A 115343-nucleotide genomic window follows, 5' to 3' on the forward strand; every position below is an offset into this window, starting at 1 on the left:
ACCAAGGCCGCGGCGGCGTCGTACGGGGAGCGGGGCATCCGGGTCAACGCCCTGGCCGTGGGCAGCACGCTCACCGAGATGATGGAGTCGCTGCGCGAGCAGATGCCCGGCGTGGGCCAGGCGTTCTTCGCGCGCGCCGTGCAGAAGCGGTTCGCGGCGCCCGTGGAGGTGGCGCAGGCCGCGCTGTGGCTGTGCAGCGAGGCGTCGTCGTTCGTGACCGGCGCGACCCTCCCGGTCGACGGCGGCACCCTCGCGGTCTGAAACGCCGGACCGGCCACACCGCCCGCGCGCACGCCCCGTACGGGATGCGCACGCATCTCGCACGCATCCCGTACGGGTCCGGTACGGCGACCGCGGCGCGGCCGGCCCGCGGGGGAGCGGCGCTACCCGGCCGCCACCGCCACCCGCTCCCCGGCCGCCACCCCGGCTTCCGCCGCCTGCCCGGTGGTCCACAGCGTGCCCGCCGCCGCCTCGGCGTCCACGGTGCGCAGCAGCCGTTCGTCGATCTCGTCCAGGCCGGCCACCAGGTGGCGCACGCCGGCGCTGCGCATCAGCTCGCCCTGGTGGCTGTGCGCGAAGTCGCTGGGGCGGCCGATGAACGGCGCCCCCAGTGCGCGGGCCGCCTCGGCGACGCGGGCCACGTCGTCGACGAAGAGGACCTGGCCGTGCTCCAGGCCGAAGTGCGCGGTGATCTCGCGCAGCCCGGGGCGCACGTCGTTGGTGCACAGGTAGTGCGGCGGGGTGAACAGGTGGGCCAGGGCGCCGAGGTGCTCGTCGAAGTGCGACTTGGCCAGGCCGCCGTAGCAGACCACCTCCAGCCCCGCGGCGGCGAGCCTGCGCAGCAGCGCCTCGGCGCCGGGGGTGACGTGGACGGGGTGGTCGGCGAGGTAGGCGGCGCGCTCCTCGAAGTAGGCGGCCAGCGCCTCCTCGCCGGTCAGCTCCTGTGGCACCGCCGCCGCCATGGCGAGCCCGGCGTCGCTCTGGCGCTGGGAGAAGACGCTGCGCTCGACGTCGGCGGAGTAGACGCCGCCGCGGCGGGTGACGAAGCGGTGGATCAGCGGGCTGAAGGTGTCGTTGAGCAGGACGCCGTCGATGTTGACGGCGGCCAGTCTCAGCCGGTGCAGGCGGTCGGTCATGGTCGGGTTCCCTCCCCTTCGGCGGGCGCGCCCAGGGACGTCCACAGGGACAGGGCGCGCTCCTCGCTGTTCTCGATCCTGTCCAGGGCCGGGCCGGTGGCGATGCCGGGCAGCAGCAGCCGCCACATGCCGACCGTGCGGCGCGGCAGGTCGGCCCGCCGGGACACGACCTGCGCGTACTCCTGCATGCCCGTGCAGGCGCCGACGACGAACTCGGCGAGCTCCTCGCTGCGCACGTGCTCGCGCAGCTCGCCCTGGGCGCGCGCCACGTCCAGGCAGTCCTGGAAGCTGCGGGCCCAGGCCGTGTACGGCGTGGCGTCCTGCAGGCCGCTGGCGGCCTGTTCGGCGGTCAGGCGCACGCCGGCCCGCAGCAGCGGGTCGGCCTGCAGCGAGTGCGACCAGATGAGGGTGATGTCCACCAGGCGCTGCAGGCCGGTCGTGGGCACGTGCGGCTCGATGGTGCTGCGCTGGGCGTTCATCACCTCCTGCGCGAGGTTCTGCTTGTCCTTGAAGTGGAAGTACAGGGCCCCCGCGGTCACTCCCGCGCGCTGCAGGATCTTGTTGATCCCCGCGCCGGCGTAGCCGAACTCGTCGAAGACCTCCGCGGCAGCCTTCAACAGCTGCTCTCGGGTGTGAATCGCGCGCTCCTGCTTGAGCGCGCGACCCGTGTTCGCTCGTGCCATGGCTGCATCCCGGTCTCGACAAGAAAAAGAACGTCCTCTATGTTACTGGCCGTGGCGCCGCCCCGCCAGGGGTGTGGGGGCGGCGCATGTCGGTGCGGTACTCAACGGCCGCACATAACAGGGGGGTTACACACATGAACACGTCGATGACGAGCGTCGCCTCGAGACCGCTGCGCGTTGAGAAGGGCCTGGTCCACAAGCACGACGCCGGGCAGGTGCTGCTGGCGGGCCTGGAGCGCCTGGGCCAGGACGAGTTCCTGATCGCGGCCGACTGGACCGACACCGCCGGCCTGGGGGACGGCGCCGTCCTGCTCACCGAGACGATCCGGCAGACCTTCCCGCTGCTGTCGCACGCCGGGTACGGCGTCCCCTTCGGCCACCGCCTGGCCTGGAGCGAGTACCGCTACACGCTGAACCTGCCCTCGCTGCGCGAGAACGGCATCGGCGGCCGGCCCGACCTGCACATCCGCTGCTACGACGTGATCCGCCGGCGCGAACGGGTCACCGGCCTGTCCCTGCACGTCACCGTGGTGCGCGACGGCGTGCAACTGGCCACCGCCCACACCCGGTTCACCATCCAGCCGCCCGCCATCTACGACCGGCTGCGCGGCGCCCGCGGCGACGCCCACCGCATGCTGGAGCTGGCCCGCAGCCGCCCGCTGCCGCCGCCGGTCGCGGGCGCCGGGGTCGGCGAGGAGTTCCGCGACGTGGTGCTCTCGCCCACCGACGCGCCCGACCGCTGGCAGCTGCGGGTCGACACCCACCACCCCCTGTACTTCGACCACCCCGGCGACCACGCCCCCGGCATCCTCCTGCTGGAGGCGGCCAAGCAGGCCGTGCGCACCCTGCGCCACCCGCGCGTGGGCGTCGCCGAGGCGATGGAGACGGTCTTCCACCGCTACGTCGAACTCGACTCGCCCTGCTGGGTCGACGCCCAGCTGCTGCCCGACGACCAGCTCGGGCGGGCCCGCTTCCTGGTGACCATGCACCAGGAGGGCCGGCTGTGCTTCACCGCGCTGGTGTCCGTGGCCAACCAGGAGCAGGCGCCGGAGCAGGCGCGGCCGGCGGCCGGCTGAGCGGGGCCGGGCCGACGCCCGGCAGGGTGCCTCCGCCCACCCCGGCGACGTGCGCGCCGAGGACCAGGTCCTCGCCGACCGCGACGGGGTGGCCCACGGACCGCAGCAGGTCCAGGTCGGAGGCGTGATCGGCATACGCGGCGGCGCGCGAGGGATCCACCGCGTGCCGCCGCATCAGCGCGCGCGCCAGCCGGCCCTTCTCGGTGCCGATGACCGGGCGCCGCACCACGCCCGTGCAGTACCCGTCCTCGTACGACGGCTCGCTGCACAGGATGTCGTCCGCGCCGAGGAGTTCGGCCACCGGCTCCAGGCAGGGCCGGAACGAGCCCGACACCAGCACGATCCGCGCGCCGCGCGCCCGGTGGCGGGCCAGCGCGTTGACCACCGGCAGGTGCAGCAGGGTGCCGCAGGCCAGTTCCGCGTCGAACCAGGCCCGCCCGTGCGCGAACAGCTCCTGACGCGGGCGCCCCGCGTACAGCCGGTAGTACTCCCGGTTGGTGACCAGCCGCGATATCCCCGCCGCCGACCTGCGCCGCAGGGTGCCCGCGGCCTGGTCGTAGGCCGACTCGGGCAGCCCGCGCTCGCGGTAGTGGAAGCGCAGGTAGCGGAACATGCTCTTGACGGTGATCAGCGTCTCGTCGACGTCGAAGAACGCGAGGTCCACGGGGGCGGGGTCGCCGTCGGCGGTGTCCCGCGCCCGCTCGTCGTGTGCCCGCGTCTCGTGTGCCCGCTTCTCGTGCGGTGCCGCGGGCGCGGGCTGGGGGAGGGTGGTGCGGGCGTGTGACATGGCGTCGGCCTTCCGGTGGGGTGACAGGGGTGTGGCCGGGCGGCGGCCCCCGGGGGAGGTCGGGGCCGCCGCCCGGCTGTCCGGGGCGGCCGGCCGGCGGGGCCGGCCGCGGTGCGGGCCGCCGCCGCGGCGGGGGATCGGCCCGCGGGTTCAGGCGGCGGCGGCGACCGGGGCGGCCGCGCGGGCGGCGAGGTAGGTGCGGGTGCCCCTGCCGGGGGTCTTGCGGCCCAAGTGGCCGGCCTCGACCAGCTCCCGCAGCAGGGCCGCCGGCCGCGGCGCCCGCAGCCGCGGATCGCCCTGGAGGCGCCGCTGCACCTCCAGCGCCACGTCCGCGCCCACCGTGTCCAGCAGCCGTACCGGCCCCAGGGGCTGGCCGCCGACCGACTTCACGGCCGCGTCCAGGGCGGCGGCCGTCGTCTCGTCCGCGTCCAGCAGCTCCAGCGCCTGGTTGAGGTAGGGGAAGAGCAGCGCGTTGACGATGAACCCGGCCCGGTCCCCGCACGTCACGGTCTGCTTGCCCAGCCGTTCGGCGACCGCGCGGGCCCGGGCCAGGGTGTGCTGGCTGGTGCCCGCGAGGGGGACCAGCTCCACGAGCCGCATCAGCGGGGCGGGGTTGAAGAAGTGCAGGCCCAGCACGTCGGCGGGGCGACCCGCGGGCTCGGTGCACTCGGCCACCGACAGGCTGGAGGTGGAGGTGGCCAGCAGGGCGTGCGGCGGGCACACCGCGCCCAGCTCCGCGAACAGCCGCCGCTTGACGGCGAGGTCCTCCACGACGGCCTCGACGACGATGTCCGCGCCGCCCAGCACCGAGCGGTCGGTGCCCGCGGTGAACGCGGCGTGGCCGCCGGGCTCCTGCTCGGCCGCCGTGGCGGTGCGCCCCAGCGCGAACTGAACGCGCTCGGCGGCGGCCCGGGCGCTGTCCTCGCTGCGGGCCAGCAGCGTGGTGGCGAAACCGCCGCGCACGAAGCACTCGGCGATGCCGGTGGCCATGGTCCCCGAGCCGACGACCACGACGCGGCAGCCGGGCGGGGCGGTCGGCTGCACGGACCGCCGCGCGCCGCTCGCGGGGCCGTGGACGTGGAACCCGCGGCCGCTCTTGCGGCCGAGCGCGCCGGCCGCGATCAACTCGTCGAACACGGGCGCCGGTTCGCCGTGCCCGTCGTCGCGGGCGAGGCGGGAGAGCAGGTCGCGCGCGGTGTCCAGGCCGATCGCGTCCAGCACCGCCAGCGGGCCCTGCTCCCAGCCGCAGCCCAGCCGCAGGGCGGTGTCGACGTCCTCGGCGGTGGCGTACCCGTCGTGGACCATCCACGCGGCCCGGTTCAGCAGGCCGAGCAGCAGGCCGGGGGCGAGCGAGCCGGGCCGGTCCAGGACCCGGTGCGCGGTGATGCCGGCCGCGGTGAGGACCTCCTCCAGCCGCTCGGCGGCGCCCTCCCCGGCGCGCGGGCCGCGGGCGACCTCCACGGCGTCCAGGCCCTCGGCGTGCAGGAAGCGCAGCGCGAACAGGTCTGCTCCGGCGGCCTCCTCCAGCGCGGTCAGCGGCGTGGTGAGCGCGGTGGTCGCGACGGGGGTGCCGGGGGCCAGGTGCGGGCGTATCGCGGCCAGCACGCGGCGTTTGAGCGCGGCCGGCTCCGGCACGGCCTCGACGACGAGGTCGGCGCGCGCGACGTCCTCCAGGGAGCGGGTGAGGCTCACGCGGTGCCAGGGCCGGTCCTGCCGGCGGGCGCGCTCCAGGGCGCCGGGGTCGTCGTCGACGCCCACGACGTGCAGCCCGGCGCCGGCCAGGTGCCGCACCAGCGCCAGCCCGGCACCGCCGAGCCCTACGACGACCACGGTGAACTGCTCGGACATGGTGTGCTCCTGTCGGTGGAAGAAGGGGAAGCGCGGTGGGGCGGGGCAGGGGCGGGGCGGTGTCAGTAGCGGTCCCCGGCGGCCGGCGGTGCCGCGTCCAGGTCGGCCAGGTCCTCACGGGTCAGGCGCAGCCCGGCCGCGGCGAGGTTGTCCGCCAGGTAGCGGGGCTGCTTGGTGCCCGGGATCGGCACGACGTGCTCGCCCTGCGCGAGCGTCCAGGCCACCGCGACCTGCGCCGCCGTCGCCTCGTGCCGCGCGGCGACCTTCTCCACGGTCCGCGTGATCCGCAGGTTCGCCTCGAACACCTCCTGCGCGAAGCGCGGGTTGCCCGCCCGGAAGTCGCCCGCCTCGAAGTCCGCGGGCCCGCTGTAGCGGCCGGTGAGGAACCCGCGCCCCAGCGGGGCGAACGGCACGAACGCCGCCCCGTGCGCGGCGCACCACCCGGAGATCCCGGTGCCGGCGTCCAGCGGTTCGCGTGTCCACAGGGACAGTTCGGACTGCACGGCGGCCACCGGGTGGATCCCGTGGGCGCGGTCGGCCTGCTCGCGGGTGACCTCCGACAGCCCGAGGTGGCGCACCTTGCCCGCCCGCACCAGCTCGGCCAGGGCGCCCCAGGACTCCTCCAGGGGGACGGCCGGGTCGACCCGGTGCAGGTAGTACAGGTCGATGACGTCGACGCCCAGGCGGCGCAGCGAGGCGTCGGCGCAGCGCCGGACGTGCTCGGGCGAGCCGTCGCGGCTCAGCGTGCGGGTGGCGAGGTCGTCCACGACGATCCCGGTCTTCGTGGCGACCACGGCGTCCGCGCGGCGCCCGGCCAGGGCCCGTCCCACGAGCCGCTCATTGTGGCCGGCGCCGTAGGCGTCGGCCGTGTCCAGCAGGACCGGGCCCGCGTCCAGGGCCTGGCGGATCACCGCGACCGACACCTCGTCGTCGCGCCGGGACTCGTCGTAGCCCCAGCTCATGCCCATGCAGCCGAGACCGACGGGGTGGACGGACAGCCCGGTGGGGCCCAGGACGCGCAGTGTCACGGGGAGTTCCTTCCGCAAGCAGAGAAAGAGGAGAGGGAGGTGGAGACACGAGGGAAGTGGTGGGGGGCGGGCCCGGAGGGCCGGGGCGGTGGGGCACCCCGGCACCTCCGCCGGTGCACCGTCAGGCCGCCACCGTGAGGACCAGCGCGGCGTTGTGCCCGCCGAACCCCAGCGACGTGCTCGCCGCGACGCTGATCGGCCGGTGCCGGGCGGAGCCGGTGACCACGTCGATCTCCACGTCGATCGAGGGGTCCAGCGACTGCACGTTGGCGGTGGGGGGTATCGCGCCGTGGTACAGCGACAGCGCCGTGTACGCGGCCTCGACCGCGCCCGCCGCGGCGAGGGTGTGCCCGGTGACGCCCTTGGTGGAGGTGACCGCCGCCCCGGCGCCGAGGACCGAGTGCAGGGCGCGGGCCTCGGTCAGGTCGTTCATCGGGGTGGACGTGCCGTGCGCGTTGACGTGCTCCACCTCGTCGGGCAGCACGCCGGCGTCGTCCAGCGCGGCCCGCAGCGCCCGCGCCAGCCCCTCGCCCCGCGGGTGCGGTGCGGTGGCGTGGTGCGCGTCGGAGGTGGCGCTGAACCCGGCGATGTCGGCGTAGCGCCGCGCCCCGCGGGCGGTGGCGTCCGCGCACCGCTCCAGGACGAGGATCGCCGCGCCCTCACCGGCCACGAAGCCGTCCCGGTCCGCGGCGAACGGCCGCGACGCCGCGCCCGGGTCGTCGGTGCGCCCCGACAGCGCGCCCATCCGGGACAGCCCGTTGAGCGTGCCCGGGCTGATCGCGGACTCGGTCCCGCCGGCCAGCACCACGTCGCACAGGCCGGACAGCAGCCATTCGCGGGCGGTGCCGATCGCGGACGCCCCCGAGGCGCACGCGGTCGCGGTGACCAGGCTGGGGCCGTGGATGCGCAGGTCCATCGCGACGTACCCGGCGACCATGTTGACCATGCTCATGGGGATCATCAGCGCGGACACGTCCTCGGGGGTGCCCGCGCAGTAGGTGCGCAGCTGCTTCTCCAGGGTGCTCGCGCCGCCCAGGGAGTTGCCGATGACGACCCCGACGCGGGTGCAGTCCCACGAGCCGGTGTCCAGGGCGGCGTCGGCGACGGCCTGCCGGGCACCGACCACGGCGAGCTGGGTGAAGCGGTCCAGCTTCCACGCGGTGCGCCGGCCCAGTTCGGCCGTCGGGTCGAAGCCGGGGACGCGGCAGGAGATGTCGACCTTCTCGCCCTTGAGCTCGGGGTCGGTGGCGGCGGCGGAGACCCCGGACAGCACGCGCCGCCAGTTCTCCTCCACCCCGATCCCGGCCGGGGTGACCAGGCCCATGCCGGTGACCGCGACACCGCGGCCCCGGGCCACGCCGCTCACGACCGATCCGCCTTCGCACGGATCACGGCGACGGCCTCGTCCAGGGTGAAGGACGACTTCAGCTCGCCCTCCTCCAGGACGATGCCCAGGTCCTTGCGCAGGATCAGGCTCAGCTCCACCAGGATCAGGGAGTCGATCTCCAGCTCGTCGAAGGTGGCGCCGGACGCCAGTTCCGCCTCGTCGAGGCCGAACTTCTCGCTGATCAGCGCGGAGACGCGGTGCTTGAGGGACTCCTGGGTCGGCATGACGGGAGCGCTCATGATGGTGGTTCCTTCCGGTGAGATGCTCGAATTCCCAGTGAATTCAGAGGTTTTGAAGGGGTTCGTACGGTGGTTCAGCGGTGCGGCCGGCCGGTTTCCAGCTCCGGCCAGACCAGTGCGGCCGATCCCCAGGTGAGCCCGCCGCCGAAGCCGGTGAGCAGGACCCGGTGACCGGGCTGGAGCTCCCCGCCGGCGACGGCGTCGCGCAGGGCGAGGGGGATCGAGGCGGCGACGGTGTTGCCGACCCGGTCGAGGTTGGCGACGATCTGCTTCTCCTCCAGGCCGAGCTGCTCGCCGACCGCGTTGAGGATGCGGATGTTGGCCTGGTGCGCCACGACCTTGTCGACCTCGGCGGTGCTCCAGCCGACCCGCTCCAGCAGGTTCTGCGAGGAGCGGCTCATGTCCAGCACGGCCCGGGTGAAGACGGGCCGGCCGTCCATGGTGAAGAACTCCTCGCCCGCGGCCGCCGGTCCGGGCACCGAGCGCTGGCGGGAGCCGCCGGCGCGCACGGTGATCAGGTCGGTGCCGGAGCCGTCGCTGCCCAGGTCGAACCCGAGCAGGGCGCCCGGCTCGCCGGCCTCGCCGGCCCGCAGCACCACCGCTCCGGCGCCGTCGCCGAAGATGGCCCGGGTGGTGCGGTCGGCGGGGTCGAGGATCGTGGAGAAGGTGTCCGCGCCGATCACCAGGGCCCGCCCGGCGACCCCCGCGGTGATCATGGAGGCGGCGGTGGCCAGGGCGTACACGAAGCCCGTGCACACGGCCGACACGTCGAAGGAGGCGACGCCGCCCAGCCCGAGCCGGTGCGCCACGTCCGGTGCGGTGGCCGGGCAGGGCCGGTCCGGCGTACTGGTGGCGAGCACCACCAGGTCGACGCCGTCGTCCGGCTGTCCGGCCGTGCCGCGCGCCGAGGCCAGTGCCTGCGCGCCGGCCGCCACCGCCAGGTCGGAGGTGGACTGGCCCGGGGCCACGACGTGGCGCTGCCCGATCCCGGTCCGGGTGCGGATCCACCGGTCGGAGGTGTCGAGCTGCGCGGCCAGTTCCTCGTTGGACACGATCCGCTCGGGCAGCGCCCCGCCCAGCCCGCACAGCACCGCCGCGCGGCTCACGACGCCAACTCCCCGGCCACTCCGGCCGCGTCGCCCGCGCCGGCCGGTACGCCGCCCGCGGGCGCCGTGCGCGCGGCGGGGACCGTCAGGGCCCGGACCGTGCCCGCGGCCGCCGCGGGGCGGAAGCTGCTGCCCGCGCGGCGCAGCGCGGTGCGCACCGCCGTCGGCTCCGCCTCCACGATCGCCGCGACGTGCCCGTCGGGACGCACCACCAGGGCCCGGGGCGCGGTGCCGAGCAGCGGGGCGAAGCCCGGCCAGCCGGACACGTCCCGCACGGGCACCCCCTCGGGCACGGCCGCGGTGACCGAGGCGCGGGCGGCCAGCCACGCGGCGTCCTGGCGGGCGCCGGCCCACAGCATCACCGTCAGCCGGGCCGGGTCGATCGCCGGCCAGCGCTCGGCGCCGGGCTGGGGGGCGTCGTGCGCGGCGAACACCGGCAGCCGGTCACCGGTGCGGATGCGGCGGGTCAGTCCCGGCAGGGTGTCGCGCAGGGACTCGGCCGGCCGGTAGCTGACGTCGTGCTGCGCCATCAGCGGGGCGCCGAACCGCTGGAGCACGCCGGTGCGGTGGGCCAGGCGCACCGTCGCGTCGCGCAGGGCGAGTTCGTGGCGCCGCTTGAACAGGCCCCAGCTGGTCTGCTTCGCGGTGGTCAGCACGATGCGCTCGGCGGCCAGGCGCCGGTCGGTGTCGTAGGTGTCGAGGATGCCCGGCTCGAAGGCGCCGCGCACCACGCCGGCCAGCTTCCAGGCGAGGTTGACCGCGTCCTGGATGCCGGTGTTCATGCCCTGCGCGCCGGCCGCGCTGAACACGTGCGCGGCGTCGCCCGCGAGGAAGACCCGCCCGGCCCGCATGGTCTCGGCGACCCGGCGCCGGGCGCGGAAGATCGTGGACCACTCCAGCTCGCCCACGATGCCCGGGCGCGGCGAGCGCTCGTCGACGAACCGCTGGAACAGTTCCGGCGGCGGCCCCTGCTCCCCGCGCCAGTCCGGGACGCTGATGGCCAGGCGGTACGTCCCGCCGCCGAACGGCGCGATGCCCAGGGCGCCGGAGCGCGAGTAGCAGTAGACCAGGGCGTGCTGGTCCAGGTCGCCGGCGACGGGGCCGTCACCGATGGCGAACAGGACGTCGTTGCCGGTGCCGAGGAGCTCGATGCCGGCGAAGCGGCGCACCGCGCTGTGCGCGCCGTCCGCGCCGATGACGTACTCGGCCTCGACGCGGTCGGTGCTGCCGTCGGCGCGCCGCACCTCGGCCACGGGCCGGGAACCTGCGGTGTCGAGCCCGGTGAGGGTGCCGAACTCGATCTCACCGCCGTAGGCGGCGAGGCGGGTGCGGATGACCTCCTCGGTGGTGTCCTGCGGGACGACCACGCCGAACGGGTAGGGGGTGCCGGCGAGCCGGCTCATCTCCACGGCGCCCAGGTGGCGCTTGTCGGAGTAGTACTGCACCGAGTCCAGCCGGTTGCCGCGCTCGATCAGCGGCTCACTGGCGCCGATCCGGCCGAGCAGTTCCAGGCTGCGCGGCCACACCACGCTGGCCCGGGAGTGCTGCTGGGGCTGGGCGGCCGCGTGGTCGACCAGCCGGACCGGCACGCCCTGCGCGAGCAGCTCGGTGGCCAGGACGAGTCCTACGGGGCCCGCGCCCACGACGAGGACGGGACGCCGTTCACCGGGCCCCCCGCGCTGAGGGAACGTCATGACAGTGCCTTTCCAGGAAGGTGGGAGGAGGAAGGTGAAGGGGGAGCGGGGGTGCTCCGGCGGGCCGGGGGCCGCGGGGGTCAGGTGCGGCGCACGACGGCCGCGCTCCAGGTGAACCCGGCGCCCGCGCTCAGCACGGCCGCGCACCCGCCGGGCGGCAGACGGTGCGGGCCGCTGTCGTCGGCCAGCGCCGCCAGGTTGGACAGCAGGTCCCCGGCGCCCAGGTGCCCGGTGCGCTCGCCCAGGTCGGCGACGGGCGCGTCGGTGACCTCGGCGACGGCGGGGCCGTAGACGTCGCGGGCGGTGGCCCGCCCGAGCCGCGGCAGCAGCACGCTGCTCAGCCGCCCCGCGCCGCCCTGGCCGGCCTCGGCCAGGGCGTCGGCGAGGACCGCGGTGGTCTCGTGCCGCAGCCGGCCCAGGAAGGCCTGCCGGCCGCCCTGCGCGGCGAGGAACGCCTTCTTGGTGCGGCGCACGTCCACCGCGGCGCTGCGGGTGTGCGGCGCCGGGTGGAAGGCGTCGGTGTCGCGGTGGGCGCTCTCCAGCTCCGGCGCCGCCCGGGTGACCAGGGCGCACAGGGTGAGCGCGCCGGCCGGGGCCGCCCCGGTGCCGGCGACCGCGGCGGTGGCGCCGTCGCCGTACCAGACGCCGTAGTCGCCGTGCCACCGGTCGAAGCCGGGAGGTGCGAAGCGGTCGGCGGTGGTGATGAGCACCGGCCCGCCGCCGGGCTGCGCGGTGAGCTGGTGCAGCGCGCCGCGCAGGGCCGCCCCCGCGCCGTTGCACATCTGCTGCACGCCGGTGGGGACGGCGTCCAGGGCGCCGGTGCGGGCGGCGACGTAGTGCGCGGGCGACCAGAAGTCGTGGCCCTGGTAGTAGGTCCAGGCGTGCCACAGGGCGCCGATGCCCTCGGCCGGCAGGCCGGCCCGCGCCAGGGCGCGCCGGGCGGCGCGCACCGCCATCTCGGGGGCCGACGGGCCGTCGGAGACGGGCAGTTGCTCATAGCCCATCGCGTCGGCCTCCTCGGCGGTGATCCGCCCGGCGGCCAGCGCGTCGGCCGTCTTCTCGGCCGTCGGCGGCAGCCACTGGGCGGGCACCAGCCACACCGCCGGCCCCGCGGCGCCGTCGGTGCTCACAGGCACTCCTCGCCCTCGAGGAGCGCGGTGCCGGTGGAGGCGGTGGTGGTGTGCATCTGCCCGGAGGCGATGACGTCGCCGTCCTGCTCGAAGTCGATGTGGAAGGTCCGCAGGTCCGGCAGCATCAGGCTGAGGTTGTCCTCGTGCGCGTAGGGCTCGGTCTTGCGGATGTGCACGGTGGTGGGGGAGTCGAGCTCGGCGTAGCGGGTGAAGGAGAACTCGAACCCGGCGACCGTGCTGCGGCTGACCGAGGCGCCCCACAGGTCCGACACCCCGAGCAGGCACAGCTGCCGGGCGGCCTCCATGAGCACCATGCCGGGCACGTGGTCCTGGCCGTGGTCGAACATGCTGCGGTTGTCCAGCGGCACCCGCACCGTCGCGGTGGCGTTGTCGCTGCCCACGGTCGCGTCGGCGAGGACGACGTTGGCCGGGTCGCTGCGGCCCACCAGGTGGGGGGTGACGTAGGAGGTCTGGCGCGGCAGGTCCTTGAACGGCACCAGCGGCCGACCGCGGCCCTGCAGGCGCACCTGGTCGTAGACCTCGGCGGGGATGTAGCCCACGTCCATCCGCACGAAGCCCAGGCAGCGCTGGGCGAGCTTCATGTCGATGCCGAACGACAGCCGGCGCACGTCGCCGGGGGTGCCGCGGCGGTTGCTGGTGCGCACCGAGATCCGCAGCTCACCGGGCCGCTCCTCCTGCGGCAGGGTCAGCAGACCCGGCAGCTCCATCGACCAGTTGCGCAGCAGGAACTTGCTCTGGCGCGAGACACCGGCGTACTCGTGGCCGCCGTAGGTCTCCGCCTGCCGGCAGCACTCCAGCAGCAGCATCGGGTCGGGCGCGTTCAGCCGCGAGCCGTGCTCGGTGTAATAAGCGTGCAGCGGGGGCAGCTGGGCGGCGGCGAGGTACTCCTCGTCACCGGTCTTGCGGGCGTCGGTGAGGAACACCTCCGAGAGCGCCCAGCGGTGCAGCAGGGAACGGTCCACGGTCCGCATGAATTCGAGGTTCGCGGCACCCGGCAGACACGTCTTGCGTTCGGCGGGGTTCATTTCTTCGTCCTCCTGAGGCGGCGCGAGTCTCCCGGGAATCCACGTCGATTCCCTTTTCCCTCGCTCTGTTTCCATTGTCGGGTGGGTCGGCAAAGCGCTCACTAAAAGCGGGCTCAAAGCACCCAGGCGAGCGGGCTGCGCCAGGCGTGCCCGGCCCGGTCCCAGGTGGCCCGCGGCGCGGCACCGGCCGCGTCGCCGTCGGTACCGGCGGCGGCAGCGTCTGCGCGGCCGTGCAGCGCCACCAGGACGGCGACGAGCGCTGCGAGTTCGTCGGCGTCGGGGTTGCCGCGCACCACGCGGAACGCGGCCTCGCGCAGCAGCTCCCGCGGCCCGGCCGCGTCAACGGCCGTCCGTACGGCGCCGGTCGGGGCAGCGGCGGCTGCCGGTCGGGCGCTCACAGCGGGGTGATCCCGTGCTTGCGCTGGGGCAGCGCCCGGTGCTTGGTGCGCAGCATCTCCAGCGCGCGGGCGAGCACGGCGCGGGTCTCACCGGGCTCGATCACGTCGTCGACGAGCCCGCGTTCGGCGGCGTAGTAGGGGTGCATCAGCTCCGAGCGGTACTCCTGGACCATCCGCGCGCGCATCGCGGCGGGGTCGTCGGCCTCGGCGATACGGCGCCGGAAGACGACGTTGGCGGCGCCCTCCGCGCCCATCACCGCCACCTCGTTGGTGGGCCAGGCGAACGACAGGTCCGCGCCCACCGAACGGGAGTCCATGACGATGTAGGCACCGCCGTAGGCCTTGCGCAGGATCAGCTGGATGCGCGGCACGGTGGCGTTGCAGTACGCGTACAGCAGCTTGGCGCCGTGCCGGATGATCCCGTTGTGCTCCTGCTCCACCCCGGGCAGGAACCCCGGCACGTCCAGCAGGGTGACCAGCGGGATGTTGAACGCGTCGCACAGCGACACGAACCGGGCGGCCTTCTCGCTGGCGCGGATGTCCAGGACGCCCGCGCTGACCAGGGGCTGGTTGGCGACCACCCCGACGACGTGCCCGTCGATCCGGGCCAGCGCGCACACCACGTTGGCCGCCCAGGTGGGGTGGGTCTCGAAGAAGTCGCCGTCGTCGACCAGTTCCTCGATGACCTCCCGCACGTCGTAGCCGCGCGCGGGGTCGGCCGGCACCAGGTCGGCCAGGCGGTCGGTGCGCCGCTCGGCCGGGTCCTCCCCGCGCAGCACGGGCGGCGCCTGGCGGTTGTTGGAGGGCAGGTACGACAGCAGGTGGCGCACGTCCTGCAGGCAGCTCACCTCGTCGTCGTAGGCGAACGCGGCCACCCCCGACACCGAGGCGTGCACGTCGGCGCCGCCCAGCTCGTCCATGCTGACCCGCTCACCGGTGACGGCGCGCACCACGTCCGGCCCGGTGATGAACATCTGCGACACGCCCCGCACCATGAAGGTGAAGTCGGTCAGCGCCGGCGAGTAGGCGGCACCGCCCGCGCACGGCCCCAGGATGACGCTGATCTGCGGGATGACGCCGGAGGAACGGGCGTTGCGGCTGAAGATCCCGCCGTACCCCGCCAGCGCCGTCACCCCCTCCTGGATGCGGGCGCCGGCCCCGTCGCACAGGCTCACCAGGGGCGCGCCCGAGGCCTCCGCGAGGTCCATCAGCTTGTGGATCTTCGCGGCGTGCGACTCGCCGAGCGCGCCGCCGAAGATCCTGAAGTCGTGGGCGTAGACGAACACCTGGCGCCCCTCGACGGTGCCCCAGCCGGTGACGACACCGTCGGTGTGCGGCCGCCTGTCCTCCAGCCCGAACCCGGTGGCGCGGTGCCGCCGCAGCGACTCCAGCTCGGTGAACGACCCCTCGTCCAGCAGCAGTTCGACGCGCTCATGGGCGGTGAGCTTGCCGCGTGCGTGCTGCGCCTCGGTGGCGCGCTGCCCGGGCCCGGCGTGCACCTCGGCCCGCAGCCTGCGCAGCTCCTCCACCCGCACGTGCATGGTGTCGGCCCGCAGGGGCTGTGGTGCGGCCCCGGCCGCGTTCTGCGGGGGTTTTTCGACCACGGTGGTCATGCAACGCCTCCCGTCCCGTATGCCGTTTCGTCATTCCGTCGGTGGATCACGACAACGAGAGTCGGCCCTGCGCGGCAATGCCTGACTCAAGCCGGGAAAAAGGCCGCCGGAAATACTTTTGTGCGGTCCTTGAGCGAGCGCGTGGTGAATACCGTTCCGCCCCTTGGCCGCCCCTTGAGGAAAGGCCGCGGAAGATGACCCGGACCACCCCTTGGACCGACGAAGGAAAAACCATGGAGACGCACATCGAGGAACCGGCCGCCCCCCGGATCGCCGTCCTGTTCCCCGGCCAGGGCGTGCAGCGCCCCGGCATGGGCGAACCCTGGCGCGACAGCCCGTCCTGGGCCCTGGTGGAGGAGGTCTCCCGCGCCTCCGGCTTCGACGTGGCCCACCTGCTGCTGGCGGCGGACCAGGAGACGCTCTCGCGCACCGACCACGCCCAGATCTCGGTGTTCACCGCCTCCCTGCTGGCCTGGTCCGAGTTCCGCCGCACCGATCCGGAGGCCGACGTGGTGGCCGTGGCCGGCCACAGTCTGGGCGAGTACGCGGCACTGGTCGCGGCGGGCGTGCTGTCGGTGGCCGACGGCGCCTGGCTGGTGGGCGAGCGCGGCCGCGCCATGGCGGACGCCGCCCGGCTGCGCCCCGGCGCGATGGCCGCGGTGATGGGCGCCGGCCCGGACGCGGTCCAGGCGCTGGTGGCCGCCGCCGGGGGCGACCTGTGGGTGGCCAACCACAACAGCCCCCAGCAGACGGTCATCGCGGGCAGCCGCACCGCCGTCCAGGAGGCCGTGGACCGCGCGGCCGGGGCGGGCCTGCGCTGCACCGTCCTGCCGGTCACCGCGGCCTGCCACACCCCGCTCATGGCCCCGGCCGCCACCCCGCTGCGCCAGGCCCTGGACCTGACGCAGTTCACGCCGGGAACCCTCCCGGTCGTCGCCAACGTCGACGCCACCGTCCACGAGGGCGGCCCGCACTGGCGTGAGCTGTGCACCCGCCAGCTCACCGGCCCGGTCCACTGGACGGCCACCCTGCGCGTCCTGAACGAGACCCTGGCGGCCACGACGTTCCTGGACATCGGCCCCGGCACCACCCTCTCCGCCCTGACCCGCCGCAACCTGCCCGACGCCGAGTCGCTCCGCTTCAGGGCACCGGCCGTCCAGGGCGCCTGACGGCACCCGCACCGCGCCCCCCGCCCGCACCGCGCCCCTCGCCCCCGGCGGCGCCCGCTGCCGCTCTTGGCCCGTTGTGTCCCGGTCGCGAGGGCCGGGAGGACCGCTCCCGCCGCGCCGGTGGCGATATTCACTGTCCGGCCGGCGGAGCACGGTGATAGACACCGGCTGTGGCCACGACACTGGAGTTCTCCGACCTGCGGCGACTGACGGACGAACGGGCGAGTGCCTTTCGCGCCGCGGTCGCCTCCGCGCCCACCCTCGACGCGCAGGTGCCCACCTGCCCCGAGTGGACGCTGTACGACCTGGTGCACCACCTGGGCGGCGGGGACCGCTTCTGGGCCGCCGTCCTCGGCGCGGGCCCCGCCGACGTCCCTCCGGCCAGGGCCATCGCCGAGCGGGCCGCCCTGACCGCGCCCCGCGACCGCGCGGCCCTGCTGGACTGGTCGCAGGAGTCGACGCACCTGCTGCTGAACGCCTTGCGGGAGGCCGGCCCGCAACGCGGGTGCTGGACCTGGTGGGGTGCCTCGCACTCGCCGCAGAACGCCGGCGCCGTCGCCCGGCACCGGCTCCAGGAGACCGCGGTGCACACCTACGACGTCCAGGTCGTCCTGGGCGCCCCGCAGCCGCTGGCCCAGCAGGTCGCACTCGACGGCGTCGACGAGTTCCTGTCCACCTGCTGCGCGACGACGGCCGCCTGGCCGCACGAGCCCACCGCCTTCGACTTCCACGCCAGCGAGGGCCGCTCCTGGCGCCTCACGCTCGACGCGGACGGCGCCCGCCCCACCCGCCTGCCCACCACCGGCGGGGCCCCGGACGGCACCCCCGGCGCCCGCGTCAGCGCCACCGCCGGCGACCTGGTCCTCTACCTCTACGACCGCATCCCCGCCGACGACGTGCACATCGACGGGGACGCCTCCCTGCTCGACCTGCTGCGCGCCTGGGACCCCGAAGAGTAGCGACCTGACGGAACGTCACCTGCTGCGCGGGGCGCGGCCGTTCACCTACCGTGTGCGTGCCGTGCCACCCCGAGCCGAGGAGACAGCCCCGTGCCCGCGTCAGCCTTGCGCCACCCGTCCGAGCGGATGCCCCGAGCCGCCCTGGCGGGCCTGCTCACCGCCGTCACCGCCGTCCTCACCGCGCTGATGCTCGCCCTCACCCAGTCCGCCGCCTACGCCGGCGGCCCCTACCGCTGGGCGCACGACGGCAACGTCGGCCAGCGCCTGACCGTCTGCGCCCAGACACTCGAGGTCCGCAGCTCCTACGGCGGCCCGGCGTTCGCCCGGCTCACCTACGGCCAGACCTTCACCATGCACCAGAACTACGCGGAGTTCGGCAGCGAGTACGTGCGCGGCTTCGCCTGGGGCGACGTCAACGCGGAAGGGTTCGTGCAGAACGGCTGGTTCTGCTGACCGCAGCCCGCACCGTCACCGGGTGACCGCGCCGCCGCCCGCACCACGCTCCCGGCGCGAGACGGCCCGTAGCCGGCCCGCGGGCCGGCTACGGGCCGGTGCCGGCGCGGCCCGCGGACGCAACCCCACACCCACCCCGCCCCCGCACAGGCCCGGCCGCCCTGCGTCCCGGCCGTCCCGTCCGTTGACAGGGCAACACCCCCCTCCCATCATGGGAGCGCTCCCACCGCTCGTCACCGCTCACACGCCCTCGCCGCCGGCCCCTGAGGGGGGACCCCCATGCCCTTACCGCGCAGATCCGGCCGACCCGGCCGCTCCCGCCCCCGCCGCCCCCGTCCGCTCGTGCGCACCGCCGCCGCCCTGGCCGCCGCGCTCGCCCTGCTGTCCCCGCTCGCCGCCGCCGGCGCCGCCTCGGCCGCGGCGGGGGAGGAGCCCGCCGCGGACGTCGAGGTCCAGGTCGATGCGCAGGCCTCGCTGGGCCGGCTCACCGGCACCGCGCGCGGGGTCAACGCCGCCGTCTGGGACTCCCACATGAACGACCCCGAGGTCGCGACCCTGATGAAGCAGGCCGGCGTGGGGGCGATGCGCTACCCGGGCGGCTCGTACGCCGACATCTACCACTGGCAGACGCACACCGCGCCCGGCGGGTACGTCGCGCCCGGCACCGGGTTCGACGCGTTCATGGGCACCGTCCGCGCCACCGGCGCCCAGCCCGTCCTCATCGCCAACTACGGCTCGGGCACGCCCGAGGAGGCGGCCGGCTGGGTCCGCTACGCCAACGTCACCAAGGGCTACGGCGCGAAGTACTGGGAGATCGGCAACGAGATCTACGGCAACGACCACTACGGCAGCGGCTGGGAGCACGACGAGCACGCCGACAAGAGCCCCCAGGAGTACGCCCGCCAGGTCCGCGCCTACGCCGCCGCGATGAAGGCCGTCGACCCGGGCGTGAAGATCGGCGCGGTCCTGACCGCACCGGGCAACTGGCCCGACGGCGTCGTCGGCCCGGGCGATCCGGGCGACTGGAACCACACCGTGCTCTCCCAGGTCACCGACGTCATCGACTTCGTCAGCGTGCACTGGTACGCGGGCGGCTCCGACACCACCGCCGACGCCGCCCTGTCCCGCCTGACCCGGCTGCCCGGCGAACTGCGCGAGGTGCGCCGCCAGCTCGACCGGTACGCGGGCGCCGACTCCCCGCGCATCGGCATCGCCCTGACCGAGGTCAACACCAACACCGGCGGCGCCCTGCTCACCGCGCGCCCCAATGGCCTGTTCGCCGCGGACGCCTTCGCCACGGCACTGGAGAACGGGGTGTTCACCGTCGACTGGTGGAACACCCACAACGGGCCGGGCCGGATCAGCACCGTGGACGGGGAGACCGACTACGGCGACATGGGCATGCTCTCCAGCGGCGCGTGCGGCGACGCGCTCTGCCAGCCGCCCGCGAACACGCCGTTCCACCCGTACGTCGGCATGAAGATGACGAGCGAACTGGGCACCACGGGCGACACCATGGTCGCCGCCGCGTCCTCCGCGCAGGACGTCTCCGCACACGCCGTGCACCGCCGCGACGGGCGCCTGAGCGTCCTGCTCATCAACAAGAACCCGGACGCCGCGCGGACCGTCGACCTCGCCTACACGGGCTTCACCCCCTCCGCCGCCACCCCCGCCGCACGCCGGTACGCCCGCGGCGACAGCGACATCACCGACGTCACCGGCACCGGGGCGACCGCCTCACGGGTCACGGTGCCGGCGTACGGGATGCTCACCGTCACGCTCAGCCCCAAGTCCGGCACGGGACCGGGCGCTTCGGCGGCCGGCACGCCGGGCACGCCGCGGCTGGAGGCGGTCACCGACACCACGGCACGCCTGTCCTGGGCGGGCGCACCCGGGGCGGCCCGCTACCTGGTCCAGGAACGCGACGGCGCGCACACCTGGACGGTCGGCGAGAGCACCGGCACCTCGGTGACGCTGCGCAACCTGCCCGCGGGCAGCACGCACACCGTCGACGTGCTGGCCGCGGACGCCTCGGGCCGGCTCGCCGCGCCCTCCGACCCGCTGACGTTCACCACCGGCACCCCGTCCGACGCCGTCTGCGCGGTGACCTACCACCGCGACACGGGCTGGGGCAACGGGTTCGTGGCCACGGTGAGCGTCCGCAACCTCTCCGCCACCGCGGTCACCGGCTGGACGCTCGACTGGGACTGGCCGGCCGACGGCCAGTCGGTGTCCTCCGGCTGGAACGCCACCTTCACGCAGACCGGCCGGCACGTACGGGTGACCGCCCCCGAGGGCGCGGGAGCGCTGGCCGCGGACGGCGCGTCGACGGCCTCCTTCGGATTCGTCGGCGCCAACGACGGCCCCAACCCCGGCCCCACGGCCCTCCGTCTCAACGGCGCCGTGTGCTCGGGCAGTTGACGGCCCTCCGGTCCGGGGGTACGGCAGTGTGCCTCCGGACCGGGGTCCCCTTGTGTTCAAGTCCCTGCGGGCGCGCCCGCGTCGGCGGCCATCTCGGCTTCATCTCTTGACGGCTTTGGTCCAGACCTTTAGGTTCCAGTGCGCCACAGCTTCACGAGTGCACCCGGCGTTCACCCACGTGAACTCCCGTGTGCTGCCGACCCCCCACCGCTGGCCTTCCCCCGAAGGGCTGTGAACCCCCATGCGCCCCACGCTCCCTCATCCCCCCATGCCCGCACCCGCCCTTGCCCCCGCCCCCGCCCGCAGGGCCGCGCTGCGCGCCGTCCTGGTCACCGCGCTGCTCGCGGGCTCGGCGGGCGCCCTCACCGCGACCCCCGCCACGGCGGCGACCGGCACCGTCACCGGACTGGGCGGCAAGTGTCTCGACGTGGCGGGGGCCAACTCCGCCAACGGCACCGCCGTCCAGCTCTACGACTGCAACGGCACCGCCGCCCAGCAGTGGACCGTCGGCACCGACGGCACCCTCCGCGCCCTCGGCAAGTGCCTCGACGTCACCGGCGGTTCGACCGCCGACGGAGCACGGCTGCAGCTGTGGGACTGCACGGGAGGCGCCAACCAGAAGTGGACCGTCACCGCCGCCCGCGACCTCGTCGGCCGACAGTCCGGCAAGTGCGCCGACGTCACCGGCAACACCGCCGCCAACGGCACCCCCGTCCAGATCTGGAGCTGCACCGGCGCCGCCAACCAGAAGTGGACCGCACCGGCGGCCGGCGACGGCACACCCCCCGCCGCCGCACCGATGGCCGTCGCCCCCTACCTCTACAACGGCTGGGGCAGCCCGCCCAGCCCGGTCACCATCATGAACGCCACCGGCGTCAAGTGGTTCACCCTCGCCTTCGTCCTCAGCAACGGCACCTGCAACCCCCAGTGGGACGGCGCCCGCCCGCTCACCGGCGGCGTCGACCAGCAGACCATCACCACCGTCCGCGCCAACGGCGGCGACGTCATCCCCTCCTTCGGCGGCTACAGCGGCAACAAGCTGGAGAGCTCCTGCACCAGCGCCTCCGCACTCGCCGGCGCCTACCAGAAGGTCATCAACGCCTACGGCCTCAAGGCCATCGACATCGACCTGGAGGCCGACGCCTACGGCAACGCCACCGTCCAGCAGCGCACCGTCGACGCGCTGAAAACCGTCAAGGCCGCCAACCCGGGCCTGAAGGTGTACGTCACCATCGGCACCGACCAGTCCGGGCCCGACACGAGCCTGATCAACCGGGCCGCGAACTCCGGTCTCACCGTGGACAGCTGGACGATCATGCCGTTCGACTTCGGCGGCGCGGGCCAGAACATGGGCACCCTCACCACCCGGGCGGCCGAGGGCCTGAAGAACGCCCTGAAGAACGCCTACGGCTACAGCGACGACCAGGCCTACCGCGGCATGGGCATCTCCTCCATGAACGGCATCACCGACGTCGGCGAGACCGTCACCCCGGCCGACTTCCAGACCATCCTCGGCTACGCCCAGCAGCACCACCTCGCACGCCTGACGTTCTGGTCGGCCAACCGCGACCGGCCCTGCTCCGGTGCCTACCCGAACGACGACACCTGCTCGGGCGTGGCCCAGAGCGCCTGGCAGTTCACCGGCATCCTCGCCAAGTACACCGGCTGACACCCCGGGACCGGGACGAAAGGACCGATCGGCAGATGCACCCCCCGCACCCCGCCCGACCCGCACCCGCCCGCACCGCGTTGCGGATCCTCCTCCTGCTCGCGGCCCTCCTCACGGTCGCCGCACCGCCCGCCGCGCACGCCGCCGGCGCGGCGGCCCCCTTCAAGGTCCTCGGCCTGTACAGCGGCACCTGGGACGCGGCCCACATCGACTTCGAGAAGGAGGCCAACGACTGGCTGCCCCGGCAGGCGGCCGCGAACGGCTTCACCTACACCGCCAGCAACGACTGGAACCTCCTCGCCGACGGCGGCGTCAACGCCTACCAGGTCGTCCTGTTCCTCGACGACCTGCCGCAGAGCGCCGCCCAACGCGCCGGATTCGAGCGGTACATGCGCTCCGGCGGCGCCTGGATGGGCTTCCACGTCTCCGCCTTCACCACGGACGCGGCGAGCTGGCCCTGGTACCACGACCAGTTCCTGGGCAGCGGCACCTTCCGCTCCAACACCTGGGGACCGACGGCCGCGACCCTGAAGGTCGAGGACCGCACCCACCCCTCCACCGTGAACCTGCCCGCCACCTTCACCTCGTCGGTCAGCGAGTGGTACAGCTGGTCCAACGACCTGCGGAACAACCCTGACATCACGGTCCTCGCCTCGGTCGACCCCAGCAGCTTCCCGCTGGGCACCGACCCGGACCAGTCCTGGTACAGCGGCTACTACCCGATCCTGTGGACCAACACGAAGTACCGCATGCTGTACGCGAACTTCGGCCACAACGCGATGAACTACGCCACCAACACCCGCACCTCCTCGACGTTCGCCAGCGCCACCCAGAACCGCTTCCTGCTGGACGGGCTGAAGTGGCTCGGCGGCGCCGGCACCACCACCCCGCCGGACGACACGCTCTCCGAGACGTCCTGGTACACGCTGACGAACGCCGGCAACGGCACCTGCGTCGACGCCCGCGCCGCCGCCACCGCCAACGGCACCGCCGTCCAGCAGTACACCTGCAACGGCACCCAGGCCCAGCAGTTCCGGCTCGCCGCGACCGACAGCGGATACCGGCGCATCGGCGTACGCCCCAGCCCGCAGCAGGTCATCGACGTCACCGACGTCTCCGGCGCCGACGACGCCCCCCTGCAGCTGTGGTCGTACACCGGCGGGCAGAACCAGCAGTGGCTCCCCGTCAAGGAGGCCGCCGGCCGCTACCACTTCACCGCCCGCCACAGCGGCAAGTGCCTGACCGCGGCCGCCACCGCCACCGCCGGCACGCAGCTCACCCAGCGCACCTGCGACGGCTCGGCCGCACAGAGCTTCACCGCGACCGCCGCCTGACCCGCCGCCGGCCCCGCCGCCGGCCCCGCCGCCGGGCGCGGTGGCGGGCAAGCGCCGTCCCGGGGGTAGATGCTTCAGGTGCCAGGTGACCTGCACCGCACGACGGGGCGGGCCCCCTGGCGCTGTCAGTGGCGGCGAGGGGAAGGACCGGTCGGTATGGCACGCACGCGCAGGGAGGCGAGCACCCGGCATCCCCGGCACGAACGCAGGGGCGAGGTACGGCTGCCCGCGGTCGTCGCGACGCTCACCGCGATCGGCCTGTACCTGTTCCTGCCCGAGCAGCTGCTCGTCGCCCCGCGCTACGTGCTGCCCGCCCTGGAGTGCCTGCTGCTCGTCCCGCTCGTCGCCATCAACCCCACGCGGCTGACCCGGCAGACCAGGGCGTTCCGGGTGCTGTCCCTCACCCTGGTGGGCCTCATCGCCGTCAGCAACCTGGTGGCGCTGGTCATCCTGGTCCACGAGCTGGTCTCCGCCGGCGTCAAGGACGGCAAGTCCTTGCTGGTGGCGGCCCTGCAGGTGTGGCTGACCAACGTCATCGTCTTCGGCCTGGCCTACTGGGAGCTGGACCGCGGCGGCCCGGTCAGCCGCACCCAGCTGCCCCGCTCGGCCCTGCCGCTGGCGGACTTCCGCTTCTCCCAGGACGAGAACGACGACGCCATCCAGGAAGTCGCCGACGGCGCCAGCGGCACCTCCGACTGGGTCCCCACCCTCGTGGACTACCTCTACGTCTCCGTCACCAACTCCACCGCGTTCAGCCCGACCGACACGATGCCCCTGTCCAGCCGCGCGAAGCTGCTGATGAGCATCCAGAGCGTCTCGGCCCTGATCACCTCGCTCCTGGTCATCGCCCGCGCGGTGAGCATCCTGCACTGACCGCCCCCCGGCTTCAGGCCGCGCCCTCGCCGTACAGGCGCACGTAGTCCACCGTCATCGTCGCCGGCGAGGGCGTGGAGCGGTCCGGCGGGCCGGGCCAGTCGCCGCCGACGGCGACGTTGAGCAGCAGGTGCAGGTCCTGTTCGAAGACCCAGTCCCCGGGCCGGGGCAGCTTCGACGGGGTCAGCGTGAAGTACGGCTCGCCGTCGACGGACCAGGTGATGCGGTGCGGCTGCTTGTCGACGGCGTAGACGTGGAAGTCCCGCGAGGCGTCACCGGGCAGGGCGGTGGAGCCGCCGATCCCGTGCTCGTTGAAGTAACTCGGCCCGTGCGCGGTTCCGTACACCGTGCGCGGCTCCGCGCCCACCACCTCGCAGATGTCGATCTCCCCCTGCCCGGGCCATTCCACGCCGTTGTCGCCGAGCATCCACAGCGCGGGCAGCAGCCCGGTGCCGGTGGGCAGCTTCGCGCGGATCTCCACCCGCCCGCGGCGCAGCGCCACCTTCCCCTCGGTGGTGAGCCGGGCGGAGGTCCACGGGCACGACTCCTGCGTGTAGCAGGGCAGTCGCGCGCCGGCGGGGGCGCGCCGCGCCGAGACCAGGAGGTGACCGGCGCCGTCGAGGGCGGAGTTGGCCGCATCGTCGGTGTAGTACTGCAGCTCGTCGTTGCCCCACCCCTCGGCCTCCCGGTTGCCGGTCTCGGTGTTCCAGGACGCCGCCGACGGGCGGGTACCGGCCGCCCCCGCGAACTCGGCGCTCCAGAAAGGCCGTTCGGCGGTGGCGCGGGGGGAGGGCGGGTCCGTGGCCGTGCCGCACCCGCCCAGCAGTGCGCCCAGCGCCAGGACGAGCGCCAGGCGGCGGGGTCGGTTCATCGTGCTGCTCCTGCGGGGCGCTCGGGGGGACTCAAGTGTGGCGCACCCGTGCGCGGGCGCGGCCGCCGGGGCGGGGGAGGGGGCCCGTCCCCCGGCAGGCGGACCGATCCGTGACATTCGGGACGGATCCGTAGCAGGCCCGCGCACAACGCACCCGGCCGCCGGCCGGTCGTACAGGGGGCGGGGGCACACGCCCGCGCATCCGCCCGGACCACCGGGCACCACCGATGGGGGAGACCATGAACATCCGCGCCCGAGGCACCCGCACCGCCCTGGCCGCCGCCGCGCTCGCGGCCGTGGCCGGCGTCGCCGCGACCGCCGTCCCGGCCGCCGCGGCCGCCCCGGCGTCCGACACCCCCCGCTTCCTGGAGCCGGCCGAGCTGCCGCCCTCCCCGGCCTCGCCCTGGTCCGCGGGCCCGGTCACCGCCGGGCAGCCCGACCCGCTGCCGATGTGCGTGGGCGAGGCGCTGCCGTCCATCATCTCGCACCGCGCGTACACGACGGACCTCGACACCAACGCCCAGCAGCTCACGGTCGAGGGGCGCAGCGAGCAGTGGTCGAAGGAGTTCGCCGCCCTGCTGCGCAAGGACCTTGCCGGCTGCGCGAAGACCCTGATGCGCCAGGACCCCGGCCTCACGGCGACGCAGAAGTCCTACGGCCACCTCGACGTGGAGGAGGGCGCCGACGTCTACGGCATCCACACCGCCTCCGCCCAGGGCTCCTCCGACATCGCCCTGTTCTCGGTCGGCCGCGACGGCGCCACCGTCACCGTCGTGCGCTGGGCCCGGCTGGGCACCTTCAAGGACGCGCAGGTGGCGGACTTCAAGACCACGACGGTGACGGCGGTGAACAAGCTCTACTGACGCTTCAGGGCGTCCAGGCCTTGAGCATGTCCGTCATGCTGTCCGTCAGGGCGAACTGCAGCAGCGGGCCGTAGGTGACCCGGCCCACGCCCAGGCGGCGGAAGCGCTCGAGGTCGTGCTTGACGGGGTGGGCCGTGGAGTTCACCGGGACGCCCACGGCGCCGGTCACGGCGGTCAGCAGTGCGTCGTCGTCCTGGATGCCCACCGGGTAGACGCTGTCGGCGCCGGCCTGTTCCAGGGCCCGCAGCCGCTCGATCGCCTCGTCGAGGACGGCGGAGGCGTCCTGCGCGTGCAGGAAGAGGTCGGTGCGCCCGTTCACCCAGAGCGGGACGCCGGCGTCGTCGGCCGCCGCGCGCAGGCCGGCGACGAAGGCGGCGTGCTCCTGGGTGCTGCGCACGCGGCCGCCGTCGGAGTGGACGGTGTCCTCGATGTTCAGGCCCGCCCCGCCGGCCTCGACGAGCCCGGCGACGAGGTCGGCGGGCTTCTGCCCGTACCCGGCCTCCAGGTCCACCGACACCGGGACGTCGACCGCCGCGATGATCGGTGCGACGGCGGCGACGACCTCCTCGAAGGTCTGCCCCTCGTGGTCGTCGGCGCCGCGGGAGTCGGCGAGGGGGTGGCTGCCGATGGTCAGCGCGGGGAATCCGGCGGCCACGGCCGTGCGTGCGGACCAGACGTCCCAGACGGTCGGCAGCACGAGCGGCTGGTACTGGGCGTGCAGCTGCTTGAGGCGCTGGGCGCGCTCAACGGTGGTGTGGAGGGTCATGCGATCAACGCTACCCCGCCACCGCCGACCACCGGGCGGACGACGGGCGTTCACGATCCTCGCCCGTCATCCCGGGTGCCGGGCGCGCCGCCGCGAACGCGCTGCCCTGCCGCGCCGTCGTACGCCAGGCCGCGACAGCGCACCACACGGCCCCGTCCGCGCCACGGCGTGTGCCGGATCGCGCGGGGGCGCCCGCGGCGCGCGACGGCACCCGGGGTGCGCACGGGTGCGTCCACCGGCTCCGCGCGCCCCCTGCCCCGGCGCGAACGGCGGGGGCAGGGTGGGCGGTTGCCCGGGGGCAAACCCCTCCGGGCGCGCCGTCTTTCGAAGGGCCGGGTGGGCTGGGTGGTCGCGGTGGACGAAGGACGTGCCGAGGAGCGTGGCAAGGAGCGTGGCGAGGTGCGTTTCGACGGACGCGTGGTCGTGGTGACCGGCGCGGGCAGGGGACTGGGCCGCGCATACGCGCTGCTCCTCGCGGCGCGCGGCGCGCAGGTCGTCGTCAACGACGTGGGGGCCGCGACCGACGGGCACGGCACGTCCCCCGTGCCCGCACAGGCCGTCGCGCAGGAGATCCGCGCGGCCGGCGGGCAGGCCCTGGCGGACGGGCACGACGTGGCCACCGCGGCCGGCGCGCGCGCCCTCACCGCGGCCGCGCTGGAACGGTTCGGACGGCTGGACGCCCTGGTCAACAACGCGGGCATCTCGATCCTGCGCCCGCTGACCGAGCTCACCGACGACGAGTACCGGCGGGTGCTGGACACACACGCGGGCGGGACGTGGCACATGCTGCGGGCCGTGTGGCCGCACATGACCGCCGCCGGGTACGGGCGGATCGTCAACACCTGCTCCGAGGCCCTGTTCGGCGACACCGGGCTCAGCGCGTACGCCGCGGGCAAGGGCGCCGTGCTCGGCCTGACCACCTCCGCGGCGGCCGAGGGCGCCGCCCACGGCATCAAGGTCAACGCGGTCGTGCCCGTCGCCGCGACCCGCATGTCCCTGGAGGCGGTCCGGGACGACGCAGGCACCACCGCGCTGCTCACCGACCTGTTCCCCGCCCGGCACGTCGCCCCGGTGGTGGCCCTGCTGGCCCACGAGGGCGCCCCCTGCACCGGCCACCTCCTGCACGCGGCCGGCCGCCGCACCGCCCGGATCTTCCTGGGCGCCACCGAAGGCGTCGTGTGGACGCACGACCCCACCCCCGAGGCGGTCCGGGACGGCTTCGCGCGGATCGGCGACACCGGGGCGTTCCGCACCCCGGCGAGCCTCAGCGAGTCCATGGGCTCCTCCCTCGCCCGGCTGGGCGCCGGGGCGGCCGGGACCCCCGTCCTCGACCTGACGACGCCGGCCGACCGCGCATGAGGCGCGCCCGCCCGCCCCGCGCCGCCCGCCACGGCCCCGGGAGCCACCCGTGCCCCAGGACATGACCTTCGGCCTGCCCGCCGCGCACATCGGCCCCGGCCTCGACGCCGCCCGCCGGCACCACCTGGACTGGGTGCGCCGCACCGGCCTGGCCGCCGACGACCGGTCCCTGGCCTGGTACGTCTCCTGGGACATGCCGCGCCTGGCCGCGCTCGGCTTCCCGCACGCCCGGGGCCCGGCCCTGGACCTGCTGGCGGACGCGATGGGCTTCTTCTTCGTCTTCGACGACCAGTTCGACGGCCCCCTCGGCCGCGACCCCGCCGCGACCGCCCGCGTCTGCCGGACGCTCATCGACATCGCCCACGGCGCCCCGCCGCCGCCCGGCGCGGACCCCTGCACCGCGGCGTTCGCCGACATCCGGGCCCGCAGCACCGACGGCGCCCACCCGGCCTGGACCGCCCGTACCGCCCACGAATGGGAGTACTACTTCGCCGCGCAGGCCCACGAGGCGCGGGGCCGCCTGCGCGGCACCCCGGCGGACCTCGCCACCTACCTCGAGGTCCGGCGCGGCGTCGCCGCCACCGACCTGCCCCTCTCCCTCGGCGAACGCGCCGCCGGCCTGGCCGTCCCCGCGTCCGCCTTCCACAGCCCCGAACTGCGCCTGATGCGCCGGGCCGCCATCGACGTCACCCTGATGTGCAACGACGTGTACTCCCTGGAGAAGGAGGAGGCCCGCGGCGACATGGACAACCTCGTCCTCGTCCTGGAACGGGCCCGCCACCTCACCCGCGGCCAAGCCCTCACCGCGGCCCGCGGCGAAGTGACCCGGCGCCTGCGCCGCTTCGACCGCCTGGCTGCACAGGTCCCCGCCGTCTGCACCCAACTCGCCCTCACCGAACAGGAACAGGCCGATGTCGCCGCCTACGTCCGCGTCATGACCGCCTGGATGAGCGGCTACCACACCTGGCAGACCGAAACCCACCGCTACCGCGACGCCCCCCGGATCGTGCCCCCTTCGGGCCCGGGCCACCTCGACCAGCTCCTTCCGGCGGCCTGCCGACCGCAGCGGAATGCATTCGACCGGCCGTCGGAATAACCGGCTTCCCCTTCCGCTACTTGGTGCCGAGAGGGCTGCGGCGGGGGCTCCTGCCGGTAACAAGAGCCCCCTTTCCTCCGCCCGTTGGCGCGCTGCCGTGCCCAGGAAGGGGAGAGGGCGGCGTTTTCCGAGGGCGGAGTTCCGCTTGTTCAGCTCACCACCGGGTGGCCCGCCGCGCAAGATCCTCGGCGTTCGGGACGGCTTCGGAACCGTTCGGAACACCGAGTGACCTGGTCAGAGGCATGTGAGCAGGTGCGCGGTGGGGGCTGGGAGAGGGGCGTGCCGCGGCCGGCGGCGGGCCGGACGGTCCGGGCGCCCCGCCTTTCTGGAACTGAATTCTTCCGAAATCGAGCGCTAGTTGTCCGGGCTGATTCCGATTGAGGTGAAGGGTTTTCCCCGGATGCGGCCACGGCAGAGACTGGGCGAAGAGCCGCATCTCAGCCGGTAACTGGATGCGGTGCCGTTTCGGCGTCTCTCGCCGTGCCCAGGGAGGGGAACCACTGTGTCCTCACGCATGAACAGGTCCCAGCGCCACCGGCGGGCGGTGGCCGCGCAGCACGCGCTGTGCGGTGCGCGCCTCACGCCGGCCCACCGGATCACCGTCCTCACCATCGTCCTAGTGGTGGTCGTCGTCCTCGTGCACGCCGGGCAGCCCGTCTGCGACGTCATCGGGCTCGTGACGGCGGCCTCGGCCGCCGCCGCGCAGCTCGGTCCGTGGCTGAGCGGCCGCCGCCCGGCGGCCGGCCTGGCCGGGGGTGCGTGATGAGGCTGCCGCAGGGCCGGCCGGGCGGGGCCGACGAGCCGGACAAGGGGCCCGATCCGCTGCGCGTGCGCGACCAGAAGGAGTTCCGCGACGCGCTGAAGGAGCTGCGCGGGACCAGGAGTTACCAGGCCGTCGCGAGCGCCAGCAGAGGGGGCCTGTCGACCACCACGATCCACAACGTGCTGACGAAGGACGCCCTGCCCTCGAAGGACTTCGTCGCCAAGTACCTGCCCGCCTGCGGGCTGGACGAGGCGGCCCGGGCGCGGTGGCTCACGTGCTGGGACGCGCTGAACAGCCGGCCCGCGCAGCCGACCGGGCCGACCGGGTCCGGCAGACGCTGGGACGCCCTGCTGGGCGGGGGCCGCGGGCGGCTGCGCGCCGGCCTGGCGGTGGGCGCCGTGCTCGCCCTCACCGCGGCCCTGGTGGGCTGGCAGGCGCACGAATCCAGTCAGGACCGCTTCCGCGAGCAGCACTGCAGCACGTCCAGCCCGGACCTGGTGACCGGGCCCGGCGGGGAGTGCACGGGCGTCACCGACGGCCGTGACGGCGCGGCCGTCTTCGGCGACGACCTGAAGCCCGTCATGAAGGCCATCGGCGCGGAGAACAGCACCGTCACCGACGGCGGCGACTACGTCACCTTCGCCTTCCTCACACCGCTGAGCTCCGCGGACGCCAACTCGCTGACGGTGGGCCAGTACGTGGCCGAACTCGAGGGCGCCTACACGGCCGTGGAGGAGGAGAACAAGAAGGACAGCAGGCCCAAGATCCGGCTGCTGGTGGCGTCGATGGGCAGCTCCGAACGGGCCTGGAAGACGGCCGTGGACCAGCTGAAGAGCGTCAAGGACGGCGAGCACCTGGTGGCGGTGGCCGGGCTGGGGCTGAGCCAGCAGGAGACCGTCGACGCCACCCGGGAACTCGCGAAGGCCGACCTGCCCATGATCGGGGACCTGATCACCGCGGACGGCTTCGACGCCACCGGCGCGGTCGACGGCAAGGGCCCGATCAACGGACTGGCCCGGGTCGCCCTGTCCAACACCGACCAGCTCACCGCGATCAGCAAGGAACTCGGCTCCGGCGGGCGCACCGCGGCCCTGGTCAGCACCCAGGTCACCCCCAACGGCACCCGCGACCTGTACACCGAGTCCCTGCGCAAGGGCTTCCGGACCATCGCGGGCCTGAAGAAGCACCTCGACCCCAACTCCGACTTCGCCTTCGACCCGCGCGGCGGACCCGGCGCCATCCTGCCCACCATCAGCCAGAACTTCTGCAACACCGGCAAGACCATCGACACCGTCTACTACGCCGCCCGCGTCAAGTACCTGCCCGGCTTCCTCGACGCCCTCGCCCAGCGCAGCTGCCACGCCCAGCCCATCACCGTCATCACCGGCTCCGACGCGGCCTCCCTCGACCCCACGACGCAAGCCCTGCACACCGCCGACGCGCCCATCACCGTGCTGTACGCCTCCTTCCCCAGCCCCGCCCAGCTCAGCGGCCCCACCAACCTCGACCGCGGCCTGTACACCGCGTTCGTGAAGAACTTCACCGCCCCCCACCACGACCAGCAGTTCCCCGCCCGGCACCTCACCAGCAGCTACTGGGCCATCGTCGCCCACGACGCCGTCCTCACCGCCTCCACCGCCCTGCACAACGCCGCCGCCCACGGCGACGGCCCCACCACCCTGCCCAACCGCTACGCCGTCAGGAACGAGCTGTACGCCCTGCGCAACGACGCCGTCGCCGGGGCGAGCGGTCACTTCGGCATCGGCGCCGACGGCGACCGCACCCGCACCGACACCGTCACCACGGTCCACCGCCTCGGCCGGCCCCTGCCCGGGAGCACCGGCCGCACGGACTGAACCGGCCATCCCCGACCGGGCGGTGGGGCGGACCCGTTGCGGGCCCGCCCCACTGCCCGCGAGCGGCCACGGACAACTCCCGGACGCCATGGGCCGCCCGCCGGGGCGCCGCGAACAGCCCCCGGGACGCCGCGAACAGCCTCGGGGCGCCACGAACAGCCCTCGGGACGCCATGAACAGCCTCGGGGCGCCACTAACAGCCCCCGGGACGCCATGAACAGCCCCCGGGACGCCATGAACAGCCCCTGGGACCCGGCGAACGGCCCTCCGGACGCCCGGACAGCCCCCGGACGTCTTGACAACAGGATTGGTCTGGACCAAGTTGTGTGCGCTGCGCCCCTCCAACTCCCCCGATCCCGGAGGCCCTTGTGGACCGCGCCCGACGTCCCAGATCCGTCCTGGCCGCGCTCACGGCCGCCCTGCTGGCCGTGCCCGCCCTGACCGCGCTCTCCTCGCCCGCCGGCGCGGCCGACGCGGACGTCGCGGTCAACGGCGGCTTCGAGTCCGGCCTGACCGGGTGGACCTGCACGGCCGGCACGACCGTCGACTCACCGGTGCACAGCGGGCGTTCCGCGCTGCAGGCCACCCCGGCCGGCAGCGACAACGCCCAGTGCGCCCAGACGGTGACCGTCCAGCCCGACGCGCAGTACACCCTGTCCGGGTACGTCCGCGGCTCCTACGTCTACCTCGGCGCGAACGGCACCGGCACCACCGACGTCTCCTCCTGGACCCAGTCCGCCCCCGACTGGCAGAAACTGACCACCACCTTCCGCACCGGCCCCGCCACCACCAAGGTCACGATCTACACCCACGGCTGGTACGGCACCGGCGCCTACCAGGCCGACGACATCACCCTCGTCGGCCCCGGCGGCAGCGGTACCGGCCAGCCGCCCGCCGCCCCCACCGGCCTGAAGGCCACCTCCGTCACCTCCTCCTCCGTCGGCCTGTCCTGGTCGGCGGTGACCGGCGCGACGAGCTACGCGCTCTACCGCGACGGGACCCGGGTCCAGAGCGTGACCGGCACCTCGGCGACCGTCTCCGGCCTCGCCGCCTCCACCGCGTACAGCTTCCAGGTGAGCGCGGTCAACGCCGCCGGCGAGTCCGCGAGGTCCGCGGCCGTCACCGCCACCACCAGCGCCGGAACCGGCACCGGCGGCGGGCCGTCCGACCTGCCCGCCCACGCCCTCGTCGGCTACCTGCACGCCAGCTTCGCCAACGGCGCCGGCTACACCCGCCTCGCCGACGTCCCCGACAGCTGGGACGTCATCGACCTGGCCTTCGGCGAGCCCACCTCGGTCACCTCCGGGGACATCCGCTTCAACCGCTGCCCGGTCACCGAATGCCCCGGCGTGGAGAGCGACGCCGACTTCAAGGCCGCGATCAAGGCCAAGCAGGCCGCCGGCAAGAAGGTGCTCATCTCGATCGGCGGCCAGAACGGCCAGGTCCAGCTGACCACCACGGCCGCCCGGGACGCCTTCGTGACGTCCGTGTCGAAGATCATCGACACCTGGGGCCTGGACGGCCTGGACGTCGACTTCGAGGGCCACTCCCTGTCGCTGAACGCCAACGACACCGACTTCAAGAACCCCACCACGCCCGTGGTCGTGAACCTGATCTCGGCCCTGAAGACCCTGAAGGCGAAGTACGGGGCGAAGTTCGTCCTCACGATGGCCCCGGAGACGTTCTTCGTGCAGAACGGCTACCAGTTCTACGGCACCGGCAAGTGGGGCGGCCAGGACCCGCGTTGCGGCGCCTACCTCCCGGTCATCCACGCCCTGCGCGACGACCTGACCCTGCTGCACGTCCAGGACTACAACTCCGGCCCGATCATGGGCCTGGACAACCAGTACCACTCCATGGGCGGCGCCGACTTCCACATCGCCATGACCGACATGCTGCTCACCGGCTTCCCGGTGGCCGGCGACCCGAACAACGTCTTCCCGCCGCTGCGCCCCGACCAGGTCGCGATCGGCATGCCGGCCTCCACGAACGCGGGCAACGGCTACGTCTCGCCGGCCGAGGTCACCAAGACCCTGGACTGCCTGACGAAGAAGACCAGCTGCGGCTCGTACGCCACCCACGGGACCTGGCCGGCGCTGCGGGGCCTGATGACGTGGTCGATCAACTGGGACCGGTTCGCGAACGGGGAGTTCCAGAAGACCTTCGACGGCTACTTCGGCTGACACGAGGCGAGGCACCAGGCGCAAGGCTCGAGGCCTCAGGCACCAGGGCCTGAGACCCCAAGGGCCACAAGGCGGGGCGGGGCGGTGCGGCCGGTTCAGGGCCGTGCCGCTGCCGCCCCGTCGAGGATCTCCCGGGCCGCGGGGAGCGCCTCCTCGCGGTCGGGCCCGATCAGGCCGATGCGGGTGCGGCGGTCCAGCAGGTCGGACTCGTCAAGGGCGCCCTCGTGCCGGACGGCCCACAGGAGTTCGGCGCGGGTGACGGGGTGGCCGGGCAGGACCGGCTCGGCCAGTGCGGGGTCGTGGGCGGCGAGGGCGTGGACCGCGGCGGCCTCGGTGCCGTAGCGGCGCACCAGGCGGCGGGGGGCGGGCAGGGCGCGCAGCCGTCCGGGGGCGGCGGCGCCGGTCAGCGGGAGCCCGGCGGTGGGGGAGGGGGCGGCGTGCAGGCCGCGGGCCGTGACGGCCGCGTCCACGGCGTCCTGGGCCATGCGCCGGTAGGTGGTGAGCTTGCCGCCGACCACGGTGGTGACCCCGTCGGGCGAGGTCAGTACGGCGTGCCGGCGGGAGATGTCGGAGGTGCGGTCGGGGGAGCCGCCGGCGGCGGAGGTGTCGAGCAGCGGGCGCAGGCCGGCGAAGGCGCCGGCCACCTCGTCGCGGCCGACCGGCACGTCCAGGGCCGAGCCCAGCACGTCCAGCAGGAAGCCGATGTCGCTCTCGGGGACCTCGGGCACGTCGGGCACCGCGCCCTCGGCCGGCTCGTCGGTGAGACCGACGTAGACCCGGCCGTCGCCCTGCGGCAGGACCAGCACGAAGCGGTTGGTCTCGCCGGGGACGGGGATGTGCAGGCCGGCCGGCAGGACGCCGAGCTGCTCGGAGCGCAGGACCAGGTGGGTGCCGCGGGAGGGCCGGATGCGGATGCCGTCGGCGAGGGTGTCCGCCCACACGCCGGTGGCGTTGATGACGGCTCGGGCCCTGATCTCGCCCTCCTGGCCGGTGAGTTCGTCGCGGACGCGGGCGCCGGTGCCGCCGACCTGGAGCGCGCGCACCCGGGTCAGCACCCGGGCGCCGTGTGCGGCGGCGGTCCTGGCCAGGGCCGTCACCAGTGCCGCGTCGTCGCTCACCTTGCCGTCCCAGGACAGCAGGGCGCCGCGCAGGCCGCCCGTGCGGACGGCGGGCGCCAGGTGCCGGGCCTCGGCCGCGGACAGCCGGCGCGGTGCGGGCAGCACGCCGCGCGGGGTCCGGGCGGCCAGCCGCAGCACGTCGCCCGCGCGCAGCCCGGCCCAGGCCAGCGAGGCCTGGCCGCGGGAGACCAGCGGGGTCAGCGGCAGCACGAACGGCTGGGCGGCCACCAGGTGGGGAGCGGTCCGGGTCATCAGCACCCCGCGTTCGACCGCGCTCTCGTGGGCCACGTCGAACTGCGCGGAGGCGAGGTAGCGCAGCCCGCCGTGGATGAGCTTGGAGCTCCAGCGGGAGGTGCCGAAGGCCAGGTCGTGGGCGTCCACCGCGACGACGTCCAGGCCGCGGGCCGCCGCGTCCAGCGCGGCGCCGGCCCCGGTGGCGCCGAGCCCGACGACCAGGACGTCCACCGTGCGCCCGTCCGCGGCCTCGGCCAGTTCCCGGCGGCGCCGGTGCGCGCTCAGCGACGAGCCGGGCGCGGCCTCGGGGTGGCTCATGGCGTCAGGGTCCTCTCCAGCAGGGCGCGCAGCTCGCCGAGGAACGCGGCGGAGTCCAGCTCCGCGTCGTCCTCGTCGGTCATGGTGCGCAGGGACAGGGTGAAGGACTGCACGGTCAACAGCACGGTGCGGGCCTGCCGTTCGGCGTGGCCGGGCCGTACCGAGCCGTCCGCGTGGCCCTCGCGCAGCGCCTCGCCGAGCAGGCCGAGCAGCGCCTCCTGGCTCGCGCCGCGCCGGTCCAGGACGTAGGGCAGGAGCAGTTCGGGGTCGACGTCGACGATCTTGCGGAAGAGCGGGTGGGCCCGGAACGCCTCGACCCCGGCGACCAGTCCGTCCACGATCCGGGTGCGCGTGCCGGTGCCGGGCGCGGCGTCCGGCATGGCCGCGGTCGCCACGGCGATCCACTCCCGTGTCATCAGGTCGCCCACCAGGCTCCGCAGGTCCGGCCAGCGCCGGTACAGCGTCATCCGGGAGAGACCGGCGCGGCGGGCCACGTCGGCGAGCGTGGTGCGCCGCACCCCGACGGCCAGCACGCAGTCGCGGACCGCGTCGAGGACGGCGTCGTTGTCCGGTCCGCCGCCCGAACCGTTGTGACGAATAGGCGTCATGTGTCACAGTGTAACGCCCCGGGGGGCGGACGGAAGCGGCACGCCCTCACCGGCAGGCCCGGCCACGCACCCCGCGCACTGGACGTCCGAGCCGACCGACCAGCGACCGACCCGCCGACCAGGGCGCCCCTGCCCACCCGCCGACCCGACCCGTGAGGACGACCGTTCGATGGACATGCTGTGGAACGGCTGGGGCGACCCGGCCAAGGCGGCACCGCTGCCCGAGACGGTGACCGCCCTGCTGCGCGACCTGCTCGGGGTCCAGCCGCGCACCACCCCCGCCCTCCGCCTCGAGGACGTCCGCCCGCCCGCCCCCACCGCGGCCCCCGCCGCCCTGCGCGCCCTCGCCGACGCCGTCGGCGAGGAACACGTGCGCACCGACGCGGCCGGCCGCGTCCGGCACACCCGCGGCAAGTCCACCCCCGACCTGCTGCGCCTGCGCGCCGGCGACGTCACCGACGTGCCCCAGGCGGTCGTCCTGCCCGCCGGCCACGACGAGGTCCTCGCCGTCCTGCGCGCCTGTGCCGCACACGGCCTGGCCGTCGTGCCCTTCGGCGGCGGCACCTCGGTGGTGGGCGGACTCGCCCCGCAACGCAGCGCGTTCATCGCCCTGGACCTGCGCCGGATGAACGCCCTGCTCGACCTCGACCCGCTCTCGCGCACCGCCGTCCTGCAGCCCGGCCTGCGCGCCCCCGACGCCGAAGCCCTGCTCGCCGCCCAGGGCTTCACCCTCGGCCACTTCCCCCAGTCCTTCGAATGGGCCACCATCGGCGGCTTCGCGGCCGCCCGCTCCAGCGGGCAGGCCTCCGCCGGCTACGGCCGTTTCGACGACATGGTCCTCGCCCTGACCCTCGCCACCCCCGAGGGCACCATCGACACCGGCCGCGCCCCGCGCTCCGCCGCCGGCCCCGACCTGCGCCAGCTGGTCCTCGGCTCCGAGGGCGCCTTCGGCGTCATCACCTCCGTCACCGTCCGCATCCGCCCCCTGCCCGAGGTCCGCACCTACGAGGGCTGGCGGTTCGACTCCTTCACCCAGGGCGCCACCGCACTGCGCCGGCTCGCCCAGGACGGGCCCCGCCCCACCGTGCTGCGCCTGTCCGACGAGACCGAGACCCTTGTCGGCCTCGCCCAGCCCGACGCCATCGGCACCGACCCGGCCGGCACCGACCCGGCAAGCGGCGGCGCGGGCTGCCTGGCGATCGCCGGGTACGAGGGGACCGCCGAGGACACCGCCCACCGCCGCGAGCGGGCCGCCACCGTCCTGGCGGACTGCGGCGGCACCCCGGCCGGCACCGCACCGGGCGAACGCTGGGCCCACGGCCGCTACTCCGCGCCCTACCTGCGCGACGCCCTCCTCGACGCCGGCGCCTTCGCCGAGACACTGGAGACCGCGGCCTTCTGGTCCCGCATCCCCGCCCTGTACACCGCCGTGCGCACCGCCCTCACCGACACCCTCACCCAGGCGGGCACCCCGCCCTTGGTCATGTGCCACATCTCCCACGTGTACGAGAACGGCGCCTCCCTGTACTTCACCGTCGTCAGCGCCCAGGGCGAGGACCCGGTGGCCCACTGGACGCCCGCCAAGCACGCCGCCAACGAGGCCGTCCTCGCGGCCGGCGGCACCATTTCCCACCACCACGGCGTCGGCACCGACCACCGCGACTGGTACGTCCGCGAGGCCGGCCCCCTCGGCGTGTCGGCCCTGCGCGCCGTCAAACGCCGCCTGGACCCCGAGTGGCTGCTCAACCCCGGCGTCCTGCTGCCCACCGACTGACCCGCCCGCCCCCTGAACGCCTGCCCCGGAGGCCCCACCGATGCGCCAGTTCACCGCCGTCGTCAACCCCACCGCGGGCGGCTCCACCGGGGCGGCGACCCTGCTGCGGCTGGCCCGGCTGCTGCGCGCGGCCGGCGCCGAACTGGCCACCGAGTACAGCCGCAGCCTCACCCACGCCCAGGACCTCGCCCGCGCGGCCGGCGAACGCGGCCGGACCGTCCTGGCCGTGGGCGGCGACGGCATCGCGGGCGGCATCGGCGGCGCCCTCAGCGGCACCGGAACCGTCCTGGGCCTGGTGCCCGCCGGACGCGGCAACGACTTCGCCCGCGCCCTCGGCCTGCCCGCCGAACCCGAAGCCCTCGCCCGGATCCTGCTGCACGCCGAACCCCGCCCGGTCGACACCCTCGAGGTCGAATCCGCCGTCCACCCCCGCACGGTGGTCCTGGGCAGCGTCTACGCCGGCGTCGACGCCGAGGCCAACCGGCACGCCAACAACGCCCGCCTGCTGCGCGGCGCCGCCTCCTACTACGCGGGCGGCCTGCGCGCCGTCACCACCTGGCGGCCGGCCGACTACCGCGTCACCGTCGACGGCGAGGAACACCTGCACCGCGGCTACACCGTCGTCGCCGCCAACTCCCCCTACTACGGCTCCGGCCGCCTCATCGCACCCGGCGCCCGCGTCGACGACGGCCTGCTCGACGTGGTCCTCATCCGCGAGGCCCCCCGCAGGCTCTTCTTCACCCTCATGAACGAACTGGGCACCGGCGCCCACGTCCACCGCCCCGAGGTCCGCGTCCTGCGCGCCCGCGAACTGCACATCGAGGCCACCCGCCCCGTCCCCTACGGCGCCGACGGCGAGGTGGAGGCCACCCTCCCGGTCACCGTGCGCGTCCGCCCCGGAGACCTGCCGGTGCTGTACTGAGCAGGGCCCACCCAACGGGCGTACGGTGTCCGTACGGTAGAAGTGCGCACCCCTTACGGGCACGGCGTAGGGTGGCGGGCGGGAGGTGTTCCATGTCCGAGCTGTTCGACGCGGTCGACGCACTGGTGGCGTCCCGCGCCCCGCTGCCGCCGGCGGAGGAGCGCAAGCGGCTGCGGGTCGCACACGGCCTGACACTGGACGACGTCGCGGGCGCTCTGAAGGTGCGCCGGGCCACGGTGTCGGCGTGGGAGTCGGTGAAGAAGCCGACCGAGCCGCGCGGTCCCGAGCGTGAGGCGTACGCCCGGCTGCTCAAGCAGCTCGCGCAGCTCTACCCGGCCCCGGCGTCCGCCCCCGTCACCGCGGCCCCCGCCCCCACGCCGGAACAGGCCCCGTCCGCGGGCCCGGCCACCGCAGCCGCCGTCACGCCTGCACCCGAGCACACGCCTGCACCCGAGCACACCCAGCCCCCGGCCCCTGCCGCGGTCACCCCTGCTCCGCCGGCCGCACCCCGCCCGGCGCGCAACGCGTCGGTCCCACCGCGCGCAGCGAAGAAGACGGCCCCGGCCGCAACCCCGGCGAGCCCCGCCGACCCACGGTTCGCGAACGGCCCGCTGGCGGTCGTCGACGTCCAGGACGGGCAGGTGCTGGCGTACTGCACCGACGGCCTGGTCCTGGACGTACCGGCCAAGAGCATCCCGGCCCTGATCGACTGGACCCTGCGCGAGGCGCGGCTCGGGGCTCCGAAGCTCACCGGGCCGGGCAAGGACGCCGACCCGCTGATCGTGCTCACCGAAGCCGCCCTGGAGCGCTACGGCCTGCCCGTCACGCTCACGGACGAGGAGCGGCACGCCGGGCGGATCCCGGAGGGCCACAAGGTCGTCAAGCAGCTCACCCGCGCCCAGTGGAAGCTGACCAAGCGCGGCTTCGGCCCATGGGCGAGGATCTACCGCCCCGCCACCGGTGCGGAGCGGGCCTGCGTGCAGGTGTGCATCCCGTCGTGGAACGCGCTGGACACCCGCCACTGGGGCGACGCCGGCCGGCTCCCGCCGGCCGAACTCGCCCGCGTCCTGGGCGTGTACGCGACCCGGGTGATGACCCCGCGCGGATCGACCGCCGTGACCGGCCTGGAGCTGATGACCGCGCTGCACCCGCCCACCCGCGCCTCCGAACCCGACGCCGCCGGCCGCCGGCACTCCGAGCACAACCCCGGCAGCCTGGGCAAGGACCCGGTGGACTGCGCACCCTGCGAGGCCCCGGACGGACATCCGCTGCTGAAGGACCTGCCGCGCTTCCACGTCCGCGGCCCCGAGGAGAAGCTGCTGGAGGAGGCGTACGACTGGGCCCGGCCGATGACCGACGCCGAGTGCACCCTGCGCCACCTGGTCGGCATCGACGTGAACATGGCCTTCGCCGCCGGAGCCAACGGCCTGGTCGTCGGCCTCGGCGCACCGACCCACGTCAAGAACCCGCAGTTCGACCCCAAGCTGCCCGGCTCATGGCTGGTCGACCTCTCCCACGTCGACCTGTCCCACGTGAAGCTCGGCAAGGACAAGTGGGCGCAGCTGGACGCCGATCTGCTGCCCAGCCCGTTCACCCCGAAGGGCGAACGCCCGACCGGCCCGGCCTGGTACGCGACGCCCACCGTCGCCTACGCAGCCGAACTCGGCTACGAGGTCCACCCGAGCGAGGCCTACGTCCGCCACGACAACGGCCGCTACCTGGACGCCTGGTACCACCGGCTGCGCGACGCCTACCTCGCCACGATGGCCGACCTCGGCGTGCACGCGCACATGGCCCCGGCCGACTTCCTCACCGCGATGGACGGCCACAAGGACCGCGACCCCGGCCTGGCGATCGTCGTCTCCGCGATCAAGGCCACCGTCAAGGGCGGCCTGGGCAAGCTCCGCGAACGCCCCCGGGGCGAGGGCTGGCGCCCCGGCGAGCCGTGGCGCGCCCTGTCCCGGCCGACGTGGCGGCCGGACATCCGCGCGGCCGTCATCTCCCGCACCCGCATCAACCTGCACCGCAAGATCGTCAAGCACGCGGCGTTCACCGGCCAGTACCCCGTCGCCGTCCTGTCCGACTGCGTCGTCTACGCCGCCGACGGCACCAGCCCGCTGGACTTCCTGCCCTACCGGGAAGGCACACCGCTGCCCGGCGGCTTCAAGCTCGGCGTCAACCCGGGCCTGGTCAAACACGAGGGCACCCAGACCGTCCTGTGGGGCGAAGAGGTCCGCGAACGCTTCGACGCCCCGGACCTCAACCTCGCCCGCTACATCAAGGACGGCACCGTCACCGACACCGACAACGGCGAGTAGGAGAAGGCCACCATGAGCCTGATCGGGGACGGCCTGGAAGCCGCCGTGCACAAGGCGTTCACCCGCCCCACGCCCAAGAGCGCGCCCGCGCAGATGCGCTACCTGGTCAAGCAGCTCAAGAGCACCAAGGCGGCCGCCCGGACGCTGCGCATCTCCCAGCGCACCGTCGAACGCTACGTCAAGGACCAGATCAAAAAGCCCCGCCCCGACCTCGCGGCCCGCCTGCAACGCGAGGTGAACAAGCGCTGGCAGCCCCAGATCCGCGCCCGGGCCCGGGCCCGGGCGGCGAGCACGGACGGCATCGTCATCGACACCCGCGCCCGCCTCGGCTACACCGCCCCCGTCGGATCGACCGACCAGGACCGCATCCGCCACCTGACCGTCGCCCTGCCCCCGCACCACGCCGCCCGCCTCTTCGACGCCCAGGAAGCCGGCGCCACCGACCAGCAACTCCAGCAGATCACCGCCGAAGCCCTCAAGGAGGTGTACTTCCAGGACGGCGGCCGCCGCGCCGGCAGCCTGGAAGAGGTCCGCTTCACGGACATCGAGCACCTCGAGTTCGACCTGTAGCTGCCGCGCTTCAGCGCTCAGGGCGACGGTCTGCAGCAGGTGTGCAGGGCATCAGCGCAGACGTCAGGGGTACTCCTCGCCCACCACTGTCCACCCTTGGGGAGAGAGCCATGACACAGACAGCCGGGAACCGGTTCTGCAAGGCGTGCGGCACGCCGGCCGAGGACGGGAAACTGTGCAGCCACTGCGGCGCCGTCCTGGACCTCCCCGACGATGCGGGCCTGGTCGAGGACCAAGGCGCAGCAGTACGCCGCGACTTCGAAGGACGCGCCCAGCAGTAAGGCGTGAGAAGCGACCGGAGAGCCGATCCGATCAACCCCGTTGAAGAGCGTGCGCCGGGGTACACGGGCCGGCATGGCATCCAAGACTGATCGCGTCATGTCCTTGCGGGCCGTGCGGCAGCTGCGCCGGGTCCGCACCTTCTACGCAGGTGGCGTCCTGCTGTGGGCGGTGTTGACCACCTTCACCGCCTGGCAGTCGCCCGGCAGCCGGCAGATGTGGGTGTCCGCCCTCCTCCTGGCGGTCTTCGGCGGCCTGCTGCTCGCAGCCTCCCTGTGGCTGCAGCGCCTCAAGGCCACGGACTCGCGACGTCCCGCGCACCACGCCGCACCACGGAGGGCGGCTGCACCTCGTCACGCGCACGTCTGACCCGCCGTCGGCACGGCAGCGGCGAGAATCTCCGCAGCCGGTGGGACAGTCCCTTTTCGGCCGTCCCCCGGGGGCCGGGAGGCGAGGAGCCGACAAGGGGTACGCGGTAGGTATGAATGGCACACGACGTCGACAGGACGATCAGAGCTCACAGGAAACCCGTGCCCGAGGAACGATGCGGATGTGGCGGTGGGCCAGGTGGGCAGCGCTGGTTCTCGCGGTCAGCTGGGCGGTGAACGGGGTCGTCCATCTCGTCCAGGGCGAGCAGGGCCGGGACCTGTGGTGGCCCCTGGTCAGCGCCGTCATCTGGACAGCGCTGACCGTGTACGGGTTCCGGACCCACCGCCGGATCAGGACCACGACTCTGCCGGGCACCACCGGCCGCTCGCCTGCCTGACCGCTGGCGCAGGCCGGTGCGTCGTTGCTACGAGCGGGCGCGGGCGACGACCCTGGGGATGATGAGGTTGTGGAAGGGCTGGATCACCTTGAAGTACAGGTGCCCGGCCCGCCGGCGGTAGCGGACGACCGTGGTGCACACGCCTTCCAGGCCTGCGGCGCCCTCCCGTACGGCGAAGGAGGTACGGAAGTCCAGGTGCTTGTCGTCGTCGCCGGCGAGCACCTCGTCGTCGGTGACGGTCAGGACCCGGAAGGGGCCCAGCCGTGCTCCGGGTTCGACCCGGATCTCCTCGGGGGCGACGCGCTTTTGGACGTGCAGCCCGAACGGCGACATCAGTTTGTCCCGCACGCTCAGCATGCCGTGCACCCACTCCGGTGTCGCGGCCAGCACCGTCCGGGCGAAGTCCGGGGCACTGGTTCCCGGGGCCAGGTCGACCGCGACCGCGTCGACGTGATCGAAGCCGCCCAAGCTCGCCACCGCCGCGCCCACGACGGGTTCGGCGTTCCTGCGTACGCGTGTTCCTGCCCTGTGCCCCATGGTCCGTCCCCGTCTCCTCGTACGCGCGGTCACGACTCCTGCGTGTGGCAGCGCCGTCATGACCGACCGTATCGCTCGTCCTCGTTCAGTCGTTGATCTCGCAGATGGGGGCGCCCGAGGCGACGGAGGCTCCGGCCTGCGCGCTCAGGCCACCAGACGCCTGCCGCCGACCTCGACGACCACCGTCCCGCGGCCGGGCTCGTCCCCGGTCCCGGCGTCGGCGGGGGCGGCGAACGGCTTGATGTCGTTGACGAACTCGGTCTCGATCCAGCGGGTGTGGACCGTGAACGGGTCCTGCGAGCCGGTGAGTTCGGGGGCGAACGCCGGGTCCTCGACCACCGCGCGGTGGAAGGGGATCGCGGTCGCCATGCCCCCGACGTCGAACTCGGCGAGCGCGCGGGCGGCGCGCTGGAGGGCCTGCTTGCGGGTGGCGCCGGTGACGATCAGCTTGGCGAGCAGGGAGTCCCAGGCCGGGCCGATGACGCTGCCGGACTCGACGCCCGCGTCCAGGCGGACACCGGGGCCGGTCGGCGGCGCGAAAACCGTGACCGTGCCGGGGCGGGCAGGAAGCTGCGGCCCGGGTCCTCGCCGTTGATGCGGAACTCCAGGGAGTGGCCGCGCAGTTCCGGGTCGCCGTGGCCCAGTTCCTCGCCGTCGGCGATGCGGAACATCTCCCGCACCAGGTCGACGCCGGCGACCTCCTCGCTGACCGGGTGCTCGACCTGCAGGCGGGTGCCTGGCCCGCGGCCTCCGGGGAGAGTCGTGCTGCGCCCGACGCAGCGCAGGTGCCCGCAGGCGTCGTACCGGCCCAGCACGGCGTCGTCGGCGGGAAGCACACGGCGCCCGCGCGGGCCGTGGTGACTGCTGGCGGTGTTCACCGCCGGTTCCGGGCTCGCGCAGCGCCGCAGGACCCGCGGCGCTTACCGCTGCTCCAATGGGCTGCGCAACCGCTGGGCAGCCCCCACCTGGTCCGCAACGCGCTGCTCACCGGGCGTACCGACACCGCCCCGAGCACCGCGGCCAGGAATAGTAGGTCTCGGTCCTCCTGCACGCCCTGGCGGCCGGCCTGGCTTCAGCCCGCCCCCGTCACCGCTCGCGCGTCGCACCCGCCGGTGGGTACCCACCAGCCGCGACAGGCGACCAGCCGCGCCCGCCGCTGCTGCCCGTCTTCAACCGGATCGGTCCGCACAACGACACCGCCACCCGGCGGTTGGCCGAGCGGCACTTGAAAGGGAACCCAGTACGTGGGCAGCTGCCGCATGTACGACGGGAGCTGCCCATCGAAGGCACCTGGATGAAGCAGCTTCCGAAGTACGGCCCGGCCGGGGCGGTCTTCTCGTGCTTCGGCCGGCGACAGAGCCAGCCCCTGGGGTTCAAGACGACGCCAGGTGCAACAGGTGGAGCAGCAAGGTCGTCAGGGCATCGGCGGCGCCGGTGATCGCAGCGAGGGCGAACTGCCGGGCCGTGGCGTTCCACGCGCTACGCCCAGGCCGGTGCGTCGCGGTGACGGTCGGGAACGGGCATCCGGACGGCTTCTGGGCCGGCGCTTCCGCGGGTGTCGAGCGAGGCGGCAGGCAGGCGCGGGTCCGTACTCGGGGCGTGAAGACCATGACGTACTACTCCTCATGAGTGGTGAACTCGGCCGTGGTGTACGGCAGATGCCACCGAGGTAAAGGCGTCCGGGGGGTTTACGGCGACGGCGGGTGACCGCACCAGGCCGCCGCTAGCCTGGCGGGGAGGGATGCGACCGGTTTTCCGGGGACTTACGGGACCGGAAGCGAAGCGGGGGCCGGAGGGCGCGGTAGACATGGGGCGTCACATCGAGCGGTTCGTGGGCGAGCTGGTGAAAGCGCGCCGCGCAGCAGGCGAACCCACACTGAAGCGCATGGCGTGTCTGGGGTGCGCGTCCGCGCCACGGGTCGGCATCTCCACCCTCGACGACTGGCTCAACGGCCGCTCGGTGCCCGGGAGGAACAGCGAGTCCTTCCTGCTCCACCTGGTCGGCTACCTCCGCCGGGAGGCCTGTCGTCTTCAAGTCGGCAGCACGCCGAACCCGGCGGTGATCCCTGCAGAACGGGAGCGGTGGCTGCGCCTGGTGCGTGCCGCGCGCAAGGAGCGCAGCGAGGAGTCGCCAGGTGGCCGTCCCCGAAACCGGACGACGGACGCCAGACCGGCCGGACCCGTTACGCTGCCGCCCCCATCACCGGACTTCACCGGACGGACAGCCGAAACCGAAGAACTGCTGCGGTGGTTGAGGCCCGGGGCGGAGACCGACTCCGCCGTCGTCGTGTCCGCGATCGCGGGGATGGGCGGGGCCGGCAAGACGGCACTGGCCCTGCACGCAGCGCACGAGGCGCAGCGGCGTGGATGGTTCCCCGGCGGAGCCGTCTTCGCGGACCTGCGCGGGTACAGCGCCCTTGACCCGGTGCCTGCAGGAGCCGTCGCGGACAGGTTGCTGCGGGCCATGGGCATCCCCGCCCGGCAGCTGCCGGGTACGGAGAGCGGAGCGCTGGATGCCTGGCGGCGTCTGCTGCACGACCTGGCCGGGCAGAACGCATCGCTGCTGGTGGTGCTGGACAACGTCCGCGATCCGGGCCAGGTCGGCGCGCTGCTGCCCCAGCCGCCGCACCGGGCGCTGATCACGTCCCGCCAAGCCCTCGGCTCACTGCCCGTCCACCACGTTGACGTCGCCCCACTGCCGACGGACGAGGCGGTCCTGCTGCTGGACACAGCGCTGCGGGCCGCGAAGACGCAGGACCCGCGATGTTCCGACGACCCGGCCGGCGCAGAGGAACTCGCAGGCCTGTGCGGCGGACTCCCGCTCGCGCTGCGCATCTCGGCCGCACTGCTGCGGACGGATGCGGACCGGCCCTTGAGCGCCCACGTCGAGGAACTGCGCGAGACCCGTGACCGGTTGGACACGCTGTCGCTGGACCAGGAGGACACCGAAGGCCGTCCGCTCGCCGTCAAGGCCAGTCTCGACCTGTCGTACCACCACCTGCCCCCCGCAGCGGCCCGCGCCCTGCGCCTGCTCGCCACCTGCCCGGGTCCCGACATCTCGACGTCCACCGCTGCCGTCCTGCTCGGCCTTCCCCGTCCCCTCGGCCGCCGCCACCTCGCGGTGCTCGCCCGCCACCATCTGATCGTCCGCACCGGCCTGCCGACGGGAAAGGCGCAGGCTCCCCGGCCGATCGAGGATGCCGAGCGCTGGTCCCTGCACGACCTCGTGCGGCTGTACGGCGCCGAGCAGGCCGAACGGCACCGGCCCGGTCCGGGACCGGACGCCGACCTCGCAGGGGACGAGGTGGCAGCGGCCGCACTGCGGCTCGACGACCACTGCACGGCCCTGACCGCGGCGGCGGACGCCCTCCTCGACGGCAGGACCGCTGCGGGCACCGTCCCCGGGCCCTTCGGAGGGGCCGCGCAGGCACTCGCCTGGCTGGACGCCGAACGGGCCAACCTCGTCGCGCTGGTCGGTGCCGCGCGCAGGGCGGACCGTCACCGGCCCGCCCTCACCCTCACGCTCAACCTCCAGCGCTACCTGGAGGATCACTGGCGGGGCGCCGACGCGTATCTCTGCGCGACGCAGGCGGAGGCAGCGGCCCGGCACCTGCCGCCGGCGGACTACGCGACGGCACTTTGTGCCCTCGGGAACGCCTGCCGCCTGACCGGGCGACTGGACGAGGCGGTGGAACGGCTCTCCGAGGCGGCGGAGGTCGCGGCGCAGGCCGAGCGCCCCCGGACAGTCAGTGCGGCACTGCACAACCTCGGCCTCACCTACGCCCTACGGGGCGAACTGCCCGCAGCGGAGGCGGCTCACCGCAGCGACATCGATCTGTCACGGCGCCAGGGTGACCGGCAGGGCGAGGCCATGGCACTCGTCGCCCTCGCGGACGTACTGCACGAGCGCGGCAAGCCCGAGGCCGTGACCACGGCACTGGTCAGGGCCGCGCACCTGTTCCACGACCTGGGGGATGGGTGGGGGAGCGGCATGGTGGCCCTGCGCCACTCACGCACCGCTCTGCGCGACCTGCGCGCACCGGCATGCGCCGCGGCGTGTCTCGGTTGGGCGGTCCGGGAGTTCAGGCACGTCGGCGCGCAGGCCAAAGTGGCCGTGGCGTCCGTCGGACTCGGCGCGGCCTACTGGCAACTGTGCCCTGCCTGCTACGGCGCCAAGGCCATCACATGGACACGGGACGGTGCCGCGCTGGCCGAGACGGGCACCGATGACCGGCTCAAGGCCCAGAGCATGTTCCAACTCGGTTCCCTACTCGCGCAGTCGGGCCACCGCACGGAAGCCCGCCCGCACCTGGAGCGGACCGCGGCCGTCTGCGCCATGGCGGACGGCGACCCGGAACTCGCGCGACTCGCCCGCGCGGCCCACTCCGCCCTGGCGCATCTGGGCAAGCCCAAGAGCCCTCTGCTCTGCACCGAGACGCCTGCACAGGAGACGGACAAGCTGGTCGACCTCGTCGAGGCAATCGCACGCGGCGATGCCCCGGCGACCAGCCTCCTCATCGTCGACCCCGTCTGGCTCGCACTCATCGGCGCGGGCCGCTGATGTGCCAACGCCCGGAGGAGGGTCAGGGGCGGCGGCTGGTCCGGGGTGCCGCTGCTTCGCTGACTGGCTGTTTCCATCCGGGACGTTCGGCGAGAGTCGATCTTGATGGCGTCAGGGTTTCGTCTGCCACCGGTGCAGGGAGGGACGGGAGCTGTGGGTATTCAGGTGAGAACCCGTATTTCGGCGTATGCGATTGCCATGGAAGATGATCGGCTGCTATTGGCCCGTCTGTCGGATGCTTCGCCCGTTTTCACGCCGGGATTGTGGCATTTGCCTGGTGGGGGGATCGATCCGGGTGAGCAGCCTGTTGAGGCGCTGACTCGCGAACTCCTGGAGGAGACGGGCCTTGAGCTGGTCGGGGCTCACCTGCTCGACGCGAGGACCTACTCGGCACAGAGGAACGGCATCAGCTGGAGCCTGACAGCACTGTTCTACGCTGCGTCTCTCAAGGGAGGTGCTCCGACGGTGACTGAAGCCGAGGGGTCCACCGAGGCCGCAGTATGGGTCCCCCTGAGGGACATACGGGACACCGCAGTGCTGTCACCGCCGGCTGCCGACGCCACGCACATGCTGGACCGCTCCAAGGCGATGCTCACAGCCACTCGTTGAGGACTGCGATCAGCGAGGGCGTCGGGGCCGTCGTCGTGGCCGCAGAGGGCGGCGAGGCGCTCGATCGGACCAAGCCGACATGCACCTCGGCTGCCAAGCCGCAAGGCTGAAATAAGGCCACACGGCGAGGGACCAGGGAGCGCCATGCCTCAAGAACAGTGCCAAGCGGCAAAGGCCAAACTCAAGCAGGCAGAGCAGCGAAGAAACCGCCTTCAGAGAGATCTGACGGAAGACGAAACGAAGCTCGCTCACTTGAAGGCGGCATCGCATCCGGACACTGCGGCGATCGAGGCGCAAGAGCGCATGGTCGAAATCGACCGAAGAGTCCTGGGCGCGGCCGAAGTGGAAGTCACAGGCTTCGAAGAGCTGGTGCACGCCCTCTGTGATGACCTGCCGTAGTCACGCCCTACATCAGTAGTCCGATTGACCCAGCGGCGCGGTGAGCTCTCCCGCCCTGGGCAACGTCCGCAGGGCGGACAACTGCACCACAGGACGGCCTCCCCGGGGCGGCGGTTCACGGGGTGTTCTTCGTGAACAGGGACCGTTCGAGCGCGGAGCGGACGGAACCGGAGGCGCTGCCGTCGGCCGGGGTGAGAGCGAGTGCGGCCGTCATCAGCAGCAGGATGCGCACGCCCGCGCCGGTGGCCCGGTCCACCCCGGGCAGCAGCGGGACGGCCAGGGCGAATGCCGCCAGGACGAGACTGGAGGCGGTGCGGCGCAGCAGCCGGGCGGTCCGGGACGTCGGCGGTTCGCCGGCGCTGTGCCGCATCAGTGCCTCGGCGTCGCCGGCCACGAGGGCGAGGACCCCCGCGTGCTGCGAGGCGGTGACGGCGTCGTACTCCCCGGCGGTGCGCACCTGGATGAGGGCACGGTCGTGGCGGCGGACGAGTTCGGCCAGTGCGGTGTGCAAGCGCCGCGCCCGGTGTCGTGCCGCCAGCTCGGTGACGGAGGTCCTGCGGCGCACCGCCGTAATGTCGCCGGCGGCCGCGGTGGCGACGGCGAGCCGGGTCCTGACGGTCCGCGGATCCCACCACCGGGCCCGCCCCCGGGAGCACGCCGACGTGGCCGCCATGAGCTCGACCAGCACGGCATCGAGCGGGTGTGCCCGGCCGACCCGCCGCAGCCTGCGGTGCAGCAGCCGCTCCACCCCGCCGACCCACCGCGCCGCTTGCAACCCCAGGGTCGCTCCGAACAGTCCGGCCGCCGCAGTGATCATCTGCTGGCCGGTCGGCGCCGCCAGCGCGGTGACGAGGGTCAGCCAGGACGCCGCGGCCGCGACGACGGCCGTGACGCACAGCGTGGCCGGCACGAACCAGTACGCGATCTGCGGCTGGGTCAGGCGCCGCAACGCACCCCGCGTTCCCAGACGGCGGAAGACGGCGACGACCTGGCGCACGTCGTCGCGGACGACGAAGAGGCTGCCGAGGCAGACGGCCGCCCACGTCGCCGCGGGGAAGAGCCACCAGGGCGCACCACCGGGCGTGCCGGTGTGCGCCGCGAACAGTGCGGCCACCGCACCGCCGGTCGCGGCGACCCCGGCCATCCCCAGCGCGGTGGCGGCGGTGGCGACGTAGTTGGCCACGAACTGCACGGCGACCGGGCAGCGGTCGCGCATCCACGCGTACAGCACGGCCATCCGCACCCGTTGCCGCTCCGCATCGTCGGCATCGGGGAACGCCTCGGCGTACCTGCGGATCTGAAGCGCGCCGTGCCGCACCCACATCGCCTCGCGGTGGCGCAGTTCGTCGTCGCTCATCACCCGCATGCGGCTGAACCTGCCCAAGGCGACCAGAGAGCACGCCCGTTGATCACGCGGGAGCCGTCACCGCTCTGGTGGCCGGCGACCTGGGCGAGCGCCGCCCCGCCGCGTGGGCCAGCTCTGAGCGGCGGCGACGTGGAGGGTGCGCGGAGTCGCGGCGAGGGAAGTGCCGATGTCTGGTCCTTCTGGACGTGGCTATTGCCGCAGCCGATGCTGACCGTGGCCGTGGCCGTGGACGGCCCGGCCTTGCCCGCCGGCTGGGCGGCTGAGCAAGTCCTGCACCGGCGGCGCCCGGGCCTGACGCAACCACAAGGTGCGCACCGTAGGCCGGCCGGGCGCAGCCAAGGTCTGGTGACAAGGCCCAGAGGCGGGCCGGGCAGGACCGGTGGCTGCGCGCCCGCCGGATCTCCGGGCGGTCAGGCCGTCATGCTAACTAGCATTGACGCATGACCAGTCGACGTCAGCTGATACCCCTGCACCTGCTGTTAGCGTCCACGCTCTCCCTGGCGGCCTGCAGCTCGACGCCCTCCAAGGCCACGGCAGCGGCGCGGGAGTCTGCCAAGTCCGCCTGCGCCTCCCTGCAGCAGCTGACCGACCAACTCGCCCGCCCCCGGCCGTCCAGCCTGACCGACCCCTACTACCAGACCGCCGAGCAGTACCTGAACACGGCGACCAACCGCGCCGCCGACGCGGCTCAACAGGACCAGGGCTACCAGGAGTTCGCCGACACCCTGCACCGGGCGGCCCAGACCTGGCAGGTCACCTTCACGCTGGACAAGGCCGAGCCGCTGATCCAGCAGGCGCGGAAAGAGAAGTGCTGACGCTCGCGGCGTGAACCTGGTCGGGCGCACATCTTCCGGGTGTGCCGGTTCGTCCTGACTGACCTGCAGGTACGCCTTCCAGCCCTTCAGCAACCATGCCGTGATCCGTCTTCGCTGAAGTGAACAGCTGTTCGTTCAACCCCGGCCCCGCGTCGCGTAGCTGCTGGACGACGATCCCGCCCCCACCGGCACGCTCGGCGCGCACCGCACACCCGCCCGGGCCGCACTGATGCAGGGCCGCGCGGAGCGGGTGGCCGACCAGCCGCGCCGAGGAAAGGTCCTGCCTGCGTTCACCTCCCTGTGCCGGTGCGGCGGACACGGGCGGACGGTTCGGGCCCCGGATCGAGGGGTTGCTGCTCGTGGGGAGGCCGCCGCATGGCTGGTCGGCGCCGACCACGGGTCAGATCAGACGCGTGCAGACCGAGCGGGTGCAGGACTCCCTCGCCACGATGTTGCCGTTCTCGTCCATCATCTCGATGACGACCCGCTGGACCCCGCCAGGGAGGGGGATCGAGAACGGCTCGTTGAGGACCTGGTCCGGGCCGCCGGCGTATGCCCAGGCGCTGCAATAGCCCTGATCCTTCGCGCTGCCGTTGTAGGCGTCGGCGCAGATCGCGCGCCGGCCGCTGGCCGCGTGCACGACGCCGCTGAGGGACGCCGTGTAGCCGCCCGTGAAGTGGATAGAGCCCGACGTCTGGCTGTTGCCGTACGTCATGGCGAAGGGCCTGTCCACGTCGCCGGTGGCCGCCTGCGCCGGTGCCACGGCGAAACCGAGCGCCGCGGCAGCCGCGACAGTGGTCGTCAGAAGAGCCTTGCGCATGTGCGGCACCTTCTTCGTCGGACGACATCCGGTGGACGAGCGCGAGCGACCGACATCACCGTGCCTCCCGGCGACCGCGGGCAAGGACGCCACACCGGCCGCCGAGCGGCGGGCAGGGGCCCGACCACCGCGCCGCCGGGCCGTGTCCGGGGTGTCGCGACCCCGGACCGCGCGCTGCGCACGCGCGTCCTGCCCTTACCCACGCCTGGCCGGTCTGCGCGAGCAGGTCCAGGATGGGCACGGCCACGAGCCGCCCGACTACGCCGAAGCCCCGGCCCCTGCACCGGGGGCGAACCCGCTCCCCTGCTCGGCGAACACCTTGATCGCGGCGCCCAGGAAATCCACCATCCCGGGGTGGTAGGAATTGTGGAACGCCCTCATGGCCTCGTCCTCGGCGTAGAAGAGCGACATGCCGACGTAGGCCTGCCTGGAGGGGGTGTAGAACCGGCAGGCGATGTCGAAGTGTCTGCGGACGAGCTCCTGGACCTGCTGATCCCCGGGCAGGGAGCCGTTGTCCAGGTAAGCCGTGATCTCCCGGTACAGGACGTCCCAGTCCTGGTGGACCCGCTCCCTGTCCACATGTTCCCAGTTGTTGGTCGTGGCAAGGCTCTTCGCCTGCTCCTCGGCCAACGACCGGCGACACTCGTCCTCGTAATCGTTCCCCACGGCACCGGTTCCCCTCGTCTCGTCACCTCTCCGGTGGATCCCCGAGAGGCCGCCGACATGTCGACGTCGACCGGCCGTCGATGATCAACTGCTGGTCCGGGGACGAACGCTGACACACGGCCACCGGGTCGGCAAACCATTTCTTGGACCCTCCGGCGCTCCTTCTGGTCAGCCGGCGGCGGACGGCGCGGCTCGAACGGCGAGCCGTCGCAGCGGGGCGTCCAGCCGGCTCCGGTGGGTGCCGCGGGCGCGTCGGAGCAGACCTTCGACGTCGATGGACGACGGTCGGCGGGCGAATGCCCGTGTCGGCCGGTCGGTGGAGAACGTGACCGGTCCTGAGCGTGCGTACCCCGGTATCGTCCGCGCGTCCCATGTACGGTCAAGCCACCCGCCGATCCTCGCCGTCCCCCCGGCAGGCACGAGCTGCGTGCCACCGGCTCGGGGTTGGCTTTTCTCGATGTCGCCGTCGGAACAGGAGCACGTCCATGCGTCTGTACGCCCAAAGCCCAGCGCGTCGGGGTCGTCAGCTGATCGCGGATCTGATCGCTCTGCTCCTGATCGCGAGCACGGTGAAGTTCGCCCTGGTCGTCCGTGACGCGATCCTGACGCTGGCCGAGCCCGGGCGGAAGGCCGAGAGCGCGGGCGACACTCTTGCCTCCAGTCTCGACGATGCGGGCAACGCGGCCTCGAAGGTCCCGTTCGTCGGTGACTCGTTGAAGAAGCCACTCAAGTCCGCGGCCGAGGCCGGCACGAGTCTCTCCGACGCCGGACAGTCGTTGCAGGACACCGTGGGCCATGTCGCCACCCTCACGACGATCGCCCTGATCGTCCTCCCGACCGCCGTGATCCTGGTGTTGTGGCTCGTTCCACGACTGCGCTGGATCCGGCGGAGCGCCACCACTCGTCGCCTCTTCGACGCCCCCGGTGGCGCCGACCTCCTTGCGCTGCGTGCGCTCACCGGACCGCAGCGGCCGCTGGTCGCGCTCGCCACGCCGCCGGGCGGCCTGGCCGACGCCTGGCGTCGCGGGGACCCTGACGTCATCGCCGACCTGTCGACGCTGACGCTGCGACGCGCGGGTCTTCGACCCTGACCCGGGGCGCCGAGCAAACGGCGGACCCGGTCGCACCAGTGCACCCGGCCCCTGGAACATCATCCAGGACGCCGCCGGGACTCAGCCAGCGTCACCGGCCAGAACGTCTTCTGGGCCGCCCGGCGGCCGGTGGCCGACGTGGTTCCGGGCGCCGGGCGGGCGTGGCGGGCGGTCTCAGCGGATCCGGTCGTAGACCAGGGCTGTCTCGCCCAGTTCGCCGACCTCGTGGTGGGTCAGCTTCCAGCGGGAGTCGGGCAGGCCGTCCTCGAAGAGGCGCTGTCCGCCCCCGAGGATCTCGGGGATGACGATCAGGTACAGCCGGTCCAGCAAATCCGCCGACAGCAGGGCCTTGATGACGCTGGCGCTGCTGTTGACGAGGATGTCCCCCTCGCCGGTGCTCCTGAGGTCGGCGATGACGTCCGCGGCGGGGGCGTCGACCAGCCGGGTGCGTTCCCACGGGGCCTCGGTCAGGGTCCTCGAGAAGACCACCTTTTCCGTGTGGACGAGCCACTTGGCGTAGCCGCGGTCACGAGGGTCGGCCTCCTCGCTGTCCGCGACGGACGGCCAGAAGCCCAGGAACCCGTCGGCGTTGACCCGGCCGAGCACGGCCGTCGTCGCGTTCTCCCAGATGCGGGTGAGCTGGTCCCGCGCCACCTCGGTGGTCGCGTACGGCACGAACGCGCCGAAGTCGGCCGCTCCGCCGGGGCCGTTGTAGCGCCCGTCGAGGCTGAGGACCAGGTTCGCGGTCACCGTGCGGGCGGCGCGGGCGGTGGTGCCGGTCATGGCGTGCTCCTTCTGCTGGTGCTGTCGATGTCCCGGGGGCCGGCGGCAAGGGCCGCCACAAGCTTGTCCAGGCCCTGGCCGAAACCGATCTCGATGCGACGAAGTCCGCGGAGCCGACGGTGCTGTCGGTGAGCTGCCAGCGGACGTCGAGGTCCGTGCCGGTGCCGGTAGGCGTCAGGGCGAAGTCGACGTGAGCGGTGAAGGCGTGGCTCCCGTCCGGGAGCACCGGAGAGATCCGGTAGGTGAGGCGCTCGCCGGGACGCGCGTCCTCCACGACCCCCTCGGCGCGTCCGGCAGCCGGACCGGAGCCGTCGGTGTCCTCGGCGTCGCGGTACTCCTGGACGATCCGCCCGCCCGGCCGCGCCTCGAAAACCAGGTGGTGCATGCGCAGATCGTCGGGCGTCCACCACTGGGCGAGCAGAGCCGGCTTCGTCAGATGGCGCCAGACCAGCCCGGCGGGCGCCGCCAGCGAGCGGTGGAACCCGAACGAGCGGCCGTCGGCCCAGCCGGCCTCCCGTGCGGCGAGCCGTTCCACGTGCAGGCTGCGCCCGTAGCGGTCGTACGTCGTGCCCGGACCGCCGGACCGGTCCGCGTCACCGGCGAGCCGCAGGAGCGCGGCGGCCAGGTCCCGCAAGGGGGCTGCCTCCAGCGCGTACACACGGCGCTGTCCGCTGCGCTGGGAGGTGACGACTCCGGCCCGCTCGAGGGTCTGGAGGTGCTTGGTGGTCTGCGGCTGGCGCGCCCCGGCAAGCTCGGCGAGGACCCCGACCGGGCGGGGCCGCTCGGCCAGCAGGGTGACCAGCCGCAGGCGGGCCGGGTCGGCCAGTGCGGCAGAGGAGTGCGTCCATAGTCCAAGTACTTCCCCACCACGAATATTCGTGTCAACGAATGTCTCGAAGCGCCATCAAACCGACCCTGGTGGTTGCCCCAGGTCACACCCGTCGGCGCGGCCTCCCGGTGCGCCTCTCCTCACCGTACGGAGAGCGCCATGTGAGCGTACGGATCGCGTACACACCCCGCCCCCTGCCGGAGCCTAAGTCCATCGCATGCCGATGGCGGAGAGCAGCTCCATCCGCTCCTGTGTCAGCGTCACTGCCCGGCTGCGCTGGTTGCTGACCCAGGCCCCGAGCCGGAGCTCCTGCTCCTCCTGGTCCCCGCCGCTGCCGCCAACGATCCGCTCGACCCACTTCCTCGGAACCCGAAGGTGTCCTTCGCGCTCGTAGAACTGCCGGGCGGCCTGGTAGTGCATGGCCCATTTGTCGGCCTGGCTGCGGCGTGGCCGGGGTTTTTCGTGCTCGCTAGCGGGCTCTATCCCGAGGACCTGTTCGCATAGCCATTGCTGCACGGTGGTGAGCTGGTCCCAGCCGAGTCGCTGCGCCCGTACCCATCGTCCGAGGTCCTCGCCCTGGCGTACAACGGTGCCGGGACCCATCGGCAGTTCGCCGCCGTCCTCGAGGTGAAGCCGTACGAGGTGAAAGCAGCGCTGCCACATCACCGGCCAGCTCGGGCACCAGCCCGGATCGACGTCATCCAGTTGCTCGCGCCGCTCGTCCGACAGGGCACCGGCTGACGACTCTTCGGCACGGCGCTGCTCGTTCACGGCTGCTCGCCGGGCGGCTGCCCGCGCGTTCTTCAAAAAGGTGCCCACCGGGTAGCCCTGGTAGGTGGCGTTCACCGGGGCCATAAGGTGACCCGCCTCGGTTGCCCACCCGCGCGCCGCCGCGAGGCCTTCTTCCCAGGCGACGTCGTAGTGCGACCAGATCATGCCGAGTTTCTCGAGCTGTGCGATGCGGTCGGTGTCCATGTCGCCGCGGGCGTAGAACCGCCGGTTGTCGGCGATCCACTGCCCGAGAGGGAATCCGGCGAGCGTGGCCGGCCACGGCTCGCCTCCCGCCGCCTGGTCGTCGACTGCGGGCACCCGGAACGTGAACGGCACCTTCAGGTTGCCGTGCTCGCGGGCATAGATGGCCGCGGCTTCCACGCCGCGCCGCCAGTGCTCGTGCTCCGGGTTGAGAACCCGCAAGGCGATGAACGCCGCAAGAGCGGCCGGGTCGCGTGGCGTGGAGAATTTCAGCAGTTCTCGGGCGGGCACTGACAGGCCACGGTCGCTTCGGTCGCTCTCCACTTCCTCACCCGGGATCTCTTGGCTGCCGCTGAGGCTCTGCACGCCCCGTACGCTGCTCCGGGCCTGCTGTTCGGCGAGCTGCTCGACCACCCGGGCATCGTGCGCCCTGAGCGCCTCCAGCAGCTTCGCGAGTCCGCCGTACGCCCGCGAGGTGAGCATGCTGTCCGCCGTCTCCCCGGGCCCGAGCAGGACCGGCACGACCAAGCTGGCCACCTTCCCTTCGCCACGCTGCATCCGCAGAGCCCGGCCGACGGCTTGGACGAGCTCGGGCATGGAGCCGCGGACATCGGCGAAGTAGACGGAGTCGCAGTTCTTGGTGTCGATTATCTAGAGGCGAGGAGATCGTGAGTGACGTTTGTTCTGGATGCTGGGAAGCATGCCTGACAGGGGCAGCGGGCAGGGAGCTCCCATCGCCTGACCGGTTTGAGGGTTACGACTCGAGAGGCGAATCAGGTGTCTGTTGTCCGTGGTCGCGGGTACAGCTTGACTGTGTCCGGGGGGAATAGCTCGAGGCCGGTGACGTTGCTTGCGTAGCTGATGGAGATCTGGAGTCTCTTGATCCGGCTCAAGGGGGCGATGTCGATGGTGCCGGACTGCGCTGCTCGGCAGTTGATGAAGAAGCGTTCGAGGTTGGGGAAGAGGTCCGGCACCAAATCTAGTTGTGGGTCGGACTCCGGAAGAAGCCGGAGGTAGGTAACGCTAAGCATGGGAACGGCGCGATTAAGGTCGTACTCCGATATGCATAGTTCTTCTAGATGGGTGAGTGTCGCCATTTCTTGCCACTCTCCGTTGTCAGGGGCAGTGTTGATCACCAGGTCTTGCAGTTGCTGCCACCTGGAGATGCCGGCCAGACGTGTGCCGATCCAACCACCCAGGTGCAGCGAGGTGAGGCTCTCCGGTACTGGCAGACCCACCAGGCTCTCCCAGGGTAGGCGGGTGTAGAGAGAAAGATCGGTAAGGCCGGGCAGAGAATTCAGTGCATTGAAGGAAAAGTCGGCCGGCAAGTGCATAAGGCTCAAGTCTGACAGTGGGAGCCCTGCAAGGTCTTCAATGTGTGTGAGCTCGGTGCAGTCTGAGAGAGCAAGTTCTGTCAAAGCGGAGAGTTTTCGGATGAATTTTAATCCTGTGAGCCGTTGGCCCTCGTAGATCCGCAGTGCGCGGGTGTGCTCGGCTGAGAGGTGTTCGATTATTTCGTCCGCCGTGAAGGCTTCCCGAAAGGTGATGCTGGTGATGGGTTTCAGGATTCGAAGTGCTTTGCGTTGATCGTGAGTGTGTACCGTCAGAGTGAGACGGTTCCGGTCAGGGAAGGGGAGCAGGATGTCGCGGGCGTATTCGTCAGCGTTGAAGTGCTCCCAGCCGTCGACTAGGTCGTAGGGGGCTGAGTCGGGAGGCAGGGACTGGACGAAGCGGTGGAGGAAGGCGTATGCATGGTCGCCGCCGATGGCAGCCGCAGTCTTGACGACGGGGCCTACTTCGTCGGCTTTCAGGCCTTCCGGCCCCGGTAGCAGGTCCAGGATGCCTGGCCCGAGCGAGGCAAGTTCCTCCGCCTCCTCACGGGAGCGGGGAGGCATCAGGACACGCGCACGTTGTTCGACCAGTCTGCGGGCGTCGGGTTCGATTTCGGTGGCGTACTGCAGGCTGGCGGCCGCCAGGAGGTGGAGTCTGCCTCTGTGTTCGCCCTCCGCATCACCGCGTTCGACGAGGCGGCGGAGTAGATCAGCGCTTTCGGCTGGGCGGGCGTGGGCGACGGCCATGCGTACGACGTCTTCCCACTGGTCGTCGTGTGCGTTGTTGACCAGCAGGGGGAAGTCGTGGGCTTCGATGGCGGCTTTGGCACCGAGGTAGTCCTGGAAAGTGCGGTGGACGAAGTCGATGGTGGCTGCGGTGGGCTGGCGCAGGAGCCCGCTGCGGCCGACCAGGTGCGTCAGGACCTGGTCGGCAGTGCCCTGCTCGGCTACGGCCTGCATGGCCGGCAGCGCGTCGCCGACCAGGGCCATCGCGGTGGCCCGTTCCATCTCTGTCTGGCGGTTGCGGATCAGCCAGTAGGCCAGACGCTGCAGTAGCTGGACGCTCTGGTGTTCGGTGAGCTGAATGCCTTCAGGGACGCCGATGCTGCGCTCCAGATCACGGCGTACGAGCAGCATCGACAGCGCTGCCTCGTACAACTCCATGCGGCTGTGAGGCAGATGGCCGCGGCGGTCCCGGTGCAGCGCGCAAATGAGCGCACACATCAGGGGGGTGCTGGACAACTGCGCCAGGTCACGCTGAGCACGCACTGTCACCTGGAGCGCTGCTTCGAGATCATGCAGTTGTGAGCGTTCGGCGTCGGTTGCCGCGTTGTGTCGCGCTGCGGTGTGCCACCGGTGAACGAAAACTCCAATGTCGGCGGCACTCATGGGCCGTACTGACAGTTCGGTGAAGCGCGATGAAGTCAGCCAGCCTTCCGGTACGGCGGACGGACGCGTGGTGACCACGAAGCGTGCGTCCCTGTAGGCGGCCAAGAGCCGCTCGAGCCAGTCCCGCGTGGGACCCCGATGCTCTTGAGGTACCTCGTCGATGCCGTCTACCAGGACGAGTGCCTCGCCTCTGGCGAGTACGTCATCGGCCCAGCCCTCAGGCTGCGAGGCGGCCAGGGGAGCGCCGACCGCAGACAGGAAATCACGTGGCTCTGGAAGGGGCCCACGCCTCACCAGCGTCCGCAGCGGCAGGATGAACGGAACCCGCCCCCGCAAGTCCGCCAGTGTCTCCGGCAGCTCATTGCGCGCCGTGGCGACAGCCAGCCACTGCAGCAGCGTTGTCTTTCCGCTGCCAGCGAGCCCTCGCAGAAGTACCCGTCGGCAGTCCGCCAACGCGTTCTCCGCACGCTTCACCACGACGGATGGCCGATCCGATTCCTCGCTGCCCGCAGGCCAGCCTTCCGGCCGCTCCGCCAGCTCCAAGCTCAAGTACGCCGCGTCCAGCGGCCAGCGCGCACGTTCCGGCCGGCTCAGGTCCAGCCCTACGACGGTCAGCTGGGAATGCCGTTCCGTCACGTAGCTGATGTACCGCTCCTCGAACGAAGGCTGCACCCTCGGCCGCACCGGCCTGCGGGTGACTCTCCTCGGAGAACCCTGGCGGGGTACGCGGGCAGTGGCTTCGCGAAGGGCCAGCAGCGGGCCCACATCCGTGCCCAGCGCCTTCGCCAGGGCCACCAATGTGGTCTCGGAGGGCACCACTTGGCCGTTCAGCGCCTGGCTGATCGTTGTCCGCCCCAGCCCGGTCCGCTGCCGCAGCCCACCCATCTGCAGGCCCCGCTGCGCCCTGAGGGTACGCAGCCGTAGCGCGAGTTCCGCCAGCGGATCCTCGTACACGTCCCCCATGTCCTGCTTCTCCGTCTCCCAGACGACCGTCTTCGTTCATCTTTGTTCGCCCTGAACCCCGGTGAACACCGAAACCGCGAAATTTCCCGGAGTCACCGACGTCGAACGTTCTGGGGAGAAGGCATGAACACCTCATCCATCCACCTGATGCTCCTGGTCCTGCTCCTGGCGGTCGTCGCGCTCTTCTGCGCGCTCGTAGGAGCTGCGGCCGGTCTGCTCGCTCGTATCGACGGAGCCACCTATGCCACCGCTCTGCTGGGCGGTGCCGTGGCCTTCGCGGGCAGCGTCACCCTGTCCCTGGCGCTGCTGACCTTCGTCCTCGCGGCGCTGTAAACCGAAGATGACTTTGTCCCACTCCTGCAGGCGAGACCATGGCGCCCCCCCCGAGGCCGGGCGCTGTACTCCTCGGCGCCGGGGCCCGGCCAGCGTTAGGGCGTCGACTACAGGACAGGGATTATCTACAGGTGGTGCAGATGTAGGGAGTGTTTGTTGGCCTTCTGACCTGCTGATATCTCGGTGTCCGAGTGCTGTGTGCGGCTCCGTCGCATGTGCCTTGATCCTTGTACGAGACGGGCCGGCCGGAGAGGTGCGCGCGGAACTCTTGATCCACTTGCCAGAAGCAAGGTTTCTGAGTAGGTTGCTCGAGATTATCTATTGACACGCGCAAGGTTTGGGGGTGGTATCGACATGGCAAATCGGATGGAAGTGCTCCTCGCGGCGCTGGACCGTCAGGGATTCGAGAGCCGACAGAGCCTGCAGGGATCTTGGTTCTTCTCCCGGAACGGGACCATGATCACGATCGGTCACGAGCCGGACGGCACGGGTGAGTGGATCGATCTGATCTCGGCGCTGCGAGGCGCAGGCTTGGTCTTCCCGGACGAGGGCTAGCCAGGTGTAGAAGGGGGCCAGAAGGCCTGGCCCCCTGTACCTGTCCATCCGCGCACACCGCAGAACGAAACAGATGGAAGGAAAGGAGAGAAGCATGGAACAGGAATGGCGGGCATCTGTAACCGTGGGTGCTGTCCGCGCCCTCCGAGATGAGCAATACGAAGAGTTGCATCGGCACTTTGCTGGCGTCATCAGGCACGAGTCTGCCGGGCAGCGTCTTCACCTTCTGTGGCGCCTGGACGCGCCCAGCTTGGTAGAGGCTGCGCACAAGGCTCTTAATACGGCGGTTGAGGGGCTGGGGGCTGCGATGAATCATGAGCCTCAGCTGATCGACCTGCGTGTGGTTACGGCTGAGCAGGCGAACGCGGAGCGGGACTACCCCAGGGAGCAGGAGCTCATGGGGTACAGGGAAGCGGCTGAGGAACTGGGTGTCTCTCGTCAACGGGTGGCTCAGTTGGATGGCAACCATCCTGACTTCCCGCGGCCGATTGGCCGCACTGCTGCTGGACCGGTCTTCACTGCTGAGTCCATCCGGTCCTTTGCCACCAGGTGGGATCGGAGTCCAGGGCGGAGGAAGACCGCCTAGGCAACTGCGTTTGAGCGAGTGGGCCCCACTGGCTGCTGGCCTTCACCAGCCAGCGGGGCCGGCTTGCGGCAGTGTCTACCTTTGCTCATCAGTCGTGGAGCTGACCCTGGTCACCATCTGGCCCGGACTGTTGCCACGGCTAGGTCAGACGTGTGGGCGGTATGCACGGCCTCCAGCCAGTAGCGCTCTGGTGGGCGAGTTACGGGATGGTGATCTGCTAGGGCGCACACCAGGAATCCGCTGTCCTGAAGTTCTAGCGGCCAGCCTTCGAGCACGGCGTGCTTGCCGTTCGCGGAGTAGTGATCGTGCACGACGAGGCCGACGACGAAGTCCTGGCCTGTGACTGAGTCGTGTTCCACGATGGTGGCTAGCGGGTCTACTGGTTGTTGATCAAGCCAGCTGATCTTGATTGCCGTGATGTCCAAGTGGCGGAAGTAGACGTTGTGCGTCGCTCCGAATCGGTCGTGGAGGTGACGCAGGGCTGTGGCATCCAGCGGAGTGCCGGGGAGTTGGAAGGATAGTTGGCATTGCGAGACCAGCAGGGGAGCAGGCGTTCTGTTGCGTTGGCTGCTCGAGGGGGCGCACTCGTCCGCTTGTTGCCTGGCGGGTGACGGCTCTGCCGCAGCGATGATTGCCGTCAGTGTGTAGAGGCCGCCCAGGGCGGTGTCGCAGTAGACGAGTTGCTCGCTGTGGTGTGGGGCGGCCGACTCCGCCATACGCTGCTGGGCGTCGTCCAAAGCCTGTATGAGTTCGCCGGCACCGATTCCAAACCATGAGATGTCGTTCTGCTGGAGAGCCCAGGTGGGACGTGCGCTGGCCAGTCCGAGTTCATCAAGGCCGTGGATCAGACGTAGCAAGTCGTCTGCAGTATGGGCTTGGATGGGGATGTCCATGCATACGCCGCGGCCGCGACCGAAGGACCAGTCTACGTTTGTGACGGCGGTAGCGAACACTGCAGGGGCGAAGCCGCCCGGAACAGTTAGGTAAGGGTGTTGCTCCCCGTCGGCGTCGCGGAGATGCAGGTCTCTGGCTGGCAGTGCGCGGTCTGGCCTACGGGTTGTGGCGTGTGCCCGTGCAGACTCGCCGAGATGCACCTGGCCATGAGTGATCAGTGCCTCTTGCTTGGCTCTAAGCAGGCCGGGCAGTGTTGTCGGCTCCCGAAGAGCGCTCAGCAGATCCTCTTGGTCGATCAGAAGGATCGGTGTCTGACGCTCTCGGCTGACTTCCTCTACGAGGGTTCGGGTGAAGCCCGAGATGCTGACGAGCACACCTACTACGGTGGCACTGGTCCGGCGCAAGCGGTCGCGTAGGCCGCCGAGTACGTCCATGTCCGCCTTCGCGGCTTGCCACTTGGCTTCCAGGAGGTACCGATGGTCTCCGTAGCGGGCGGACAAGTCCGTCTGGCGTGGGTGTGCGATCCGCGGGTTGAGCTCTACCTCGAAGTGAGCGAGCTGGAAGGCTCGCTGCAGTAGGTGCTCGAAGTCCTTCCCTCGGCGTTGTGGATCGCCTGCGGCGCTGAGTCGCGTGTACGCGTCAGCTAGGTCGCTGACGCCTGTGAGGAGTGGGGCGTCGTTGTTCAGCCTGGGTTCAAAGTTCTCGGCCACGTCGGTGATTCTGCTTCGACTTCCGACGAGGACTGAGTCAGTTGCGCGAATCGGGTATCAGGAGCGGCATCCGCCCTGGCTGCCCCCAATTGAAGAGCAGACGCGTCGATGCCCTGCAAGGCCCCAGCTGAGCAGTGGGCCCTCGAAGAGACCACGGCTGTGGCTTCCGTGTCTGCGGTCCGAGGACAGCAGAGAGGTGGATATCTTGTCAGGAATATCCTGAATGTCTGATTGTCGGTGGGTGGAGGTAGGGTCGCGGGACGCGGGTTCCTAAAAGAAAGGAGCCTTTGCGGCTTTCGAGAGGTGAGGCTGGGTGGGGCTGGCGGGCGGGGCTGCGGACAAGGCGGGTAACCGGTACGAGGACTGGTGGACCGCATTGAGGGTGGCGGAGCTGCTGAGGGGGCGGGCATCGCGGATTCGCCTGGAGCCCCCGGGGCCGGCGGGTGCCGGGATCGAGTTCGAGCTTGAGGCGGACGACGGCACGTGGTGCGAGCAGGTGAAGGACGTTCCCTCGAAGGGGCCGTGGACTCTGGACGCTGCGGGGAAGATCCTCAAGGCGGTTACGGGGCATCTTGTGGAGGGCAAGAAGGTGCGCCTTGTGCTGTCCACAGGGGCCCCTGAACTGCACGATCTTGCCCAGCGTGCCAGGGCCGCCGATACACTCGCCGAGTTCGAGGGCATCATTACCAAGGCTCAGGCTCCCCAGTTCGTACAGGTGCTCGAGAACTGGTCTGTGAACGATGTGCCGGTCAACCGGGAGGTTGGCTGGCGGTATCTGCAGGCGGTACACGTGGAGCACTACTCACCGGAGGCACTGCGCCGCCTGGTGGTCTCCGAGTATGAGCTGCTGTTCGTCGGCGATCCGGAAGTGATCGTCAGGCAGCTGAGCGGCTATCTCGACGAGCACCTGCATCAGCGCCTCACCGGCTCCCAGATCCGGAGCCACCTTTTGACCGTGCCGGGAGTACGCCCACGTCTGTTGGCCGGTGACACCGGAACGCTCACAATGCTGGCCGGTACCGTCGAGCGCTTTGTGCGGCGTGTGCGGCGGGACAGGCCTGTGTTCGGGATGGCCGCCCGTCCGCACGTGGAGCAGTTGTACGAACGCCTGGTGGCTGAGGGCGGTCCGCAGGTTATGGTCTGCGAGGGCGGGGCGGGCCTGGGTAAGTCGGCGGTTGTCACCGATGTCCTGGTCCGGCTGAGCGAGCAGGGATGGCCGGCGGCCGCGGTCCGGATGGACGGTGCCGACGCGGGCGTGCAGACAGCCAAGGAGCTGGGAACGAAGATGACCCTGCCGGACTCACCGGCGGTGCTGCTGGCCGGGGTCGCGGACGGAGACCCGGCGCTGTTGGTGATTGACCAACTGGATGCGGTCAGTACCTACAACGGCAGGATGTCGGATGCTTACGAGGCCGTCGAGGACGTACTCGCGCAGCTGGTCGTTGCCCCGAACGTCAAGGTGCTCCTGGTAGCCCGCACCGTCGATATCGACAACGACCGGAGGCTGTCCCGTCTGGTCGCCGACTCCGCCCGGACAGCTCGATTTCCCCTCAGCGTTCTGGATCTGGAACAGGTGCGGGCTGTTCTGTCCGCCAGCGGGACGAATCCCGAAGGCCTGGGACCGGTGACACTGGAGCTGTTGCGGACTCCGTTGCATCTGTCGGTCTTCAGCCGCCTCTCGACCTCCGCACGTACCGCTTCGTACCGGACGTTGCAGGAGCTGTACGCGCGCTACACCGATGAACTACGCGAAGAGATCGAGCGCCAGGTCGGCGCTCTGGACTGGTCGGGCATCACTGGCACGCTGTGCGCCTCTATGAGTGAACGCGAGACGCTCCAGGCGCCCTTGGCTCTCCTCGATGGGTTTGCCCGCCAGCACATCAGGGTGCTCGAGTCGCATGGTGTGCTGGTGCGTGACGTGGAACAGATTGGGTTCTTCCACGAGACGTACTTCGACTTCCTTTTCGCCCGGTCTTTCATCTCTACGGAAGCGGATATCCACGACTTTCTTGCTGGGTCTGGCCAGCATCTGTTCCGTCGGGCGCAGACGCGGCAGATTCTCGAGCACCTCGCTGGCACGAATCGAGATCGTTTCCGCGCCACGGTGGCCCAGCTTCTGAGCTCTGACCGGATCCGTTCGCACCTGCACGACGTGATCATCGCGGTCCTCGGGCAACTCGATGCCGCCTTGCCGGAATGGCAGGCCATCGAACCGGTCGCCTGGGGCCGTGCTCCTGTGGCGGGCAAAGTCCGCGGCCTGCTCGCCCAACCCCAGTGGTTCGACGCCGCCGACCACGATCAGAGGTGGGAACGCTGGCTGAACACGCCGCAGACCACCGATGCGGCGTTCCGCGAACTGCTGGCCGTAGCGCGGCGCCGGCCCCGACGTGTCGTGGAGTTGGTGCGACCGTACGTGGACACCACGCCACAGTGGGGGCAGCGCCTCCTGTCGCTGATCGAGTGGGCACTCACACCCGACCTCGTCGACCTTGCCGTCGACCTGATTGAGAACGGCCATGCCGATGAGGCCCGTGGGCCGATCGCGGTCAACAGTGACTTCTGGTCGCTCCTCTACGGCCTCGCCGAAACCGCCCCCGCTCCCGCCGCCCGTCTCGTCGGCGCCTACCTGCGCCGTCACCTTGCCCGAGCGCGCGCCGACGGTTCCGGCGATCCCTTCGCGTCCAAGCACCTGTCCACGCACTCGCAGGTTGCCGGCACGGTCCTCTCCCGCATCGCGAAGGCCGAGCCAGAGGCCTACGTGGAGCAGGTATTGCCCTTTGTCATCGACGTGGCCACCGCTGGCAGCACGGACCGCACCGATGCCTATGCCCCCGCCGGCCGTTGGGGCTACCGCCATGTAAGCGGCCACAGCGTGGACACCGCGCTGCTGGCCGCCCTGGACACGGCGCTGCGCTCCCTGGCGGCCAGCTACCCGGCTGCCGCTGCCGGCGCCCTACAGCACCTAGCAGCGTCACCAGTCCAGGAACTGCGTTTCCTTGCCTGCCGCGCGTACACCGTCATAGGCCAGGCAGATGAGGCTATCTCCTGGCTCCTGACCGATGAGCGTAACCTGCGCCTGGGATGGCTGGACAGCCCGCGCTGGGCCTCACGTGGACTCATTGAAACAGCTACACCCCACTGCAGTGACGAGACGCTGGAGCGTCTGACCGTGGTACTGCTTGGCCACTACACGGCATGGGAGCGCCGACGCCAGAAGGGACAGCGCAGCGCGTGGGGCTGGGCCCAGTACGAACTGCTGTCGGCAATCAGCCCCGATCGCCGTAGCGACGTGGTAAGCCGTCGGCTCGCTGAGTGGGAACGCAAATTCTTTGGCCAGCTCCCTTCGCCACCGACAGCCATCCAGGCCGAATTTGTGGGTTCGCCGATTAGCGACCACGCGGCCCAGCGTATGACTGACGTCCAGTGGCACCGAGCCCTGGACAAGTACGCCAAACCCCGGCCCGAGCGCTTCTGGCCGCCTCAGGGGGGCGTTTACGAACTCGCCCAGACCCTGCGCAGTCGCGCGGAGCAGGAACCTGACCGCTTCACCGAATTCGCCTTCTCCCTTGGCTCCGGCTCACCGGCCGCCTACCTGTGCGCGATCGTGGAGGCGGTCACGCCTCACTTGGACGCCGACCGTTGGGAGCAGTTGGCTCTCCACGCTCATCGGACACTCGGCCCCGCCGCCGCGCCCACGATTTGCCGTGCCCTGCAGTCGGCTCCGCAGAACTTCACTGCTGCTTCGCTGTCAGCCCTCGACAGCTACACCACAGATCCCCACCCCGAGCAGGACATCCGCGACGCCGATGCCGAGGGAACCCGAACGGATTTGCTGACCGCCGGTATGAACGCCACCCGCGGCCAGGCAGCGCTCACCGTTGCCACCCTGCTCTCCCACGGCAGTGAGCACCTGCACGCCTTGACGCCCCTAGTCACCCGCCTCGCCAACGACCCCGTGCTCGCTGTCCGAGTCTGTGCCGCCCAGGCCGTGCTGGCCCTGATGAAGCATGACCCTCAGATTGCGCTGGACACCGCTGAACAACTCCTGAACCACCAGGACGCCAACGTCTACAACGCCTCCACCACCCAACGGCTGCTCATCAACACACTGGTCCGTGAACCCTCACGCTTCGCTGCCCACCTCGCCCGGGCCCTCCTGGAGCCGGGTGACGCGGCCGAACTCGCTGGCCAGTCCTGGGCTGTTGCCACCATCCAGGGATGTCTTACCCCGGAGCTCCCGAACAGCACGCACGAACTCAACACCTTCGCACGTCGTGGGGCGGCAGCAGTCTTCGCCAACAACATCGACCACTACCCACACCTTGTCCCGCTGTTCACCGACGACGACACCGACGTGCGAAAGAACGCCTCCCAGGGCATGCGGCAGGCATTCAACCTGCTTCCTGCGCAAGCCGACGAACTCGTCAGCGCTTTCCTCGACAGTGACGCGTTCCCCGACCACCTCGAACATCTGGCCTTCGCTCTCTACGACCACACCGGCCCCCTTCCGGCCGTGGCTATAAATGCCTGCGAGCGCATCGTCCAGCACGCGGGCAGGGATCTCGGCGACCTGAGAACCCACCGAGCAGCGGACGGCCACCATCTGGTCTCGGCGGTCCTCCGCCTCTATCGCCAAAGCCCGCAACCCCAACGCATCCGTTGTCTGGACATCATCGACAGGCTCTCGCAAGTAGGTGCCTACGGGTTGCACGCAGCTTTGGAAAACGAGCGCTGAGTCGTACGAACCACCTGTCCCCTGCCTGCCGCGGATTATCCATAGGTGCACGGGTTTGTGTGGTGTGTTCGGTGTGGTTCCCACCTGGTCGTGCGGCAGCTGTCTGGAATGGCCACCGACCCTCGGCGGGGTTTGGTCTGTTTGGCGGATGGATCAGGCCTATGTAGCTGAGCGTTCGGTCTCTCCGTCGTCTGGTGTGGTGCGGTGGGTGGTGGCCGACGCGCGCACCTTCGCCCTGCATGCCGAGGCGTGTGCGTTTTTGGCGGGGTTGCGTAGCAAGGGCCGCTCGCCGAACACGGAACGGGTCTACGCAGGCCGTCTCGCCCTCTATCTGAACTACTGCGCAGGGCACCGTCTCGAGTGGTCGTGTCCGAGTTTCATGGCGCTGTCCGGGCTGCAGCAGTGGCTGGTCACCACGCCGCTGCCGGCCCGCAGCCGCCGCTGTCCGACCACGGCTGCGCCCCGCTACCGTTCGCAGGGCACGGCGAACGCGGTGATGACGGCGGTCACGGACTTCCTGCGCTTCGGCGCGCTCCACGGCTGGGTCCCCGCGCAGACGGCCGGCTTGCTGTCGGAGCCGAAGTTCCTGCGGTTCTTGCCAGCCGGTTACGACGCCGGCGAGCGTGGCCAGTGGCGTCAGCTCCAGGCGTCGGCCTTTCGTTTCCAGGTCAGCGAGCCCGGCTACGAGGACCTCTCCCCGCAGCAGATCCGCCGCATGATCGCGGATACGCCCCGGGCGCGGGACCGTTTCCTCATCGCGCTGCTCGCCGCGACCGGCCTGCGGATCGGGGAGGCCCTGGGCCTGCACCAGGAGGATCTGCATTTCCTGGCCTCGTCACGCTCGCTGGGCTGCCCCGTACAGGGCCCGCACCTTCACGTGCGGCGCCGCACCGACAACCCGAACCGGGCCCTGGCCAAGTCCAGACACTCCCGCTGCCTCCCGGTCACCCCCGACATCGTCGCCTTCTACACCGACTACCAGCACGAACGGAACCAGGTGGCCCAGGCGGCCGAAACGGGCATGGTGTTCGTGAACCTCTTCCGCCCGCCGCTGGGCCGGGCCATGACCTACCCAAACGCCAAGAACGTCTTCGACCGTCTGGCCCGCCGCGCCGGGCATCCGGCTCGCCCGCACATGCTGCGCCACTCCGCGGCCACCCACTGGCTGCGTGAGGGAGTGGACCGGGACGTGGTGCAAAAGCTGCTGGGTCACGCTTCGCCGCTGTCCATGGACCGCTACCGCCACGTCGATGAGTCCGAGACCCGGGCGGCTGTCGACCGGGCCCAGGCATGGCGGGAGGATCAGTAGTGAGTACCGCTACCGCGCCCGTGACTGCACTGGGGGCGCCGACGAGGGCCACGAAGAAGTCGTGGGAGACGTGGCTGCGTGCCCACATTGATCCCGCGTGGCGGCCGGGGGAGTGGGACAGCGCCAGATGGCTGTTCACCGGAGACCTCGACAACCCGCGCACCTCGTCCTCCCGGTGCCGCACCCGCCGCTGCGACATGATCGTGCGTGCTCAGGAGACGTTCTGTACCTACTGCTCGGACCAGCGCAGGAAGAGCGGCCTGCCGCGGGAAGAGTTCGCCGCCACTTTCACCCCCGCCCGTTCCAGATCCCTGCCGTTGACGGTCGCCGGGCCGTGCACGCTCACCCGGGACGGCGTGCGGTGCGTACGCCCTCAGGTGTCGGGAGGCCTGTGCGCCGCCCACCACAACTCCCGTAAGTACCACGAGGCAAGGGGTACGTTCGAACGCTGGCTCCGTGAGCGTGCTACTCCCTACACAGACGTGCCCGTCTGCATGGTCACCGACTGTGCCGGCGCGTCCATGAACTCCCGGGGGCTGTGCAACTACCACTGGCGTGCCTGGAGAGCGGAATGCCGCTCCAGCACCGATCCCGTGCCTGCCGTCCCGTGGGCAGCGCACCAGCCGCTGTACCTGCTGGCGCACCAGTTCCATCTCGCTCCCTTACCCGAGTTGCTGCGCTGGGAAGTGCTGTACGCCGTGCAGCAGATGGACCAGTGGGTACGTGCCCTGGAACCTCACTGGATCCGCGGCGTGATCAGCCACCTCACCACGGCCGACACGCTTCTGGACGCCACCAACACGGCCCGGCTCACCAAGCCGCATCAGTCTGCCGTCCGCACATTGGAGAACCTGCAGTCCGCCGCCCGCGCCGGATACAGCGAGTTCTCCGGGATCACCCTCATCGACCAGGACGTCATCGATCTGCGCGTCCTCGGGCTGCGCCACAGCGCCTCCGGCAAGCGCCGGCATCTGCCCGGCCGCGTCGATCTCCGCACCGTCCGCCAGCCCTGGCTGCGCCAGGCGCTGCGTCATTGGGTCACCACCGCCCGACCCACCACGGAAGACTTCAAGCGCACTTTCCACGCGACGACCATCGCCTCCACGGCTCTCGCCCAGCGCGCCGACGCCGGCGAGGATCCCGTCGCCCTGAGCTTCGCCGATGCCACCTTGGCTGTCGACGCTTTCCGTGCCGCACGCAAACGAGACGGCACCCCCTACTCGTCCTCCTTCCGGCGCAGCCTGCTGGGGATGTTCTTCCAGCTCATCGCCTACGGTCGCCGCTGCGGCACCCTCGACGACCTGCCCGGCACCTTTACCCGCGTGCCCGTCGAGCACGTCATCTCCGTGGAAGAACCCAACGAGGACTTCATCGGCAAAGCCATCCCCGAATCCGTCATCCGGCAACTGGACACCCACCTCGACACCCTGGGCACCGGAAACACCTACGGCTGCCGCGACATCGATCCAGACGCCCGGCACCTGCTGTACCGCACGATGTACATCGTCCTGCGCGACACCGGGCGCCGCCCGTTGGAGATCGTCTCCCTGGCCCGGGACTGCCTGGAAAACCACAACGGCCAGCCCACCCTGATCTGGGACAACCACAAAAGGAAACGTCACCGCAGACGCCTGCCGATCACCACTTCCACCGCCGACGCCATCCGAACCTGGCAATCCTGCCGCGACCAACTGCATCTCCCCGCTAAGGGAGACCGCTACCTCTTCCCCTCCCTCACCCCCCTGAGCGACGCCCCCCACATCTCCAGCACCTACCTCAGCGACGCCCTCAGGCTCTGGGTAGACGCCCTGCCCCCGCTCCACGCCGAAGGTACCGACTCCCAAGGACAACGCCTGCTCTTCGACCCGTCCCTGATCTACCCCTACGCCTTCCGCCATTCCTACGCCCAGCGCCACGCAGACGCCGGCACACCCGTCGACGTGCTGCGCGAGCTGATGGACCACAAATCCATCGCCATGACCCAGCGCTACTACACCGTCTCCCTCAAACGGAAAAGCGAAGCCGTGGCTAAACTCAGCGCACACGTCCTCGACCAGCACGGCCACCCCAGCTCCAGCTCAAGCACGGCCTACGAGATGCGCTCCATCGCCGTTCCCTACGGCGGCTGCACCGAGCCTTCAAACGTCAAAGCCGGCGGCCAGGCCTGCCCCATCCGCTTCCAATGCGCCGGCTGCGGCTTCTACCGCCCCGACCCCTCCTACCTACCCGCCATCGAGCACCACATCAACGAACTACGAGCAGACCGCGAAACCGCACGCGCCATGGGCGCAGCCGAGTTCGTCACCACCGCCCTCACCGCACAAATCACCGCCTACCAGCGCGTCATCGACCGCATGAACACCCACCTGGCATCCCTCCCCGCCTCCGAACGCGCCCAGATCGAAGAGGCCAGCACCGTGCTGCGCAAAGCACGAGCAGGCAACAACCACACCCTCCTGCCCCTCACCACTGCCCGCCCGAAAGACGTGCGATGAATCCCCGCGGCAACCCCGCCCCCCTCGCCGAAGCCAGACGCCGCCACAGCCTCGACAAACGCGCCCGTGTCCTGACCGTCCTGGCCACACTCGAGAAACAGGGAAAGCCGCTCACCTTTGCCGCAGTCGCCCGTGCGGCTCGAGTCTCCACCTGGCTCACCTATGCTCCCGGCGTACGCGAGCACATCGAGGCAGCCCAACTACGCCAAGCCCACAGCGCCCCACCATCCGCCCTGGCAAGCCCACCCTCCGCCCTCAGCCTGCGCACGGAACTCGAAACAGCCCGGCAAGAAATCAAAGAACTCCGCGACGAGCGCGACCGGCTCCAGGCAGCCCTGCGCCACCAACTCGGCCACCAGCTCGATGCCCTCCACGCCCCTGACGCAGCGGCCAGAGCAGACGAACTGGCCACCCAGAACCAGGACCTCACCCGCCAGCTACAAGAGACCTCCTCTGAGAACGCCGCGTTCCGCGCCCGCATCACTGCCCTTGAGGAAGATCTGACCGCCACCCGTACCAGCCTCCGAAGAATGATCCGTGACGAAAATCTTCGGTGAGCGAGCACCTGCGATCCGCCAGCCCGTCGACGCACGCCGCAGCCGGCCCGATGAGGTAACGCCCCGGCCGGAACGTTCCAGCCGGGACTTACCGACCCGCGGCTGCGCCGGCGGTGCCCTCTCCCAGGCTGCCCTTCCCCACTCTGCATCGCATCCCGTACGCGATATGTACGCTCCATGGTGGGCTAGGCGGGTGCAGCCGATACGCCTGGGCGGTCTGTTCTGGCGGCGATCAGATCCAGCGCATGCCGATGGCGGACAGTTGCTCCACGCGGTCGGGGGAGAGGGACGCGGCTCTGGAGCGTTGGTTGCTGACCCAGCCCCCTAGCCGCAGGTGGCGCTCCTCCGCCCCTTCACTGCCACGGCCGTCGCCGTCGTCGACGAGGATCCGTTCGATGTGCTTCCTCGGCACCCGTAGGTGCCCTTCGCGCTCGTAGAACTGTCGGGCGGCCACGTAGTGCATGGCCCATTTGTCGGCTTGGCTGCGTCGCGGTGCCGGTTTCTCGTCCTCGCTGGCGGGCCGGATGCCGAGGATGTGCTCGCACAGCCATTGCTGGGCGCTGGTGAGCTTTTCGAAGCCGAGCCGCTGCGCACGTGTCCACCGTCCGAGGTCTTCGCCCTGCTGCACGACGGTGGCCAGCGTCGTGGGCAGCGTCCCGCCGGCCTCGAGGTGCTGCCGTACCAAGTGGAAGTTACGCTGCCAGGCGACTGACCAGGTGGGGCACCAGGCGGGGTCGATGTCCTCCAGCTGCTCGCGCCGTTCATCGGACAGCGTGCCGGCCGTCGAGGCCGCTGGCAGCCCTTCGGCGCGCCGCTGCTCGTTCGCTGCTGCTCGCCGGGCGGCGGCGCGCTGGTTCTTCAGCCAGAGCCCGACCCGGTATCCCTGGTGGGTGGCGTCGGTCGGTGCTGCGAGGTGGCCGTTCTCGGCGGCCCAGCCGCGGGCTGCGGCGAGTCCTTCTTCCCAAGCCACGTCGTAGTGCGACCAGACCATGCCGAGCGTCTCCAACTGCGCCAAACGCTCGGGGCCCATGGCACCGCGGGCGTAGAGGCGCCGGTTGTCGGCGATCCATTGCCCCAGCGGGAACGCGGTGAGCGAGGCCGGCCACTCCTCCTGCGCGCTGCCGGTGGGGACGCGGTAGGTGAACGGCACCCGCAGGTCGCCGTGGCGCTGGTAATAGAGGGCGGCAGCTTCGATGCCGCGTCGCCAGTGGGTGTGTTCGGGGTTGAGGACACGGAGGTCGATAAAGGCGGCCAGATGGGCGGGGTCGCGGGGTGTGCTGACTCTCGTCGTTCTCGTCTGCGGAGCGGGTCTGCACGCCCCGTAGGCGGCTTCGCGCCTGAGGTTCGGCGAGTGCCTCGACAACGCGGGCGTCGTGCGCCCGGAGCGCTTCGAGGAGCTTCGCGAGCCCGCCGTACGCCCGGGAGGTGAGCATGTTGTCCACCGTCTCGCCGGGTCCGAGCAGGACCGGCACTACGAGCGAGGCGACCTTGCCCTCGCCCGGCTGTACTGTGAAGTGCCGTCGCGATGCCAGCGCAGTGGTGTCACTACTGAGCCAGCATCAGGTTGATGGCATCGACCCCTTGAGCTGTGTATCTGTAGTTGCGCTCGATGGCATGACTGTGAGGTCACCAGTGGCAGGCCGTGACATCTCTGCTGGACAACGTGGTGACACTTCCTATGTAGCCCCACAGGCACGGTGGTTGGTGCCACCTTCTGCTGCGCGCGTTTGTACAGGTGAGCACCCTCTGGTGTCGGCGCCGGGGGAAGGACCGTGGGCGTAGTCCTGTGGCCGCCGATGAAAACCGGTGGGTGGCAGATGCGACGCTGCCGATACTGGTCTTCCAGGAGGTACACATGGGAATCGACCCGACCGTGCTCGCCTGCATCGACGCAACAGCAGCTGAGTTCGCTTCTTTCCAGGAGCTGTTGCAGCGCTGGATCGAGCGTGCCAACACAGAGGCATGGCAAGGTCAAGCCGCAGCCGAAGCTGACGCGCTGTGGGCTGCCCTGTGTTTCCACGTCACGGAACGGGGAGGGCTGGCGGGGGACTTCATAGGCCGGGGCGCTGATCGATGGCCTGCGAACCCCCAGGCCGTCTCGGACAGTGCCGTGGAGACCTGGGCCGGTTACGCGGAGGCTGTCGGCCACCCCATGCTGCGTGCCCGCCTGCATCACCTGGTATGGGAGGCACGCAAGCGTTTCCCGCACGCCCGGAAGGCGATCGAGGACTACACGGAGGCTGTGCCCCGGTTCCTGAGCATGTCGGACCGTTCCGCGGGACGTTGCCGGGCCAGCGACTGCCTGGGCTTCGCGTACGACCTTGCGGTACGGCTGAGCGCGCGCGATCTGGAGCTCACTGCCAAGCAGGCCATGATCAGCTTTGTCCGTGAGCTTCTCGACGATCCCCAGGAAGCGGCGCCGGGCCTGGTCCTGGAGATCCTGAAAAAGCTGGTGGGCCGCCACGCCTCAGACGCTGCGGTGCAAGCACTCCTCAGCCGGGCCACCAGCATTCACGGCGGGGACGTGCCGATCGTGATCGAACTGCTGCAGCTGCGCATTGCGGGGACGCAGGACCAGCAGGAACGGGCGGCTTTGCAGCGGCAGATCGTTGAAGCGCTGCTCACCGACGCAGAGCGGTTCCCGGGCTTTGTCCGGGTGGACCGGCTCAACGCGGCAGCCATCGCTGCACGTGACTACGGCCTGGAGGACCTGTTCGACGACGCTCGGGTACGGATGCAGGCGATCGCGCCGGACCAACTCGGCATGGAGAGCTTCCACTTCGAGTTCCCTGTGCGGCGAGCTGAGATCGAGGAATACTCCCGGAAGGTCCTTGGCCAGGCGCAGACCCTCGGGCAGGCCTTCAGCGCACTGGCCAGCCTGCCAGCACCTTCCGGAACACGGGAGGCTGCCCAGGAACATGCGAAAAGGCTGGCATCCGAAGGGCTCCTGTCCTCCTTCATCCCCAGCATCCGAATCAACGCCGCCGGCCCCGTCCCCGTGGCGGAGGCCAGAGTGCACACTGCAGCGGACGACGAGAACGAGTGGCACGTCACCGCCATGATGATCACCTCGGTCTACGTGCACCACCTCCTGGAGACAGTGGGAGACCGATTCGACCCGACCGCAGCGCAACTTGCCCATCTGTTCACGGCCGACCCCATCATCACGGGGATCCGCGCCGCCAAGCTCGCGCACGCGTTCCGCTACTACTGGAGCGGGGAGTACGACGCAGCCCTCGCGATCGCCCTGCCCCGGATCGAAGGGATCCTCCGGGAAACCCTGCGTTATCACCGCATACCGATCGTCCAGCCGCCCCAGGGCGACAGCCGCGGCAGAGTGACCCTCCTAACCACCCTCATCGACCGGATGACGGACGCCGGCATGCACGCCGATTGGCAGGCCTTTCTCCGTCTCCTTCTCGTCGACAGCGAGGGAGGCCTCAACCTCCGCAACAGCGAACTCCACGATCTGTCCGACACGGAGACGGCCCCCCAGACGGTGGCACTGGTACTCCTGGCCGCCCTGTATGTCACCGCACACGCCCACCAGGCTGCTGCACCCGCCTGCGGAATCGGAAAGGAGCAGCAGCGCGGCTGACCCTGTGCACGGCAACGCCTTGGGCCAGTGCGGCGAGCGGGAGTCGGCAAAGCATCGTGCCCCCGAGGGGGCCACGGCCTCCAACCGGTCCCAGGCCGCGTCGTGGGCACTTCGGGCTGCGCGGCGCCTGAGATGACGCGCTCACCTTCCCCGGCCGTAGCTTCGACGTACGTTCCTTCCGCCTGCGCTCCCTCGTTCGTCTCACTGCCCGGTGGCAGAGTGCTCGGTCGTCCCGCCTGCGATCCAGGAGTTACGGCTTCGCCCCATCCAGTGCCACGGTTCCTGCAGATGGTGCTGTGCCACGGTGACATAGTTGTGCAGGCAGCGGTCGATTTCAGCTGTGCTCACTGAGGAGTCGTCCCGGGAGCCGACGATCGCCTCCATCAGGAAGTGCGCCTGCGCCGCAACATTGGCGGGGCCCTCCAGCCGCAGGACCTGATACGCCCGCTGCGCCTCGGCGAGGAGCGCCTCGTCCAGAGCGCCTCGATCGCGCTTGCGATCTTCGACGAGAGCCTGGGCGGCTTGCAGGAAGGCAACGTATACCTCGCGCTTGGCATCCAGCTGCTGGGATCTGGCCTGCGCCTCCAGGGTCTGCTGAACCGTCTTCAAGACGGCCGCGGCCTGCTGCTCTCCAGCGTGCCGTGCTGCAGCAGCTTGCTCCTCGCCAGCCAGTTGTGCCGCAGCCGCTTGACGAAGTCCGGCACTGCGCGTAAGCCATCCGGTTACGACGCTGCCAGCAATCGCTGATCCTGCCGCGATCAATGCCACCCCCCAGTCGCTCATGACGACATCCTCTCGCGTGCGGACGCGACTCGAACACGCGGGATGGCCGACGAAGGAGCGTCCCGCAAGGCCTAGGCGCACTTCCCGACCACAGCGGAGATCAACTACCTGCAGTCACAAGGGCATGACCCGTGCCTGCGACATCCGTACCTGCCGGGATCAGCCAACCGAATCGGGTCCCGTGCCCTCGCAGTGGCGTGCGATCTGCGTCAGCCCGTGCGGCTCCCCGCCCGGGCGCGCGTCTTGGCGAGACGAACTGGGCACGAGGCTGGCTTGGGCTGGCTGGCAGTGAACGCGACTGTTAGTGTCGGGAGTTAGCCTGCTTGGCTATGACATCTGCGCGTCGGCCGGTCACCAACCATCACGAGGGGGACCAGGCAAGAGGGACCAGCCTCAGGCTGGCGGCCCCACAGGTAGCCGGCGAATGGCATCCCACCCGCAACGGTGATACCACTCCGGACTCGGTCGCAGCAGGGTCAAGCCGAAAAGCATGGTGGCTCGCAGCATGCGGTCACGAGTGGCAGGCCGCGATCCACAGCAGGAGCCGCGGATGCGGGTGCCCCTACTGCGGGAACCGCAAAGTGGGATACGGCAACGACCTGGCGGCCCAGTTCCCCGACGTGGCCTGCGAGTGGCACCCCACCCGAAACGGCGACGCGCAACCCGACCACATTGCTCCCAAGTCCAATCGGAAGGTCTGGTGGCTGGGGTCCTGCGGCCACGAGTGGCAGGCCGTCGTGGCGAACCGCACTGCCAGACACTCCGGATGCCCGTACTGCTCCAATCAGAAGGTCGGATTCGGCAACGACCTCGCCACCAGGCACCCGGAACTCGCAGCGCAGTGGCACCCCACCCGCAACGGAGCCCTGACACCAGACCAAATCCCCTACGGGGCACGGCGCAACGCCTGGTGGCGCTGCGCCAGCGGCCACGAATGGCGCGCCATGGTATTCAAACGGTCCGCCGGAAGCTCATGCGACCAGTGCAGCCTCACCGGCGTGTCCGAGGTGGAGCTGAGAGCCTTCGCCGAACTCCGCCACGTACTGGAAGGCCACCTTGCACCGCTCAGGCGTGACGCGCGCCTGAAAACGCCCTACAGGCAACCCCTGCGGGTGGACATGATCCTCGGCGACATCGCCGTGGAGTACGACGGCTCCTACTGGCACAAGAACACGGGCGCACGCGACCGGGAGAAAACACAGCGGCTGCGACACGCCGGCTACAAAGTGATCAGGGTGCGCGAGCAACCACTGCCCCTGACCGGCCCCAGCGACACCACCGCACCGAGAGCCGCAAAGCCCTTCCAGGTGGCCGCGGCAGTGCTGCAGAAAATGATCGACGAGGACTATCTCCCCGCGGCCGCTGCGCACCAGGCAGCCGCAACGTACATCGCCGGCGGCCGGCTCGTCGCCCAGGAAGAAGCAGACCGCGCCGTGAACGCGCTGCGCGCCCGGGACCACGGAGCCAGATCCCTCGCAGCACAGTTCCCCCACATCGCCGAGCAATGGCATCCGCACCGAAACGGCGAGCTCACTCCGACGCAGGTCACCGCCGGCTCCGGCAAAGAGGTGTGGTGGCTGTGCGCAGCCGGACACGCATGGCGCGCCAAGATCGACCAGCGTGTCGGTAAGGGAACCGGATGCGGCTTCTGCTCCGGGCGCTACGCCACCGAGACCACCTCCCTGGCGGCACGAAGACCGGACCTTGCCGCGCAGTGGCATCCGACCCTCAACGGGGCTCTCCTGCCAACTGACGTGACACCGCATAGCGGGAGCGTGGTGTGGTGGCTGTGCACGCAGGGACATGCCGCCGAAGATTCCGTGGCCAACCGGAGCAAGGGCATGGTCTGCCAGTACTGCCCTCGGTCACGCAGAGGCCGGAATGCCTGCTGAAGGCACGAGCGTGCACGCGACACACCCGGGCGGAGATCCGTGTGATCAAGGTAGAGAGCGGTCTGGCCATGCTGCGCCGTGGTCAGACCTGCGGGACACGGTACGCCGGGACGGTCACGTATGGCCGGAACCACTCTTCCGGCCGATGCGCTGCCACACCGTCTCCGGCCGACAGGAGCGCGGCGAACTCACCCATGTGCCACCAGGTCCTGGCCATCTGGCGTCGGGAGGACCCGGACATCGAGCGGCCCCACGGGGTTGTCGCCTGCTGACCACGTGAGATCACCGGGGCGCGACGCGTGCACACTGGCAGGGGGCTGTCCGCGAGGACAGTGAGGCCGTCGGCGATCAGCCCGACCAACCGATGAGCAGCACGACGGCCGTGTGCAATGAATGGGGGGTCCTGGCGGGTTCGGGGCGCAGGGCGAACTCACCGCTGCGTGGGGCACGGTTGCAATGCCACCGGACCAATGTGCCCCACTCCCGTTAGCCACAACCGAGATTGGCTGATCAGGAGGTGCGGGTGCGAGCCCCCGCGCTGTTGGCGCGGCTCACTGGGTAAGGTCCGGGGATGTTCTATCCCGGATTGGAGCCGGATCTTGTCGCCGGCATGAGCGAGGCCGGCCTACCTGGCCATCAAAGGCAGCTGATACAGGGGGTGCTGAGGGCGATGCACCCCGGTGCGTATGCCACGCAGCACGCGGCGGCCGGGGGAGCAGCCGTACTCGCCCTCAGCCGCGCCGAAGCGGTGCTCCGAGCTCGAGCGGGCGCGAGCAACGCCAAAGAAGCCCAGCCGAACGGAAAGTTGGCCTACGCGGTCATTGAACGAACCCTGAAACCCGTTCGAGCACTGAAAGCTGTTGTGACGCCAGCCGGGCAGCCGCTGGTGGATGTCCATGATCTGCTGGCAGACATGGTGCGTCGCGGCGAGGACGATCTCAAAGAGCCGTCCCGCTGCAGCGTTCTGGCTCATCAGTTGACAGCGTTCGTACCCAAGATCGAGCGCATCGTTGTGGATCTCTTTGAGCAGGCCTGGAACACAGCGATCCCTGCGACGGTGGCCGAACGCGCGATCGCCGAGGTCGCCAGTCTCGCCGTGTGGCGTGGACGAGATTATGAATGCCTGGTTGCTGACCTGCAGCGCTTCCTGCGGCAGGCGCCCTGCGGGCAGGGTCTCCTCTCGGTGCTGCGGCCATTGCATCGCCAGTTTCGGGTGGCTGTCGTCGTGGAGGGCGCCCGCATCCTGGCCGGACTTGACCGGCTGTTCGACGCCGACGCCGATGTCCGGCAGTTTACGATCGGCAAGAAGGCGCCGGACGGCTGGGGGCAGGGGACCGCGAAGCTGAGGGCGTTCGCATCGCTCCACGGCCGTCGCCCTGGCGAGGATCCCCGGGAAGGAGAACGAGCCGCTGCCGCCGTCTTGTTGACCCTACGCGTCACAGCACCTGACCGGGGCGTCGGTGTACACCTGGCCAGGCGAAAGATCGAAGAGGCGCTCGACACTTATGTCGCGGGTCACCGGCTTGCTGAACTGCGTTTGGCGCCTGAGACGTTGGTCTTCCAGGAGTCAGGCGGTCGCTCGCGTCGTTACACCTCGCGGGGCCCCACGGTCGACACTGCGCGGCCACTGACAAGGCATTGGCCTGTGGAAATCCGCGAGTGTCTGCGCATGGCCCACATCGCACGTTCCACTTCCTCACCCCTCACCAGCGCAGCCCTGTCCTGGGCCGCCATCGAAGCGGCCGGTATCTGGCACGGCTACAGCGACAGTGCTGCTCATGTGGACCTCGCCCGCGCGCTCAGTCTTCAGGCGATGCGCCAGCAGCTGCTCAGTTCCCATCAGTGCGTGCGTCGCGCCGCCAGCGCGGCCCATGACGAGGTAACCCAGCGTGCGGCGGCGACCGGCCGTGCGGTACGCGGCTTGGAGCGGCATCTCGCCAAGAAGGGTGCTCAGCTCGCCCTGGAACAGCAGCTGCGGGAAATGCGTGGCCGAGCGGCCACAGCCGAATTGGAGGCGGCAGACGCCGACAACCTGTATCTCCGGCCGGTGGATGCCATCGACCGAGCGGCTCCGGTGAACGGCCATGGTCTGCTGAGTGATCTCAATCGGTGGGCCGACGTGCTTGCCGGGCCACCTGGAGCCGCTGGGGAGGTGAAGATCGGCTCAGCAGCCTTGTCCCGCTTGAAAACCGTGCTGCACGGCCTGCCCGCCCACGACGTTGTCGTCTGGCAAGCCCGCATGAACAACCCGAAGCAGTGCGCAACGTGGCTCGGGGATGTCGAAGAACGCTGCCGAGCTCAGCTCAGCTGGATGTACGTGCTGCGCAACACAGCACTGCACCAAGGGGTTTTCGCATCGGTCGCGGACAGCCATGACGCTCACGGGGCCCGCGGAACCCTCGATCTCACACTGGAAATGCTGGGCAACTGGTATGCGGTGGCCGCCTCGGCCCAACTTCCCCAAGCCGCCTGGACAGCGCGCCAGGTCATTACCGAACTGGCAGAGCGGCAGAAGGATGTGATTCGCCGGCTCAAGGCAGGCTCTGCCATGACGGACCTGAACTTCACACACCTGACCAGCCCCACATCGAACGGACGCGACCGAACCGTGACGTGAAGACGGGCGAATGAGAAGGGAAGGAAGGGAGTGTCTTGTGCCTATTGGACGACCCGCAGAACGGACAGGGACTCGAACCCTGGTCTCTCCCAAGTGGACCGGAGTGATTGCGAGTCACCACACCCGAAGTGACCGGCCCTGCAGAGAGCTTAGCGGATCTACTGGCTGAGGTTGGGGCCTATCGTGGTGCCCTCGCCCCCGCAGTAGCGTCCGTTGGAGCGCCGTCGCGGACCCGGGCGCGGGCCAGCGCCGCGGGTACGGTGACGGACCGACCGGTCACCGCCGAGACCGCCCTGCTGCAGAAGTCCACTGGCAACTTCGCCGCCGCCGTCCTCGTCGCCCTGGTCGCGGCGAGGGCCTCCTTCCTCGCGGCCTGGCTCCTCGACCTCGTGCGCATCCCGGACGGCAGCGAGGTCGGGTGCCCGCCCTCCCCCGAGCACCGACTGGGTCAGGACTGGAGCAGCGCGAGCAGCTCTCGAACGTCGGCCGCTTCGCTGGTGAGACCAAGGTCTTCAAGCAGGCAGGCTGCACAGGTGAGTGATGGCCTGGCTTGTGTCGCCTGCGGTGATCCAGACCCGGCCGATGGCGCTCAGCGCGTGCGCGTACAAATCGTGGGCGTTGGCGCGTTCGCACGCTGCTTGGGCCTGTAGTAGATAGGCAATTCGCTGCTGCGGTGTGAGGTCGGTCAGCAATTCGGTGCAGGTCATCAGGATTGCCGCCTCGTCGCGGGGATTGCCTGCGGTGCGGCGGACGGCTTCGATGGCTCGCTCGCAGACCGCCTGTGCTTCCTCAGACTGCCCCGCCGCCTGGAGTGCGAATGCTGCCGTACACAGCGCTTTCGCTTCGTTGGTGGTGTCGCCGAGTTGCTGGAACAGCGAGGACGCTTCTTCTGCTGCGGCGCACGCCTGTGCGACGTTCCCCAGTTCCTGGTGGTCCAGGGACAGGTTGTTCAGCACCGCGGCCTGTTCCTGCAGGTCTCCACAAGCCCTTTGGGCCGTCAGGGCTTCCTGGTGGATCTGAAGTGCCTCGGCAGGTTTCCCTGCATCGTGCAGGACTGAGCCGAGCCCGTTAAGTGCCTTGCCGCGTTCGTTGTGGTTGTCCATTGAGGCGAAGAGTTCGGCTGCCCGTTCGTGAGCCAGGGCAGCCTCGTCGTAGCGTGAGGTCTCGTTCAGGGCGATGCCGAGGTTGTTCCATGCTCCTGCCTCGGCGGCCAGTGCTCCTGCTTGGTGAGCAACGTCGCACGCGATCGTCGTCACGGCGATCAAGTCGTCGAAGTATCCGCGCCAGGTGAGGTAGTCGTAGAGGATCACCGGGAGTTGGACAGCGAGGTCCTGGTGCCCGGTGGCGGCTGCGGTAGCCACGGTCGCGGTGAGATTGACACGCTCGCTGTCCAGCCAGGCCAATGCCTCGTCTTGATCGGTGAATGCGCCTGCCGCAGACGAGGGCGCCCCATTGGCGAGGTGGGAGCTGGCCGCGAGGGCGGTGGTGGTGTAGTGCTCGAGCAGCCGGCTCCGTGCCTGAGCGTGGGGTTCCGCCGCACCCGGTGTCTCTTCTCCTCCGACGCCATTCGCTGCAGCCCGCTGACTGCCGTGCACGAGCTCGGTGGCGTAGTCGCGGACGAGGTCGTGCATCGACCAGCGCCTGTTCACGCAATCGAGCAGGTGCGCCTGGACGAGATCGCGGAGCATGGTGCGGACGGTCTGCAGCGGGTAGGCAGCGAGGACTGCCGCTGCTTCAAGGCCGATGTCGGGACCAGGATTGAGCGCCAGGAGACGAAAGAGTCCGGCATGATCGGGTGAAAGGCGACGGTAGGAGAGATCGAAGGAGGCGCGGACAGCCTGCTCTCCGACGTCCAAGAGGCTCAGCCGCGACCGGGCCGCGGCGAGTTCGGCCGCGAGCTCGGTGACGGTCTGGTCGGGTTCCAGGATCAGCAGGGCGGCGCTGATGTGCAGAGCCAGCGGCAGGTATCCGCACAGGCGGGCCAGTTCCGCAATTCCGTCTCGGGCCTCAAGGACGCGTCGGTCGGCGGGGTTGGCTTGCTGCAGGGCAGCCCGCAGGAGTGCCACCGCCGCCTCGGGGCTGAGCACGGCAAGATCCAGGAGTCGCGCGTCGAGGGTCGGCAGGGTGTGCCGGGAAGTGATCAGGACTTGGTGCCGACGGCTGCCGGGAAGCAGGAGACGGACCTGATCAGCGCTGGCGGCGTTGTCGGCCACGATGAGCAGACGTTGCCCCTGGTCGGCCCGGTCTTCCAGTTCGGACCGGTACAACGCTGCCCGTTCCTCAGCCGCTGCAGGAATGCTGGCCGAGTCCACCCCGAGAGCCCGCAGGAGCGCCTCCAGAGCCTGGCCTGGCTGTACCGGTTTGTCGTCGTATCCATGCAAGTCGATGAAGAGGCTGCCGCTGAACCAGCCGGCCTCGGTGGCGGCATGCCCACAAGCCAGGGCGAGCGCCGTTTTGCCCACACCGGCAAGTCCAGCGACCGAAGTGACCAGCACGGGCGGCAGGACACCGTCTGCAGCCGGGGCAGCGATCGGTCCGGTCCCGGAGGAGTTCACGTCCCGCTGCGGCGACACGGTGTGCGGCCGAAGGGCCGACAGAATCTGCTCGATCTCTGTGTCCCGGCCGGTGAGCTTTGAGGGCGCTGCGGGGAGGGAGGCCAGCGCGGTCGGCGCAGGTGCGGCTGGGTGAACGTTGACCGTCAGAGGACTGTGGTCGCCCGTGGTGACCGCGCCGATGCTCCCGGCGGCCGCAACAGAGCGCAGGCCGGACGCCTCCACGCCGGTTTCCGGCATCAAGGACCGCCGGTCAGCAGGCGAGTTCTGCGATTCGGCGGCTGGTCTAGGCTTCCTCTGCCACGGATTCATGCGCGCGCGTCGTCTCCGGTGATGGCCTCGCCGATCCCGCCGGCCGCTGCGACGCCTCGCTCACCCATCGCTTGCGCCGAACCGGAAGTCCCTGCTGCCGGTGGTGGTGTCACCGGGGGTGTGGTGAGGGTGGCGCGATCGCCGGTAACCGCCCGACCGACGCTGCCGCCGGCCGCGACGGAACGCGTTCCCGCCGCTGTCGCAACGGCCCCTTGGCTGCCGGCAGCTGACGGCCGCAGAAGCGTGTAGCAACTCAACGCGAGCCCTACCAGACCTGCGACCGAGCCAGCCACGCTCGCCACCTGATCTGCCGTGTCGAGATCGGCCACGGCCGCGACCACGCCCAGCCCCACCGCCGCCAGCCCGCACAGCACCGCCAGCAGCCACACCATAATTCTCGCCCGTCCCGTCACTCCCACATCATCGCACTGGGGACTGACATCCCGGCCGCCCACTGCTCGCCCCCAGTGCCGCACCGAATCCCCTGCTGCCCATGGGCAGAGCGTGTGGCCGACTGCGACGAATCGGATTGCTGTTCGTATGGCTGCCGCGTCATGCTTGCTGCAACCGTACGGCTCTGGACCAGGCGGTTCACATATTCCTGGAGGAAGTGATGGGGGCACGCGGTCAAGCGGGGGCGGATCCCGCGGCGCGCCACCGCGGCAGACTCGGGGCGTTCGTGGTGCGCGCCCGCAGGGTGGAGGCACACTCGCTGGCGGCGGATTGGGACGCGTTGGTTGCCCTGGCCGGCGCGCCGTACGTGGTGACGGCTCTCGGTAACGGTGAGGTACACATCCGGCAGGAGTGCCCGGCCGAGGAAGTCGTTGAGTCGGCTGCGGCCCGGATCAGGCCTCTGTTGCTGGAAGATGACGCCTGCTCGTATCTAAAGGCACTGGCCGCGGTGGGGTACCTCTGCCGAGAACTGCCACACGACACGGCGTGGATAAAGACGGCGCGGGCCGAGTGGCGCACGAGAACTGAGGCGAACACCGCACGGGAGGGCGGCTACCAGGTCATGCTCGGTGACACCGCCGAGGGCTGGACCTTCGGACTCGACGACCGCAAGCTGGCCAAGGCGTGGATCTACGGCGACCTGGTTCACCACGACACCCAACTCCTCGACGAGGCCGATCCCTTCGGCCTGTCTGAACGATTCCGTGCCGCGGTGCCCTTGGTCGCCTGGATCATGGTCAAGGCGATCGAACTTCTCAACTACGTCCGAGCCCTCCAGACTGACGGACTTCTCGGGCTCCCAGTGCAACTATTCGACCGTGAGGTCGTCCTGGCATCAACCCGATGGGAGCACACGGCACGGGCGTACATGGCACCGGTCGGAACGCCCGCACCCGCTGATGCCCTGGCTCCCTTCAGCGACGAGTGGATCCCGCTATTGGACAGCGCTGTCCTGCGGCACGCAGATGGCTGATCCCGGCTGGGAGTCCAGGTCCGGCGATCTGACTGCGGATTTCAAGCACTGCGTGCCGCGCAGCAGCTCCTTCCTCGTGCCGTGAGACCTACCTGCCCTATAAGAGGAGAGATCTTCCTGCACGTAGTCGGCAACAGTGCGCAAGGGATAGGCCAACCCGATCAGCAGGCCGGCGGGCGCTCTCGAACCAAGATCTAGGTGTATTGACCCGCAGGGTTGTTCACACGGCTGATCGGTGGCTGGCCTCCGAGTGCGGTGTGGCAGCGATGGTGGTTGTAGGTGTGCAGGAAGTCTGCCAGGGCCGCGGTGCGTTCGGTGTTGCTGGTGTAGGGCCGCAGGTAGGCCCACTCGTCGAGCAAGGTGCGGTTGAAGCGTTCGACTTTGCCGTTGGTCTGCGGCCGGTAGATGCGGGTGAGTTTGCCGACCGCGCCGAGGTCGGCCAGCGTCTGCCGCCAGGCGAAGCTTTTGCGGTAGGGCCAGGCGTTGTCGGTCAGGACGCGTTCGATGCGGGTGATGCCGTGCCCGGCGAAGAAGGCCGCGGCCCGCCGCAGGAACTCGGCGCAGGTGGCGGCCTTCTCGTCCGCGTGGACTTCGCTGTATGCCAGGCGGGAGTGGTCGTCGACGGCGGAGTGGATGTAGTCGAAGCCCATGCTGCTGCGCCGGGCGCGGCCAGCCTGGCGGCCCAGCACCTTGTGGCCGCCGCCGTCGGGGATGCGGCCGAGTTTCTTGACGTCCACGTGGACCAGTTCGCCGAGCCGGGCCCGCTCGTAGCGGTGGATGACCTGGCCCGTGGGCCGGTCCAGGTGGGCCAGGCGGTTCAGGCCGTGGCGGACCAGGATCCGGTGCACGATCGAGGCGGGCAGGCCGAGGACCGGTCCGAGCCGTGCGGGACCGATTTTGCGGGTCTGCCGCAGGTGACACACCCGGGCCTCGACGGTGGCCGCCGTGCGGTGCGGGGTCGCCATGACCCTGTACTGGATGCACGGAGAGCACGCTCAGACCTTTCAACTCCGTTACGAGCCAGGCGAACTCCGACTCGACCTCTGATCGCCCGATCCGATGGGGACGGCTGCGCGCCTGGCAGGCGCTGCCCGGCCGGTTGCGCGGAGCATGAACCGCTACTTGGACGATGGCCAGGCGTGGTTCAAGATCCTGCCCGCCACGGCCGGCAATCCGTGCACGCCCTCTACACCACACGTGCTTCCGGCAGGGTGCGACACGGACCGTGGAGCACCTCGCTTCCGGTGGGAACGTGGGCAGCGGAGAGGCCCCGCCGACACCTGACCGTGCCGTCGCTCAGCGGCGACGGAGAACCTTCGGCCGGACGGTCCTGGGCCGCCTGGTCTCCGTCGCAGGCGCGCACGAGGGCGCCGAGTACGGCCGTTGAGGGGGTCGTGGCGCCGGACTCGGCGTGCTGGACGGTGCCGCGGGAAACGGCACGGCCGCGGCGAGCTCACGCGGGGACAGCCGCACTGCCCGGCGCATGGCGGTCAGCTGCTCGGCGAAGCTGGCGGAAGGCGGGCTCGGTCGTTAGAACGGGGAAAGGTCATGGCCCCTTTCCTCTACTTTCCCCCGCGGGAGCGCACCGCGGTCTCGACGAGGACAGCCATCAGTCGGCGTCCAGCGCCGGCTGCGGTGAGGGTGTCAATGCCGATCGCCCCGCTTCCACCGAGGAGGATGAGGATGTCGCTGATCGGCGTGCCCTTGAGAAACAGGACGGTGCCAAGCGCCAGGAAGGCGATCAGCAGCAACCAGCGTTCGCGTGGGCCCCAGACGTCCCGCGGGCACTTCGCTGGCAGTCGGCGACGCGAGGGAGAGGCGAAGGGGGACTGGTGGGGTATGACGAGTAGGACTCCGTCCTGACGGGGTCCCGGCACACGAAGAACGGGGACCGAGCCGGATGGACGCAAGCAGGCGCATAATTGCGGCAGTTGGCATCTGCGGATGCAGGACTGCGCCGTACGCACCAGCCTTCCACGGCCGCCCTGGCTCCTCGGGCGCACACTTGCCTAGCTTCCCCATACGACGCTGCTGAGCGTATGCGCGAGGGCGGTGCCGGACTACGTCCGACCCCGCCCCTGAGCGTCATCCAGTTGATCGCAGATCACGGCATCCCCGCCGTGCAAGGGCTGCGTGCGTCAGGTGTTTGCCTCGGCTTCCTGTAGATCAAAAGAGGTCGAGTTCGGCGGACTCCACTGTCGCGGCGGGCCGCGGTACGCCCGAGGACCGGCTCAGTCCTGCTGGTCAAAAAGCGAGGGCTGAAGCGCGGGTGAGGCGGCGCGCGGCCGGGGGAGGGGGTGGGCGGGATCCGGGAAAGGCAGCGGGGTGCCGTGCTGGCCGCCGGTCAGCGCGTGGCAGCACGCTTCTCTCAACGTGGCAAGGTCGTGCCGTGCGCCGAGCAGGCCCAGGAAGTCCTCGACGCTCCAGTCGATGAGCGCGCCTTGGCGTGAGAGGTAGAGCGCGACGGTGGAGATGGAATGGGTGTTGCTGTAGTCGAGGAGCAGGTACCCGGCCAACTGATAGATCTCGGAGCGGCTTATGCGTTCCGGGTGGATGGTCGCCTTGCAGTCGATGAGTGTCCCATCGAGGATGAAGTCGGCGTCTGCTCCACCGACTTGCAGGCTGCCGTCGAAGACGGGGCCGCAGATCCGCGCGCTGGCGTCTAGGAGACGCAGGGCCTCGAAGGGGCCTGAGTGCGCGGCGAGTTGCATCTGCTGGCGGATGTCGTTGACGACGTAGTCCGCCACGGCATCGACGAGGTCGTCCAAGGTGGAACCGGGAGCGCACAGGCCGAGAGTGTTGCCGCGCATCCAGCCGCAGTGCCGGAAGATCGCCTCGAAGCTGGAAGCGACATGGCACAGCCGGATGAGCCGCTCCTCTTCCGCCGGTCCAAGGGACAGGGGCTGCCCGGCGTCGCTCTCGAACCGGGCCAGTTCCTCGAGCATCACGTCTCCGGCCTGCTGTACGGCACGGATGACGTCCCGGCTGGGCCAGCCGTCGTCGTCCAGGACCGCCCGCACGATGCCTTCCTTGATGGGGGCGCCGGTCGGCGCGCCCAGAGAGATGCGCAGGCGGTGGTCGATGGTGTGGCCGAGCATCCGGTATTCGGGCTTGAGACCGGCTTCTGCCCGGGGCAGCAACGGGGCGGGGAAGCGGGCTAAGCGCTCACGGTAGTCGGTCAGGACGGCCTTGGTGCCGGGAAACTGCTCCGCCAGAAAGCGTGAGATAGGGGAGCGCGGGTCCTTGAGATGGGAAGTGAGACTCATGCGGGCATCCTGGAGCACGGCTCTGACAACGCCCCCGCGCCGAAACCTTCCTGCGGTTTTTCCTTGAAGGCTTATCAAGCCACCCCTGGGTTCCGCACTCCCAGGCATGTTCCCCTGACCAGCGAATATCAAAGATCAACTATTCAACAAGACGTCGAAACAGTAAAAATCAAGTCAATCAACGGGTGTAATGACGAGTCGCGCGAGGAAGTCGGCCGTTCATTGTCAGACCCGAACGCTAGTGTTCCTGTTGTCCTGCGTCGACTCCCACCGGCGAACATGACGTGCGCATGCCTAAAGCGGGGTTCTGCATTGCGTACTCATGAGTAGGGAAGAGGGAGAGCGGAAGTCCTGCTTCTCTCCAGTGGCTCAAAGTAGATCCGAATTATGGGTCGGGCCCGGCTATTTGATTCCTCGGAACCCATGGGACGGCTTGAAGTGGCCGAAATCATGCATTACTTCGCGGGCTGCACTGGCTGACCGGATCACCGATCGACGCCTCGCGTCGAAGGGTTCGACGCCTGACAGGCTGGGCCGTCGAGTCGGCCCCGAGAGGGCGAAATGTTCGAAAAGTGCCATCGTTTCGATGTCGGCCTGAACTCGTTCCGTCGGACTCCCGCCCTCCTAACGTGCCGTGCATCGGAGCCCAACCGGCTCACACGCCCCCAACACGCCCACCCGGCAACCACGTTGGAGGGCCAGCAGCGCGCTAGAGCACAGCGAATGCGATGCCTCCCTGAACGAGGGAGCCCCTGCCAAGTGCACAGCGCACCACTCCGACATCACGTAAGCCCTTGGAGAGAGAACACGTATGGGATTCGGACGGTTAGGGGCCCAGGGCGTGCCCGCGGCTGTAGCCCTCAACACCACACTCGATGAGATCGCCCAGGTCACCAGCCGCTGGATAACACCGACACAACGGCTGCGACGCAACCTGCTCTACCTCACCCGCTCCCGCACCGGCTATACCTTCATGCAGGACTGCGGCATCCGAATGGACCGGCGGATGATCACTGCCTGGCTCGCCGAGGAACGCATCCCTAGCCCCGAGCAGCAGCGGCGCCTGGAGGACGCCTTCCGCCTGCTGCGCCGCCGCAACATGGCGCCCAGCATGACGCGTCGGCTCAACGCCAGGGGCGGGACCCGCGTGGAGATCTATCCCGTCGACCAGAGCGGCGTCGACGACAAGCACCGGCGCACCGCCCGGTGGCGGCGCAAGAACATCTACCGCTGGGACCCCATCGTCGCAGCCTGGTCACGCAGCGACCTGCGCGAACTCACCCACCGGTGGCACGACGTTATCGCCGACCTCGACTCCGACTGGCGCATGTACGAGCACGTGACCCACCTCGGCTTCTGGGCCTGAACCCTTCCTCGCCGCCGCAGGACCGAACCCGTGATCGACCCGCGCCAAAGGAACGCCTCCATGAAGCCCCCGGACCCCGAGGACCTCACCGAAGAAGACCTGGCCTGCCGCAGGCAGGCACAACGGGAACTCATGGGCCCCGCCGTACGCTTCCTCCTGCAGCTCTCGCAGCGCGGAGAGCTGACCACCGCTCACGTCGAACTGTCCGCCCACACACTCGGCGTTCACGTCAGGACCGTGTGGCGCAACCTGGCCCGCGCCCGGCTCGGTGAACCCCTGCACCGCAGCCGGGACCGCTTCGAGATCACCGACTCCATCCGCACGCTGCTCGCCTACCACCGGGGCAACGTCAAAGCCGTCCACAGAGAACTCGCGCAGGAAGCCGAGACATCCGGCGCCACCCCGGTGAGCCTGTCCACACTGCACCGCGCCATCAAACGCGACCTGACGCCAGGTGACCGAGCCGGCCTCAAGAACGGGCTTCCGGCCTCCCGCGGCCACGACCCGCATCTGCGCCGCCCGCTCACCGCCCGCAACGAGGAGTGGGAAGGCGACCACAAGCAAGCCCCCGTCTGGGTGTGGGCCAACGACCGGCTGGTCAAACCCTGGGTGACCTGGTTCTGCGACTGCCACACCGGCATGATCATGGGCTGGGCCGTCACCCCTCACTTCCCGCACCGCGGGTCCATCCTGGCCGCCCTCAGATCCTGCATCCTGCACGACGACGGCTACGGCCCGGCAGGCGGCCTGCCCACCCGGATCCGCATCGACCGCGGCAAAGACTTCCTCTCCCGCGCCGTCCAGGACGCACTCGGCGCCTTCGCCGTCCAGGTCGACGTCCTGCCTCCCTACACCCCCCACCTCAAAGGCAGCATCGAAAACCTCAACCGCGCCGCCACCAGCATGTTCTTCGCCACCCTGCCCCGCTACACCCACGCGCAGAAACTCGACTCCCGCCACCACTCGGGGGAGAAGGACCCAGCCCTGACCTTCGAAGGATTCGTCGAGCTCTTCGCACAGTGGGTCACGACCCGCAACGCCGACCACACCATGGCCGGCTACGGCGACCTCACCCCGCTGCAGTGGTGGAACAGCGAGCACACCCCGCTGCGCGAAGTCAGCGCCGAGGACCTTCACGCCTTCCTCCTGGAAGGCGACCGCTCCACCCGCGTCATCAACGGCCACGGCATCCGGTTCAAGGGGCGCGACTACATGGCCGGCTGGATGACCGGCCGCTCCGGCACCCGCGTCCACATCCGCTTCCAGCCCCACCACCTCGACCAGATCGAAATCTTCGACGCCGACAACCGCCGACATCTGGGCACCGCTCACCTGGCCGACCAGGCCACCGACGAGCAGATCGAGCAGGTCTATCAAGCCCGCGCCGAACGCTCCCGCCGCGTGCGCCGCGACCTGCGCCGGGCCGAAACCCGGCGCCGCCGCCGCTTCAAAGCCCACACCACCACCGGACCGGCCCAGGCCGACACCGCGATGACCCGCAAAGAGGCTGCCAAGGAACTGCGCACCCGGAGCTCCGGCCGGACCGCTGACGATCTGCCCTCCGACTACATGCCCCGCCGCATCACCCCACCCGGCCGGTGGGCCGTCCCCGGCACATCCACCCCCACCGAGGAAGAGACATGACCACCCCGCGCACCGCCCCCGACCCGCCCCAAGCCCCCACACCGCCCGCCGCCAAAAGGAGCGCCGGCGAGGCCACCTCCTGCATGGCTGCCTGGGCGACCACCCGCCCCCGCTGCACCGTCCGTATCCGCTCCGAGGATGGCGGCACCGTCGACCTCGACGACCACGACACCGGCCGGCACCCGGGCACTACCCACGCCCAGCCCGCCCGCCCCGCACCCGACAGCACCCCCACCGCCCCGACAACCTTGAAGGACACCCACGTGACCGGCACCGACACCACGCAGACGACACCCCGCCCCGACCAGGACGACGTCGTGGGCGAGCCCGACTTCTACCTCAACCTCGCCGACGCCCGCATCGTCGCCACCGAAGCCCTCCTCGAAGCCAGCGAGAACATCGCCGACACCATCGAAGCCCGCGCCATGTCCTGCATCTACGGAGACGCCGGCCTCGGCAAAACCTTCTCCGTCCTGGCCGCACTCAAGGAAGTCTCCGCCGAACGCGTCCTGCTCCTGCAGTTCCGCTCCCGCCCCACCCCCCGCGACATCCGCCAGGAACTCTTCACCGAACTCCGCCTCGAAGGCGAACCCCCCTCCCACCCCAGCGAGTTCGACCGCCTGCTCAAGCGCACCCTCGCCCGCAAGCCCTACGTCCTCGTCTGCGACGAAGCCCAGCAGTTCAGCCGCGAATGCTTCGAGTTCGTCCGCCACCTGTGGGACACCGGCCAGGGCAAAAACCGCCCCGCCGTCCTCTTCGTCGGCGGCGAAGAAGCCTACAAAACCCTCTACAGCGAACCCTCCCTCGCCTCCCGCATCTACATCTGGCAGGAATTCGCCCCGATGGAAGCCGACGAGGTCCAGCGCAACATCCCCCTCTTCCACCCCGTCTGGGCCAACGCCTCACCCGACCTCATCGACTACGTCTACGAAGAAGGCGCCGGCGGCACCTTCCGCGTCTGGTCCAAGATCACCTACCACGTCCTCGAAGGCATGAAGCGCCGCGGCCTGGAACAGGTCGACGAATCCATCGCCCGCTGGGCCATCCGCCGCGCCCTGCCCCACCGCCGCCGCTCCCGCCGCGCCCAGCAGGACGCCGGATGACCAGCCCCGACAGCGCCCCACCACCCCACTACCTGAGCCTGCCCGGCGCCCGCACCGTCACCACTCAGGCCGTGCGGGCCGTCGGCGACGCCCTCGACCACGCCCTGCACCAACAGAGCATCATCTGCATCACCGCCGACCCCGGCGTCGGCAAGACCTTCACCCTGAACATGCTGTGCGAGCAGCGCCCCGCCCTGCCCACACTTCGGCTACTGCAACGCCCGCAGGCACGCCCCGACGACCTGCGCCGCAACCTGCACCACGCCCTCAACCTGCCCGGCGACCCGCCCCACGACGCCGGAATCTGCGACGACTACCTGCGCCATGCCCTGGCACACACACCACGCCTCCTCGCCGTCGACGAAGCCCACCAGCTGTCCGGCTCCTGCATCGAATACCTGCGCTACCTCCACGACGACCCCGCCCCCCAGGTCACCATCCTGCTCCTCGCCAGCCGACCCCGCCTCAGAGCCCTGCGCTCACAGCCCACCCTGCTCAGCCGCGTCACCACCTGGCACCACATGGAACCCCTCGACACGGACGAGGTCCTCACCGTCCTGCCCGCCTTCCACCCGCTGTGGCACAACACCCCGAGCCGGATGCTCGCTTGCCTGGACGACATGTGGGCGCACGGCAATATGCGGCGCTGGGCCGCCCTCACCCACCAGCTCCAAGCCCACCAGCGCCGTCACCCCGACCGACCGCCCGACCCGGCCACCCTCCTGTGCCGCCTGGACCCCCGTCTGGCTCTCACCACATGACCTCAACGCCTTCCAGCACCCCACCGGACGCGACCTTCCACGAGTGGACCCCCGCGTGGTCCCCAGACCACACCGACCCCGCTCTGCCGCCCGTCACCCTGATCACCGACACCCACGACCATCCCGCCTACACCACCACCGCAATCGCAGCCCACCAACCCGAGCTCGGCCGCATCACCGTCCACCCCACACCCCTGGCCACCGCACCCGCCTACCTGGCCCACGACCTCATCCGCGCGCTCGGCAAACACCTGCCATCCCCAGACATCGACCCGCCCTGGTGGACCGGTAACGCCGACGAGTCCTGGCGTGTAGCGGCCGCATGGACCAAAGCACTCAACATCAGCCACTACGTCATCTGCCGAGCCCACCGCATCACTGGCCGCCACCTCGAGCACCTCATGGCCCTGCGCGAACTCACCCGCATTCACCTCACACTCGTTGTCAGCGGCCCGACACCGGCCGCCCTGGCCACCATCCTCAAAGCCGCCGCCCACCACCAGATCAACACTCTCGAAAACGCCCGCCAGCACCTGAACCAAGGCCCCTCACCTCAGGCTCCCGCCAGCTACCCCTGGTGGCACAGCGCCCCCTTCCCTGCTCCCCACGACGAACCCTGGTACGAACTGCCTCCACGCCCCCGGCGCCCCGCCGGGACGCCCGGCGAAATCACCACCAGCTCCCACCGCACCCCCACCCGGCTCCCTTCAACCGACAGCCGGCCGCCTACCATCGCGCTGCCGGCACACACCCAACCAGACACCCACAGCCCCCACCACGAGACCGTGGCCCAACGAATCCACACCCGCATCGCCCACCCGGTACACGCCGCGGCCGTCGCCATCCGGGCCCTGACCGGCTACAGCACCGACCAACTGCCCCAGATAACCATCGCCACCCCGCAGCACCCACGAGGAGACCTCCCCACCGATCTGCCGGACTGGGCGCGCCTCCTTCAGGACGCCGCCCGAATTCATACCGGCCTGAAGGACTACATCCGCCAGGACCTGCCCGCGCACTTGTCCGGAGCGAACAGGCCGTTCCGGCTCGGGTCCTGGGACAGAAACGATGTCGCCCATGCCACCGAAGCGTGTCATCTCGTCGCGGCCCGCGTCCGCCGAGCGCGCCAGCGCACTTGAGAGGAGGACGGGTGGTCGGATGGCTGGTTCGTGCCCCGCCGCAACAGCCGCCGACGACCTTCATCACTGCCACAGCAAGCGCCGTAAGTGAGGCCAGCGTGCCTCCGCGCCGCAAGCGAGACCTCTCATGGCTGGAGCCTGCGTCAGTATCCGAGAAATCCTTCGGAAGCCATACAGCGGATGCACGGTTCGGGCTTGCCTCAGTACCGATCATGGTCTTCTGGTCCCTTCAGCCGGATGCGTATCGTGCGCGGTCGCGTCGGCCGGGTGGCTGGAGCGGCCACTGTGCGGCCGTCCGGATCTCCGGCTCAGCCGACGAGCGCACCGGCGGTGTTCAGCTTCGTGTCGTCGATGTCGACGATCAGGCCGCCCGCCCGCCCGGCTTGCGATCGACTTCGCGAGATCGCGCGTCACGAAGGTTCGGAGCAGCCCGTCTCGCCCATCGCCACGCCTGACAGAGCGGGTACAGCCGTGGAAGGCGCTGTGGTTGTCGATCACGAGCAGGTCGTCAGAAAGCAGATCCACCTGTTGGGCACCGGCGCCAGCGGCCTCGTGTAGCGCGATCACCGTCTGTCGGCTCTTGCGACGATGACACGGGTCTCCGCGAAGTCGCACCGAAGCCGGGGCTGTTCTTGAAGCAGGCATGCAGGGAATCAGCGCAGACGTCAGGGGTACTCCTCGCCCACCACTGCCCATACCTCAGGAGAGAGTTATGACACAGACCACTGGGAACCGGTTCTGCGAGGCGTGCGGCACGCCGGCCGAGGACGGGAAACTGTGCAGCCACTGCGGCGCCGTCCTGGAACTCCCCGACGATGCGGGCCTGGTCGAGGACCAAGGCGCAGCAGTACGCCGCGACTTCGAAGGACGCGCCCAGCAGTAAGGCGTGAGAAGCAACCGGAGAGCCAACCCGATCAACTCCGTTGAACAGCGTGCGCTGGGGTACACGGGCCGGCATGGCATCTAAGACTGATCGCGTCATGTCCTGGCGGGCCGTGCGGCAGCTGCGCCGGGTCCGCACCTTCTACACAGGTGGCGTCCTGCTGTGGGCGGTGATGACCACCTGGGCCGCCTGGCAGTCACCCGGCAGTCGGCAGATGTGGGTGTCCGCCCTCCTCCTGGCAGTCTTCAGCGGCCTCCTGCTCGCAGCCTCGCTGTGGCTGCAGCGCCTCCAAGCCACAGGCGAGCGACGTCCCGCGCACCACGCCGCACCGCGGAAGGCGACTGCAACGCGTCACGCGCACGCCTGACCCACCGTCGGCCAGGCACATCGTCCGCCTGGTCTCATTGTGTCTCTGCGCCTCGAATACATGTCCGCAAGCCACTCCCTCCCCGGACCGCCTCTGAGTATCTCTGAAGGCGGTCAGACAGTCCCTTTTCAGCCGTCTCCTGAGGGTCGGGAGGCGAGGAGCCGGCAGGGGGTAGGCGGTAGGTATGGATGGCAAACGACTTCGACGGGATGATCAGAGCTCACAGGAAACCCGTGCCCGCGGAACGATGCGGATGTGGCGGTGGGCCAGGTGGGCAACGCTTGTTCTCGCGGTCAGCTGGGCGGTGAACTGGGTCGTCAATCTGGTCCAGGGCGAGCAGGGCCGGGATCTGTGGTGGCCTCTGGTCAGTGCAGTCATCTGGGCAGCGTTGACCGTGTACGGGTTCAGCACCTACCGCCGGATCAGGACCACGACTCTGCCGGGCATCACTGGCCGCTCGTCTGCCTGACCACCTGAACCAACGCGACCGGTTCTGCTGACAGCTTCCACGTGTTGCGCTCTGCTGACGACGCTACCAGCGCGCCGCGCTCGCGGCCGTGACTACCGTCCAAAACACTCCTCTGTTCGACGGCTTGGCCGAGGTTCCTACCGTCCCCGACTGATGCCGGCGGTGGAACGGTCGACGGCACTCCTTGAGTCACGTTGGTGAGAGCGGGTTCGACGCCCGGCGGTCCGCGGTCGAGCTGCTGCCGGAGGGGGAAGCGAAGATCTTCGTGGTCGAACACCACTACTGCGGCTCCTTCCGCCGCGCGGTTTGGCTTCGGTCATCGACGCCGACGAGGCGCAACTGCGCGGGGTGGTCAGGTTCGGGCAGGTGTGAAGCGACGCACTGCGAACGGTTGGTAAATCCCTCTGCGACCTGCTCGGCCGGGCCAGCCATCGTCGTTGACAACCGCCCGCACGATGTCTTCTATCGCGAGAGCCCATGCCCCACGGTTGGTTAGAACAAGGTCGAACACCGTACGAGCCCGCAGGTCGCGCGGACTGAAGGCCACCTGGACATGCCTAGCTTCCGCAGAGCAGCATGAGGAGGCATCCTGCAGGAGTAGCCACTAGGAAGAGATCGATGATCACCTCGTCCGGGTCCGGAGATCCGCAGGAAGAGCTCACCCAGTGGCTTGCCCGGTACCGCCAACTCCGTGTCGGCGACGACACCTGGGCTCACCCGAGCTTCGCCGATCTCGTCATCGCATACGGCTTGTTCTTCGAGCCGGCACCATGGCTCAAGAGGGGACCACAGAGACCGGGCCAGTGCTTCGCGGCCGCAAGCCACTGGTCTGACGAGAAGGGCTGGGCCTACGTTGAGGGCTTCGCCGCCGCTCCCGCCGCCGCCCCGTTCACCGTTTTCGAACACGCATGGTGTGTAACTGACGAGGGCGACGTCGCCGACCCGGCTCTGCCGGACGGAGTGGCCACCGGCTACTTCGGCATCCCTCTGAACAGTGACTTCCGCCGCGAGCAGCAACGCGTGCGGGCAACGAAGGCTGTCTTCACCTCAGACCCATCCAATCCCCTGGCTGGTTACAACGAGCGGATCCTTCAACAGGGTCTTCCCCGAGGGGCTCTGGCCACGGACGTGGTAGCCGACGGCATGGGAAGAGGACGCTGCAACGAGGGGCCGGTTCGCCCCTGACATCGAAGCAAGTGCTGGGCGAGCGGTTCCCTAGGTGTCGGCTGCCTTTCTGCCTCATGTGCGCAAGTCCGTCAACTCCTACTGCAACCGGCAACTCTCAGTCGCCGTGCCCAGGACCGGCCCTCAATTCCAACTCCTTCGTGCCGCTGCAGCAGGGCGCAACGGGCAAGGGACTGAAGGGGCCGGCATCCGGCAAAGCCCACGTATTGGAAACAGTCCGTCTGGGTTCACCGGAAGGCGAGCCGGTGTCGCCTGCGGCGGACCGGCTGGCGAAGGACACCGCCGCACGCATCCCGTCAGACAACTGGGCATCCTGGCAAGCGGCAGTTGCCAGAGGACGGGGTAGGTATGGTGAAGCGGGCGGCAACTGAAGCGCTCAGCCACTACCATCAGGCCTGTTCCAAGGCGCGTGCGGTGGGGGAGAGGCCAAGGATATGCAGGTTCGCATCCAAGGTGACGGTGACGAGCAGGCGTTAACGGATCTTCAGGACTGGCTGAGCCGAGATCCGCAAGCGCGCCAGCTGTCCGTCGCCCCCGTCAGCACATCTGGTGCCACGATGAGCGTGCTTCACGCCCTCGACATCGTGCTCAATCGCGGTATTGAGATCGCGAACTTCGCCGTCGCCTACGCCAGTTGGCGGGTTGCCAGGGCCGACGCCGCCACGCGCGGCGCGCGCACTCTCACACACGGCGGCTCGACCGTTGATATCGGTCACCTCGACGGCGCACAACTGGCGGATCTGCTACGCCGTTTGCAGAGCGAGGGCACGGACACCGGCACTCATCAGTCGTGACCGAACAGCAGACGCACGGCTCCCGCGCGGTGCTCTTCGGCGTACATTCCTTCACCTACTTGCCGGCCCTGGACGGCGTTCGCCGCAACATACCAGCGCTCCTCACCCAGCTGACGGATCCAGAAGTGGGAGGCCTCCCCCAGGAGAATTGCATCGTTGTCTGTCCAGACAGCGGACAGGGCCCGTTTCTCGACGCCGTGTGCCAAGCCGCCGAAGACGCCGATGATCTGCTGCTCGTCTACTACGCGGGTCACGGCCACTTCGGCTGGGGCGACGACCTCCTCCTGGCTACCAAGGACTCCAGCACCAAGCGCCGCCATCGCTCCGTGCCGTACGAGGCAATCCGGGAGTACGTGGAAATGTCCCGGGCCCGGCGCAAGGTCGTCATCGTGGACTGCTGCTACAGCGGCAAGGCGCTGCGTATGGGCGAAGCGCTGACAGGGGAGGGCGATCCGCTCGCCATCGAGGGGGCCTGCGTCCTCACCTCGGCTGCGGAGACCCAGCGGTCTCTCTGCCTCGCGGAGGGCAGCGTCTTCACGTTGGCCCTCATCGAAGTGCTTCAAAACGGGCTGAGAGGCGAGCTGCCGGACGGCCGCCGAGGTCACGAACAGCCCCACCTCATCACAGCCGACGTCTTCGCAGCCGTCAGGGCCCGGCTCGCGGAACGCATCGTGCACGATCTGCCCGTTCCCGCGCCTCGGATAGCCACACGGGACGGCGGCCACAAGATCTCCCTGGCTCGCAACCGTGCGTTCACCGGCCCTGCGGCCGAGCCCGTCAACACTGCCCCGATAGACCTGTCGAGGCGACCCGTACCGGACCCACTGGCTAGGGTCATCGACCAACACGCTCTCGTGCAGGGATTCGCCGGCTACCGCAAGAGCCTCACCTCTGACTACCTGCCTTTCATTTCGCCCGGTCCGAGCCATCTCTCGGAACCTCACGGGCTCTTCTGCCGCCTGCGGGACGTTGACGACCGTGGGGTGCTGCTGGTCGGCGCGGCCGGTACGGGCAAGACGCGAACCGGTCTCGAGGTGGGCTGGATTGCGCTGCGCGAGGGCTGGCGGGTGTACCACGCCAGCGCCAGTCAGGGGTCGTCTCTCACCATACGGTTTACCGGCACGGTTCTGGCGGAGAACAGCCCGGTCCTGATTGTGATCCACGATCTTGACGAGTACTTCGCCGATGGCGAGAGCAATGGTGCCCCGCTCGACCTGACCGCCCTGCAGCACCTGCTCCTGCCCGAGGCCCGCCGTAGAAACATCCAGGTGGCCCTGCTCGCCTCAGCGCGCCCCGGCTGGCTGCATCAAGCTGACCACCTTCACCTCCAGCTCCAGGACCTGTTCGACGAGGTCGAACTGCGACAGGACGACGACTTCCAGCGGTCGATCGCCGACCACGCACTGGCCACTACGGCCCCCACCCTGGTGGCGCGCCTCGGCATAGAACGAAGCCGGGAAATGGTCGGCCATCGCCCCATCATCGCCGTGCTGATGGCACGGGAACTTGAGCAGCAGGCCATACAAGGGCTCCCGATCCCCGAAATGACCAGGCCGCGTACCGCCAGCACCCTATGGAGCTGGGCGCGAGGCCACCTGGAGGGCGACGACATCCCCGTCGGCGGCCCCGAGAAGGCCGCCTTTGACGAGGTCTCCGCGGACTGGCTGGTGCCAGCCGCGGCCGCGGCCGCGGCCTGTCCTCAGGAGAAGGCCGACGTGATCGCAGCAGCCAGCGCGGCACTGGCCCACACGGCGGACAGGGCGCCGCGCTCCGCTAGCGTCGTGAAAACCCTCATCGACTTCGGCTGGCTACAGTACGAGACAGACAGCGGCCATCTGAACACCGTCCACGACCTCGTTTGCGACCAGCTCGTCGAATCCGTCCTCCTCTCAGAACATGGCCCCACGGCGAATCGCGAAAGTACGCGTGCCCTCCTCGCTGGCTGCCTGACAAGTGCACGCACCGTCGGCCGCTACACCACCGCCTTGGCTCGGATAATGAACGACCTGGCTTCGGACAACCGCGCGACAGCCCTTTCCGTCGTCCTTGACGAATGGTTCACCGATCACGCCCAGGCTCTTGGCGACGTCATACGCCGGGATGCCCATACCGGCGGTTACGCCCTCGACACGCTCTGCGCGGGGCCACCCTTCGCCCACGCCACAGTGTCCAATTGGCACGAGGTCGCCGGACCGTGGCTGGCGGAGTTCGCAGACGACGCCAACGCTCACAGCGTGCTCCGACACGGACTATCGAACCTGCCCGCTGCCGATGCTGGACCCCTCGTAGCCGTGGCACTGCGATGGATCGAGACCCACGGATGGCGACGCGAAGCAAGCCATGTGCTGGGGCCGCTGCTTGTGCAGACCGACCTGACGACGACAGCACGGGAGTTGGTCTCGCACAAGGCGATGGGCTGGCTACGACGCAACGGTGAGCTATTGGAGGCCGGCTTCGTCCTGTGCCAGTTGCTGGCCCGGCCCGAACCCGATCAAAGCCGCATGCGGCAAGCCGTCGCTTTCGCGTTCCGCTGGCTTGACAACCATGCGGTCACGGCCGAGGCCCACTTCACCCTCCGCGCACTACTGGAGCACCCCGGCCTCACCGAACAGGAAATCCGCCGCGTCGTCGGCTATGCCGACCGGTGGCTTCAACGCCACCCCGACGCGGCCGAAGCCACTTACCTGACCACTGTGTTGGACGGACGCCTCGACCTGACCGGTAATGCGTCTGGGCCGAGGCCGTCCGCCTCACCGGCAACGCGATGAACCTCACAACAAGGGGCCGCAGCAGCACCCGCGGCTCCGGCCCCTTGCCCGACCGCCAGCAGCGCAACGCCGTCGAACGGTGCATCAACCGCCTCGAGCAATAGCGCGGCCTGGCCATGCGAACGGACAAACTCGCCACCGCCTATCAGGCCGCACTCCACCTCGCCGCCATCCTCATTTGGACAGTCGCTTGACCGCCCAAGCAGCTTGCCCGCGAGGATGGCCACATGGACGATCTTGTGGAGTTCCTCATCGCACGCCTCAACGACGACAACCACGCCTACGCCTATGTGGCCGGCACCCTGGGCGGCGAGGCTCTACTCGACAGCCACCTCCCCATGCTCGACCTGATCGAGCAACTGGCAAGGGACTACAAAGCCATGGATCCCTCAGACTCCCGCTCGGTCGGCCTGGCATACGCACTACGAGTCCTTGGCCAGTCCTACACCGAACACCCCGCCTACCTGCAGGAATGGCGCCCCTAGTCTTACAAAGGCGTCCAGGAGGGCGTTGACTTCCCGGGTCACCCGCCGACCGCTGTCAGGGTCGGCGAGGATCCGGACTCAGGCCACCTTCAGGTCGTCGGCGTCCGGGTCGTCCGCGGACGAGGACGCTGCGGGAACCGTCACCGCGGTCGGTGCCGCCGTGGCGGCAAAGGACGGCGTAGCGAGCAGGAGGGCCGGGGCCAGGATGCCCCCGGCGATGCCAGGCGCTACGCGATGCAGCCGCAAGAGCAATACCCCTCATCGTCTGCTGCGGCGGTGAGTTGAGGACGCCTCAGGGCGGTCCTCTTCCGTGAACCTGCCACCTGGGTCCGGCAGTGGCCTTGAGACGACGCGTCAGCGCAGCAGCATCGTCAGCCCTCCGGAGATGGCAGCCGCCAGAGTCAGGACGCGAGCAGTTGCGGACGCAGCCCGTGCGCCGGCAGCGGGATAACTGGACCCATCACGCCGGGCCAGATAGCCGGCTCCCACGCCGCACAGCAGTGCGACGAGAACGGTGAGAGTACAGGCGAGCAGAACAATGGCGGTGTGTTCGGACACGGCGGGATCCCCCTGTGCGGCGGTGGTGTGAGGTGCCAATGTCCAACTTCGCGGAGTTGCTGTTCGCTGCAGTTCGGTGAACGAAGATGAACAGCGGCGAACACACTGCACTCGGCGGTCAAGAAAGAGCGGGGGAGGGACGCATGGCGGACACACCACAGCAGGAGGCGCTTGCCGAGCTTCGCGAGCGCCTCAAAAACGCCCTGGTGGCCAAGCGTTACCCCACGCAGGACGCGTTGGCGCGGCGCGCTGGGCTGGGCCGGACCGCAGTCAACCAGGCACTGAGCCTCACATCATCAGGGATCCCGTCGGACACCACCGTGCGGAAACTGGCCATAGCCCTCGGTCTCGACGTCGCACCCCTGCTGGCGTTGCGTCAGTCGGCCTGCGGTGAGCCTGCACGTCACCTACACAGCGACGGCAAACAGCCGACGCCACCACATGGATACGGCCTCGATCAGCGCAGTCGCAAGGCGGTGGCTGCGTATGCGCGCCGCCTGCTCGCGTTGTACGACAGGGTTCCTCTGAGCGACCTCGCCCGCATGGCGGGGACAGGCCTGGAGCGGAGGGTCCGGTTGTCCGAGGTATTTGTCCCCCCGCGGTTGCAGGCCGACGTACCGCCACCGCAGATCAGCCCCAGCGACTTCCAGGAAGACACAGCCCGTGTGCTGACTCGTCTGTCCGGCCTGGCATCCAGCAGCACCAACCGGGACGCATTAGAGACGCTCCTCGACCCCGACAACAAATGCGTGGTGATCCTGGGAGACCCGGGATCGGGCAAGTCCACACTCGTGAGCTATCTGGGAGTCCGATGGGCCCGTGACCAGATAGCGGACGGTCCGCCGGCCACTGCCAGGCACTTCGTTCCGCTGGTGATCTCGCTGCAGTCCTACCGTCCCGATCACCGGGAACCTCCGCGCTTCGACCAGTATCTGATGGACCGCTATGACGAGTCGGGGCTCGGGCTTCCCGCCGACGTGCTGTCCGCCGTCCTGACTCAAGGCCGGGCAGCGCTGATCTTCGACGGCCTGGATGAAATCCTTGATCCTACGGCCCGAATCGATACGATGCAGCGCATTTTGGACTGCACCTCACTCTGGCCCGAAACCCGGATCATCGTGACCTCGCGGCTCATCGGATACCAGCGCGCGGTACTGGACCAAGCCGGCTTCTCCCACTACACCATCGTCGACTTCGACCGGGCCGCCATCAACCAGTACCTGCGCCAGTGGTACGCCAGCGTGGGGATCGAGCCGGACCTGGCGTCCCGAAGAGCCCAGGAGTTCGCAGCGCAGCCCGCTGTGCAGGATTTGGCCCGCAATCCGCTGCTGTTGACGTTGCTGGCCGCCGTGGGCCGCGACCCCAGCCTCCCCAGTGACCGAGTGGGGTTGTATCAACACGCGGTCTCCCTCCTGATCGACGACTTCACCGAAACCACCAGGAACCTTCCACGCGCCCATCCGCCAGCCGTCGCGGACCTCCTCCACGCCCTGGACGTAGGAGACTGCACGGTCATCTGCCAACGCGTGGCCCGGGTGATGATGCAGGGTACGAACGGTGTAACAGGCAATGCCATCAACAGCGACGACCTGTTTCAGGTGGTTGCCCGCCAGCTTCACGAGGAGCTGGGGGCCAGCCACGCACTGGCCGAAGAAACAGCCGCGGTACTGGTGCGGCAGATGTCTGAACGGTCCGGCATCCTGATGGCCTACGGGCCGAACGTCTATGGCTTTATCCACCGCACCTTCCTGGAGTATCTGGCCGCTGTCGACATCTGCCAGCGCTACCGCAGCCGGGAATGGACTGCCGAGGAACTGCTGGAAGACGTCATAGCCCTTCGCGCCCGGGATCCTGCCTGGCACGAGACGCTCCTGCTGGTCATCAGCCAGCTCGAGGAACACGACGCAGCCCAAGCGGTAGACCGCCTTCTCATGCTGGGCACATCTGGGGAGCTCACCCCGGCAGACAGTGCCGTGCTGGCGCTGCGTGCACTCGCCGGCACCAGTGCCATGGGCGCCCTGATCGGCCCCAGCATCGCTGCGGTCGATGCCGCGATCATGCTTTTGACTCCTCAGCTGCGGCAACGACACGAACCGGTCCTCACTCAGGCCCTGCCCACACTGGCATCCTTCAGCCCTCAGTGGCCGGGGCGTGAGCGCTTCTTGCGCTGGTACTGTCTCGTCGGCCAATTCACCCAAGCCAGCGATGAACCGGCACGAGCCGTCTGCGCGCTGCAGCACAGTCTCGAAGACCTGTTGAAGCTCGCCCACCGCACCTATGCATCGGCAGCCCGCATTGCGATCCTTCACCACATCACCTCGCTGACAACCGGGCCTGCTGCAGCACGGCGCCTGCTATTGGCCGCACTTACTGCAGGCCAGCCGTCTGCGCGCATCGCTGCCGCGCATGCCCTGGCGGACAAGATGGATCAAGACGACGAGACGCCACGCCTCTTGACGGCTCGGGCGGCCAACGATCCGGACCCTTCCGTGAGAGCGGCCATCCTGACCTTGCTAGCCGGTCACTGGGGCCGCGACGGCAACACGCTCACACTGCTGGCCCACCGCGCGACCGTGGATCCCGATCCATGTGTCCGCTGGACCATCGTGATTTCCCTAGCCAATACCTGGCGCGACAATCCTGAGGCCCGCACCGTGACGGCAGCCCTGGCCGGCTGCGACTCCGACCCCATTGTCCGCGCTATCAGCCTGCAGGCCACGATGCTGATGGCCAACGGCTCCACCGATACACGCAACGCGCTGCTGCGCTTTGCCGCACGGCTGCCCGACGCGCAGATCCGCTGCATGGCATTGCGTAACCTCGCTCGCCGCGCCCCCCAAGACGAGAACGCCTTCCATACCGTCAAACAGGCGGCAACCGACCCGCATGAGCTGGTGCGTTGCGCCGCCGTGGAAACCCTCGCGCAGCACTGGGCCTGGCGCGAGGACACGCTGCCCGTCGTACGGCAAGCTGCCGAGGATCCCGATGGACCAGTTCGCGCCGTGGCCATCGAGACGCTCGCACAGCGTTGGGCCACCCACAGCGACATCCTCGCCATCGTTGACCAGGCGGCCCGCGATAACCACCCCGACGCGCGGTTCGCCGCCTTCCAAGCCCAGGCCTGGCTGAGAGGCACAGACCACACCTCGTGGACATCCCTGACAGGGGCGGTGGCAGAAGACCCCGATCCGACCGTACGACGGCGGCTCATGCACCTCATCGCCCTGGCTGAGTTCGATGGTTTTCCTGCGCAGACCTCGCTGGAAGAACGCACACGGCATGAACCGGACCCTGCTGTACGGGAGTGCGCCTGGGAGCTGTTGGCCTCTTGTCACCACGCCGTCGTCTGCAGACCGACCCGCAACTGACTGACCACGAGTATTGGGTTCCGCGGGCGATGCCCTCACGGCACCCGATCAGGGGCCGCACTGCGCAAGGCGAGCACGGGGGACAGACCTTGCCGCATCCGGGACGAGGCCGGGCCCGAAGGCCCGGCCCTCGCCCGTAGCACCTCTGTGCTGCCACACACGTGCTGCTGATCACCGACCGCCACGGAACACCCCTCGCCGTGGCGCTGACCAGCGGAAACCGGCACGACGTCACCCAGCTCATGCCCCTGCTGGACATGATCCCCCGCATCTGCGGGCTGGTCGGCCGCCCCCGACACCGGCTACGGCGGCTGTTCGCCGACCGCGACTACGACTACGACAAGTACCGTCGGCTCCTGCACGCTCGCGGCATCACGCCGAAGATCGTACGCAAGGGCACCGCCCACGGATTCGGTCTGGGCAGGTCCAGATGGGTCGTCGAGCGCACCTTCGCCTGGCTCCACCAGTTCAAACGCCTGTGGATCCGCTACGAGATACGAGCCGACCTGCTCCTCGGACTACTGCAACTCGCCTGCAGCATCATCTGCTTGAGGCGACTCCGAACCTCATCCTGAGATGATCAGTAAGAGAGCGCGTTATAACGCACCGCCTCCGCTTGGGCAGACCTGGGGAAACTGGTCTGCCCAAGCGGGCTGCTTAGCGGCCATGTGGGGAGACCGGGACTGTTCCGGCCTCCCCGAGATCAAGCGATGTTCCGCATTGCCTGCTGCAGGTCGAATTGGCCTAGGTCAGGACGGATGGGGCTGGTGAGCGGCCCGGCCGGGTCGACGCCCAGGTCGTTCAGACAGCGGGTGATGATGAGGTCCTGGCCCGGTACGGCACGGGGAAGGACGGGCCGCCAGCTTTCCAACTCGTAGGTGTCCCCGGTGATCCACTTGCTGCCTTCGCGAGGCACGGCGATCCATGAGTTCAACTGGTGGCACTCCAGTTGGTCCCAGACGGTGTCAGCCAACCCGCCGTAGAGGCCGGGCACGCACGCCTGGATCGCGTGCCATTGTTCGACGACCGCGTTCCGGGGAGCCGGTGAGAAGGCGGCGTCCCAGCGGGCCTGCGGTGTGGGGGTGAGCACGATCTGGAATTGATCATCGCCCCATGAAGCGACTTCGATCTTCTCGACGTACTTGCTCGAGCCGCAGTAGGGAGCGGGAGCGGCCTTCGCGGACGGTGCGAACCCGATCAGGCCAATCGCAGCCGCCGCAGCGATGAGGCTTGCGGCCGGCTTGCGACCGGTCCGACGAAACAGCGTTGCTCGTTTCACGGGACAAATTCCTTCCGGGAGGCGGGCGGGGCGCCCTGTGGTGCGGAGCAGTCGGGTCCAGCATGGCGGCCACGGACGCGTCTAGCGAGCGCATGCCGGGCAGTAAGCCCTGGTCGGACAACAATTGGACGGTTGTGAATAGGTGAACTCATGGACAGGGCTGGCGGTAGCTGCGATCGGCGGGCAGGTAGGTAGCCCACTCCTCGTGTGTCAGCGGATCACCCGTTGTGCGGCAGATCAGTGTGATTGCGTCCTCGACGTCCGTGGTCCAGATCCACGCTTTCCTCTCGTCGCCGCCGGCGACGAGAATTCGGGTACGCGGCTGGTAGTTGATCGGATACATGGCTCCGGTGCCCATCCGGAGTGTCGCGTAGACCGTGGGGGCCCTGTCGTCGTGCAGGTTCCACAGCCACACCGAGCCGTCGCCGGCCGTCGCGGCCAGGCTTGTGCCGTCGGAGGGGAAAGCGAGGGAAAAGACGTAGCCGTGTGGGCCTGACAGAGGCGTCCCTTCGGCTTTCGGATGGCTCGGGTCGGTGATGTCGTACAGCCGGACAGTACTGTCGGCGAGGCCGACCGCCAGCCGAGTGCTGCTGGGGTCGAACACGGCTGCATAAACGTAGTGTTGGGCGGGTGTGAGCGGTTCGCCGCGCGGCCTTGGTGCCTTGGGGTTGCTGATGTCCCAGAGCCGCACGGTCTTGTCTGCGCTCGCGGCTACCAGAAGCCTCCCGTTGGGGCTGAAGCCAACTTCGGTCACCATGCCCTCGAAGGTGCCAGCAGTGGCGATCTTCTTGGGGTGGCTAGGACTTCGGACGTCCCACAGGTACACGGCTCCATCGCGTGCGCCAGTGGCAAGGACGGTGCTGTCAGGACTGAAGGACAGGGTCTCCACCTGCTGGGAATGCGCCTTGAGCGGTGGTCCTGACTGGGCCAGTGGGCCCGATCCGTCGCGTTTCCACAGTTGTACCGTTCCGGATCTGCCGTGGCCTTGGGCGAGCAGCCGGCCGTTGGGGGAGAAAGCGACGGTGCCGGAGAACCCGTCGGGGTTGGGCAGGGAAGGCCCGAGCCGACGTGGAGTCTGAGGGTTGCTGACGTCAAAGAGCTGCAAATCGCTGCTGCCCAGAGCCAAGGCCTTGCCGTCCGGGCTGAACCGTGCCGCGCTGACGGTATACGTCATGCCCTCCAACTGCGGCGATAACACAGGCCACAAGCGGGCGATGCCGTCATTCGCCCCGGTGAGGACGCTTTTGCCGTTGGGGCTGAACTTGACTGCGGTCACCGGGGAAGGATGCGGCAGTGTGGCCAGGGTGCGGCGGCTGGCGATGTCGATAAGCCGCAGCCCCTTGTCGCTGTCAGAGCTGGCGATCGCCAGAGTGGTCGCGTCCGGGGAGAAAGCGATGGCGTTGATGTAGGAGGCAGCGCCTGCGATTGCCTTCCCTGCGGGGCGGGGCCGACCTCCATCGTCTGTCGACCAGAGATGGACCAGGTTGTCGGCGCCGCCGGCGGCGAGGAACTTGCCGTTTGGGCTGAAGGCCAATTGGCCGATCGCTTTCGTCGTACCAGGGACGCCGATCGGGCCGCCTGGACGGCCAGGGTCGCTGATGTTCCATAGCTGCACGGTTCCGTCGTCGGCCCCAACGGCGAGCTGCTTGTTGTCGGGACGGAACGATATGGACTTGGCCGGTGCCGCTCTGCTAACGCGTACGGTCTTGCCCAGAGGCCTAATGGACAAGCCTTTCAGCGCCCACAGTCGCACGCTGCCAGGAGTACTCCCCTTCACTGGTTGATCCGCGATGGCTGCGGCCATCAGACGGCTGTCCGAACTGAAAGCCACGGAGTAGACCTTCACTCCGAGCGAGGTGAGAGAGGACAGCGGGCGGGGAGCTGCCGGGTCTCGGGTGTCCCACAGATGGATGCTGCCATCGGCACAGGAAGCGGCCAGCAGCCTCCCGTTGGGAGAGAACGCCAGACCATAGATCTTCCGGCAAACCATCCCGGCCTGGTACGGCAATGCCCGGGGGTGACCCGGGTTGGTCAGGTCCCACAGCCGCACCGTGTTCTCCACGGCAGCCGCGGCGACAGAACCGCCCGGATGAATACCCACCGCATACATGATGCGGGCGTCCTTGGCGCCGACCATACGCACCGCTGGAGGAAGCGCCGTTGCCTCAATGAGTGCAGATCGGGCTTCGATGGTCGGTGAGATGCGGTACGCAGCCAATGCCAGCTGGCGCGCCACGTTGACGTCCTTGAGCCGCACGATGCTCGACTGGGTCGCGAGCATCCGTGACTGAGCCTCATCGCGTTGTTCGCGCAAGTCATGAGCCTGGTAGGAAACCAGGCCTGCCAGCCCGCTCACCACTAGGACAAGGAAACCTAGCACGATAGCTGTCGTTCTCAGCAGGCGCGCTTTTCTATGCGACTGCTTGACGGACGCATCGATGAATTCGCGCTCCAACTGGCTGACATCCGCTGGGTGACTTGCTCGCCATTCCTTCGCTTGCTGGAGCCGGGTCGCGGAGTACAGATCTGACCTGGGTCGTCTGGCCTTGTCCCAGATCCGAGCATCGGCGGCAATCTGCTGGGCGATCAAGCGGCTTCTGCGGTCAGCTTCAAGCCACCTTCGCAATTCCGGCCATGCTGTCATGAGCGCTTCATGCGAAATCTCCACGCTGGCCTCGTCGACGGTCAACAGCCTGCCGGCCACGAAGCGGTCGAGTACTTCTTCCACTTCGGCCCCATCATGGCCGACATCCTCAAGAAGTTCGCTATGCGCCACCTGGCGACGGGTGGCGGTTCCAGAAGGTGAGACATGCACCAGACTCAAGAACATTCTCCGTGCATGAGCCTGCTGGTCCGCCGACAGACCCGTATAGATGCTTTTGGCGGTTTGCCGCAGGGCGCCCTCTACACCGCCCACCGCCTGGTAGTTGGCTATGGTCATTTCCCTGCCGCTGCCACGTTGCCAGGTGATCTGCAGAGCATGGGAGAGCAGGGGAAGGACCCCTGCCTGATGCGCGAACCTGCCTCCGCGTGCGGAGATGTCGCCGAGTACCGTCTCGACGAAGCCGGCTTCCGGATGAACGTTGAACGCCCGGGCGGGCCGTGCGACCACACTGGCCAAATCCGTCTCGCTCATTGGTTCGACCACAACAGGCGGTCTTCTGCCGGTCAGTGTGCGCTGTGCGTCTCGCAGAAGGACGGCGTCGAGAAAGTCCAGGCGCACACCGAGGATCACGAGTGCAGCCGTGGGTGCCGACGCCATCAGGCGCAGCAGGGCAAGGAACGCTTCGAGGGTTTCTTCGTTGCCGGGACCGTCCTCGGCGCTGACCAGGGCACGTTCGAACTGATCGATGATGACCACGACCCGGCTGTCTGTCTCCGGCAACGCCTCGCTGGCTGCGTTTGCGCCCTGATGCACCTTGAGAATCTGACGCATCAGCGACTGCACAGCCTGCGCTCCGGCGCGCAACTGGCCAGCAGTCTCATCGGTGTCCGCGTCCAGGTGAGCAGCTGCAGCTCTGGCCAGGCCGTCCAGCGGATCCGGCTCGTTACTCTCCGAGACCACGTTCAGCACTGGCCAGTTGGCACTGTTGCGAAGCCGGTTCTGGCTCAACGCAGGAACCAGGCCCGCTCGCAGAATCGATGACTTGCCTGATCCAGAAGCTCCCGTCAGAAGGAGAGCACCGCCGTTTGCCTGTGCATCCTTGAGTTCGTTCAGCAGACGCTCGGTGATCGCGTCCCGCCCGTAGAAGACTTGGGCGTATGCGGTGTCGTAGCTCTCCAAGCCGCGGTAAGGCTCGGTAATGAAGGGCGTCGGGCGTGGCCGGGACCGCAAGTTTCGGGCGCTTTTCAGCCACGCCAGTACATCGGCGGGATCGGCCACCCCGTAAGTTCTGAGCACATGTTCGAATGCCGGCTCATTGCTCTCCCTGACGATGCCGCCTTTTTCCCAGTTCTCGATGGTCGAATGCGCAACGCGATGGACGGCTTCGCATGCCTTCGACGCCTGACGCAAGGAGAATCTGGCATGTACGCGCAACTGGCGGAGTGCATCCCCGAAAGCATAGGGATCTTGGAATCCGCCGGAGGGAGGCGGCGGGGGTATCTGCGGCGGTAGTTCGCTCACGGGTCTCCTCGTTGAGCACCACAAGGCAATTAGCGTGACTGTACTGGTTTGAATGGCCCTCTCGCACCGAGCGAGCGTCCAATCTCTGTCCGATCCGCCGGTCATGCCGGCCAAGACCCAGGTACACACGCTGATGTGGAGCTCTGCCGAAGGGAGGCAGTGAGCAAGAACACCGCAGCACCGATCGCGGTCACCCTAGTTGCGGATCATCTGAACGCCGCAGGCCGCTGGGAACGATGTCGCATGCTGGCGCTGTCCGATAGCTGTCGCCTTGGTGCGCTCAGGCCAACGGCAGATGTCTGATTCGGCAGGCGCCGTCGTTCGGACGGCCGTCCTCCTTCTGGACGCAGGTCAGCACTCATACGGTGGCCTGGGCCCGCAGTTCCTGGCAGTCAGTTCCCATCACCTCGAAGGAGGATCACGGTGGCCACCCTCTCACCGGCGCCGGGCCACTCCGGCTCCACCCGCTCCACGCCGCCGACCGACAGCGTTACCTGGCCGCACGTCGCCAAGACCCTTGGCATTCTGCTCTTCATCGGCTGGATGCTCACCCGCGGATACAACTGGTACCTGACTCTCGCGATCACCAGTGGCGCTGTCACCATCGCCACTGGCCTGCCTCGTGTTCCTGTGATGCTGACGCGGATCGCGCAAACACTCAGCGCAAGTCAGCAGTAGCCGACAAAGAACCTCGCGCCTGATCGGTTCGGTAGGGACCACCGAGCGCATCAACGAAGGGCATGGGACGGGGACTCCGGCCAAGGAGGTGGCCGCGGTCATCCTGTAACCGGCGGCGGTGCATCGCGACTGATCGAGACGGCGATGCACCGCTCATCCATCCCCGGTAACGCGGAACGCGTATACACGCCATGCCCTCCGTGAACAGACGAATCAATCTGTCGCAGGAGCGGCTGAGGGCATGTCAAATGTGTGTGCCGCAGCGTCAACGCCGGTCCGGACCAGCGATCCGATGAGTACTACCCGGCCGCGCCCTGAGCCGCTGGGTGGTTGGTGATCCAGGCCAGGCCTCGGAGGTCGAATTGTCGGCGGGCGCGGGTGACGGTAATTCAGTGCAGTAGGGCCCGGCGCCGTTTCGACGGCCCCGGGTCCCTTGCAGAAGCCCCGGGACTACTCTTCGAGAAGGCCTTGAAGCTCGGGGGCACCGGCAGAGCATGACGGCGAGCGCTCCCAGAACGAGAGTGGGCGAAAACTCCATGGCTGGCGCAGGCCGGCAGTGACTGTGTGAAGACCGAGATGCAGCGTCTGTGCGAAGGCAGCGGCTTTCAGGCCGAGTGGCCAGCCCGGGGCGAACGATGAGGCCGTCAGGGCTGGGTAGCTGACCCCTCACCTTGGTCGGTTGCTGGTTCCTGGGTGACGCTGGCGGTGGGCTGTGAGTCGCTTGCGCTGTAGAAGACCGAGTTGCCCTGCTTGGAGCGTTGCGCCAGGTTCTTAGCGACGAGCCCTTCGAGGGAAGTGCGCACAACGGTGGTCTTGGTGGTCCGGTCAGGATGGGCCTGGACGAGTGCGGCGGCGATCTCGGCTGCGGAGCGTGGTTCGCTCTGTTCGGTGAGGTGCTGGCGGACGAGGTCGACCAGTGTGGGCGTGGCAGGCTGCTTTTTGGCGGCCCGCGCAGCAGGCTTCTGGGAGGCTCGTTTGCCTCGGCCCGACGCAGCGGACATGCGCTTCGCCTGAGTGCTCTGCTCGCTCCGGCTAGAGCCGGCTTCGCTGCGGCGCGGTGCTTGGACCGTATCGTTCTCAGGAGCGGCCACCTGGCTCACGCCGAGCGCTTGCTGCATGGTCACCAACACGGTGTGATCATGCTTGAGTCCATCCAACTGCGCCTGCAATGAGGCGATTTCGGCGGTGATGCGCTCCTGCTCTTTCGCGTTGCGCTCCAGATCATTAGCGACCTGAGCAGCGTACTGCGATGTCAGCTCGGTGGCAGTAACAGCATTTCCGGACATGATCCTGGCCTCTCCTTGTTCACTGCCGCGATGGGAACATGCCCCGACCAGTGGCTAGTCCACCTGCGCGTCTGTCGTCGGCGGCCCCCGGATGTGAGCGTCCTGCAACCCCCAAAGCACCTTGGCTCACTGATACTACGCATGACGTTAAGAAACCGACGAGCTTCTGCCAGGTCCCGACTAACAGGCCGGCCAGATTTCCCAGCTGTCTTCCGCCCGCCAGCGCTCCTGGTCGACGCAGACCCTCACTGCCCGGCCGTTGCCGGCCGTCACGCCGGGGTCACTAGCATGGTGCCTTGGCAAGGGCAGCCGTTAGCCCCGCATCGGGTGACTGACGCTATCTTCGCCCGCAGGATCCCCAGCAAAGGAGCATGCGGGCCGCGGCTCAGGCGGCGTCGGCGCTGGACTGAGTCGGGCCGCCGAAACGCTTTCCGAACTTCTCGGCGTGCTCGCCGATCAACGCGCGAGCACCCTCGCGGAACCGCGCCTGAGTCAAGTCGGCATCCATGACCTGCCCGGCGTATGCCTCGGGCGGCAGGTGTCGCTTCGCAGCCCTCTCCTCCAGCTGCTCGTAGGGCTCGTCACTGATCGTGATGCGGATTTCCCGGCCATGGTCCTGCGGTAGCGCCCCTGAATAGCGCGCGGCAGGCTGTCCGCGAAGCTCGCCGGCCGGAGTCGATGGCTGGCAGAACAACGGGTGAATCGCCGGCAGGGGAGGCCTGCCGGGTTGATCCCCTGGTGCATCAGATCCCTCGGGCCTCGCGCCAGACCTTGAGCTGTGAGGCGATTTTGGAGTCCGCACGGAGCTTGTCGGGGGTGCCTGTGAAGGACCGGATGAGTTCAAGCAGGACGCGGTCTGCCCGCTCGGTGAGCTTGGGCGCCATGAGTTCCACCAGCTCGGCCCACTTCGCCTGAGGCAGCGTGTCATCCAGCTTCGGCTTGATCGACCGGAAGGCGAAGGACCGGAGCGCATAAGCGGCCTGCGGGCCGTCGAACCGCTTGATGAGCTCGATGTAGTACGGCTCGGCGTTCCAAGCGACGCCGTAGCCGTTCGTCAGGAAGACGTTCACGAGCGTGGCGACGTAGGGGGCCGTCAGGAGCGTGGGCACCTCACCGTGGCGGCCGACGACGTCGCGGAGGCGCCGCGCGACCGGCGGCTCGTTGTAGAAATTGTTCGTCCCCTGGTGCGCGCGCATAAGGTCGTCCAAGGCCTCCTGGATCTCGACGAGCCGGTCAGACTCGGGAAGGTAAGCCGCGCCGCCGTCGACCAGCTCCAGGAGCTCCTTGGCCCGGTCAGCCCGGTCCTTGTCCGCATTGGCCCGGAAGCGCGCGAGTTTCACTCCGAGCTCGCGGCGGGTGTCCTCGCTGATGAACGGCCAGAGCTCGGGCCACAGCAGCCGGACGTTGTCCAGGACGTGCGGGTCAGCAGTGGGCGGCGTGTAGATTCCGAAGAGGCCGTTGGCCAGGTTGTTCGCCTGCTCCTGCGGGAGCCCGCCGAAGAAGGTGGCCGCATTCTTCAGCTCGGTGCCGGCGAGTGCTGCGGCCTTGACGTTGTGGAGAAGCCTGCCGATCTCCGCGACGACGGGGCGGGTCTTGAGCTGCATGACTTCCCGAATGCAGGTCTGCAGCCAGTCGGCGAGCTTCAGGCCCGTCAGCTTCTCCACGTTGGGATGCGCGGCGCTCGCATGATTGCGCATGTAGTTGATGTGGGTCAGCTGCTGGTGAGCGACGTCGCTGATGAGCTGGATCTTCTTGGCAGCGTCCAACAGTGCTGCGTCGTTGATCTTCGCGAGGTCGTCACGGGTCTGCAGGGACGCCCGGCGGGCCGGGTCAGCCTCGGCGAGGTCGAAGAAGTAGGCCACGTCGAAATCCGCGACCCGGTCCCGCAGCTGAGTGATCGTCTCGTCCCAGAGGTAACTCAGGGCGGCGTCGAACAGGCCGGCCGCCCCAGCGATGATCATCTTGGAGATGTAGGGCGACCGCGCCAGCTGCTCGGCGTCCAGCTCGTTGAGGATGTCCGGGGTGTTCTTGAGCAGGACATGGCGGTCGCCGGGGCTGACGATGATGCTGTCGGTCGGCAGGCCCCACTCCTCGAGCACCGTGAGCATGAACTCTTCAAACGCCACCAGGTCGGCGCGTGCCGCGCTCACCAGATCCTTCCGCTCAACGGATGCGGGCAGGTTCTGCGGAGCGTCAGCGGTCATGGAATGTCCTTGGGTTTGAGGTGGACTTCCAGGCGGCTATCGGCGGCAGCAGCCCGAAGCGAACCTCCCCGGTGAGGTCCTTCGAGGGTACCTGTCCGAGATCACCTCGGACGCACTATCCCTTTGCCTGTCACGGAAGTTGGCGTGTTCCCGGAGGAAGGGCGAGGTGGGCGCGGCCGTTCGTTCGGCCGTCTGGTCCTGCACGCGCCGGAACCACAGGGCGTTCGTCGGCGGCCTGTGCGCTCGGTCCATGGAGGGAGGCCGACCACTTCCCGGCTTCGTTCCAGGCCAAAGCGCAGCTCGCCCTCCAGTGAACTCGGAAGGGTCATCTCCAATCCGCGGGGCCGCCGCGAGCAACAACGCCTGCGCGCAACGAAGCTGCCTCTCGAGCAATGACGCACGCCCCGGCACCGCCC

Annotated in this window: 89 protein-coding genes and 6 pseudogenes (1 of these 95 only partly in view); 54 read left to right on the forward strand and 41 right to left on the reverse strand. The window is 69.9% G+C overall.

What is annotated here, in order from left to right; all coding sequences use genetic code 11:
• Window positions 1-261, forward strand: partial view of an SDR family NAD(P)-dependent oxidoreductase gene (locus AQJ30_RS23445; protein WP_079084227.1) — the 3' end only. 510 nt of this gene lie to the left of the window's left edge; the window shows 261 of its 771 coding nt (coding positions 511-771); its start codon lies off the left edge, out of view; the stop codon is at window positions 259-261.
• Between the two features lie 122 nt (window positions 262-383).
• Here AQJ30_RS23445 and AQJ30_RS23450 read toward each other — a convergent pair whose 3' ends face one another.
• Together AQJ30_RS23450 and AQJ30_RS23455 are read right to left on the reverse strand one after the other, a co-directional pair.
• Complete coding sequence (locus AQJ30_RS23450) at window positions 384-1136, reverse strand: HAD family hydrolase (RefSeq protein ID WP_079084228.1); 753 nt, start codon at window positions 1134-1136, stop codon at window positions 384-386.
• Window positions 1133-1819, reverse strand: a complete 687-nt coding sequence (locus AQJ30_RS23455) for a ScbR family autoregulator-binding transcription factor (protein ID WP_067237464.1) — start codon at window positions 1817-1819, stop codon at window positions 1133-1135. Before AQJ30_RS23455 ends, AQJ30_RS23450 begins: the two co-directional genes overlap by 4 nt.
• A 146-nt stretch (window positions 1820-1965) precedes the next feature.
• Here AQJ30_RS23455 and AQJ30_RS23460 point away from each other — a divergent pair, with 146 nt between their 5' ends.
• Complete coding sequence (locus AQJ30_RS23460) at window positions 1966-2895, forward strand: ScbA/BarX family gamma-butyrolactone biosynthesis protein (protein WP_159052360.1); 930 nt, start codon at window positions 1966-1968, stop codon at window positions 2893-2895.
• On the opposite strand, the gene AQJ30_RS23465 is transcribed toward AQJ30_RS23460, so the two are convergent.
• The 11 genes from AQJ30_RS23465 to AQJ30_RS23520 all read right to left on the reverse strand — a co-directional run bounded on the left by AQJ30_RS23465 (window position 2828) and on the right by AQJ30_RS23520 (window position 15171).
• Window positions 2828-3682, reverse strand: a complete 855-nt coding sequence (locus AQJ30_RS23465; RefSeq protein WP_079084229.1) for an HAD family hydrolase — start codon at window positions 3680-3682, stop codon at window positions 2828-2830. The genes AQJ30_RS23460 and AQJ30_RS23465 overlap by 68 nt on opposite strands.
• Window positions 3683-3832: 150 nt before the next feature.
• A complete protein-coding gene (locus tag AQJ30_RS23475; RefSeq protein WP_067237471.1) occupies window positions 3833-5530 on the reverse strand; it encodes a 3-hydroxyacyl-CoA dehydrogenase family protein in 1698 nt (565 codons plus the stop codon).
• A gap of 62 nt (window positions 5531-5592) precedes the next feature.
• Complete coding sequence (locus tag AQJ30_RS23480; RefSeq protein WP_079084230.1) at window positions 5593-6558, reverse strand: aldo/keto reductase; 966 nt, start codon at window positions 6556-6558, stop codon at window positions 5593-5595.
• Between the two features lie 121 nt (window positions 6559-6679).
• Window positions 6680-7924, reverse strand: coding sequence for a beta-ketoacyl-[acyl-carrier-protein] synthase family protein (locus tag AQJ30_RS23485; RefSeq protein WP_079084231.1), 1245 nt, complete (start codon window positions 7922-7924; stop codon window positions 6680-6682).
• Window positions 7921-8184, reverse strand: coding sequence for an acyl carrier protein (locus AQJ30_RS23490; RefSeq protein WP_067237474.1), 264 nt, complete (start codon window positions 8182-8184; stop codon window positions 7921-7923). The genes AQJ30_RS23485 and AQJ30_RS23490 overlap by 4 nt, the downstream gene beginning before the upstream one ends.
• A 74-nt stretch (window positions 8185-8258) precedes the next feature.
• On the reverse strand, window positions 8259-9290 hold the full coding sequence (locus tag AQJ30_RS23495; RefSeq protein WP_067237477.1) for a beta-ketoacyl-ACP synthase III: 1032 nt from the start codon (window positions 9288-9290) through the stop codon (window positions 8259-8261).
• Window positions 9287-10984: an FAD-dependent monooxygenase gene (locus AQJ30_RS23500; protein ID WP_067237480.1), complete on the reverse strand. Its 1698-nt coding sequence runs from the start codon at window positions 10982-10984 to the stop codon at window positions 9287-9289. The genes AQJ30_RS23495 and AQJ30_RS23500 overlap by 4 nt, the downstream gene beginning before the upstream one ends.
• A gap of 80 nt (window positions 10985-11064) precedes the next feature.
• The gene (locus AQJ30_RS23505; RefSeq protein WP_211279080.1) at window positions 11065-12114 is read right to left on the reverse strand and encodes a beta-ketoacyl-[acyl-carrier-protein] synthase family protein; all 1050 of its coding nucleotides are present in this window, start codon (window positions 12112-12114) and stop codon (window positions 11065-11067) included.
• Window positions 12111-13160: an AfsA-related hotdog domain-containing protein gene (locus AQJ30_RS23510; RefSeq protein WP_067237483.1), complete on the reverse strand. Its 1050-nt coding sequence runs from the start codon at window positions 13158-13160 to the stop codon at window positions 12111-12113. The genes AQJ30_RS23505 and AQJ30_RS23510 overlap by 4 nt, the downstream gene beginning before the upstream one ends.
• A gap of 113 nt (window positions 13161-13273) precedes the next feature.
• On the reverse strand, window positions 13274-13558 hold the full coding sequence (locus AQJ30_RS23515; protein WP_067237485.1) for an acyl-CoA carboxylase epsilon subunit: 285 nt from the start codon (window positions 13556-13558) through the stop codon (window positions 13274-13276).
• Window positions 13555-15171: an acyl-CoA carboxylase subunit beta gene (locus AQJ30_RS23520; RefSeq protein WP_067237488.1), complete on the reverse strand. Its 1617-nt coding sequence runs from the start codon at window positions 15169-15171 to the stop codon at window positions 13555-13557. Before AQJ30_RS23520 ends, AQJ30_RS23515 begins: the two co-directional genes overlap by 4 nt.
• 233 nt (window positions 15172-15404) lie before the next feature.
• Here AQJ30_RS23520 and AQJ30_RS23525 point away from each other — a divergent pair, with 233 nt between their 5' ends.
• The 7 genes from AQJ30_RS23525 (at window position 15405) to AQJ30_RS23555 (ending at window position 24049) form a co-directional block, all read left to right on the forward strand.
• On the forward strand, window positions 15405-16340 hold the full coding sequence (locus tag AQJ30_RS23525) for an ACP S-malonyltransferase (RefSeq protein ID WP_067237490.1): 936 nt from the start codon (window positions 15405-15407) through the stop codon (window positions 16338-16340).
• Between the two features lie 170 nt (window positions 16341-16510).
• Entirely contained in the window at window positions 16511-17299 is a 789-nt protein-coding gene (locus AQJ30_RS23530) for a maleylpyruvate isomerase family mycothiol-dependent enzyme (protein WP_067237493.1), read from the forward strand.
• Between the two features lie 90 nt (window positions 17300-17389).
• Window positions 17390-17752 carry a hypothetical protein gene (locus tag AQJ30_RS23535; protein WP_211279082.1) on the forward strand — a complete coding sequence of 121 codons (363 nt, stop codon included), beginning with the start codon at window positions 17390-17392 and terminating at the stop codon, window positions 17750-17752.
• A gap of 279 nt (window positions 17753-18031) precedes the next feature.
• Window positions 18032-20173 carry a cellulose binding domain-containing protein gene (locus AQJ30_RS23540; RefSeq protein WP_067237494.1) on the forward strand — a complete coding sequence of 714 codons (2142 nt, stop codon included), beginning with the start codon at window positions 18032-18034 and terminating at the stop codon, window positions 20171-20173.
• A gap of 268 nt (window positions 20174-20441) precedes the next feature.
• Window positions 20442-21842 (forward strand): lectin, encoded by a 1401-nt coding sequence (locus AQJ30_RS23545; RefSeq protein WP_067237497.1) that lies wholly within the window; start codon window positions 20442-20444, stop codon window positions 21840-21842.
• A 35-nt stretch (window positions 21843-21877) separates the two neighbouring features.
• Window positions 21878-23176: a ThuA domain-containing protein gene (locus AQJ30_RS23550; protein ID WP_067237500.1), complete on the forward strand. Its 1299-nt coding sequence runs from the start codon at window positions 21878-21880 to the stop codon at window positions 23174-23176.
• Between the two features lie 156 nt (window positions 23177-23332).
• On the forward strand, window positions 23333-24049 hold the full coding sequence (locus AQJ30_RS23555; RefSeq protein ID WP_067237502.1) for a DUF1345 domain-containing protein: 717 nt from the start codon (window positions 23333-23335) through the stop codon (window positions 24047-24049).
• 13 nt (window positions 24050-24062) lie between these two features.
• Here AQJ30_RS23555 and AQJ30_RS23560 read toward each other — a convergent pair whose 3' ends face one another.
• Complete coding sequence (locus tag AQJ30_RS23560) at window positions 24063-24920, reverse strand: glycoside hydrolase family 16 protein (RefSeq protein ID WP_067237505.1); 858 nt, start codon at window positions 24918-24920, stop codon at window positions 24063-24065.
• 239 nt (window positions 24921-25159) lie between these two features.
• Between AQJ30_RS23560 and AQJ30_RS23565 the strand changes: the two genes are divergently transcribed.
• Complete coding sequence (locus AQJ30_RS23565; protein WP_067237966.1) at window positions 25160-25783, forward strand: hypothetical protein; 624 nt, start codon at window positions 25160-25162, stop codon at window positions 25781-25783.
• A gap of 4 nt (window positions 25784-25787) precedes the next feature.
• On the opposite strand, the gene AQJ30_RS23570 is transcribed toward AQJ30_RS23565, so the two are convergent.
• The gene (locus tag AQJ30_RS23570; RefSeq protein ID WP_067237507.1) at window positions 25788-26549 is read right to left on the reverse strand and encodes an isocitrate lyase/PEP mutase family protein; all 762 of its coding nucleotides are present in this window, start codon (window positions 26547-26549) and stop codon (window positions 25788-25790) included.
• Window positions 26550-26903: 354 nt separating this feature from the next.
• Between AQJ30_RS23570 and AQJ30_RS23575 the strand changes: the two genes are divergently transcribed.
• The 5 genes from AQJ30_RS23575 (at window position 26904) to AQJ30_RS23595 (ending at window position 33806) form a co-directional block, all read left to right on the forward strand.
• Entirely contained in the window at window positions 26904-27908 is a 1005-nt protein-coding gene (locus AQJ30_RS23575; protein ID WP_245727031.1) for an SDR family NAD(P)-dependent oxidoreductase, read from the forward strand.
• A gap of 49 nt (window positions 27909-27957) precedes the next feature.
• Window positions 27958-29004 carry a terpene synthase family protein gene (locus AQJ30_RS23580; protein WP_067237513.1) on the forward strand — a complete coding sequence of 349 codons (1047 nt, stop codon included), beginning with the start codon at window positions 27958-27960 and terminating at the stop codon, window positions 29002-29004.
• A 514-nt stretch (window positions 29005-29518) separates the two neighbouring features.
• A complete protein-coding gene (locus AQJ30_RS23585; protein WP_067237515.1) occupies window positions 29519-29767 on the forward strand; it encodes a hypothetical protein in 249 nt (82 codons plus the stop codon).
• A complete protein-coding gene (locus tag AQJ30_RS23590; protein ID WP_067237518.1) occupies window positions 29767-31623 on the forward strand; it encodes a helix-turn-helix domain-containing protein in 1857 nt (618 codons plus the stop codon). Before AQJ30_RS23585 ends, AQJ30_RS23590 begins: the two co-directional genes overlap by 1 nt.
• Window positions 31624-31991: 368 nt before the next feature.
• Window positions 31992-33806, forward strand: a complete 1815-nt coding sequence (locus AQJ30_RS23595) for a chitinase (protein ID WP_067237520.1) — start codon at window positions 31992-31994, stop codon at window positions 33804-33806.
• Between the two features lie 95 nt (window positions 33807-33901).
• Here AQJ30_RS23595 and AQJ30_RS23600 read toward each other — a convergent pair whose 3' ends face one another.
• Together AQJ30_RS23600 and AQJ30_RS23605 are read right to left on the reverse strand one after the other, a co-directional pair.
• Window positions 33902-35476 (reverse strand): glycerol-3-phosphate dehydrogenase/oxidase, encoded by a 1575-nt coding sequence (locus AQJ30_RS23600; protein ID WP_067237522.1) that lies wholly within the window; start codon window positions 35474-35476, stop codon window positions 33902-33904.
• Window positions 35473-36084, reverse strand: a complete 612-nt coding sequence (locus AQJ30_RS23605; RefSeq protein WP_067237524.1) for a TetR/AcrR family transcriptional regulator — start codon at window positions 36082-36084, stop codon at window positions 35473-35475. The genes AQJ30_RS23600 and AQJ30_RS23605 overlap by 4 nt, the downstream gene beginning before the upstream one ends.
• 169 nt (window positions 36085-36253) lie before the next feature.
• Between AQJ30_RS23605 and AQJ30_RS23610 the strand changes: the two genes are divergently transcribed.
• From AQJ30_RS23610 to AQJ30_RS23635, 7 genes are all read left to right on the forward strand, one after another.
• Window positions 36254-37858, forward strand: a complete 1605-nt coding sequence (locus AQJ30_RS23610) for an FAD-binding oxidoreductase (protein ID WP_067237527.1) — start codon at window positions 36254-36256, stop codon at window positions 37856-37858.
• Between the two features lie 40 nt (window positions 37859-37898).
• A complete protein-coding gene (locus AQJ30_RS23615) occupies window positions 37899-38780 on the forward strand; it encodes a YegS/Rv2252/BmrU family lipid kinase (protein ID WP_067237530.1) in 882 nt (293 codons plus the stop codon).
• 92 nt (window positions 38781-38872) lie between these two features.
• A complete protein-coding gene (gene tap / locus AQJ30_RS23620; protein ID WP_067237532.1) occupies window positions 38873-41098 on the forward strand; it encodes a telomere-associated protein Tap in 2226 nt (741 codons plus the stop codon).
• 12 nt (window positions 41099-41110) lie between these two features.
• Window positions 41111-41668, forward strand: coding sequence for a telomere-protecting terminal protein Tpg (tpg, locus tag AQJ30_RS23625; RefSeq protein WP_067237534.1), 558 nt, complete (start codon window positions 41111-41113; stop codon window positions 41666-41668).
• A 110-nt stretch (window positions 41669-41778) separates the two neighbouring features.
• Window positions 41779-41949: a hypothetical protein gene (locus AQJ30_RS38765; RefSeq protein WP_169808489.1), complete on the forward strand. Its 171-nt coding sequence runs from the start codon at window positions 41779-41781 to the stop codon at window positions 41947-41949.
• 73 nt (window positions 41950-42022) lie between these two features.
• Window positions 42023-42316 (forward strand): hypothetical protein, encoded by a 294-nt coding sequence (locus tag AQJ30_RS23630; RefSeq protein ID WP_067237536.1) that lies wholly within the window; start codon window positions 42023-42025, stop codon window positions 42314-42316.
• Window positions 42317-42491: 175 nt separating this feature from the next.
• On the forward strand, window positions 42492-42713 hold the full coding sequence (locus tag AQJ30_RS23635) for a hypothetical protein (protein ID WP_107119675.1): 222 nt from the start codon (window positions 42492-42494) through the stop codon (window positions 42711-42713).
• Window positions 42714-42740: 27 nt separating this feature from the next.
• On the opposite strand, the gene AQJ30_RS23640 is transcribed toward AQJ30_RS23635, so the two are convergent.
• On the reverse strand, window positions 42741-43250 hold the full coding sequence (locus AQJ30_RS23640) for a DUF2867 domain-containing protein (protein WP_079084233.1): 510 nt from the start codon (window positions 43248-43250) through the stop codon (window positions 42741-42743).
• A gap of 153 nt (window positions 43251-43403) precedes the next feature.
• Window positions 43404-43984, reverse strand: a pseudogene (locus AQJ30_RS37130) (ATP-binding protein); the annotation flags it as partial.
• 1151 nt (window positions 43985-45135) lie between these two features.
• Here AQJ30_RS37130 and AQJ30_RS23660 point away from each other — a divergent pair.
• From AQJ30_RS23660 to AQJ30_RS38475, 3 genes are all read left to right on the forward strand, one after another.
• Entirely contained in the window at window positions 45136-47811 is a 2676-nt protein-coding gene (locus tag AQJ30_RS23660; protein WP_159052361.1) for a tetratricopeptide repeat protein, read from the forward strand.
• Window positions 47812-47964: 153 nt separating this feature from the next.
• Window positions 47965-48420: an NUDIX domain-containing protein gene (locus AQJ30_RS23665; RefSeq protein WP_169808490.1), complete on the forward strand. Its 456-nt coding sequence runs from the start codon at window positions 47965-47967 to the stop codon at window positions 48418-48420.
• 144 nt (window positions 48421-48564) lie between these two features.
• Window positions 48565-48819, forward strand: coding sequence for a hypothetical protein (locus AQJ30_RS38475; RefSeq protein ID WP_159052362.1), 255 nt, complete (start codon window positions 48565-48567; stop codon window positions 48817-48819).
• Window positions 48820-48934: 115 nt separating this feature from the next.
• On the opposite strand, the gene AQJ30_RS23670 is transcribed toward AQJ30_RS38475, so the two are convergent.
• Window positions 48935-50176, reverse strand: coding sequence for a hypothetical protein (locus AQJ30_RS23670; RefSeq protein ID WP_159052363.1), 1242 nt, complete (start codon window positions 50174-50176; stop codon window positions 48935-48937).
• Between the two features lie 449 nt (window positions 50177-50625).
• Here AQJ30_RS23670 and AQJ30_RS23675 point away from each other — a divergent pair, with 449 nt between their 5' ends.
• Window positions 50626-51000: a hypothetical protein gene (locus AQJ30_RS23675; protein ID WP_067237555.1), complete on the forward strand. Its 375-nt coding sequence runs from the start codon at window positions 50626-50628 to the stop codon at window positions 50998-51000.
• Between the two features lie 400 nt (window positions 51001-51400).
• Here AQJ30_RS23675 and AQJ30_RS38480 read toward each other — a convergent pair whose 3' ends face one another.
• Window positions 51401-51820 (reverse strand): hypothetical protein, encoded by a 420-nt coding sequence (locus AQJ30_RS38480; RefSeq protein WP_067237557.1) that lies wholly within the window; start codon window positions 51818-51820, stop codon window positions 51401-51403.
• A 258-nt stretch (window positions 51821-52078) separates the two neighbouring features.
• Window positions 52079-52486, reverse strand: coding sequence for a TipAS antibiotic-recognition domain-containing protein (locus AQJ30_RS23685; protein ID WP_067237559.1), 408 nt, complete (start codon window positions 52484-52486; stop codon window positions 52079-52081).
• A 485-nt stretch (window positions 52487-52971) separates the two neighbouring features.
• Between AQJ30_RS23685 and AQJ30_RS23690 the strand changes: the two genes are divergently transcribed.
• A complete protein-coding gene (locus AQJ30_RS23690) occupies window positions 52972-53577 on the forward strand; it encodes a hypothetical protein (RefSeq protein WP_067237561.1) in 606 nt (201 codons plus the stop codon).
• Between the two features lie 174 nt (window positions 53578-53751).
• Here the strand turns inward: AQJ30_RS23690 and AQJ30_RS23695 are convergent, their stop codons facing one another.
• The 4 genes and pseudogenes from AQJ30_RS23695 to AQJ30_RS23710 form a co-directional block, all read right to left on the reverse strand.
• The gene (locus AQJ30_RS23695; RefSeq protein WP_067237563.1) at window positions 53752-54360 is read right to left on the reverse strand and encodes a dihydrofolate reductase family protein; all 609 of its coding nucleotides are present in this window, start codon (window positions 54358-54360) and stop codon (window positions 53752-53754) included.
• Between the two features lie 187 nt (window positions 54361-54547).
• Window positions 54548-55234 (reverse strand): annotated as a pseudogene (locus AQJ30_RS37135) (metalloregulator ArsR/SmtB family transcription factor); the annotation flags it as partial.
• A gap of 159 nt (window positions 55235-55393) precedes the next feature.
• Window positions 55394-56758, reverse strand: coding sequence for a helicase associated domain-containing protein (locus AQJ30_RS23705; RefSeq protein WP_067237568.1), 1365 nt, complete (start codon window positions 56756-56758; stop codon window positions 55394-55396).
• Window positions 56759-56934: 176 nt separating this feature from the next.
• The gene (locus AQJ30_RS23710; RefSeq protein WP_067237570.1) at window positions 56935-59844 is read right to left on the reverse strand and encodes an NACHT domain-containing protein; all 2910 of its coding nucleotides are present in this window, start codon (window positions 59842-59844) and stop codon (window positions 56935-56937) included.
• 123 nt (window positions 59845-59967) lie between these two features.
• On the opposite strand from AQJ30_RS23710, the gene AQJ30_RS38485 reads away from it, so the two are divergent.
• Both AQJ30_RS38485 and AQJ30_RS23720 read left to right on the forward strand, forming a co-directional pair.
• Window positions 59968-60177 (forward strand): hypothetical protein, encoded by a 210-nt coding sequence (locus tag AQJ30_RS38485; RefSeq protein WP_067237572.1) that lies wholly within the window; start codon window positions 59968-59970, stop codon window positions 60175-60177.
• 354 nt (window positions 60178-60531) lie between these two features.
• Window positions 60532-60732 (forward strand): hypothetical protein, encoded by a 201-nt coding sequence (locus AQJ30_RS23720; protein ID WP_067237575.1) that lies wholly within the window; start codon window positions 60532-60534, stop codon window positions 60730-60732.
• 696 nt (window positions 60733-61428) lie between these two features.
• On the opposite strand, the gene AQJ30_RS37145 is transcribed toward AQJ30_RS23720, so the two are convergent.
• Window positions 61429-62922, reverse strand: a complete 1494-nt coding sequence (locus tag AQJ30_RS37145; protein WP_159052364.1) for a restriction endonuclease — start codon at window positions 62920-62922, stop codon at window positions 61429-61431.
• Window positions 62923-63235: 313 nt separating this feature from the next.
• Between AQJ30_RS37145 and AQJ30_RS39465 the strand changes: the two genes are divergently transcribed.
• From AQJ30_RS39465 to AQJ30_RS37150, 4 genes are all read left to right on the forward strand, one after another.
• Entirely contained in the window at window positions 63236-67657 is a 4422-nt protein-coding gene (locus tag AQJ30_RS39465) for an NACHT domain-containing protein (protein ID WP_245727033.1), read from the forward strand.
• A 148-nt stretch (window positions 67658-67805) separates the two neighbouring features.
• Window positions 67806-68966, forward strand: a complete 1161-nt coding sequence (locus tag AQJ30_RS23745) for a tyrosine-type recombinase/integrase (RefSeq protein ID WP_245727035.1) — start codon at window positions 67806-67808, stop codon at window positions 68964-68966.
• Window positions 68966-71461: a site-specific integrase gene (locus tag AQJ30_RS23750; protein WP_245727037.1), complete on the forward strand. Its 2496-nt coding sequence runs from the start codon at window positions 68966-68968 to the stop codon at window positions 71459-71461. Before AQJ30_RS23745 ends, AQJ30_RS23750 begins: the two co-directional genes overlap by 1 nt.
• A complete protein-coding gene (locus AQJ30_RS37150) occupies window positions 71458-72018 on the forward strand; it encodes a hypothetical protein (protein WP_079084236.1) in 561 nt (186 codons plus the stop codon). The genes AQJ30_RS23750 and AQJ30_RS37150 overlap by 4 nt, the downstream gene beginning before the upstream one ends.
• Window positions 72019-72250: 232 nt before the next feature.
• Here AQJ30_RS37150 and AQJ30_RS23755 read toward each other — a convergent pair whose 3' ends face one another.
• On the reverse strand, window positions 72251-73381 hold the full coding sequence (locus AQJ30_RS23755; protein WP_342671637.1) for a helicase associated domain-containing protein: 1131 nt from the start codon (window positions 73379-73381) through the stop codon (window positions 72251-72253).
• Window positions 73382-73873: 492 nt separating this feature from the next.
• On the opposite strand from AQJ30_RS23755, the gene AQJ30_RS23760 reads away from it, so the two are divergent.
• Window positions 73874-75616 carry a DUF7380 domain-containing protein gene (locus tag AQJ30_RS23760; RefSeq protein WP_211279086.1) on the forward strand — a complete coding sequence of 581 codons (1743 nt, stop codon included), beginning with the start codon at window positions 73874-73876 and terminating at the stop codon, window positions 75614-75616.
• A gap of 201 nt (window positions 75617-75817) precedes the next feature.
• Here AQJ30_RS23760 and AQJ30_RS23765 read toward each other — a convergent pair whose 3' ends face one another.
• Entirely contained in the window at window positions 75818-76399 is a 582-nt protein-coding gene (locus AQJ30_RS23765; RefSeq protein WP_245727039.1) for a hypothetical protein, read from the reverse strand.
• Between the two features lie 329 nt (window positions 76400-76728).
• Here AQJ30_RS23765 and AQJ30_RS40135 point away from each other — a divergent pair.
• The 3 genes and pseudogenes from AQJ30_RS40135 to AQJ30_RS23780 all read left to right on the forward strand — a co-directional run.
• A pseudogene (locus tag AQJ30_RS40135) lies at window positions 76729-76965 on the forward strand (zinc-ribbon domain-containing protein); the annotation flags it as partial.
• A gap of 15 nt (window positions 76966-76980) precedes the next feature.
• The gene (locus AQJ30_RS37155; RefSeq protein WP_245727040.1) at window positions 76981-78291 is read left to right on the forward strand and encodes a zinc-ribbon domain-containing protein; all 1311 of its coding nucleotides are present in this window, start codon (window positions 76981-76983) and stop codon (window positions 78289-78291) included.
• A 571-nt stretch (window positions 78292-78862) separates the two neighbouring features.
• Complete coding sequence (locus tag AQJ30_RS23780) at window positions 78863-80908, forward strand: hypothetical protein (protein ID WP_159052365.1); 2046 nt, start codon at window positions 78863-78865, stop codon at window positions 80906-80908.
• A 512-nt stretch (window positions 80909-81420) separates the two neighbouring features.
• Here the strand turns inward: AQJ30_RS23780 and AQJ30_RS23785 are convergent.
• Together AQJ30_RS23785 and AQJ30_RS37160 are read right to left on the reverse strand one after the other, a co-directional pair.
• Window positions 81421-83700 (reverse strand): tetratricopeptide repeat protein, encoded by a 2280-nt coding sequence (locus AQJ30_RS23785; protein WP_107119679.1) that lies wholly within the window; start codon window positions 83698-83700, stop codon window positions 81421-81423.
• A 68-nt stretch (window positions 83701-83768) separates the two neighbouring features.
• Window positions 83769-84164 (reverse strand): hypothetical protein, encoded by a 396-nt coding sequence (locus AQJ30_RS37160; RefSeq protein WP_079084239.1) that lies wholly within the window; start codon window positions 84162-84164, stop codon window positions 83769-83771.
• A 287-nt stretch (window positions 84165-84451) separates the two neighbouring features.
• Here AQJ30_RS37160 and AQJ30_RS23790 point away from each other — a divergent pair, with 287 nt between their 5' ends.
• Complete coding sequence (locus tag AQJ30_RS23790) at window positions 84452-85198, forward strand: hypothetical protein (protein WP_245727041.1); 747 nt, start codon at window positions 84452-84454, stop codon at window positions 85196-85198.
• Between the two features lie 194 nt (window positions 85199-85392).
• Here AQJ30_RS23790 and AQJ30_RS23795 read toward each other — a convergent pair.
• The 3 genes and pseudogenes from AQJ30_RS23795 to AQJ30_RS23805 form a co-directional block, all read right to left on the reverse strand.
• Window positions 85393-86169 (reverse strand): annotated as a pseudogene (locus AQJ30_RS23795) (IS481 family transposase); the annotation flags it as partial.
• 591 nt (window positions 86170-86760) lie between these two features.
• Entirely contained in the window at window positions 86761-86949 is a 189-nt protein-coding gene (locus AQJ30_RS37165) for a hypothetical protein (RefSeq protein ID WP_245727042.1), read from the reverse strand.
• Window positions 86950-87429: 480 nt separating this feature from the next.
• Window positions 87430-88464, reverse strand: a complete 1035-nt coding sequence (locus tag AQJ30_RS23805) for a hypothetical protein (RefSeq protein WP_159052366.1) — start codon at window positions 88462-88464, stop codon at window positions 87430-87432.
• Between the two features lie 841 nt (window positions 88465-89305).
• Here AQJ30_RS23805 and AQJ30_RS23810 point away from each other — a divergent pair.
• From AQJ30_RS23810 to AQJ30_RS23865, 13 genes and pseudogenes are all read left to right on the forward strand, one after another.
• On the forward strand, window positions 89306-89830 hold the full coding sequence (locus tag AQJ30_RS23810; protein ID WP_159052367.1) for a transcriptional regulator: 525 nt from the start codon (window positions 89306-89308) through the stop codon (window positions 89828-89830).
• A gap of 60 nt (window positions 89831-89890) precedes the next feature.
• Window positions 89891-91474: a Mu transposase C-terminal domain-containing protein gene (locus tag AQJ30_RS23815; RefSeq protein WP_079084241.1), complete on the forward strand. Its 1584-nt coding sequence runs from the start codon at window positions 89891-89893 to the stop codon at window positions 91472-91474.
• Window positions 91471-92577, forward strand: a complete 1107-nt coding sequence (locus AQJ30_RS39470) for an AAA family ATPase (protein ID WP_245727043.1) — start codon at window positions 91471-91473, stop codon at window positions 92575-92577. Before AQJ30_RS23815 ends, AQJ30_RS39470 begins: the two co-directional genes overlap by 4 nt.
• A complete protein-coding gene (locus AQJ30_RS23825; RefSeq protein ID WP_067237607.1) occupies window positions 92574-93338 on the forward strand; it encodes an AAA family ATPase in 765 nt (254 codons plus the stop codon). The genes AQJ30_RS39470 and AQJ30_RS23825 overlap by 4 nt, the downstream gene beginning before the upstream one ends.
• Window positions 93335-94477 (forward strand): hypothetical protein, encoded by a 1143-nt coding sequence (locus AQJ30_RS23830; protein WP_067237610.1) that lies wholly within the window; start codon window positions 93335-93337, stop codon window positions 94475-94477. The genes AQJ30_RS23825 and AQJ30_RS23830 overlap by 4 nt, the downstream gene beginning before the upstream one ends.
• Before the next feature lie 330 nt (window positions 94478-94807).
• On the forward strand, window positions 94808-95035 hold the full coding sequence (locus AQJ30_RS23835; protein WP_067237612.1) for a hypothetical protein: 228 nt from the start codon (window positions 94808-94810) through the stop codon (window positions 95033-95035).
• Between the two features lie 154 nt (window positions 95036-95189).
• Window positions 95190-95360, forward strand: a complete 171-nt coding sequence (locus AQJ30_RS38770; RefSeq protein ID WP_169808491.1) for a hypothetical protein — start codon at window positions 95190-95192, stop codon at window positions 95358-95360.
• A gap of 73 nt (window positions 95361-95433) precedes the next feature.
• Window positions 95434-95727 (forward strand): hypothetical protein, encoded by a 294-nt coding sequence (locus tag AQJ30_RS23840; protein ID WP_067237615.1) that lies wholly within the window; start codon window positions 95434-95436, stop codon window positions 95725-95727.
• Window positions 95728-96814: 1087 nt separating this feature from the next.
• Window positions 96815-97381, forward strand: a complete 567-nt coding sequence (locus AQJ30_RS23850) for a hypothetical protein (RefSeq protein WP_067237619.1) — start codon at window positions 96815-96817, stop codon at window positions 97379-97381.
• 434 nt (window positions 97382-97815) lie between these two features.
• Entirely contained in the window at window positions 97816-98175 is a 360-nt protein-coding gene (locus AQJ30_RS23855) for an effector-associated constant component EACC1 (protein WP_067237622.1), read from the forward strand.
• Window positions 98172-100943, forward strand: coding sequence for a caspase, EACC1-associated type (locus AQJ30_RS23860; RefSeq protein WP_067237625.1), 2772 nt, complete (start codon window positions 98172-98174; stop codon window positions 100941-100943). Before AQJ30_RS23855 ends, AQJ30_RS23860 begins: the two co-directional genes overlap by 4 nt.
• A 56-nt stretch (window positions 100944-100999) precedes the next feature.
• Window positions 101000-101137: pseudogene (locus AQJ30_RS38970) on the forward strand (IS5/IS1182 family transposase); the annotation flags it as partial.
• Window positions 101138-101170: 33 nt separating this feature from the next.
• Window positions 101171-101428 (forward strand): DUF6221 family protein, encoded by a 258-nt coding sequence (locus tag AQJ30_RS23865; protein ID WP_067237627.1) that lies wholly within the window; start codon window positions 101171-101173, stop codon window positions 101426-101428.
• 78 nt (window positions 101429-101506) lie between these two features.
• On the opposite strand, the gene AQJ30_RS23870 is transcribed toward AQJ30_RS23865, so the two are convergent.
• Window positions 101507-101674, reverse strand: a complete 168-nt coding sequence (locus AQJ30_RS23870) for a hypothetical protein (RefSeq protein WP_245727044.1) — start codon at window positions 101672-101674, stop codon at window positions 101507-101509.
• Between the two features lie 108 nt (window positions 101675-101782).
• The gene (locus tag AQJ30_RS37170) at window positions 101783-101986 is read right to left on the reverse strand and encodes a hypothetical protein (protein WP_079084242.1); all 204 of its coding nucleotides are present in this window, start codon (window positions 101984-101986) and stop codon (window positions 101783-101785) included.
• Window positions 101987-102129: 143 nt separating this feature from the next.
• Between AQJ30_RS37170 and AQJ30_RS23875 the strand changes: the two genes are divergently transcribed.
• Together AQJ30_RS23875 and AQJ30_RS23880 are read left to right on the forward strand one after the other, a co-directional pair.
• Window positions 102130-105354: an NACHT domain-containing protein gene (locus AQJ30_RS23875; RefSeq protein ID WP_067237630.1), complete on the forward strand. Its 3225-nt coding sequence runs from the start codon at window positions 102130-102132 to the stop codon at window positions 105352-105354.
• Between the two features lie 167 nt (window positions 105355-105521).
• Window positions 105522-105929: pseudogene (locus AQJ30_RS23880) on the forward strand (IS5 family transposase); the annotation flags it as partial.
• Window positions 105930-106057: 128 nt separating this feature from the next.
• Here AQJ30_RS23880 and AQJ30_RS23885 read toward each other — a convergent pair.
• Complete coding sequence (locus tag AQJ30_RS23885; RefSeq protein WP_067237632.1) at window positions 106058-106633, reverse strand: hypothetical protein; 576 nt, start codon at window positions 106631-106633, stop codon at window positions 106058-106060.
• 148 nt (window positions 106634-106781) lie between these two features.
• Window positions 106782-110759, reverse strand: a complete 3978-nt coding sequence (locus AQJ30_RS23890) for an nSTAND1 domain-containing NTPase (RefSeq protein ID WP_159052368.1) — start codon at window positions 110757-110759, stop codon at window positions 106782-106784.
• Window positions 110760-111182: 423 nt separating this feature from the next.
• Here AQJ30_RS23890 and AQJ30_RS38490 point away from each other — a divergent pair, with 423 nt between their 5' ends.
• Complete coding sequence (locus tag AQJ30_RS38490) at window positions 111183-111437, forward strand: hypothetical protein (RefSeq protein WP_159052369.1); 255 nt, start codon at window positions 111183-111185, stop codon at window positions 111435-111437.
• Window positions 111438-112081: 644 nt separating this feature from the next.
• On the opposite strand, the gene AQJ30_RS23900 is transcribed toward AQJ30_RS38490, so the two are convergent.
• The 3 genes from AQJ30_RS23900 to AQJ30_RS23910 form a co-directional block, all read right to left on the reverse strand.
• Entirely contained in the window at window positions 112082-112723 is a 642-nt protein-coding gene (locus AQJ30_RS23900) for a hypothetical protein (RefSeq protein ID WP_067237639.1), read from the reverse strand.
• A 385-nt stretch (window positions 112724-113108) separates the two neighbouring features.
• Complete coding sequence (locus tag AQJ30_RS23905) at window positions 113109-113417, reverse strand: hypothetical protein (protein ID WP_067237642.1); 309 nt, start codon at window positions 113415-113417, stop codon at window positions 113109-113111.
• Window positions 113418-113466: 49 nt separating this feature from the next.
• Entirely contained in the window at window positions 113467-114927 is a 1461-nt protein-coding gene (locus AQJ30_RS23910) for a hypothetical protein (RefSeq protein ID WP_245727045.1), read from the reverse strand.
• Window positions 114928-115343: the final 416 nt, after the last annotated feature.

The sequence above is a fragment of the Streptomyces longwoodensis genome (assembly GCF_001514125.1).
Lineage (GTDB): Bacteria > Actinomycetota > Actinomycetes > Streptomycetales > Streptomycetaceae > Streptomyces > Streptomyces longwoodensis.

Coding starts and splice junctions, on each gene's coding strand:
- AQJ30_RS23745 (WP_245727035.1), top strand. CDS start 67,806: ATGGATCAGGCCTATGTAGCTGAGCGTTCGGTCTCTCCGTCGTCTGGT.
- AQJ30_RS38480 (WP_067237557.1), bottom strand. CDS start 51,820: ATGCGCAAGGCTCTTCTGACGACCACTGTCGCGGCTGCCGCGGCGCTC.
- AQJ30_RS23570 (WP_067237507.1), bottom strand. CDS start 26,549: ATGACCCTCCACACCACCGTTGAGCGCGCCCAGCGCCTCAAGCAGCTG.
- AQJ30_RS23560 (WP_067237505.1), bottom strand. CDS start 24,920: ATGAACCGACCCCGCCGCCTGGCGCTCGTCCTGGCGCTGGGCGCACTG.
- AQJ30_RS23690 (WP_067237561.1), top strand. CDS start 52,972: ATGCGTCTGTACGCCCAAAGCCCAGCGCGTCGGGGTCGTCAGCTGATC.
- tpg (WP_067237534.1), top strand. CDS start 41,111: ATGAGCCTGATCGGGGACGGCCTGGAAGCCGCCGTGCACAAGGCGTTC.
- AQJ30_RS23760 (WP_211279086.1), top strand. CDS start 73,874: ATGGGAATCGACCCGACCGTGCTCGCCTGCATCGACGCAACAGCAGCT.
- AQJ30_RS23510 (WP_067237483.1), bottom strand. CDS start 13,160: ATGAACCCCGCCGAACGCAAGACGTGTCTGCCGGGTGCCGCGAACCTC.
- AQJ30_RS37160 (WP_079084239.1), bottom strand. CDS start 84,164: ATGGTGTGGCTGCTGGCGGTGCTGTGCGGGCTGGCGGCGGTGGGGCTG.
- AQJ30_RS23855 (WP_067237622.1), top strand. CDS start 97,816: ATGCAGGTTCGCATCCAAGGTGACGGTGACGAGCAGGCGTTAACGGAT.
- AQJ30_RS23785 (WP_107119679.1), bottom strand. CDS start 83,700: ATGCCGGAAACCGGCGTGGAGGCGTCCGGCCTGCGCTCTGTTGCGGCC.
- AQJ30_RS23540 (WP_067237494.1), top strand. CDS start 18,032: ATGCCCTTACCGCGCAGATCCGGCCGACCCGGCCGCTCCCGCCCCCGC.
- AQJ30_RS23640 (WP_079084233.1), bottom strand. CDS start 43,250: ATGGGGCACAGGGCAGGAACACGCGTACGCAGGAACGCCGAACCCGTC.
- AQJ30_RS23460 (WP_159052360.1), top strand. CDS start 1,966: ATGACGAGCGTCGCCTCGAGACCGCTGCGCGTTGAGAAGGGCCTGGTC.
- AQJ30_RS39470 (WP_245727043.1), top strand. CDS start 91,471: ATGACCACCCCGCGCACCGCCCCCGACCCGCCCCAAGCCCCCACACCG.
- AQJ30_RS23490 (WP_067237474.1), bottom strand. CDS start 8,184: ATGAGCGCTCCCGTCATGCCGACCCAGGAGTCCCTCAAGCACCGCGTC.
- AQJ30_RS23865 (WP_067237627.1), top strand. CDS start 101,171: ATGGACGATCTTGTGGAGTTCCTCATCGCACGCCTCAACGACGACAAC.
- AQJ30_RS38770 (WP_169808491.1), top strand. CDS start 95,190: ATGACACAGACCACTGGGAACCGGTTCTGCGAGGCGTGCGGCACGCCG.
- AQJ30_RS23825 (WP_067237607.1), top strand. CDS start 92,574: ATGACCAGCCCCGACAGCGCCCCACCACCCCACTACCTGAGCCTGCCC.
- AQJ30_RS23585 (WP_067237515.1), top strand. CDS start 29,519: ATGAACAGGTCCCAGCGCCACCGGCGGGCGGTGGCCGCGCAGCACGCG.
- AQJ30_RS23500 (WP_067237480.1), bottom strand. CDS start 10,984: ATGACGTTCCCTCAGCGCGGGGGGCCCGGTGAACGGCGTCCCGTCCTC.
- AQJ30_RS23670 (WP_159052363.1), bottom strand. CDS start 50,176: ATGAGCGACGACGAACTGCGCCACCGCGAGGCGATGTGGGTGCGGCAC.
- AQJ30_RS23565 (WP_067237966.1), top strand. CDS start 25,160: ATGAACATCCGCGCCCGAGGCACCCGCACCGCCCTGGCCGCCGCCGCG.
- AQJ30_RS23675 (WP_067237555.1), top strand. CDS start 50,626: ATGACCAGTCGACGTCAGCTGATACCCCTGCACCTGCTGTTAGCGTCC.
- AQJ30_RS23455 (WP_067237464.1), bottom strand. CDS start 1,819: ATGGCACGAGCGAACACGGGTCGCGCGCTCAAGCAGGAGCGCGCGATT.
- AQJ30_RS37150 (WP_079084236.1), top strand. CDS start 71,458: ATGAATCCCCGCGGCAACCCCGCCCCCCTCGCCGAAGCCAGACGCCGC.
- tap (WP_067237532.1), top strand. CDS start 38,873: ATGTCCGAGCTGTTCGACGCGGTCGACGCACTGGTGGCGTCCCGCGCC.
- AQJ30_RS23450 (WP_079084228.1), bottom strand. CDS start 1,136: ATGACCGACCGCCTGCACCGGCTGAGACTGGCCGCCGTCAACATCGAC.
- AQJ30_RS23720 (WP_067237575.1), top strand. CDS start 60,532: ATGGCAAATCGGATGGAAGTGCTCCTCGCGGCGCTGGACCGTCAGGGA.
- AQJ30_RS23830 (WP_067237610.1), top strand. CDS start 93,335: ATGACCTCAACGCCTTCCAGCACCCCACCGGACGCGACCTTCCACGAG.
- AQJ30_RS23815 (WP_079084241.1), top strand. CDS start 89,891: ATGAAGCCCCCGGACCCCGAGGACCTCACCGAAGAAGACCTGGCCTGC.
- AQJ30_RS23635 (WP_107119675.1), top strand. CDS start 42,492: ATGCGGATGTGGCGGTGGGCCAGGTGGGCAGCGCTGGTTCTCGCGGTC.
- AQJ30_RS23610 (WP_067237527.1), top strand. CDS start 36,254: ATGGACATGCTGTGGAACGGCTGGGGCGACCCGGCCAAGGCGGCACCG.
- AQJ30_RS23710 (WP_067237570.1), bottom strand. CDS start 59,844: ATGGGGGACGTGTACGAGGATCCGCTGGCGGAACTCGCGCTACGGCTG.
- AQJ30_RS23520 (WP_067237488.1), bottom strand. CDS start 15,171: ATGACCACCGTGGTCGAAAAACCCCCGCAGAACGCGGCCGGGGCCGCA.
- AQJ30_RS23550 (WP_067237500.1), top strand. CDS start 21,878: ATGCACCCCCCGCACCCCGCCCGACCCGCACCCGCCCGCACCGCGTTG.
- AQJ30_RS23600 (WP_067237522.1), bottom strand. CDS start 35,476: ATGAGCCACCCCGAGGCCGCGCCCGGCTCGTCGCTGAGCGCGCACCGG.
- AQJ30_RS23590 (WP_067237518.1), top strand. CDS start 29,767: ATGAGGCTGCCGCAGGGCCGGCCGGGCGGGGCCGACGAGCCGGACAAG.
- AQJ30_RS23555 (WP_067237502.1), top strand. CDS start 23,333: ATGGCACGCACGCGCAGGGAGGCGAGCACCCGGCATCCCCGGCACGAA.
- AQJ30_RS23850 (WP_067237619.1), top strand. CDS start 96,815: ATGATCACCTCGTCCGGGTCCGGAGATCCGCAGGAAGAGCTCACCCAG.
- AQJ30_RS23545 (WP_067237497.1), top strand. CDS start 20,442: ATGCCCGCACCCGCCCTTGCCCCCGCCCCCGCCCGCAGGGCCGCGCTG.
- AQJ30_RS23475 (WP_067237471.1), bottom strand. CDS start 5,530: ATGTCCGAGCAGTTCACCGTGGTCGTCGTAGGGCTCGGCGGTGCCGGG.
- AQJ30_RS23900 (WP_067237639.1), bottom strand. CDS start 112,723: ATGTCCGGAAATGCTGTTACTGCCACCGAGCTGACATCGCAGTACGCT.
- AQJ30_RS23465 (WP_079084229.1), bottom strand. CDS start 3,682: ATGTCACACGCCCGCACCACCCTCCCCCAGCCCGCGCCCGCGGCACCG.
- AQJ30_RS23780 (WP_159052365.1), top strand. CDS start 78,863: ATGTTCTATCCCGGATTGGAGCCGGATCTTGTCGCCGGCATGAGCGAG.
- AQJ30_RS23695 (WP_067237563.1), bottom strand. CDS start 54,360: ATGACCGGCACCACCGCCCGCGCCGCCCGCACGGTGACCGCGAACCTG.
- AQJ30_RS23615 (WP_067237530.1), top strand. CDS start 37,899: ATGCGCCAGTTCACCGCCGTCGTCAACCCCACCGCGGGCGGCTCCACC.
- AQJ30_RS23660 (WP_159052361.1), top strand. CDS start 45,136: ATGGCGTGTCTGGGGTGCGCGTCCGCGCCACGGGTCGGCATCTCCACC.
- AQJ30_RS23840 (WP_067237615.1), top strand. CDS start 95,434: ATGGCATCTAAGACTGATCGCGTCATGTCCTGGCGGGCCGTGCGGCAG.
- AQJ30_RS23630 (WP_067237536.1), top strand. CDS start 42,023: ATGGCATCCAAGACTGATCGCGTCATGTCCTTGCGGGCCGTGCGGCAG.
- AQJ30_RS38475 (WP_159052362.1), top strand. CDS start 48,565: ATGCCTCAAGAACAGTGCCAAGCGGCAAAGGCCAAACTCAAGCAGGCA.
- AQJ30_RS23875 (WP_067237630.1), top strand. CDS start 102,130: ATGGCGGACACACCACAGCAGGAGGCGCTTGCCGAGCTTCGCGAGCGC.
- AQJ30_RS23805 (WP_159052366.1), bottom strand. CDS start 88,464: ATGAGTCTCACTTCCCATCTCAAGGACCCGCGCTCCCCTATCTCACGC.
- AQJ30_RS38765 (WP_169808489.1), top strand. CDS start 41,779: ATGACACAGACAGCCGGGAACCGGTTCTGCAAGGCGTGCGGCACGCCG.
- AQJ30_RS23910 (WP_245727045.1), bottom strand. CDS start 114,927: ATGACCGCTGACGCTCCGCAGAACCTGCCCGCATCCGTTGAGCGGAAG.
- AQJ30_RS23605 (WP_067237524.1), bottom strand. CDS start 36,084: ATGACGCCTATTCGTCACAACGGTTCGGGCGGCGGACCGGACAACGAC.
- AQJ30_RS23525 (WP_067237490.1), top strand. CDS start 15,405: ATGGAGACGCACATCGAGGAACCGGCCGCCCCCCGGATCGCCGTCCTG.
- AQJ30_RS23765 (WP_245727039.1), bottom strand. CDS start 76,399: ATGAGCGACTGGGGGGTGGCATTGATCGCGGCAGGATCAGCGATTGCT.
- AQJ30_RS23705 (WP_067237568.1), bottom strand. CDS start 56,758: ATGCCCGAGCTCGTCCAAGCCGTCGGCCGGGCTCTGCGGATGCAGCGT.
- AQJ30_RS38485 (WP_067237572.1), top strand. CDS start 59,968: ATGAACACCTCATCCATCCACCTGATGCTCCTGGTCCTGCTCCTGGCG.